Annotated in this window: 102 protein-coding genes, 1 tRNA gene and 2 pseudogenes; 66 read left to right on the plus strand and 39 right to left on the minus strand. The window is 49.4% G+C overall.

All coding sequences use genetic code 11. The features are described 5' to 3' along the window. Positions 1 to 311 precede the first annotated feature (311 nt). From B1728_RS31405 to B1728_RS31465, 13 genes are all read right to left on the minus strand, one after another. The gene (locus B1728_RS31405) at positions 312 to 926 is read right to left on the minus strand and encodes a nitrite/sulfite reductase domain-containing protein (protein ID WP_079914378.1); all 615 of its coding nucleotides are present in this window, start codon (positions 924 to 926) and stop codon (positions 312 to 314) included. 110 nt (positions 927 to 1,036) lie between these two features. Further along, positions 1,037 to 3,463 carry a heavy metal translocating P-type ATPase gene (locus tag B1728_RS31410; protein ID WP_079914379.1) on the minus strand — a complete coding sequence of 809 codons (2,427 nt, stop codon included), beginning with the start codon at positions 3,461 to 3,463 and terminating at the stop codon, positions 1,037 to 1,039. An 88-nt stretch (positions 3,464 to 3,551) separates the two neighbouring features. Continuing rightward, positions 3,552 to 3,752: a cation transporter gene (locus tag B1728_RS31415; RefSeq protein ID WP_079914380.1), complete on the minus strand. Its 201-nt coding sequence runs from the start codon at positions 3,750 to 3,752 to the stop codon at positions 3,552 to 3,554. Between the two features lie 320 nt (positions 3,753 to 4,072). Next, positions 4,073 to 5,302, minus strand: a complete 1,230-nt coding sequence (gene lplT, locus B1728_RS31420) for a lysophospholipid transporter LplT (RefSeq protein WP_256865592.1) — start codon at positions 5,300 to 5,302, stop codon at positions 4,073 to 4,075. After that, positions 5,247 to 7,430 carry an AMP-binding protein gene (locus B1728_RS31425; protein ID WP_079914381.1) on the minus strand — a complete coding sequence of 728 codons (2,184 nt, stop codon included), beginning with the start codon at positions 7,428 to 7,430 and terminating at the stop codon, positions 5,247 to 5,249. Before B1728_RS31425 ends, lplT begins: the two co-directional genes overlap by 56 nt. Positions 7,431 to 7,738: 308 nt before the next feature. Further along, on the minus strand, positions 7,739 to 8,665 hold the full coding sequence (locus B1728_RS31430; protein WP_079914382.1) for a S66 peptidase family protein: 927 nt from the start codon (positions 8,663 to 8,665) through the stop codon (positions 7,739 to 7,741). Between the two features lie 204 nt (positions 8,666 to 8,869). Continuing rightward, positions 8,870 to 9,976, minus strand: coding sequence for a GerAB/ArcD/ProY family transporter (locus B1728_RS31435; RefSeq protein ID WP_256865593.1), 1,107 nt, complete (start codon positions 9,974 to 9,976; stop codon positions 8,870 to 8,872). Next, positions 9,976 to 10,218: a hypothetical protein gene (locus tag B1728_RS31440; protein WP_079914383.1), complete on the minus strand. Its 243-nt coding sequence runs from the start codon at positions 10,216 to 10,218 to the stop codon at positions 9,976 to 9,978. The genes B1728_RS31435 and B1728_RS31440 overlap by 1 nt, the downstream gene beginning before the upstream one ends. Before the next feature lie 3 nt (positions 10,219 to 10,221). Beyond that, on the minus strand, positions 10,222 to 11,442 hold the full coding sequence (locus B1728_RS31445; RefSeq protein WP_079914384.1) for a Ger(x)C family spore germination protein: 1,221 nt from the start codon (positions 11,440 to 11,442) through the stop codon (positions 10,222 to 10,224). Continuing rightward, positions 11,439 to 12,548, minus strand: a complete 1,110-nt coding sequence (locus tag B1728_RS31450; protein ID WP_179136279.1) for a GerAB/ArcD/ProY family transporter — start codon at positions 12,546 to 12,548, stop codon at positions 11,439 to 11,441. The genes B1728_RS31445 and B1728_RS31450 overlap by 4 nt, the downstream gene beginning before the upstream one ends. A gap of 20 nt (positions 12,549 to 12,568) precedes the next feature. Beyond that, on the minus strand, positions 12,569 to 14,164 hold the full coding sequence (locus B1728_RS31455; protein ID WP_256865594.1) for a spore germination protein: 1,596 nt from the start codon (positions 14,162 to 14,164) through the stop codon (positions 12,569 to 12,571). Positions 14,165 to 14,319: 155 nt separating this feature from the next. Next, positions 14,320 to 14,802, minus strand: a complete 483-nt coding sequence (locus tag B1728_RS31460; protein ID WP_079914386.1) for a hypothetical protein — start codon at positions 14,800 to 14,802, stop codon at positions 14,320 to 14,322. Positions 14,803 to 14,942: 140 nt separating this feature from the next. Further along, positions 14,943 to 15,773: a helix-turn-helix domain-containing protein gene (locus B1728_RS31465; RefSeq protein WP_079914387.1), complete on the minus strand. Its 831-nt coding sequence runs from the start codon at positions 15,771 to 15,773 to the stop codon at positions 14,943 to 14,945. 147 nt (positions 15,774 to 15,920) lie between these two features. Here B1728_RS31465 and B1728_RS31470 point away from each other — a divergent pair, with 147 nt between their 5' ends. From B1728_RS31470 to B1728_RS31490, 5 genes are all read left to right on the plus strand, one after another. Next, on the plus strand, positions 15,921 to 16,937 hold the full coding sequence (locus tag B1728_RS31470) for a Gfo/Idh/MocA family protein (protein WP_079914388.1): 1,017 nt from the start codon (positions 15,921 to 15,923) through the stop codon (positions 16,935 to 16,937). 181 nt (positions 16,938 to 17,118) lie between these two features. Then, positions 17,119 to 18,156 carry a PP2C family protein-serine/threonine phosphatase gene (locus B1728_RS31475; protein WP_079914389.1) on the plus strand — a complete coding sequence of 346 codons (1,038 nt, stop codon included), beginning with the start codon at positions 17,119 to 17,121 and terminating at the stop codon, positions 18,154 to 18,156. Positions 18,157 to 18,168: 12 nt separating this feature from the next. Next, entirely contained in the window at positions 18,169 to 18,672 is a 504-nt protein-coding gene (locus B1728_RS31480) for an ATP-binding protein (RefSeq protein ID WP_079914390.1), read from the plus strand. Next, positions 18,611 to 19,027 carry an STAS domain-containing protein gene (locus B1728_RS31485; protein WP_079914391.1) on the plus strand — a complete coding sequence of 139 codons (417 nt, stop codon included), beginning with the start codon at positions 18,611 to 18,613 and terminating at the stop codon, positions 19,025 to 19,027. The genes B1728_RS31480 and B1728_RS31485 overlap by 62 nt, the downstream gene beginning before the upstream one ends. Then, a complete protein-coding gene (locus B1728_RS31490; protein WP_079914392.1) occupies positions 19,027 to 19,764 on the plus strand; it encodes a hypothetical protein in 738 nt (245 codons plus the stop codon). The genes B1728_RS31485 and B1728_RS31490 overlap by 1 nt, the downstream gene beginning before the upstream one ends. An 87-nt stretch (positions 19,765 to 19,851) precedes the next feature. On the opposite strand, the gene B1728_RS31495 is transcribed toward B1728_RS31490, so the two are convergent. From B1728_RS31495 to B1728_RS31505, 3 genes are all read right to left on the minus strand, one after another. After that, positions 19,852 to 20,808: an alpha/beta hydrolase gene (locus B1728_RS31495; protein WP_256865595.1), complete on the minus strand. Its 957-nt coding sequence runs from the start codon at positions 20,806 to 20,808 to the stop codon at positions 19,852 to 19,854. Positions 20,809 to 20,894: 86 nt separating this feature from the next. Beyond that, positions 20,895 to 22,076: an ABC transporter permease gene (locus B1728_RS31500; protein ID WP_079914393.1), complete on the minus strand. Its 1,182-nt coding sequence runs from the start codon at positions 22,074 to 22,076 to the stop codon at positions 20,895 to 20,897. Next, the gene (locus tag B1728_RS31505; RefSeq protein ID WP_079914394.1) at positions 22,076 to 22,822 is read right to left on the minus strand and encodes an ABC transporter ATP-binding protein; all 747 of its coding nucleotides are present in this window, start codon (positions 22,820 to 22,822) and stop codon (positions 22,076 to 22,078) included. The genes B1728_RS31500 and B1728_RS31505 overlap by 1 nt, the downstream gene beginning before the upstream one ends. A 150-nt stretch (positions 22,823 to 22,972) precedes the next feature. Here B1728_RS31505 and B1728_RS31510 point away from each other — a divergent pair, with 150 nt between their 5' ends. Beyond that, positions 22,973 to 23,257, plus strand: coding sequence for a hypothetical protein (locus tag B1728_RS31510; RefSeq protein ID WP_144028074.1), 285 nt, complete (start codon positions 22,973 to 22,975; stop codon positions 23,255 to 23,257). Positions 23,258 to 23,470: 213 nt separating this feature from the next. Here B1728_RS31510 and B1728_RS31515 read toward each other — a convergent pair whose 3' ends face one another. Next, positions 23,471 to 24,778, minus strand: coding sequence for a dicarboxylate/amino acid:cation symporter (locus B1728_RS31515; RefSeq protein ID WP_079914396.1), 1,308 nt, complete (start codon positions 24,776 to 24,778; stop codon positions 23,471 to 23,473). Between the two features lie 277 nt (positions 24,779 to 25,055). On the opposite strand from B1728_RS31515, the gene B1728_RS31520 reads away from it, so the two are divergent. Together B1728_RS31520 and B1728_RS31525 are read left to right on the plus strand one after the other, a co-directional pair. Further along, positions 25,056 to 25,259, plus strand: coding sequence for a copper ion binding protein (locus B1728_RS31520; RefSeq protein WP_079914397.1), 204 nt, complete (start codon positions 25,056 to 25,058; stop codon positions 25,257 to 25,259). 312 nt (positions 25,260 to 25,571) lie between these two features. After that, positions 25,572 to 26,342 carry a class I SAM-dependent methyltransferase gene (locus tag B1728_RS31525; RefSeq protein ID WP_079914398.1) on the plus strand — a complete coding sequence of 257 codons (771 nt, stop codon included), beginning with the start codon at positions 25,572 to 25,574 and terminating at the stop codon, positions 26,340 to 26,342. A gap of 51 nt (positions 26,343 to 26,393) precedes the next feature. On the opposite strand, the gene B1728_RS31530 is transcribed toward B1728_RS31525, so the two are convergent. From B1728_RS31530 to B1728_RS31540, 3 genes are all read right to left on the minus strand, one after another. Further along, entirely contained in the window at positions 26,394 to 27,128 is a 735-nt protein-coding gene (locus B1728_RS31530; RefSeq protein WP_079914479.1) for a response regulator, read from the minus strand. A gap of 50 nt (positions 27,129 to 27,178) precedes the next feature. Continuing rightward, positions 27,179 to 28,792: an ATP-binding protein gene (locus tag B1728_RS31535; protein ID WP_079914399.1), complete on the minus strand. Its 1,614-nt coding sequence runs from the start codon at positions 28,790 to 28,792 to the stop codon at positions 27,179 to 27,181. A 130-nt stretch (positions 28,793 to 28,922) separates the two neighbouring features. Next, complete coding sequence (locus B1728_RS31540; protein WP_079914400.1) at positions 28,923 to 29,336, minus strand: hypothetical protein; 414 nt, start codon at positions 29,334 to 29,336, stop codon at positions 28,923 to 28,925. A gap of 149 nt (positions 29,337 to 29,485) precedes the next feature. Between B1728_RS31540 and B1728_RS35960 the strand changes: the two genes are divergently transcribed. The 15 genes from B1728_RS35960 (at position 29,486) to phnE (B1728_RS31610) (ending at position 43,777) form a co-directional block, all read left to right on the plus strand. Next, positions 29,486 to 29,779, plus strand: a complete 294-nt coding sequence (locus B1728_RS35960) for a hypothetical protein (protein ID WP_144028076.1) — start codon at positions 29,486 to 29,488, stop codon at positions 29,777 to 29,779. Between the two features lie 13 nt (positions 29,780 to 29,792). Continuing rightward, a complete protein-coding gene (locus B1728_RS31545) occupies positions 29,793 to 30,602 on the plus strand; it encodes a YitT family protein (protein WP_377739822.1) in 810 nt (269 codons plus the stop codon). 48 nt (positions 30,603 to 30,650) lie between these two features. Further along, positions 30,651 to 31,733 (plus strand): DctP family TRAP transporter solute-binding subunit, encoded by a 1,083-nt coding sequence (locus B1728_RS31550; RefSeq protein WP_079914402.1) that lies wholly within the window; start codon positions 30,651 to 30,653, stop codon positions 31,731 to 31,733. A gap of 271 nt (positions 31,734 to 32,004) precedes the next feature. Further along, a complete protein-coding gene (locus B1728_RS31555) occupies positions 32,005 to 32,811 on the plus strand; it encodes a uroporphyrinogen-III synthase (protein WP_079914403.1) in 807 nt (268 codons plus the stop codon). 123 nt (positions 32,812 to 32,934) lie between these two features. Beyond that, positions 32,935 to 33,918, plus strand: coding sequence for an ABC transporter ATP-binding protein (locus B1728_RS31560; RefSeq protein ID WP_079914404.1), 984 nt, complete (start codon positions 32,935 to 32,937; stop codon positions 33,916 to 33,918). Then, complete coding sequence (locus B1728_RS31565; RefSeq protein WP_079914405.1) at positions 33,911 to 34,681, plus strand: ABC transporter permease; 771 nt, start codon at positions 33,911 to 33,913, stop codon at positions 34,679 to 34,681. The genes B1728_RS31560 and B1728_RS31565 overlap by 8 nt, the downstream gene beginning before the upstream one ends. Positions 34,682 to 35,169: 488 nt before the next feature. Next, a complete protein-coding gene (locus B1728_RS31570) occupies positions 35,170 to 35,637 on the plus strand; it encodes a DUF6843 domain-containing protein (RefSeq protein ID WP_079914406.1) in 468 nt (155 codons plus the stop codon). 59 nt (positions 35,638 to 35,696) lie between these two features. After that, a complete protein-coding gene (locus B1728_RS31575) occupies positions 35,697 to 36,209 on the plus strand; it encodes a GNAT family N-acetyltransferase (RefSeq protein ID WP_079914407.1) in 513 nt (170 codons plus the stop codon). Between the two features lie 415 nt (positions 36,210 to 36,624). Next, positions 36,625 to 37,587 (plus strand): ABC transporter permease, encoded by a 963-nt coding sequence (locus tag B1728_RS31580; RefSeq protein ID WP_483311001.1) that lies wholly within the window; start codon positions 36,625 to 36,627, stop codon positions 37,585 to 37,587. Between the two features lie 14 nt (positions 37,588 to 37,601). Further along, positions 37,602 to 38,486 (plus strand): carbohydrate ABC transporter permease, encoded by an 885-nt coding sequence (locus B1728_RS31585; RefSeq protein WP_079914408.1) that lies wholly within the window; start codon positions 37,602 to 37,604, stop codon positions 38,484 to 38,486. 81 nt (positions 38,487 to 38,567) lie between these two features. Then, the gene (locus tag B1728_RS31590) at positions 38,568 to 40,196 is read left to right on the plus strand and encodes a type 2 periplasmic-binding domain-containing protein (RefSeq protein ID WP_079914409.1); all 1,629 of its coding nucleotides are present in this window, start codon (positions 38,568 to 38,570) and stop codon (positions 40,194 to 40,196) included. 229 nt (positions 40,197 to 40,425) lie between these two features. Continuing rightward, complete coding sequence (locus tag B1728_RS31595) at positions 40,426 to 41,229, plus strand: lipid II flippase Amj family protein (RefSeq protein ID WP_179136281.1); 804 nt, start codon at positions 40,426 to 40,428, stop codon at positions 41,227 to 41,229. Between the two features lie 192 nt (positions 41,230 to 41,421). After that, complete coding sequence (phnC, locus tag B1728_RS31600; RefSeq protein ID WP_079914410.1) at positions 41,422 to 42,192, plus strand: phosphonate ABC transporter ATP-binding protein; 771 nt, start codon at positions 41,422 to 41,424, stop codon at positions 42,190 to 42,192. Beyond that, positions 42,192 to 42,986 carry a phosphonate ABC transporter, permease protein PhnE gene (gene phnE / locus B1728_RS31605; protein ID WP_079914411.1) on the plus strand — a complete coding sequence of 265 codons (795 nt, stop codon included), beginning with the start codon at positions 42,192 to 42,194 and terminating at the stop codon, positions 42,984 to 42,986. Before phnC ends, phnE (B1728_RS31605) begins: the two co-directional genes overlap by 1 nt. After that, positions 42,986 to 43,777 (plus strand): phosphonate ABC transporter, permease protein PhnE, encoded by a 792-nt coding sequence (phnE, locus tag B1728_RS31610; protein WP_079914482.1) that lies wholly within the window; start codon positions 42,986 to 42,988, stop codon positions 43,775 to 43,777. The genes phnE (B1728_RS31605) and phnE (B1728_RS31610) overlap by 1 nt, the downstream gene beginning before the upstream one ends. Positions 43,778 to 43,852: 75 nt before the next feature. Here the strand turns inward: phnE (B1728_RS31610) and B1728_RS31615 are convergent, their stop codons facing one another. Beyond that, positions 43,853 to 44,821 carry a phosphate/phosphite/phosphonate ABC transporter substrate-binding protein gene (locus B1728_RS31615; RefSeq protein WP_079914412.1) on the minus strand — a complete coding sequence of 323 codons (969 nt, stop codon included), beginning with the start codon at positions 44,819 to 44,821 and terminating at the stop codon, positions 43,853 to 43,855. A 280-nt stretch (positions 44,822 to 45,101) separates the two neighbouring features. On the opposite strand from B1728_RS31615, the gene B1728_RS31620 reads away from it, so the two are divergent. From B1728_RS31620 to B1728_RS31655, 8 genes are all read left to right on the plus strand, one after another. Beyond that, on the plus strand, positions 45,102 to 46,688 hold the full coding sequence (locus B1728_RS31620) for a bifunctional metallophosphatase/5'-nucleotidase (protein ID WP_079914413.1): 1,587 nt from the start codon (positions 45,102 to 45,104) through the stop codon (positions 46,686 to 46,688). 64 nt (positions 46,689 to 46,752) lie between these two features. Next, positions 46,753 to 47,256 (plus strand): GNAT family N-acetyltransferase, encoded by a 504-nt coding sequence (locus B1728_RS31625; RefSeq protein ID WP_079914414.1) that lies wholly within the window; start codon positions 46,753 to 46,755, stop codon positions 47,254 to 47,256. A gap of 111 nt (positions 47,257 to 47,367) precedes the next feature. Then, complete coding sequence (gene hisC, locus B1728_RS31630; protein ID WP_079914415.1) at positions 47,368 to 48,474, plus strand: histidinol-phosphate transaminase; 1,107 nt, start codon at positions 47,368 to 47,370, stop codon at positions 48,472 to 48,474. Between the two features lie 157 nt (positions 48,475 to 48,631). Beyond that, complete coding sequence (locus B1728_RS31635) at positions 48,632 to 49,420, plus strand: alpha/beta hydrolase (RefSeq protein WP_079914416.1); 789 nt, start codon at positions 48,632 to 48,634, stop codon at positions 49,418 to 49,420. Then, positions 49,421 to 50,344, plus strand: a complete 924-nt coding sequence (pxpB, locus tag B1728_RS31640; protein ID WP_079914417.1) for a 5-oxoprolinase subunit PxpB — start codon at positions 49,421 to 49,423, stop codon at positions 50,342 to 50,344. Further along, a complete protein-coding gene (locus B1728_RS31645; protein WP_079914418.1) occupies positions 50,341 to 51,360 on the plus strand; it encodes a 5-oxoprolinase subunit C family protein in 1,020 nt (339 codons plus the stop codon). The genes pxpB and B1728_RS31645 overlap by 4 nt, the downstream gene beginning before the upstream one ends. Before the next feature lie 654 nt (positions 51,361 to 52,014). Then, entirely contained in the window at positions 52,015 to 52,302 is a 288-nt protein-coding gene (locus tag B1728_RS31650; RefSeq protein ID WP_079914419.1) for a CD3324 family protein, read from the plus strand. Positions 52,303 to 52,455: 153 nt separating this feature from the next. Further along, positions 52,456 to 53,241 carry a LamB/YcsF family protein gene (locus B1728_RS31655; protein ID WP_079914420.1) on the plus strand — a complete coding sequence of 262 codons (786 nt, stop codon included), beginning with the start codon at positions 52,456 to 52,458 and terminating at the stop codon, positions 53,239 to 53,241. On the opposite strand, the gene B1728_RS31660 is transcribed toward B1728_RS31655, so the two are convergent. Both B1728_RS31660 and B1728_RS31665 read right to left on the minus strand, forming a co-directional pair. Continuing rightward, a complete protein-coding gene (locus B1728_RS31660; RefSeq protein ID WP_079914421.1) occupies positions 53,219 to 53,980 on the minus strand; it encodes a sulfite exporter TauE/SafE family protein in 762 nt (253 codons plus the stop codon). The genes B1728_RS31655 and B1728_RS31660 overlap by 23 nt on opposite strands. Positions 53,981 to 54,192: 212 nt before the next feature. Further along, positions 54,193 to 54,333 carry an N-acetylmuramoyl-L-alanine amidase gene (locus B1728_RS31665; protein ID WP_079914422.1) on the minus strand — a complete coding sequence of 47 codons (141 nt, stop codon included), beginning with the start codon at positions 54,331 to 54,333 and terminating at the stop codon, positions 54,193 to 54,195. 154 nt (positions 54,334 to 54,487) lie between these two features. On the opposite strand from B1728_RS31665, the gene B1728_RS31670 reads away from it, so the two are divergent. Continuing rightward, the gene (locus B1728_RS31670) at positions 54,488 to 54,862 is read left to right on the plus strand and encodes a gamma-glutamylcyclotransferase family protein (protein ID WP_079914423.1); all 375 of its coding nucleotides are present in this window, start codon (positions 54,488 to 54,490) and stop codon (positions 54,860 to 54,862) included. A 4-nt stretch (positions 54,863 to 54,866) separates the two neighbouring features. Here the strand turns inward: B1728_RS31670 and B1728_RS31675 are convergent, their stop codons facing one another. Continuing rightward, positions 54,867 to 55,256 (minus strand): hypothetical protein, encoded by a 390-nt coding sequence (locus tag B1728_RS31675; RefSeq protein ID WP_079914424.1) that lies wholly within the window; start codon positions 55,254 to 55,256, stop codon positions 54,867 to 54,869. Between the two features lie 211 nt (positions 55,257 to 55,467). On the opposite strand from B1728_RS31675, the gene B1728_RS31680 reads away from it, so the two are divergent. Together B1728_RS31680 and B1728_RS31685 are read left to right on the plus strand one after the other, a co-directional pair. Further along, a complete protein-coding gene (locus B1728_RS31680; RefSeq protein WP_079914425.1) occupies positions 55,468 to 55,848 on the plus strand; it encodes a response regulator in 381 nt (126 codons plus the stop codon). A gap of 44 nt (positions 55,849 to 55,892) precedes the next feature. Beyond that, positions 55,893 to 57,623: a diguanylate cyclase gene (locus B1728_RS31685; RefSeq protein ID WP_256865596.1), complete on the plus strand. Its 1,731-nt coding sequence runs from the start codon at positions 55,893 to 55,895 to the stop codon at positions 57,621 to 57,623. Between the two features lie 83 nt (positions 57,624 to 57,706). Here the strand turns inward: B1728_RS31685 and B1728_RS31690 are convergent, their stop codons facing one another. Together B1728_RS31690 and B1728_RS31700 are read right to left on the minus strand one after the other, a co-directional pair. Continuing rightward, the gene (locus B1728_RS31690; RefSeq protein WP_079914427.1) at positions 57,707 to 58,747 is read right to left on the minus strand and encodes a ribonucleotide-diphosphate reductase subunit beta; all 1,041 of its coding nucleotides are present in this window, start codon (positions 58,745 to 58,747) and stop codon (positions 57,707 to 57,709) included. 465 nt (positions 58,748 to 59,212) lie between these two features. After that, a complete protein-coding gene (locus B1728_RS31700; protein ID WP_079914429.1) occupies positions 59,213 to 61,438 on the minus strand; it encodes a ribonucleoside-diphosphate reductase subunit alpha in 2,226 nt (741 codons plus the stop codon). Between the two features lie 579 nt (positions 61,439 to 62,017). On the opposite strand from B1728_RS31700, the gene B1728_RS31705 reads away from it, so the two are divergent. Continuing rightward, positions 62,018 to 62,629: a class I SAM-dependent methyltransferase gene (locus B1728_RS31705; RefSeq protein ID WP_079914430.1), complete on the plus strand. Its 612-nt coding sequence runs from the start codon at positions 62,018 to 62,020 to the stop codon at positions 62,627 to 62,629. Positions 62,630 to 62,907: 278 nt separating this feature from the next. On the opposite strand, the gene B1728_RS31710 is transcribed toward B1728_RS31705, so the two are convergent. After that, positions 62,908 to 64,620 carry an ABC transporter ATP-binding protein gene (locus tag B1728_RS31710; RefSeq protein WP_079914431.1) on the minus strand — a complete coding sequence of 571 codons (1,713 nt, stop codon included), beginning with the start codon at positions 64,618 to 64,620 and terminating at the stop codon, positions 62,908 to 62,910. Between the two features lie 224 nt (positions 64,621 to 64,844). Between B1728_RS31710 and nikR the strand changes: the two genes are divergently transcribed. From nikR to B1728_RS31725, 3 genes are all read left to right on the plus strand, one after another. Then, positions 64,845 to 65,321: a nickel-responsive transcriptional regulator NikR gene (nikR, locus tag B1728_RS31715; RefSeq protein ID WP_079914432.1), complete on the plus strand. Its 477-nt coding sequence runs from the start codon at positions 64,845 to 64,847 to the stop codon at positions 65,319 to 65,321. Between the two features lie 68 nt (positions 65,322 to 65,389). Beyond that, a complete protein-coding gene (locus B1728_RS31720) occupies positions 65,390 to 65,797 on the plus strand; it encodes a DUF2203 domain-containing protein (protein WP_079914433.1) in 408 nt (135 codons plus the stop codon). A 33-nt stretch (positions 65,798 to 65,830) separates the two neighbouring features. Further along, positions 65,831 to 67,507, plus strand: coding sequence for a copper resistance CopC/CopD family protein (locus B1728_RS31725; RefSeq protein WP_079914434.1), 1,677 nt, complete (start codon positions 65,831 to 65,833; stop codon positions 67,505 to 67,507). Between the two features lie 79 nt (positions 67,508 to 67,586). On the opposite strand, the gene B1728_RS31730 is transcribed toward B1728_RS31725, so the two are convergent. Then, positions 67,587 to 67,958, minus strand: coding sequence for a winged helix-turn-helix transcriptional regulator (locus tag B1728_RS31730; RefSeq protein ID WP_079914435.1), 372 nt, complete (start codon positions 67,956 to 67,958; stop codon positions 67,587 to 67,589). A 215-nt stretch (positions 67,959 to 68,173) separates the two neighbouring features. On the opposite strand from B1728_RS31730, the gene B1728_RS31735 reads away from it, so the two are divergent. Continuing rightward, on the plus strand, positions 68,174 to 68,533 hold the full coding sequence (locus tag B1728_RS31735; RefSeq protein ID WP_079914436.1) for a DoxX family protein: 360 nt from the start codon (positions 68,174 to 68,176) through the stop codon (positions 68,531 to 68,533). An 81-nt stretch (positions 68,534 to 68,614) separates the two neighbouring features. On the opposite strand, the gene B1728_RS31740 is transcribed toward B1728_RS31735, so the two are convergent. After that, positions 68,615 to 69,490, minus strand: a complete 876-nt coding sequence (locus B1728_RS31740) for a DMT family transporter (RefSeq protein ID WP_079914437.1) — start codon at positions 69,488 to 69,490, stop codon at positions 68,615 to 68,617. A gap of 316 nt (positions 69,491 to 69,806) precedes the next feature. Between B1728_RS31740 and B1728_RS31745 the strand changes: the two genes are divergently transcribed. From B1728_RS31745 to B1728_RS31755, 3 genes are read left to right on the plus strand one after another with little or no spacing between them, the layout of a single operon-like run. Further along, positions 69,807 to 71,312: a spore germination protein gene (locus B1728_RS31745; protein ID WP_144028078.1), complete on the plus strand. Its 1,506-nt coding sequence runs from the start codon at positions 69,807 to 69,809 to the stop codon at positions 71,310 to 71,312. 6 nt (positions 71,313 to 71,318) lie between these two features. Then, complete coding sequence (locus tag B1728_RS31750; RefSeq protein WP_256865597.1) at positions 71,319 to 72,410, plus strand: GerAB/ArcD/ProY family transporter; 1,092 nt, start codon at positions 71,319 to 71,321, stop codon at positions 72,408 to 72,410. Then, positions 72,403 to 73,500, plus strand: a complete 1,098-nt coding sequence (locus tag B1728_RS31755; protein WP_079914438.1) for a Ger(x)C family spore germination protein — start codon at positions 72,403 to 72,405, stop codon at positions 73,498 to 73,500. Before B1728_RS31750 ends, B1728_RS31755 begins: the two co-directional genes overlap by 8 nt. A gap of 74 nt (positions 73,501 to 73,574) precedes the next feature. Here B1728_RS31755 and B1728_RS31760 read toward each other — a convergent pair whose 3' ends face one another. Then, positions 73,575 to 74,495: an aldo/keto reductase gene (locus B1728_RS31760; RefSeq protein WP_079914439.1), complete on the minus strand. Its 921-nt coding sequence runs from the start codon at positions 74,493 to 74,495 to the stop codon at positions 73,575 to 73,577. 157 nt (positions 74,496 to 74,652) lie between these two features. On the opposite strand from B1728_RS31760, the gene B1728_RS31765 reads away from it, so the two are divergent. The 6 genes from B1728_RS31765 (at position 74,653) to B1728_RS31790 (ending at position 78,188) form a co-directional block, all read left to right on the plus strand. Further along, a complete protein-coding gene (locus tag B1728_RS31765) occupies positions 74,653 to 75,096 on the plus strand; it encodes a hypothetical protein (protein ID WP_079914440.1) in 444 nt (147 codons plus the stop codon). Between the two features lie 86 nt (positions 75,097 to 75,182). After that, a complete protein-coding gene (gene lepB / locus B1728_RS31770) occupies positions 75,183 to 75,710 on the plus strand; it encodes a signal peptidase I (protein WP_079914441.1) in 528 nt (175 codons plus the stop codon). A gap of 125 nt (positions 75,711 to 75,835) precedes the next feature. Continuing rightward, positions 75,836 to 76,354 (plus strand): DUF402 domain-containing protein, encoded by a 519-nt coding sequence (locus tag B1728_RS31775; RefSeq protein ID WP_079914442.1) that lies wholly within the window; start codon positions 75,836 to 75,838, stop codon positions 76,352 to 76,354. A 17-nt stretch (positions 76,355 to 76,371) separates the two neighbouring features. Next, a complete protein-coding gene (locus tag B1728_RS31780) occupies positions 76,372 to 77,151 on the plus strand; it encodes a Cof-type HAD-IIB family hydrolase (protein WP_079914485.1) in 780 nt (259 codons plus the stop codon). Positions 77,152 to 77,294: 143 nt separating this feature from the next. Continuing rightward, positions 77,295 to 77,365, plus strand: a tRNA-Gly gene (locus B1728_RS31785). Positions 77,366 to 77,675: 310 nt separating this feature from the next. Beyond that, positions 77,676 to 78,188, plus strand: coding sequence for a hypothetical protein (locus B1728_RS31790; protein WP_079914443.1), 513 nt, complete (start codon positions 77,676 to 77,678; stop codon positions 78,186 to 78,188). Positions 78,189 to 78,389: 201 nt separating this feature from the next. Here B1728_RS31790 and B1728_RS31795 read toward each other — a convergent pair whose 3' ends face one another. Further along, on the minus strand, positions 78,390 to 78,674 hold the full coding sequence (locus B1728_RS31795) for a DUF4183 domain-containing protein (protein ID WP_079914444.1): 285 nt from the start codon (positions 78,672 to 78,674) through the stop codon (positions 78,390 to 78,392). Between the two features lie 581 nt (positions 78,675 to 79,255). Here B1728_RS31795 and B1728_RS31800 point away from each other — a divergent pair. The 4 genes and pseudogenes from B1728_RS31800 (at position 79,256) to B1728_RS31815 (ending at position 81,452) form a co-directional block, all read left to right on the plus strand. Further along, a complete protein-coding gene (locus tag B1728_RS31800; RefSeq protein ID WP_079914445.1) occupies positions 79,256 to 79,867 on the plus strand; it encodes a DedA family protein in 612 nt (203 codons plus the stop codon). 28 nt (positions 79,868 to 79,895) lie between these two features. Then, the gene (locus B1728_RS31805; RefSeq protein ID WP_144028079.1) at positions 79,896 to 80,462 is read left to right on the plus strand and encodes a class I SAM-dependent methyltransferase; all 567 of its coding nucleotides are present in this window, start codon (positions 79,896 to 79,898) and stop codon (positions 80,460 to 80,462) included. Positions 80,463 to 80,520: 58 nt separating this feature from the next. Further along, positions 80,521 to 81,204: pseudogene (locus B1728_RS31810) on the plus strand (response regulator). A 29-nt stretch (positions 81,205 to 81,233) separates the two neighbouring features. Continuing rightward, entirely contained in the window at positions 81,234 to 81,452 is a 219-nt protein-coding gene (locus B1728_RS31815; RefSeq protein WP_079914447.1) for a hypothetical protein, read from the plus strand. A 166-nt stretch (positions 81,453 to 81,618) separates the two neighbouring features. On the opposite strand, the gene B1728_RS35965 is transcribed toward B1728_RS31815, so the two are convergent. The 4 genes and pseudogenes from B1728_RS35965 to B1728_RS31830 all read right to left on the minus strand — a co-directional run. Continuing rightward, complete coding sequence (locus tag B1728_RS35965) at positions 81,619 to 81,804, minus strand: hypothetical protein (RefSeq protein WP_144028080.1); 186 nt, start codon at positions 81,802 to 81,804, stop codon at positions 81,619 to 81,621. 131 nt (positions 81,805 to 81,935) lie between these two features. Continuing rightward, positions 81,936 to 82,217: a hypothetical protein gene (locus tag B1728_RS31820; RefSeq protein WP_079914448.1), complete on the minus strand. Its 282-nt coding sequence runs from the start codon at positions 82,215 to 82,217 to the stop codon at positions 81,936 to 81,938. Positions 82,218 to 82,367: 150 nt separating this feature from the next. Beyond that, positions 82,368 to 82,901, minus strand: a complete 534-nt coding sequence (locus B1728_RS31825) for a DUF3221 domain-containing protein (RefSeq protein ID WP_179136282.1) — start codon at positions 82,899 to 82,901, stop codon at positions 82,368 to 82,370. A gap of 219 nt (positions 82,902 to 83,120) precedes the next feature. Further along, positions 83,121 to 83,369 (minus strand): annotated as a pseudogene (locus tag B1728_RS31830) (transposase); the annotation flags it as partial. Positions 83,370 to 83,909: 540 nt separating this feature from the next. Between B1728_RS31830 and B1728_RS31835 the strand changes: the two are divergent. From B1728_RS31835 to B1728_RS31860, 6 genes are all read left to right on the plus strand, one after another. Beyond that, complete coding sequence (locus tag B1728_RS31835) at positions 83,910 to 87,761, plus strand: helix-turn-helix transcriptional regulator (RefSeq protein ID WP_079914451.1); 3,852 nt, start codon at positions 83,910 to 83,912, stop codon at positions 87,759 to 87,761. A gap of 312 nt (positions 87,762 to 88,073) precedes the next feature. After that, entirely contained in the window at positions 88,074 to 92,039 is a 3,966-nt protein-coding gene (locus B1728_RS31840) for an S-layer homology domain-containing protein (RefSeq protein WP_079914452.1), read from the plus strand. Positions 92,040 to 92,337: 298 nt separating this feature from the next. Next, positions 92,338 to 93,054: a stalk domain-containing protein gene (locus B1728_RS31845; protein WP_079914453.1), complete on the plus strand. Its 717-nt coding sequence runs from the start codon at positions 92,338 to 92,340 to the stop codon at positions 93,052 to 93,054. Positions 93,055 to 93,241: 187 nt separating this feature from the next. Then, positions 93,242 to 93,979, plus strand: a complete 738-nt coding sequence (locus B1728_RS31850) for a tRNA(His) guanylyltransferase Thg1 family protein (RefSeq protein ID WP_079914454.1) — start codon at positions 93,242 to 93,244, stop codon at positions 93,977 to 93,979. 2 nt (positions 93,980 to 93,981) lie between these two features. Next, positions 93,982 to 94,422: an ATP-binding protein gene (locus tag B1728_RS31855; protein ID WP_079914455.1), complete on the plus strand. Its 441-nt coding sequence runs from the start codon at positions 93,982 to 93,984 to the stop codon at positions 94,420 to 94,422. 436 nt (positions 94,423 to 94,858) lie between these two features. Continuing rightward, positions 94,859 to 96,961 (plus strand): TerD family protein, encoded by a 2,103-nt coding sequence (locus tag B1728_RS31860; protein WP_079914456.1) that lies wholly within the window; start codon positions 94,859 to 94,861, stop codon positions 96,959 to 96,961. A 131-nt stretch (positions 96,962 to 97,092) separates the two neighbouring features. Here the strand turns inward: B1728_RS31860 and B1728_RS31865 are convergent, their stop codons facing one another. The 3 genes from B1728_RS31865 to B1728_RS31875 form a co-directional block, all read right to left on the minus strand. Further along, complete coding sequence (locus B1728_RS31865) at positions 97,093 to 97,839, minus strand: sulfite exporter TauE/SafE family protein (RefSeq protein ID WP_079914457.1); 747 nt, start codon at positions 97,837 to 97,839, stop codon at positions 97,093 to 97,095. A gap of 316 nt (positions 97,840 to 98,155) precedes the next feature. Then, entirely contained in the window at positions 98,156 to 98,791 is a 636-nt protein-coding gene (locus B1728_RS31870) for a TetR/AcrR family transcriptional regulator (protein ID WP_079914458.1), read from the minus strand. A gap of 110 nt (positions 98,792 to 98,901) precedes the next feature. Next, positions 98,902 to 99,516 (minus strand): VC0807 family protein, encoded by a 615-nt coding sequence (locus tag B1728_RS31875; RefSeq protein WP_079914459.1) that lies wholly within the window; start codon positions 99,514 to 99,516, stop codon positions 98,902 to 98,904. A 301-nt stretch (positions 99,517 to 99,817) separates the two neighbouring features. Between B1728_RS31875 and B1728_RS31880 the strand changes: the two genes are divergently transcribed. The 6 genes from B1728_RS31880 (at position 99,818) to B1728_RS31905 (ending at position 102,795) form a co-directional block, all read left to right on the plus strand. Beyond that, positions 99,818 to 100,324 (plus strand): hypothetical protein, encoded by a 507-nt coding sequence (locus B1728_RS31880; protein ID WP_079914460.1) that lies wholly within the window; start codon positions 99,818 to 99,820, stop codon positions 100,322 to 100,324. A gap of 90 nt (positions 100,325 to 100,414) precedes the next feature. Beyond that, positions 100,415 to 100,879 carry a hypothetical protein gene (locus B1728_RS31885; protein WP_079914461.1) on the plus strand — a complete coding sequence of 155 codons (465 nt, stop codon included), beginning with the start codon at positions 100,415 to 100,417 and terminating at the stop codon, positions 100,877 to 100,879. 346 nt (positions 100,880 to 101,225) lie between these two features. Next, positions 101,226 to 101,435, plus strand: a complete 210-nt coding sequence (locus tag B1728_RS31890; protein ID WP_079914462.1) for a hypothetical protein — start codon at positions 101,226 to 101,228, stop codon at positions 101,433 to 101,435. A gap of 107 nt (positions 101,436 to 101,542) precedes the next feature. Then, entirely contained in the window at positions 101,543 to 101,743 is a 201-nt protein-coding gene (locus B1728_RS31895; protein ID WP_079914463.1) for a hypothetical protein, read from the plus strand. A 32-nt stretch (positions 101,744 to 101,775) separates the two neighbouring features. After that, the gene (gene lspA, locus B1728_RS31900) at positions 101,776 to 102,231 is read left to right on the plus strand and encodes a signal peptidase II (RefSeq protein ID WP_079914464.1); all 456 of its coding nucleotides are present in this window, start codon (positions 101,776 to 101,778) and stop codon (positions 102,229 to 102,231) included. Between the two features lie 36 nt (positions 102,232 to 102,267). Beyond that, positions 102,268 to 102,795: a hypothetical protein gene (locus tag B1728_RS31905; protein ID WP_079914465.1), complete on the plus strand. Its 528-nt coding sequence runs from the start codon at positions 102,268 to 102,270 to the stop codon at positions 102,793 to 102,795. A 144-nt stretch (positions 102,796 to 102,939) separates the two neighbouring features. Here B1728_RS31905 and B1728_RS31910 read toward each other — a convergent pair whose 3' ends face one another. Next, positions 102,940 to 103,638 (minus strand): helix-turn-helix domain-containing protein, encoded by a 699-nt coding sequence (locus B1728_RS31910; RefSeq protein ID WP_256865598.1) that lies wholly within the window; start codon positions 103,636 to 103,638, stop codon positions 102,940 to 102,942. A gap of 629 nt (positions 103,639 to 104,267) precedes the next feature. Between B1728_RS31910 and pheS the strand changes: the two genes are divergently transcribed. After that, positions 104,268 to 105,302, plus strand: coding sequence for a phenylalanine--tRNA ligase subunit alpha (pheS, locus tag B1728_RS31915; RefSeq protein ID WP_079914466.1), 1,035 nt, complete (start codon positions 104,268 to 104,270; stop codon positions 105,300 to 105,302). 22 nt (positions 105,303 to 105,324) lie between these two features. Then, complete coding sequence (gene pheT / locus B1728_RS31920; protein WP_079914467.1) at positions 105,325 to 107,772, plus strand: phenylalanine--tRNA ligase subunit beta; 2,448 nt, start codon at positions 105,325 to 105,327, stop codon at positions 107,770 to 107,772. Positions 107,773 to 107,987: the final 215 nt, after the last annotated feature.

A 107,987-nucleotide genomic window follows, 5' to 3' on the forward strand; every position in this document is an offset into this window, starting at 1 on the left:
TACCTCTCCAGCCGCTGTTGAAACCCGTGAAAGTTGATTCTATTAAGCGGTATTTTCACGGGTTTCAAAGGCGGACGTAAACTCTTCCGAGGCATACCCCACCTCCGTATTTAGCATAGTTCACGCAAAGCTAGGTTTTTCAAGAGCCTGAGTTTTGCGAAGCAAAACTTGCTACATTCATTTTCGACAGCAGTGCGTCGTTTAAATCCTTTGACCGCACATGGATGATGATTAACAGTTGACTGATGATCAATGCTCGCAAGGCGAGCAGCTGAGTGCTGAAGCGGCGGCGCTACCACTTGGCAGCCTTTCTATACTGCGCTTCGCAGAGCGTCGATGGAAACCCGTTGGATAAACCTCGCGAATTTCTCCTTCTTCTTGGCATTCTGCTGATAATACTCGATCAGCCCGGTTACGATAGGAATGATGCGTTCCGGAGGAATATCCGACAGAAACAGCTCGGCGATCGTTGGTTTTACAGATTTGGGCTCGCCGCCTATATAGATGTCGTAGCGGTCTTTCATTTTGACGACTCCGATATCCTTTAGCAGAGGCTCGCTGGTTCCGAGAGCACAGCCGGCATAGCCGATTTTGAGCGGGCTCGGAACAGGAAGTCCCGCAACCGCATCGTTTAATGCGGTCGCCATATCCAAGCCGGCTTCCTCGGCCCCCCGGCAAAAGTTGCAGGAAATGAGGCTCTTCGTATAAAATCCCGCAGGGTAGATGTGAAGCCCATGCTGCTTAAGCTGACTTTGAACCTCCGCCATACGTTCCTCATCCATTTCAACGTACAGCTGCTTGAAGGTCGTGAATTCGATCTTGGCATCCGGTCCGACAATGGAGCCAAGCAGGGCGAGCTGCTCCGGCTTGAACAGGCTTCCTCCCACTTCAAAGCCTGGGGATACGGCAAATTTACTGGTTTTCATTGGGGAACCTCCTTAAAGTTTCGCGAAGCGAAACTGACTTCGAAAGCATAAGCTGAGTTTCGCGAAGCGAAACTGACTTCGAAAGCATAAGCTGAGTTTCGTGAAGCGATTTACAGCTTAACCCGCTGCAGCCGCAGCGCATTGAGTACAACCGATACGGAGCTGAGCGCCATGGCGGCTCCTGCAACCCATGGGGCAAGCAGACCAATGGCCGCGATAGGAATGCCAAGCGAGTTATAGGCCAGTGCCCAGAACAAGTTTTGCTTAATGTTAGCCATCGTTTTTTTACTCATCACCATCGCATCCGGGATGCTCGTAAGCTCGCCGCGCATCAAAGTGACGTCGGCGGCTTCCATTGCGATATCCGTTCCGGTTCCGATGGCGATTCCGACATCCGCTGTAGCCAGCGCCGGCGCATCGTTAATGCCGTCGCCGACCATAGCGACTTTTTTGCCTTCGGCCTGCAGCTTTTTCACTTCGTCCGCTTTGCCTTCAGGCAGCACTTCCGCCAGCACGCGGCTGATGCCGACCTGATTGGCAATGGCGCGGGCGGTCCGCTCGTTATCACCGGTAATCATGATAACCTCGATTCCCATTTGCTTCAGCCGCGAAATCGCTTCGCGGGATGTTTCCTTGATCGTATCGGCGACGGCAACCATCCCTGCGAATCGTCCGTCAATGGCGATCAGCATCGCTGTTTTGCCCTCGGCCTCGAGCTGTTCCATCTCTTTAAGAGCTTCGGCATAGGAGACGCCTTCGCGTTCCAGAAGCTTGCGGGTGCCGACTAGGATTTCTTTGCCGGTCACTATGGCACGGATACCGTAGCCGGGTACCGCCTCGAACTTTTCAGGCTCAAACAGCTCCAATCCTTTCTCGCGGATGCCTTCCACGATAGCTTCCGCTAACGGATGCTCGGATTGCTTTTCGGCAGAGCCGATAAGCTGAAGCGCTTCGCGTTCATCCATCCCGACAATCCGAACGTCGGTCAATGCTGGTTTCCCTTTGGTCACTGTGCCGGTTTTGTCGAGCACAATCGTCTGAATGTTGTGCATCGATTCCAGATGCTCTCCGCCTTTGAAGAGGATACCGAATTCCGCTGCGCGGCCGGAGCCCGCCATAATGGAGGTCGGAGTGGCCAGGCCTAGGGCACATGGGCAGGCGATAACGAGAACGGCGATCGCTTTTTCCAAAGCGCTGGCAAAATCACCAGGAACTACGGCGAAGTACCAAACCAGAAATACGACAATAGCAATACCTACCACGATAGGAACAAAAATGCCGGAAATGCGGTCCGCAACTCGTTGAATAGGGGCTTTGGAGCCCTGGGCGTCTTCCACGACCTTGATGATCTGGGCAAGAGCGGTTTCTTTCCCTACCTTGGTCGCTTGAATCCTCAAGCTGCCGTTTTTGTTTACCGTAGCGCCAATCACAGAATCCCCGGCTTTTTTCTCGACAGGAAGACTTTCACCGGTCAGCATCGATTCATCTACGGAGGAGATACCATCCAGCACCTCGCCGTCCACAGGGATTTTCTCACCGGGTTTCACCAGAACAATATCGCCGGCAATGACCTCTTCGACCGGAATGCTAACTTCACGGCCGTCCCTTATGACGAGCGCGGTTTTGGCCTGGAGGCCCATGAGCTTTTTAATCGCTTCGGAAGTGCGGCCTTTGGCGAGTACCTCGAACAATTTGCCCAGCAAAATGAGCGTGATCAGGATCGCACTTGTTTCATAGTACATTTCCGGAGCATGGTGGCCGCTGGTGCCCAGAGCCCATTGAACCGTCAAATAAAGACTGTAGAAGTAAGCGGCAGAGGTTCCCAGTGCGACCAGAACGTCCATATTCGCGCTTTTATTGCGGAGAGCCTTATAGGCTCCGACATAAAACTGGCTACCGATGATGAATTGCACAGGGGTAGCCAGGGCCAGCTGAACCCAAGGGTTCATCAGGAAATCGGGCAGGTAAATCCAGGAGGTGAAGGAGAAATGGCTCACCATGGCCCATAGAAGAGGCACCGAAAGGATAGCGGAAACCCATAGCTTTCTTTTTTGAGCCGTTATTTCTTTTTGTTTGTGATCCGAATCCTCGCCGCTGCTATCCTGCTTGACGCGCGCCTCGTACCCGATCTTTTTTACCCGATTGATCATGTCTTCGATGGTCACTTCAGCTGCGGAATATTGTACATGAGCCGTTTCGAGAGCGAAGTTCACCGTAGCCGAGCTGACGCCGGGAAGCTTATTCAGGACCTTTTCGATTTTGTTCGCACAAGCGGCACAGGTCATTCCGCTCAGGTCGAAATCAACCGAATCCTTCACGGTATCGTAGCCCAAGGCTTGAATTTTTTGTTCCAGGCTGTTGAGGTTGACTTTATTGGGATCGAAAGTAACCGAGGCTCTTTCCAAAGCGAAATTGACATTCGCATCGGCTACGCCGTCCATTTTCTTCAAGCCCTTTTCGATCCGGTTAGCACAGGCCGCACAGGTCATACCGGATATTTGTAAAGTGGATTGATGCTGCTCTTGCTGTTGTTGCATAGAGTCCAACTCCTTTATTATATACCCTTAGGGGGTATATTTTGATGAAAAAAAATAGGCCATCCATCATTTTGCCGGGCAGTGCCGATTATTTCACGTCGTAGCCTTGAGCTTCAATAGCATCTTTAATGGAAGCAAGGGTCACGTTCGTTTCTTCATATTGAATCGAAACGGATTTGGATGCCAAATCGACCTTTCCTTGTACGCCAATCTCCTTTAACGCGCCTTCTATCGACCCCACGCAATGCCCGCAGGACATTCCTTCAACTTGTAAAATAGTTTGCTTCATATTTATCCTCTCCTTGAACACATCATAAAATGTCATTTTTTATTATGCCAACCTGTTGCTGATACATACACTATAATATACCCCCATGGGGTATGTCAATGGGCGCATAATAAAAAAATTCGCTGATAAGGAGAATGTCGGGATGTAGCCTCATTTCTTGATAAATCCAGGCTGATTGAGAAACCTGCTTTTTTGGGAGCTACGTTATATACGGAGGAGGGGTATACCTTGAAGGAGTGTTTTTCAATTTGCAAGCCTATTAGGTTCAAAAAACAAACTCCCTTCCGCCAATATGGCGAAAGGGGGAACGAAGGAACGTATCAGGCTCCGAGCTTCCGCATTCGGAAGCTTAACAACAAAAGGAAGAGAAGCAGGATGCCGCCTTGAAGTGCGATGGCACCAGAGATGGATAGCCCCAGATCGACGGCGACATAGTACAAACCGGACCCGGCCAGCATCAAGCTGTTCTCCACCAAGTTTTGTACGGCTATCGTTTTCCCGGCTCCGGTGATGCGCAAGCCTTCCTCTTGGAGTACCGTATTCATGGGGACGATAAAGATGCCTCCCATACAGCCTACGGCCAGCAGTAAAACGATGGCAACCGGAGTGCTGTGAATCCAGGGGAAAACGAAGATCAGCGCCGCCATAATATAGCCGAAATGAACGGACCTGAAAAATTGCTTGAGTTGAACGAGCTTGGGCGCCAGGAAAGCACCGGCAATGATGCCTATGGATGTCGTGGCAAGGATTAGGGATACTTGAACGTCATCGGAGCGAAAGCCTAGCGAGATTGGAATCCAGGCTAAGACAGCAGTCCGGAGAACAGCGGAGCTCATCCAGAAGGCTCCTGTCCCGATAAGGGAAAATTGCGTCACCGGGTTGCGGAACAATTGCGCAGCGCTTTTGTAAAACCGCAATGCTTCTTGAGAATATTGAATCGTCGAGTCCCCTTGAATTCTGGGGATCCGGAACGTCATGCACAGCGATATGGCGTACAGACCGGCACACACCAGAGCCGATACGATGGATGGGGCGGCGGCAACGATGGCTCCGCCTCCGCCGATCCCTGTGAGAATGGCCAGAATGGTATAGGCTTCAATTCGGGAGTTCGCCTTGAACAGCTCCTGCTCATTGGCAGTAAGCTCAGGCAGAATCCCGTACTTGGCGGGTGAATAGACGACGGCTCCGATGCCGACGGTAAAATAACATAGCATAAGCATCACGATGCTGGAGGAATCTACTATGAGGAGCAGGGCAATGCCGAGCAGCTTAAGGGCATTGCCGGCCACAAGAACCATAGCCTTAGGATATTTATCCGCAAAGGGCCCGACGAAGGGAGCAAGCAGAATGTAAGGGAGAAAGAAGGCCATACTCACCAAGGCCAGTGATTCGGCGGAAAAGCCGTTATGAGTCAGCAGCCCGGATATTACGAGCAGAGACATATTATCGGCGAAGGCTGATAAAAACTGGGTGACGTACAGCGCATTTAAGGCTTTAGGCCGGGTTAGCTTCGCTGCCGGTTCCTTGGTCATTGGCAGGCTGGGATTCATGGGATTCCACTCCTTTGTGTAGAGAAGCATTGAATTGCTTGGTTAAGTTTACGTAGTCGGTTTTGCCGCTGCCGAGCAGCGGGAGCTTATCTATCGTTTCCATACGCGACGGGCACAGCAGCGGAGAAGAGCCTTTGGACGCCATATAGGTCTTCAGCTGCTGAAGGCTGCAGCCCGGCTTCGTCACGAACAGCACGATCCGTTCGCCCTTGCGTCCATCAGGCGCGCTTATCGCTGCAAGAGACAGCGCCGGATCGTCGAAGCATGCAGCGGCCAGCTCCTCCACCTGTTGGAGAGAGACCATCTCTCCGCCGATTTTGGCGAATCGCTTCAATCTGGCTTGTATCGTTACGAAGCCTTGTGCGTCCAGCTCCACAATATCGCCGCAGTCATACCATTCCGGGCAGGGGACAAAGCCTTTGCCGTGAATCATATAGCCCTTCATTACGTTAGGTCCTTGAATATGAAGGCTGCCTCCCGTTTCAATTCCGGGTACGGGCTCGACCTTACAGCGCAAGCCCGGCAGAATCCGGCCCACCGTTCCCTCCTTATAGGCGAGAGGGGAATTGATCGAAATGACCGGCGACGCCTCGGTCGTGCCGTAGCCTTCCAGGATCCGGATGCCGAATTTGCGGCCCCACATCTCCCTTACTTCCTCCTTCAGCTTCTCCGCCCCGGCTACGACGTAGCGCAGGGTATGAAAATCATACGGATGTGCAGCCCGGCCGTAACCGGCCAAAAAGGTGGAGGTTCCGAACAGGATCGTCGCCTTGCGGTCGTATACGATTTCCGGAATAACACGGTAATGCAGGGGACTCGGGTATAGAATGACCGGCACGCCGGTAAGCAGCGGCAGCAAAGTCCCTACGGTAAGGCCAAAGCTGTGAAACATCGGCATCGCATTGAACAACATATCCGATGAGTTGAAATCAAAGACGGCTTTGGCCTGATGAATGTTGGCATACAGCTGCTCGTGTCCGAGAACGACGCCCTTGGGCTTGCTCTCGCTGCCTGAGGTGAACAGGATGACCTCTCGCACCCCTTGAGCGGCTTTTCGCCCGGTCCAGCGATCCAACAGACCCGCAAGCTTATCGGTCAGCCCGACGGATGCTTTGACATCCTCAAGGTAGAGGAGGCGGCACCGTTCGGCCAGCGCCGCGGCGGTCGCTTCCAGCTTGGCGGCTGCGATAAATTGGCGAGAGGTAAGGATCGTCTTGAAGCCTGCAGTCTCACATGCATCGAGAAGGCTTTGCTGTCCGGATGAGAAATTCATCATGGCCGGGGTAATTCCAAGCCGAAACAGGGCGAATAGAGCGATCGCATGACCGATCGAATTCGGAAGCAGCACGCCGGCCGTAGGCTGGGATGCCAGGGCAGGCTCCAGCTTGCGGGCAAAGATGTGTGAGGCCGTGATCAGCTTGCTGTACGTGAGGCGCTGCGTAAGATCCTCGCAGATGATTCGCTGCTTTCCATGGAGAGAGGCCTGATAGACCAGCTCGTCGAACAAGTTGATATTCGGCTTCAGCCTGCTCTGCGTTAACAGCTCTTGAAGCGCCAGCATAATCGTATCGGCCGCTTGCTCCTTTTGCCTTTTCATGGACTGGTTCGGCTGAGCTTCGATGGCGAAGGCATCGCCGATTTGAATGCTGATTTCCGGAAACCATACGGTTTTTATTTTGCTGCCGATATAAGACAGCTTGGAGCGCTCAGCGCCGTTAATCGCGATCGGAACGAGGCGCGCGCCTGTTTTTAATGCTATATAGGCAATGCCGGTATAAATTTTCATCAATCCGCCGGTTGTAGTGATGCGTCCTTCGGGAAAAAGCACGAGCGGCACGCCGCTTTGTACTGTCTTAACCATAGTTCTGACGGAGTACGGATTTAAAGGGTCTACGGTAATATGCCTGCGAAGCTTGAGGGCTAGCCGGAACCGTTTGGCGATCTTGGTGTTGACCACAAATGCAGCTTCATCCGGCAAATATGCGGCCAGCAGGACCGCGTCCAGAAGCGATACATGGTTCGGCATAAGGATGGTCGGCCGGCTGAAGTCGAGCTTCTCCAGGCCGGTTATTTTCAATTTAAAGCATAGGCGGAATATCATCTTCAGGATTGCAATAAGGATAGGCATCGTGATCGACTCCTCTTTTGTTGGACTGGCTCTTAATACCTGGTGCTAATTGATACTTGTATTGTATACGCAGCGCATGCAAAAGAAGAGTACTAACTTTTTATAGTACCTTATCAAGAAAAGATCGAAGCAAGCCTACCAAAAGAAGGGGGCTGTGAAAGTGGGGTGAAAAGCGGCGGGAGCATGCCAAAGTCCGGCTTTAACGCGCAGAGCTGCGAGTCTAAGCCGGTTGAAGGCAGGTGAAGCCCTATTTGCCGGAGAGCAGGCGGATGGCTTCTAAGAAGCTCGTAAAATATCCTACGACAGCTCTAACGAGCGCTTACCGTAGGCTCCGTTATGGTTAATGCAGTATTGACGGTATCAAGATTGACGGTTGCGCCGATCGGCACGGCGGCCTTGTAGATGCCATGGGCTGCGGAGAGACGGGTAAGCAGCGGTTTTCCGAGCGGGACGATGACCTCATTGATGAGATCGTCGTAAGTTTTGCCGTAGGAAGCCTCGCAATTGGTGCATTCCCCCATAACGATGCCGATGCAATCGGCGAATTTGCCGGCCAGCTTCAAATGATTGATCATCCGGTATACCCGGTTGATTTGCTCGTGCGTCTCTTCAAGGAACAAGATACATCCGCGGGTATCGATTTCATAAGGGGTGCCGAGCGTGTCTACGAGGGAGGTAAGGTTACCGCCTACGATCGGTCCCGTTACGTTGCCGGGTACTTTGGACACCATCGGTATTCCCTGAGGATTTTGAATCGTCTTGGGGTAGGCCGTAGATGAGATCAAGCCGAAAAATTGATCGAAATTGTAAGGCGGCGTGTCCGTTCGAAAGTTAAGCAGCATTAAACTGGAGAACGTAATCAAATTGCTGAATTGATACAATGCATTCAACAGTACGGTGACATCGCTGTATCCGGACAAAATTTTCGGATTCGAGGCGATAAAGCGGTAATCCAGATAAGGCAGTATTCCCGCGATGCCTACGCCCCCTCGGACAGGCAATATCAACCGTACCTTGGAATCGGCGAACATATTCATCAGATCGAATGCCCGTTGCTCATCGGTCCCCGACAAAAATCCGTTATCGGCGTAGACATAATTGCCGAGAACAACCTCGAACCCCATAGTTCTCAATATCGCTACTGCATTGTTGATATCGGCGGCAGGAAGCGGGCTACCTAGACTTACGACTCCAACAGTGTCTCCGGGCAGCAATAGAGGCGGTTTTATGGCCATGCGAATAACCTCCCACAGTATACTCTGTCATTCCGGTCGTTCATACTCCCTGTTCCTATATCTATGCCGCGTTGCCAATAAATAATAGTGTAGTGGAGCTTAGTCGGAAAAGAGGGATATACAATGGAATAGCTCAAACATTAGGGGAGGGGTAAGACCAGGTTGTTGGGTAAATCTGTATAGCGGAAAAATGCTCGGCTTGCCCTAAGGCAAGCCGGACGCTAGTCTTCTTCTTTTCTTGAACATCATAGTTGCATAGAGGATGACCGGGATGAGGATTTGAAAAATCGGGAACAGCTTGAGACTTACATGAAAGCCTATTGAAATGTGATACGTATAGTTAGGCTCCAAAAAGGCGGCGATTAAAATGAGCAGCCCAACCGGCCACACCCATCGCTGGTAGGCGATAGAGGTCATGCTGGCCAGACTAATCACCGCGCATAAATAGAAGAGGATCATCTTCATAAACAGGCCGATATAGATTAGGAGCGATACAAAAACATCCAGCCGCTCAAAAACACGCGCGATGGAGATCAGCTGCACAGCCTGCAGAAAGGGCAGAGAGCTCATAGCTGCAAGGCTTGAACCCAGAATGGCTATAATGATTGCATTCATAAAAATCAGAAACAAGGCAACGGCGGCATAAGCGGCCGTGTAGGGCTTAAGAGGAACGGTTTGCTCGCTGTTTGATGACCATAGCATCAAAAAGACAATCGTCTGTCCGAACGGAAACGAGACGATGTCAGGGAATGCGGCCTTGAGAATAGGCAGGGGCCCATTCTCCATGATGGGAGCAAGCTTCTCGAAATGAACGATATTGGCGACAAGCAAGAGAAAGAGCAGAAAGGCATAGCTCAAAACAACCAAGGGCAATAAAATTTCAGAGATGCGAAAGATGACCTCTATCCCCTTGTATACGCCATAAGCCCCTATAATCAGAACAGTCATCATGGTTACAATCATCGGGGTTCTCGTCAGCAGCGACATGGACATAAACTCCCCGAAATCCCGGACATTGCGCATCGATTCATAGCTGAAGTAGAGAACGTACAGCAATCCGAGAATCGTACCGATGGTGCGGCCGTAATGGAGGATCAGCATTTGAGTCAGATTGAGCCCGGGCTCCTTGCGCTGGATCGCAATAAAGAGCTGTAAAAGCAGAAGCCCGAAGACCGCAGCGAATGCCATGGCCAGCCATGCGTCCTGTTTGGCCTTGCTCCCCAGGAAAAACAAGGGCGTACTGCCGATTTCGAACAGGATGATCATGTAAGCGATTTGGTTGGTGGATATGCGTACCGTGTTCATGGTCATCAGGTCGTCGGGCCTCCCATCACATGTTCTATCCATTTGCCTACCGGTAAAAACAGGATTTGGACGGGGGCGATAACCGACAGCTGCGGCCAGTCGAACAGCTTACTGAGGGTTAAATAAGCACACCATCCGATGAGACCTGCATACAAGAAAAGCTCCCGGGCAGAACCTTGCTTGAGCATAGAGCGGATACCGAGAAATAGAACCGCAGCGTAGAATGCAAGCCATCCCGTTACAAGCATCTATCATTCTTCCTTATCCTTGTTCAAATTCTTGAATGATTTGTTGCTGAGCCCCACTCTGTCCATTGAAATGCGTACGGAAGGCTTAAGCTCGATTTGGGCGAATTCGGATTCCCAATCATCTTTCATCCGTTTCCATTCCTTAGGGTAGGTTCGATGAATGATATCCGCAAAGCCCAGAATGTCAACCCGGAGCTTGCGCACGGTTTGCCAAGAGGCATTCACCAGTTGCGTAACCTCCTTTTGCAGCTGCTTCTCAAGCTCCTTGACCACCTTGGGATCAGACAGGTCCAGATTACACTCGGTTTCAAGCAAATGGCCTTTGCTTTTAATATCTACCTCCATGATGTAATGCCCGTTTGCCATGCGGGGACGCAGCTTGGTCTTGGACGATAGCAACCGGAAGGAGGAATTATACTTTTTTTGCCCTGACGGCATGCAGGAGAAGGAGAGAGTGGTTGATTTTACTTTATTTATAATGAACGATACCCCAAGCCCCTGCTCCTGTGGTATCCAGCCTGTCAGCTTATCTCCTTTCATGACGGCCAGATCGCCCAATCTGACTTTGGAGAGATACGTTGATTTCTTCAAAGAATCCATAGAGGTTTCACCCTTACCTCCGCTTAGCAGAATTTCCGGGATGATCCCGCTCTTCGCGTCGCTTGTCATAGACATGGCGAGCTCGTACATCATCACTCCTGGCAGCATAGAGCCATTTCGGCTTTCGTTTAACATCGTTTGGCGTATGCTCTGGCCCGGGATTTTTTCCAGATGGCTCAGTTGTTCGAGAATGGTGCGCGCCTTCCCTCTTGCAATCAGCATGCTCACCGTTTCGCGGGCGTCGGGATTACGGTAATGCAGGTCGAGAATTTCGCTGATGCCGTGACGGGCTACCTCCTCGCTGAGGATGAGAATATTATTGTGCGCAAAAAAGATTTGCCTCGGAGTTTCCGTCGTACTCTGACTTACTGCTTCCCGAATCGTGCGGCCGCGGGTAGAGAAGACGGATACGGGCGATTGACTGCTTCCGCCTCCGGTAATGCCGCTGGCAGACGATATGGCCGAAGGGATGACCACCTGGTAGGATATGATCCAATCTTCCCCCTCCTTGTCCATGCTGGTGGCTGAGGTTATGGAGAGCTCGTTCAGCTCGGTCCGGTTCCAGCAGCCGTTTAGAGGGATGCATAACAAAGCGAGAAGACAGCATAAGGCGCAAGCTTTCACGGGAGCTTACCTCCTTCCATAGCTTTAGGCTTGAAGAGGCTTAGAGCAAGCCAGATCAGGAGCGGGAGCAAGACATTGAACGTCAAAATAAAAGGGGTTAACGGGTACATGGTAAAGTGGATGAAGTCCGATGACCTCGGCCAAAAATAATATGTGCTAAGCAGCGCAAATAAAGCAAGGGCAAAGGAAAAGGGCTTCTCGTTACGAACGTGGAACGTCCGGATAAAGCAGTGAAGGGCGCAAAACATAAAAATGGATATTTTTACATACATCAGACAAATCCATATGGAAATAAACAAAATATCGATCCGCTCCAGAAAGCTCCCCAGCCGGATGATGCTGATTACATTAAAAGTAGGATAGGACATCAGCGAAACCAGGCGAGGTCCGAATAAGGTGACGGCTGAGACGACAATCAGTCCCAGCTCAATGCCTGTAAGAATGATCCCCCATGATCCGATTCTTCCCGCTTCGGCAGATCGGTTCAGAAAAGGCGCAAGGATCAGCAGGACGGATACCTCGGACAGCCAGCTGGACGGAATGAAGCCGCCTTGCACTATCGTAGAAATCGGATGCTCCCAAACGGGAAGCAGAAACTCGGGATGAATGTCCTTGAGCACCAGGATGGTGGTGATAAACAGAACGACAACGGACATCATGAAGACGATGATATTAATCCTTGCAATCACTTCAATTCCGCAGCTTACGGCGTACATGGCAACGGCTATAGTAACGAGGAGCAGGACGAAGACCGGCGTTCTGGTAAGCACATTTTCCGCCAAAAAATTCACGAATTCCCGAGTAATGATTAAGGTCGCGATAAAGTAATAATAGCCCAGCAGGAAGCCGGTCCCGGTCCCTGCCCAGGTGCCAAGGCGAAGGGAGAGCCAGTCTACGAACGACACGGACGAGGACGGGGTTTGTCTGCAAATCTGACCGGTCATATAGGCAACACCTATTCCAATAGCGGTGGCCAAGGCGAGTGAGATCCACGCATCCTGGCCGGATGCTTGAACGACGATGCTCGGAACCGTCAATATGGCTGTAGGGATAATAGAGCTCATAACCAGCAGGATGGCTTGAAAGGATGATATTTTTTGAATCATGAGTCCTCCTCCCACTTCCTTTAAGGTTTGGACGTTGGCTTGGGTGGCGACGGTTTTTGATCGTTTCCTTCCCGGACAGCGTCTGCAGAGATGAATCCCGGCCGAGTGTTCATTTTCCACCATGGCATACGAATGAATACATCCTTTAAATTTCGCTTTACCAGCGGGGCAAGAGGCATCAAGTACGGTACCCCGAAGGAGCGTATGCTTGCCGTGTGAATGAGCAGCACCATTAGGCCGGACATAATGCCGAACAGCCCGAGGGTTGCCCCGAGGAGCATGAGCGAGAAGCGGATCAGCCGTGCGGCTATAGCCATGTTAATAGCCGGGATGACAAAGTTGGAAATGGCCGTAAACGATACGACAATGACCATCGCGCCGGAGACGAGTCCGGCTTGTACGGCAGCCTGTCCCAGAACCAGCGCCCCTACGATCGAAATGGCCGGGCCGATGACACGCGGCATTCGGACGCCTGCCTCGCGGAGCACTTCGAAGGTCAGCTCCATCAGCAGCGCCTCTAGCAGTGCAGGGAACGGCACGCCCTCCCGTTGGGCGGCTAGGCCTATCAGGAGCGTGGTTGGCAGCATTTCCTGGTGAAAGGTCGTGATTGCGATGTAGAGTGAAGGAAGCAGCATGGAAATGAGAAACGAGCCGAAGCGGATCAGTCTTAAGAACGAAGCGATATCGTATCTCTGGTAATAATCCTCGCTGGATTGAAAAAATTTAAAGAAGGTCACCGGGGCGAGCAGGACAAAGGGCGTCCCTTCAACAACAATGATAACTTGCCCTTCCAATATCCCCGCCGCAGCCGCATCGGGACGCTCGGTGTTCATAATCGTCGGAAACGTCGAGAAGGGGGAATCCTCAATGAATTCCTCAATATATCCGCTTTCCAGTATGCTGTCGGTATGGATGGTATCCAACCGACGGTGGACTTCCGCAACGACCTGGCTATCCGCCACACCCATCAAATAAATGACGGCTACATTCGTCTGAGTTCTCGTTCCTATGACCTTTAGCTCGATACGAAGATCGGGCGACTTGATTTTGCGCCTTATCAGAGAGGTGTTGATCCGCAAATTTTCCGTGAAGCCTTCCTTCGGCCCGCGAATCACGGTCTGAGAGCTGGGCTCCTCTACGCCGCGCATATTGCCGCCCACGGTGTCTGCAGTCAGGGCTGTGCTGCAGCCGTTCAATAAAATAACGGTCATGCCGTTGAATAGAGCCTGATAGATTTCCTCCAGCTTATAGGCTTCCTTCACCCCGCCGACAGAAATGGCCTGCTGCTGAAGAAAGGAATAGAACCCGTTGGTGTCATCGGGAGTGGTTGTAAGCTCGGACAGCTTGGAAATTTCGGCAATCAGCTGATTGACGGTTGGCGTGTCCACCAGTCCGTCGACATAAATGAGAGCATACCGATGCTGATCCTGATTCGAGAGCTGGCGAATGATGATGTCGGAGCTTGCTCCGAGCCGGGAACGGATCGCCTGAAGATTAACCTCCAACTGCGGGGAGAGCAAGGAGGCGTCCTGCCCCTGTCCGATGCTTTGCTCATTTCCTGCTGCTTTCGGCTTACTATGCCGCCAAAGAGACATCCACTTTTTGAGCATTCCCATAGGTACCTCTTTTATAAAAGATGTATGCTTACTATTTCCCGAATTTCCAATTTGATGCATCATGCTCTTGGCGGGCATAGCTGTCCGAAGAACGCAAAAAAGCCTGATAAAGCACGGGCTTTATCAGGCAGGGAATATTATGTAGGGTTGAAGCATCAGCTGCTGGCATCAACAGAGCCGCTTTTTCTTTTCCCCCAGGGAAGCTCCTTTTTCACGGCAGCTATTTCTATAAGCTGTGTGAGGGAGAGCAGCAGCAGCAAGCCGCTCAAGGAAATCAGCACGGCAAGAGGCAGCGTCCACAGGTGGTCCGGCTGGGCAAAATAGGGGACAAGCGCGATGGCCAGCACCGGCGGTGCATTGAGCTTGAACTTTTGGATCAAGATAATCGTCAGCAGCGTAGCCGCCAAAAAGGAAATCATCCCTGTATGCGACAGGTAGAGGGCGGAGCTGACCAAAGATGCTGTACAGGCCCCGGCAATCATTTTGCCGAAATCCTTGAACGAGAAGGCCCGGGTAATAAACAAATAAGAAAAGGCGCCCAGCGTAGGATAAAAAATCATTTTGATGCTCGGGATTTGTTGGGAAAGCCAGTAAATCAGCATTAAATAAAAGCAAATAGCGATAATTTTCAGATTCAATGTAAGCAGCGTCCTTTTGTGAAAATATAGAGTAATGGCATCGGAATAACGATCAATTGTCTCGGACCATCTTACTATGCACCGTAAATCTCGTCAATAGGGAAGTCCAACTGATGGCTATGGGAGACTTTCCGACCCGATTACCCTTGTTTCCGGTACCGTCCTGGCGGGACACCGACGATCCGCTTGAACATGCGAATAAAATTGGAATAGTCATTAAATCCTGACAGCTGGCAGGCATCGGTCACATTATGCCCCTCATTCAGCAGCTTCTTGGCCTGTGCGATCCGCTTCAGCAAAATATACTCATGGATGGTGCTTCCGATACTACGGCGAAATAACCGGCTCAAATAATAGCGGTTCATGAAGAATTGCTGTTCGAGTGCCTCCAACGATAGATCGTGATCCAGATGATGATCGATATAATCAAGCACAGGAGCCAGCTTCTCCGGAACGATGGACGACGGGATCGGAGACAGATTGTGCATAAAGGCGCGGTTAAGCAGCACGAGCAGCTCTATCGTATAAGCGGAGAGCAGGATATCCGATCCGTCGGACGGGTCGCCGGACAAGGAATCGATCTTTTGATACAAAGCGACCAGCTCCTCCAATTGATGAGGGAGCAGCTGGATTTTATTTTGTTCTCCAAGGGGACGGTTCGTAAAGCAGTTCAGCAGATCCAGGGAAAACGATGAATTGAGCTGCCGAACGGTTTCGGGATCAAAATGAATGACAATATTCTCGTAGGGGGCATGCGACTGAAATGTCGCTTTATGCAGCTCTCGGTTGTTCATGACCAACAGATCGCCGTAGGCTAACGGATACACCTTTTTCTCGATAAAATAATGGACATCGCCGCGGATAAAGAAGTAGATTTCAAAGCGGTCGTGAAGATGGAAATCCATTTTCAGGGGATGCTCCGTTCGCCTGTGAGCGTAATGAATTCCTTCTATTTGATGGGAAATACGCATGGATGTGCACCTCCGGACAAAAAGTCAAAAAAAGCAATAAATACGGCAATTCATGCAAGGAATTTGTTTTTATTATAGCTCATTATAAAATAGAAATGAAAGCGTGTTACCATTCGGCGCGCAACCTATAAGAAATCAGGTGAAAACGTGAAATCATTGGGAACAGCCATTATCGGGTGCGGTTCTATTTCGAGCGTCCATTTGAAGGCTATCGCAGGCCTCGAGCTGGCACAATTAAAGGCCGTTGTGGACGTCAACGAAAGCTTGGCGCAAAAAGCGGCGGCAGCATACGGATGCGATTATTACACCGACTACAAGGAAATGCTGAAGCGCGATGATATCCAAGTGGTTCATATTTGTACAGGCCACTATCTGCATGCTCCCATGACAGTCGACGCATTGAAGGCAGGCAAGCATGTACTGACGGAGAAGCCGATGGCGGAGAATAAGGCTTCCGCCCAAACGATGCTGGACGCCGCCAAAGAGCATACGGATGTTCAGCTGGGCGTTATTTTCCAAAATCGTTACAACCCATCGTCCAAGCGTATGAAGCAGGCGGTTCAGTCCGGGGAATTCGGCAAGCTGCTGTGCATGAAGGGCATCGTCACCTGGTCCCGCGGACCTGCTTATTACGAAACGGAATGGAAGGGCAAATGGGCTACCGAAGGCGGAGGCGTACTGATCAACCAGGCGATTCATACGCTGGATTTGCTCCAATGGTTAGGCGGGGACATCGCCATCGTCAAGGGCAGCATTTCCAACGATTCGCTCGAGGGTGTCATTGAGGTGGAGGACTCCGCTCATGCGTTCATTCAATTCAAGAACGATGTAAAAGCCGTCTTTTATGCAACGAATGCATACGGCAAGAGCACGCCTATCGAAGTCGAGCTGATCTTCGAGAATGCCGTCCTGTCGCAGCGCGGAGATACGCTGTATCTGGATCAAAACGGCAAGCAGACCGTTCTCGCGGAGCCGCTCAAGAACGACCTGGGAGAAAAAGCTTATTGGGGCGTCAGCCATCAGTTCCAGATTCGCGATTTCTATGAGCATATACTGCAAGGCAAGCACTTCTGGCTTGACGGTCCTGAAGGGTACAAGGCGTTCCGCCTTGTTATGGATATTTATGAATCATCCCGCATCGGGCAAAAAATCATATACAGCTAGTGGCATGATGAACAGGCAAGGCCGTTCTTGGAGCTTATGACTCCGAGGACGGCCTTTTGTCTGTGTATGACAAAATGACCCGTCCATTCATGGAGACCATTCTCTATGGAGTCTCATATTCTAGTAATGCAAGACGGTGATAGAAAGGCAGAACGTTGATAGAAAGGAGAGAAGGAGAGAATTGATAGCCTGCGTAACCGGCGTTGGCATTGTGCTGACGCTCATTTTCGTATTTTCACAATGGGGGATACCGCTCTTTCTTCCCTTGCTGCTATTCCTCGAACCGGCAGGGACGCCGTCTTTGCAGACCCTTCTTTTCTATGGTTTCTTCATCTCCTTGGTATACGGTTGTGGGGGGTTGATAGGCTTTGTTATGCTGTATCGTCTGAGCGGAGTTTGGATGCGAGCAGGATCGCCCGCTGAGCTGCCGCAGACGGTCACAGCTGAGCGAGTGCGAATGGATCAGGAGAGGCGAAGCGACATGGAGCTGTCCAAGCGAATTCAGCAATCGGTGCTGCCCAAGCCGGTCCGAACCCCATATATTGCGATCAAGGGACTGCATCTTCCGTCAGAGCAAGTATCGGGGGATATGTACATGTGGACGCTGCAGCAGGAGCATGGAGCGCGGGTCGTCTTGATGGATGTCATGGGCCACGGTGTATCCGCCTCTCTGGTCGGCATGTACATGCACGCTTTCTTGCAGACGCTGCTTCCGAGCCTCGAAGACCCGAGGGCAATGATGAGCCGGCTGAATTCGCGAATTTGTGAGCTGGTTCGTTCCGGAGAGAGGGAGGGGGACGCCCTCTACTGCACGGCTATTTGTCTGGGAGCGGATGCGCTGGGCAAACGGGTGGAGTATGTCAATGCAGGCCATCCGTACGGAATGATGCTGGAAGACGGGGAGCGGATCTCGGAGCTGGTATCCGGGGGGATGCCTCTTGGCATCGATCCTGCGGCCGTCTTCGATAGAGGAGTGTTTACTTATCGGGAGCAAGCCCGAATAGTCCTTTTTACCGACGGTTTGTTTGAGCTATTCGGATCTTCACCCAGTGTAACGGCGGAGAGAATAGAGCAGCTGCTCCGGGACTGCAGCCGAGCGGACTCGGATTGTTTTATGGCACAGCTGGAGGCGGAGTTAAGCAATATAGCCTATAGGCCAGACGATATATGCGTCATAGTGATGGATCTTAAGGATGGACAATCTCAGAACGATCGATAGGGAGTGACAGGAATGGTTTTCATCACGATGGAAGGTACCCCATGCCAACGGTTCATAGATATGTCGGATGAAATGTCAGAAAGCTTTATGAAGTATACGGGTATTGCCCACTACCGCAGGCTGTGCTGCGCTGTGCACGAGCTGGTCATTAATGCGGTCGAAGCCGCCGGACGGCAGCAAATGAACGGGGAGGATGCTTTGAGCTTGGACAACACGCTTTGGCTTAGGATGGAGGTGGAGGAAGGGGAAGTTATCGTTACGATTACGAATAAATCGGCAGCTGGGGCGGCTGAGGCTATTCATGGCAAAAAAAGCTTATGCATGGAGGACCTGCTCCTGGAAGAAAGGGGCCGCGGGCTTCTGATCGCCAAGCGGTGGTCGGATCAGCTAACGTTTGACCAGAAAGAGGACGGTACGATGACGATTCAATTAAGGAAAAAAGGAGGTGATGCCTATGAGCAGCATCATGTACGACCCCCAAGGGAGCGGCAAGGGTATACCTATCCATTACCATAGCAGACCGGTCGGGGCCTATCTCTATATTTTGTTGACAGGCAAGCTGACCTACGGGTACGAAAGCAGGGCGAAGGAAGGGCTGCGCCGCGCAGTCAGGCCTGCCGAAGGGTATATGATCGACCTGTCCGGCTTGGCTTTAATCGATAGTACGGGCCTGGGCGTTCTTGTTCATTTTGTGCAAACCTACTGCAAGGACTGCAGAGGTGTGGCTGTTATTGTACAGGATGAGCTGATGAAGGAGCTGCTTGCAATAGCCAAGTTGGAGCTTCTGATGCCGATTTGTGAGAGTGTGCAGGAAGCCGTTCAGAGGCTGGACGAGATAGGGAAAGTTTTAGAGGAAGGGAGGGAGGAATAATGAACCGGCTGCAGTCGTTAACGGACAGAATGAGCAAGAAGGATTTGCTGTACGGATTTGTTATTGTCGATATGACGATCCTGCTGATTGCCGTCGGAGTTTGGAAGTTCCATACTTCACGCGAGGTGATAGACCAGATTTCCTTGGGTTCGGCGTTCACAACGATCTTGCTGGCGGTAGTCGCCATGGTATATTCCTATATTCAAGCCTACGAGGCTTCTGCTCAAAACCGGATGGTTCAGGAGGCTCTCATCAAAATCAGCGAGAAGGTGGACGAGTTCGGCAAAATGAAAGAGGAGCTGATTACGCTGCGGCATGATACAAGGTCCTACAACGAACACATTCTGGAATCGCTCAACCGGTTTGTGAAGGAGGCGTCGGAGCATGTCGATTCTATCTTCGAGGTGCTTCGTGAAAAGGGGCTGGAGGTGCCGGAGGAGGTGGAGAAGGACATCGCTTCATCTTACCGTGACAAGTTCAACAGCGAGCTTTCGGCGATTCGTTCCCGGTTCATGGCAAATCAGGAGAAGCTGCTGACCAGGGAGCTGATAGCCCTCGTACAAAATCATCTCCAAAAGGGGTATGAGCTTACCATGCTGGAGCTGGTCGATTTATTGGTCTACGAGGGGGTCGAATTCGAAGGCAAGGAGCTGCTTGAAGCCTTGACCTCGCTGGAGCAGCTGGGGCTTCTGCAAATCGTCCCTTCCGAGCGCGGCCGCTCCGTCAAGATAATATAAGCTTCGATCGGACAAAAAAGCTCCCGCGGCTTTCCCATTTACGGAAAATGGACTATCCGGGGGAGCTTCTCTCTTATTTAGCCTGCATTACTGCTGCTGCGGCTGTTCAAGCCGGCTGTAAAATTGCAGGACTTTATCTTCATATTCCTCGGGGTGAACCGCATGGCTTTTTACATGATCCGCACCAGATGGCTTCCACGGCTCAAAACGGTCCGGATGCTTGGCCCACATCGTTTCGCTGTTTGGATACGGAACCGAATGATCATCGGGACTATGTATAAACAAAATAGGCCTAGGGTAAATTCGATCCACCGCACTTAATCCGTCCACCTGATCGGGGTCAATCCCGGTAAGCTGCGGCAAAATGCCCAGTATCAGCGGCGTAAACGGAATATTCGGCAAATGGGACCAGACCGGCAAATTCTCCTTCAGATAGCGGGTCAAATGATTGAACGGGCTATCTGCAACCACACCGGCGACGCCGGGCTCGTCCGCTGCTGCGAGCAGCGCGGTGCTGGCTCCCATGGAAAATCCGTGCAAAGCTATAGGCTCCGGATGATTAGCCTTCATCCAATCTATAGCTCCAAGCAGGTCGTATTTCTCCAGATAGCCTACGGTTGTCAGTTCGCCTCCGGATTCACCGGAATTGCGAAAATCGAACATAAGTACGTTGTAACCCTGCTCTACAAACGTTTTGGACAGCTTAAGCGCCTCGGCATCCGTCTGCAGGCGGTTCTTGCGATAGCCGTGCGCCATGATGATGTTCAGCTTGGCTGGGGAGGATTCGCTTGGCAGAAGCCAGCCCTTAAGATCGACATCATGCGTCCTGCTCGGAAATTGCACCTGCTCGAACGCCATGCCGTACTGTTCCGGAGTTTCCTTCAGCGGCTGGCGGACAGGATGCGTGAGCTTCCACCCGACATAGATGGACAGACCGACACAGGCGATCAGAAGCAGAACGAGGATGCCGGCTCCCCACATGGCTTTTCGTTTGAATCTGCCGCGAGGGCGCGGGGCTCTCGTTATAGCAGGAGTAGGTCGCATGAATTCCATTCCTTTCTTGTCTCGCGTTATTGCAGGTACATTATACGATAAGACGCCGGCAAACAACATCTATTTTTGTCAAAGCTCTATTTGTACCGATGATACAACCAGGACGCAGCTGCGGTTAGCAGGAACAAAGCGAGAGCCTCCAGCGGGGTCCGCAGGGTCCAGCACAGCGGAATGGCCAGCAGCAGAAGCATGGCAAGATGAAGGGTCCGGCGGACAGAGCTGACGGATCGCTGGAGAAGCCCGTCCGGCAAAGGATAGATGCGATGCCATATATGCACCCGGTAATATCGCTTCAAATCGGCCAGCTGCAGCGCTCCGAACAGCGCAAAGGCGAGATAAGCCGTGATCGAAGCCCATTCGCTGCGCAGGGAAGCGAGAATGACGATTCCCAAGACCGTAAGCCGGAAGGTAATTCCAAGCAGCTCGGAGCGAAGCCAGATCAGCGTATACATATACGTATACGAGGAAGAGGCCCGGAAAGGAATGAATTGCAGCCAGGATGTCGGGATGCGGGTATTTCTTGCTCTACCTTGCACCTGCGGTACGTCGATGAACCAGTTCAATATGCGGTACACGCCGGCGCGGTGCCGTTTCTCCCAATCGATCAGCAGCATCCAATGAACCACATATTTGCTTGGCACCCGAAGCAGAGCAAGGTAGGCGATGGAGCCTGCCGCAAGGACCATGACACTGTAGGGCAGCTTCCAGGTGATCATGCCGTATGCCGATATCGCCGTCCCTATCCAGCGCAGAAGCGCGAACCATCTTCTTGTGCCCGCCTCTTGAAGCTGCAGCTCGGCCCATTTGCCGTAAAGAATGACCCATTTGAACAGCAGCCAGATCACGAGAATCAGGAAGAACCGGGCTCCGCCGGACGCCGTCATTTTGGCATACAAAGGCCATACGAGCCCCCAGGCTGCTACGACGGCGGCGGATTGAAGCAGAAGCGCCTTTTGCATCGCAGCCTTCAAATAAGCGTTCATTCCGCGCTCATGAGGGAGCAGGAACAGAATGTCGGCATCCTGCAGATAGGTGCGTATTTTGCCGCCTGCAAGCGGCAGCAGCAGGACAGCTCCGCACACCAGCTCCCACGGAAATGCCGGCGTCACCCATCCGAGAAACAACCGGTATGCAATGGAAAAGAGCAGGAATGCGGCGACGGCAGACATAATCAGGCTTTGTAAAGCGTAATGAAGATAGGGACGAATTTCTTTAAGAAATTCGGCCGAACGGCGTTGGTACATGGCTTTCATATCCATCAGCGGTTTACGCCCCTTGTCACCAGGCTGCAGAATACATCGTCGAGCGGAGCAGATGGCATCCCCGCTGCCGTCTGCAGCGTCTCTACCGTCCCCGATACGATGAGCTTGCCTTGATGCATGACGAGAAATTCGTCGCAGTACCGTTCGATCGTTGCCAAGATGTGCGAGCTGATCAAGATGGCTGCTCCGCTCTGCTTGACAGTGACCATCAAATCGAGCAGAGACCTCATGCTGAGCGGATCCAGCCCGAGGAACGGCTCGTCGATGATGTACAGCTCCGGCTCTACGAGGAAGGCGCACAGGATCATCACCTTTTGCCGCATGCCTTTGGATAAATGCGAGGCCAAGCGGCCGGTCAAAGCGTCCATCTGGAATTGCTCCAGGAGCGGCTTGATCCGCTTCTGGAAGGAGCCCTTGTCTACGCCGTAGGCGCGGGCCGTCAGCTCCAAATGCTCCTGAACGGTCAATTCTTCATATAAGAGCGGGCTTTCCGGAACATAGGCGAAGGTTTGGCGGTACTGCTCCTGCGATTCGGCCAGCGTTTTTCCTTTTAGACGAATTTCCCCTTGATGGGGCTGCATGAGTCCAAGAATGTGCTTGATCGTCGTGCTTTTGCCGGCGCCGTTCAAGCCGATGAGTCCGACCATTTCCCCGGGCTGCACCCGGAAATTCAGATCATGCAGAACAGGCTGCTGGCGGCTGTAGCCTCCGGTTACGTGATCTACTTCCAATATCGGTTGCATGCGATATCCCCCCTGAATAGGCTTGTATCTTATAAGACTAGCGGAAATGGACACTTATTTCCAGTCGGTGAAGGATATGATCTGATGATTATGACGAGGAGGAATGTTCACACCCTAGCGAAATTATACTAAATAATGGAAGGGGGTGAAATGATGAAACTGAAAAGAATAGCAGCTGCTTTATTTGCTTTGACCATGTTTGCGACGTCGGCCGTGCCGGCCTTTGCCGACGGCCGCTGGCAATGTCCCGGATGCACCTGCAATCAATACAAATATTTTGTAGACATTGATCTTGTCAATTGGTCTGGCACAACGCCGATCGGAACCTTGGGTCCCTACGATGATTACACCTCGGCTAAAGCGGCGGCCGACAATTATCTCTACTATTATCCCGAATACAAGGCCGATATTTATGACGCGCAATATTGCTCCTAGCAGAATGGAGAGGGGAGAGCCCCTCTCCTTGCTTCTGTCAAGAAACCTTATAATCTGAAAAATCGCTTTGGTACTTCGGCAGGTATGCTCTTCCGGCTGCTTTCCGGCTAGTACCTGAGCCTGGCTTCTTCCTGCTTTATGGGGTTATTTTGCTATGATCATAAAGAACCCCCCAATGTCCCGAAGGAAATTGAGGGGTTAAAGAAGTCCAGCTTACGCTTCCGTTGCTCCTGCAAGCTTGCTGTCATTAGCGGTGAAGCCGCTGCTCTCAGGCGTAACGGACGGTTCCGCGAGACCGAACTGCTTTTCGCTCTTCGCAATAACGACGGTCGCTACACTGTTCCCGATCAGATTGGTAATGGCACGCGCTTCGGACATGAAACGGTCGACACCGAGCAGCAGCGCCATGCCTTCGATAGGAATGACATTCCCCGGAACGGCTGACAAGGTTGCGGCGAGTGTGATGAAGCCGGACCCGGTAACGCCTGCCGCGCCTTTGGAGGTGAGCATCAGGATGCCCAGCACGGTCAAAATTTGAACCCAGGTCAGCTCGACGCCATAAGCTTGAGCGATGAACAAAGCCGCCATGGACAAGTAAATCGAGGTTCCGTCCAGATTAAAGGAATAACCGGTAGGAACGACAAGGCCGACAACAGACTTGGAGCAGCCGTATTTCTCGAGACGCTGCATTAAGCGGGGAAGAGCAGATTCGGATGACGAAGTGCCGAGTACGAGCAAAATCTCTTCTTTAATGAATTTCAGCAGGTTAAAGATGCTGAAGCCGTACAGCTTGCCAATGGCACCAAGGATGATAACAACGAACAGGAACATCGTAATGTAGACGGAGCCCATCATTTTGCCTAGCGAGAACAGGGAACCGATACCGAATTTGCCGATCGTGTAGGCCATGGCTCCACCTGCGGCAAATGGAGAGAAGCGCATGATGATGCCGACGAGCCGGAAGAAAATATCGTTCACTTTCTCGAAGAAAACGGTTACCGGTTTGACTTTATCTCCCAATCCTGCCATGGCTAAGCCGAACAGAACGGAGAAGAACAGGACGGGCAGCATTTCCCCCTTGGCCAAGGCGCCGACAGCGCTGTCAGGAATGATGCTGAGGACGAAATCCATAAAGCCGTGAGGCGTTTCCGCCGCTTGCTTGGCGTATTTCGCTACATCCGCCGCATTTTTGCCGACGTTGCTGATATCCATGCCGGAGCCGGGCTTGATAATGTACATAACCGCAATCCCGATAGCCATCGCGAACGTCGTTACGAGTTCAAAGTAGATCAGGGCCTTACCGCCGATGCGGCCGATTTTCTTCATATCGCCCATATTGGCGAAGCCGATGACGATGGTGAAGAAGACGATGGGAGCGATGATCATTTTGATCAGTTTGACGAATATATCGCCCAAGACCTTGAGCTGAACCCCGAAGGCCGGGAACAGTTGACCGATCAAAATACCGATGACGATGGCAATCAGCACTTGAACGGTCAGGTTTTTAAAGTTGATTCTCATAAGTACCCCTCTTTCATGCGGGAGCCCGCCGTTATGATTATTAATGGGAAGCGGCTTATTTCGGAGCTTTGGGCGCTTCACGAAACGTTGTAGCCGTTTACATTCCCTTTCAAAGTTTGCTTCTGTAGGCCTTATGTTATCGCTTACAACAGGAAATGTGAATCATTTGACCATATTGGTGCTTTTGGTCTTTTTGGTCTTAAGGAAGGTATAAAGGAACAGTAATTGACATACCCTATGGGGGTATATTATAATCAATTCGAGAGGAGTGATTAGAATGCAAACCATTACGTTGAAGGTGGAAGGGATGTCCTGCAACCACTGTGTAAACTCTATAGAAGGCGCATTAAAGGAGATTGGAGCTAACGGCAGCGTGAGCTTGCCGGACAAAACCGTGACCGTTTCCTATGATGAGAAGAAGTTGAACGAAACGGCCATTAAAGAAGCAATTGAAGATCAAGGGTACGATGTGGTGAAATAACCTTGTATACAAGAACGCAGGCGGGAGCGGATTGCTCTGGGGCCTGCGTTTTTTTTATGGACTATACCATTATAGATTTCGGGGCACGCCACAAAAGAAGCAGCTGAGCCCGTTTCTAAGCCATGGTCTCCCTTTTGTGGGGTTTATTTGTGTTTCCATAGATAGGCAGATTACATAAGAAGGCTTCCTAGTAAAATTGGGCTTGTGCCACATCTTTACAAACCACAGCCAATGCGATATTTTTATAGTATCATCTCATTATTCAAAACTAAGTTTCATCTAATGAAACTAAATGGAGAGGCGGGATTAGGTATGGATATCAAGGAGCAGGTGAAGGCGCAATTCGGAGCAAATGCGGCCAAGTATGTGAGCAGTCCGCGTCATGCATCAGGTCATGATTTGACTCTGCTAGGGGATTGGGTCAAGGAGGAGCAGGCTCAATCCGCACTGGACATCGCTACAGGAGGAGGGCATTGCGCGCTCGCATTGGCCGGGGCGGTTCGGGAAGTGACGACGCTGGATATGACGCCGGAGATGCTGCGGGAAGCAGAGGCGTTCATCCGCAGCAAAGGCGCGGTTAACGTAACCTATGTACAGGGTGATGCGGAGCATCTGCCTTTTGAGGATGAGTCGTTCGATCTGGTAGCGTGCCGTATTGCCGCTCACCATTTTCCCGATGCAGACCGGTTTGTTGAGGAGGCCGCTCGCGTGCTGAAACCGCGCGGATGCTTTATGCTGATGGATAACGTGGCTCTGGAGCCGGATCTGCTCGACACGCTGTATAACGACGTGGAAAAGCGGAGAGATCCGAGCCATTTTCGCGCCTGGAAAAAGACGGAGTGGGTTCGGCGGACGGAAATGGCCGGGCTGCGGCTAGAGCAATTGCAGCAATCGGATAAACCTTTTGCTTTCGAGTCGTGGTGCGCCCGCATGAACGTCCCTAAGGATGTACAGGATCAGTTAGAGGCGGATATGCTGGGCTGGCCGGCGGAGGTAAGAAAGCAGCTGGGAGTGCGTAGCGAGGGTGGCAGGCTTAAGGAGTTCGTTGGGAGCTATATGATGCTCAAAGCAAGGAAGGTCTGATTCATCCGGGGCAGTCCATAGGGGCGGCCTTGCGGCAACCAAGAACCGCCTCTATCGGGAGGCCAGCACATATTTATTGACCGGGCGGCCTACCCCGTATTGCAGGTCAAGACGGACCTTTCCGGTCTTCTCCAGGTACTCAAGGTATCTTCGGGCGGTCACCCGCGCAATGCCGACCCCTTCCGCGACTTCCTCTGCCGAGAGCGGGCTGGGCTGCTGTACGAGAAATTGGACGATTTGCTTCATCGTGACGGCCTGCAGCCCTTTGGGCAGCTCGGCTGCCGACAGCCAGGCGTCTGCGGTGGGGGTATGCTTGCCAGCCGACGCTGCTTCCGAAGCAGCCGGAGGACGGTCGCTTCCCCGTTGAAGCATGCGGTCCAGCTCGCTTTGCGAAATCGTGCCGCTATGCTCCAGCGCCAGCTTCATCCTGCGGTAATGCTCCAGCGCTTGCCGGACCCGTTCAAATTTAAACGGTTTCATGATATAGTCTACGGCGCCGTATTGAAGCATCCGCTGAATCGTTTTTTGATCATTGGCCGCACTGATGACCATCACATCCACAGCGAGCTGCTCCTGCCGGATTTGCGTCAGTGTCTCGATGCCGTCCTGCTGGGGCATGTAGATGTCCATAATCACAAGATCCGGCTTCAGCTCCCGGATGCGCTCCATGCCTTCCGTGCCGGTGCCGGCAACCCCTGCTACGGCGAAGCCCTCGACCTGCTCCACGAACTGCCGGTTCACCTCCTGTACCATAAGGTCATCTTCTACTAACAGCACCTGAAATATCTTTGTCATAGGGTTCTCCCGCCTTCCTCCAATCATCATCATCTGGTTTCTTATGAATCGGAGCTTTCCGATGGGGCTCCTGGGTCTCTGCTGTGCGGCTTCATCGGGAATGAAATAAGAAAGCTGGTCCCCTCACCCGGAACCGAATCGACATGGATCGTGCCTTCGCCTTTTTGCACAATACCGGCGATAAGATACAGACCGATGCCGCGGCCGCTTACTCCCTTCGTGGTGAATCCCTGCTTGAAGATCTGGTCGCGGATATGAGGATCGATGCCGACGCCGTTATCCTCCACCAGGATCGAGAGCACCTCGTCGTCCTGTTCAATGCTGACGAAGATTCGCTTCTCCGTACGCGATACGGACTGCAGGGCGTCAAATGCATTCTCGAGCAAATTTCCTAACAATATGACGAAATCATGATGATCCAGCAGTCTCGGAAAATGCTCAAGACGGCTCTGCCGGTCTACTTCGACCTGAATGCCGAGCTCACTGCCCCGGCTGATCTTGCCGAGCAGCAGCCCGGTTACGCTGTCATTCTTGAGCTTCTGGCTCAGGAAGCGGGTCAGCTCTTCCTTTTCTTCGGAAATTTCGAATAAATAGGCCAGCGCCTTCTCTTTATTACCCAGCTGAATGAGCCCGCCGATAGTGTGCAGCTTATTCATATATTCATGACTCTGCACCCGCAGCGCATCGACGAACGCCTTGACCCCGGTCAGCTCCTCGGCGATCCGCGTAACCTCGGTGCGATCCTGAAAGATCGCTACCGCACCGACGGTCTGATCGTTCACTGTTATAGGAACACGGTTGCTCATGATGAGTGTAGTGCCGAACAACAACTCCTGATTGTATACAGGATGATTCATTTCGAGAATTTCCGGCAGCCTGGTGTCCGGCAGTACGTCGCGGATCGGCTTGCCGATAACGTCTCCCTCAATCTTCATGATCTGCTTCGCTTTATCATTAAATATCGTAATCCGCTCATCCTTGTCAATGGCGATGATCCCTTCGTGCATGGCATGGAACGTCGCCGTGCGTTCAACGAGAATGCGGGCGATTTCATGGGGCTCGAGCTCGAACATCTGCTTCTTGATGTGCTGTGCGAGCTTCCATGACCACCATATGCCCGGCAGCAGCGACAGCAGCACAATGACGTAAGCCTGCCCGCTCAGATTGAGCAGCACCTGTCCGATGGTCGGCATGATCTGCCCGACCAGCACGACGCCGACCTGTACATGGTCGGCATTCATTACCGGCACGAAAGCGCGCAGTGCCGTGCCGAGCTCACCCTTTGCCTTGGACACGTACGTGTGCTCGGCAAAGGCGGATCCTTCATCGGCACTGAGCGAGGGCGTGCCGATTTTGGATTGAACCGGGTGCGAGAGCCTCACCCGGTTCATGTCCATCACGACGATGTAGGTCACGTCGTTGATGATGCGAATGCGCTCCGCGGCCTCCTGAATGGCCGCGGGATTATCGCCGGCCGTCACCTCGGGCAGCTGCGCTACCGTTCGCGCCGTAACCAGGAGCCGGCGGCTGGTCTCCGTCTCGTTCAGGCTGATGATGGTCCCCACGAGTATCGTTCCCCCGATCATCAGCGAAAAGAGCACGATACACGAGGACAGAATGGCGATTTTGCCGTTGATTTTCAGACGATGCAGCATGAGGAATGGCGAGGCTCCTTCCGGCAATGTATACCTACCATCATACAATACGAAGGAGGATTGAGAAACCCGTGTCCTTTAGGATCGGATAGGTGAACAGGTCATTCAAGAGTGGCAGAAGGGCATCCCATTACTTGCTGCCCTGGCTGCCTCCGGAGCTGCCGCCCGATTTTCCGCCCGACCTTCCCCCGGATTTTCCTTGGCCTTCTTCTCCGGACTTTCCGCCCTTCTCCTTCTCTTTCTCCTTCGAGGTACCGGATTGCTGACGCGATTTTTGCAGCTTTTTGAGCTGCTCTTTATCCGCCTTTCTGATTTTTTCCGCTTCCTCATACTCATGCTGCTTGATTTGTTTATACATGTTCATCTGCTCACGCAGCGCCGAATCAACCGGCTTTTGCTGCTGAGTGCTTTGTGCCTTCTGCTGTCCTTTTCCTCCTGAGCTGCTTTTGCTCTTGCCTCCGCAGGCTGACAGCTGGAACGCCATCAGGAAGCAGAGCAGAACACAAAGACAACTTTTTATGGCATAAAAACGGGATGGTTTCAACGGTTACAGCCCCTTTCATTTGATGAAATTAGGTTGTCCCTAAACTTGGCAGTTCATTTATTTGCTGATTTTTTTGATTTTTTGTATACAAATGAATACAATTATAGTGTGAAGAAACAATCATTCTTACCGGGAGGGGTAACAACGTTATGGCGGAAACGTACCGCAAGTCCAAAATCGAACATTATCTTGATCGGTTGCTCGTGCGCAAGCAAGCGCTGATAAGGCAGCTGGAGCTCCATGAGCTTGAGCAGTCAAAGGAATTTATCCGCGGACAGCTTGCAGCAACAGACATGATTATTTGGGAGCTTGCGGTTGAGTTCGATTTAACCGACCAACTAATCGAAGGGGGAAGAGGAAATGTCAGCGAACGTTGTGCAAAAAAGTCAATCGGAGCCCACACTTCCGCATCACTCCAGGGCCACTCGGCTCCAACTAATTAGAAGAGCTTTTTTCATGCTCCTGGGGGCAGCCTTAGTTTCTGTAGGACTAGAAATATTTTTAGTGCCGAATAATATTATTGACGGCGGTGTCGTAGGGATATCGATTATTTTGTCCCATCTTACCGGAATTCCGCTTGGTGTCTTTTTACTGCTGGTTAACATGCCGTTTTTGTTTCTAGGCTATAAGCAAATCGGAAAAACCTTCGCAATTTCCACTTTGATCAGCGTATTCTTCATGTCCGTCGGGACATGGCTGCTTCATCCTGTGCCACCGCTTACTATTGATCCACTGCTTGCGGCAGTGTTCGGCGGCATTATCGTCGGGATAGGCGTAGGGATGGTAATCCGTTCCGGCGGCTCTCTCGATGGCACGGAAATCGTTGCAATTCTCCTCAACAAGAAAACTCCATTTTCCGTAGGCGAAGTCGTTATGTTCTTCAACCTGTTTATTCTCGGCAGCGCAGGCTTCGTGTTCGGCTGGGATCATGCCATGTACTCTTTGATCGCTTATTATATTGCTTATAAAATGATCGACATCACCATTGAAGGCTTCGACGAATCCAAATCGGTTTGGATCATCAGCGATAATTACAAGGCTATCGGGGATGCGCTGCTCAGCCGTCTGGGCCGGGGCGTAACCTATTTGAACGGGGAAGGCGGATTTTCCGGCGGGGAAAAGAAGGTCATCTTCTGCATTATTACCCGGCTGGAGGAAGCCAAGCTGAAATCGATCGTAGAGGACCACGACCAGAACGCGTTCTTAGCCATCGGCAATATCCATGACGTCAAGGGCGGTCGGTTCAAGAAAAAGGATATTCACTAGCGAAGCAGCGGTCTATCGTATCTAAAACGGGAAGCAAGGAGTCGCATCATGAGATCCTATTGGAGTATCGCGCTGATGGTTGCCGCGGGAATGGCTGCGGCGGTGCTGATAGGGTTTTACCCTATGCTGTCGCAAGCGCCGGCTGCCTATGATGATGAGCAGGAAGGGTTCGATACCCAGCTTGTGATCAAGTTCAGCCATGTCGTCGCGGAGAATACCCCCAAGGGGCTGGCTGCTCAGGAATTTGCAAGACTGGTGAAGGAGAAGACAAACGATCGTGTCAAGGTAGAGGTTTATCCGAACGGGGTGCTTTATTCGGAGGTGGATGAGATCGATGCGCTGCAGCAGGGCAGCGTACAGATGATCGCTCCGTCCTTCCCGAACCTGTCGGAATTGCTGCCATCGTGGATGGCTCTCGATTTGCCCTTCGCTTTTCCAACCAATGAAGCGGTGCAGGAAGCCTTTCAGGGGGAGATCGGATCGACGCTATTCGGACAGCTGGAGCGGGTTAACATGGTGGGCATGGCGTTTTGGGGCAACGGATTCAAGCAGCTTACAAGTAACATTGGGCCGATCGTTCATCCTTCGGACCTAAGGGGTCAGCATTTTCGGACGATGCGCAGCAAGCTGTTGGACGCGGAATTTCGTTTGTTTGATATGCGGACGACGGAGATGCCGTTTAATCAAGTGTACCGTAATCTTGAGAACGGCACTGTGGATGGTGGCGAAAATTCGATCTCCAATATTTACACGAAAAAGTTTTACCAGGTTCAAAAGTATTTGACGATCAGCAACCATGGTTATCTCGGCTATGCCGTCCTGATGAACCGGACATTCTGGAAGAAGCTCCCCGCCGACATACAGCAGCAGATTGAAGAGGCAATGGAGGAGACGACGGAATGGGCCAACCAGAACGCCATTCTAATGAATCAAAAGCAGCTTGAGGAAATCAGGAACGAATCCCGGATACAGATATACACATTGAGCCCGGAGGAGCGTAAAGAGTGGATGAACGCATGGGAGCCGATCTATACCCAGTATGAATCTTATATCGGGACTGAGCTTATCAAGAAGATCAGGAAGCTTCAGCAAAAATACAGCGAATATGCTCCGGCGCCGGCAGCTTCATAGGTTCAGCCCTCGTGCCGCAAAAAGTCAGACCGCTCTGTCGGCTGGCTTTTTTGGGGCTTCCGCGAAAGGTATGGAATCCAGGGCCCGCTGCAAGCCCTATACCTGAACTTTATGCTTTAATTTCTGTCAAAATATACGTAATTAACATAGCATAAGCTTTGCTTATGGATTTGATAAGCAGTTTTTGGTTGTAAATAACGAACTTCTGCGATATAGTACAACTAATTCGATATGAAATAACGCAATAATAGATAGAACAGGGAGAGAAGAGATGCGCAGGTTGGAAGGGAAACGGATAGCGATCACCGGGCCGAGAAAGGCCGCGGAAATGAGCGTGATCGTCGAGAAGATGGGAGGCGTCCCGCTGGTACGTCCGGCGCAAGGCACAGTGGCGCTTGAGCAGGAGAAGGTGGGAGCCCAGTTAAAGAAGCTGCTGGAGGAAGGCAGCGACTGGATTATTTTCACCACCGGAGCCGGTACGGAGCTGTTGTACCAAACGGCCGAGAGCATCGGTGTGGCCGATGCATTTTTGGACTGTCTGCGCCAAACGAATATCGCCGCGCGCGGCTACAAAACGGTAAAATACTTAAAAACGCTCGGTCTGACACCCAAGGTTCGGGATGACGACGGAACGACGAGAGGAATCGTCCGGGCGCTTCAGCCGTATCCGATGCAAGGGCAGCGCGTAGCGCTTCAGCTGTACGGCGATCATGCTCCACAGCTGGTCCATTGGCTCAAGGAGCAGGGAGCCGAATATTATGAGATTCTGCCTTATTTGCACGTTCCCCCTGAACTGGGTGTGGTGGATACGCTTCTCACCGAAATCGTAAGAGGAGAAGTGGATGCGGTGACCTTCACAAGCACCCCGCAAGTTCGCTTCCTGATGCGCTACGCTCGGGAAAAGGGGCTGGAGGAGTCGATCCTCGAGGCCTTCCGGGAGAATACGGTAGCCGTAGCCGTCGGGAAGGTGACGGCCGAAGCGCTTCGTGATGAGGGGATCGAGCGGGTCGTGGCGCCCGAGGAAGAGAGAATGGGCAGCATGATGGTTGCTCTGGCGCAGTATTACGAGCAAGAATAGTATTGCGCCGCATGGTTTGGTCAAAACTAAAGGGTATGGTATACTTTTCCTACAAAGTGACCATACCTTTTTTTGCCGTGACTCCGCCATGTGCGGCCATTCTTTTTTTCTTTTGGAGGCCTAATGAATACCATTCCTGTAGTGCAGCTTCGAGATGTAACCAAACGCATCGGCTCCAAGACGATTGTCGACCATTTATCGTTTGATGTCCTTCCGGGAGAAGTGTTTGGCTTCCTCGGGCCTAACGGGGCCGGCAAAACAACGACCATTCGGGTGATGGTCGGGCTGATGTCCTTGTCCGTCGGGGAAGTGCTGATCAAAGGCCTCAGCATCAAGAGCCGGTTTGAAGAGGCGATGATGCATGTTGGCGCTATTGTAGAAAACCCGGAATTTTATAAGTTTATGACCGGCTACCAGAACCTGCAGCATTTTGCCCGGATGATTCCGGGAATTACGGAAGAGCGGCTGCAGGAAGTGATTTCGCTGGTTAAGCTGGAGCACCGAATTCACGACAAGGTGAAAACCTATTCGCTCGGGATGAGGCAGCGTTTGGGCGTAGCCCAAGCCATTCTGCACCGTCCCTCCGTATTGATTTTGGATGAGCCGACGAATGGCCTAGATCCCGAAGGCATAAGAGAGCTGAGGGATTATTTGCGCCGGCTGTCGCAGAAGGAAGGCATCGCCATTATCGTATCGAGCCATCTGCTGTCGGAGATGGAGCTGATGTGCGACCGGGTCGCCATCATTCAGAACGGAAGGCTGCTGGATGTCCGATCCTTCAAGGAGGCACAATCGGGGCCCGGCATGCTGGAAGTGGTGCTGGAGGTTGACCGTCCGGATGAGGCGGCGAGAGCGGCATCCGATCTGTTAGGAGAAGGGCACGTACAACCGTATGCAGCCTCACCGTCTGAGAACGGCGGTGCCGAAGAAGGAGCTTCTGCCAAGACGGACGGGATCTTGACGGTACAGCTCGGCAGCCGGGAGGAGATTGCCAAGCTCAATGAGCGTCTGGTCTCTGCAGGGATTCGCGTATACGGAATCCGTACCCAGAACAAATCTCTGGAAGAGCAGTTCCTGGAGGTAACAAGGGGGAATCAGATTGTCTAATTTTTTGAATCTCGTCCGAAACGAACAAATGAAAATATACAGCCGGCTTCGCACATGGATCATGCTCGGAATCATTCTGATTTTCGTCGTTTCAATGGCGTTTATGCTCAAATATGTCATTGAGAGCGGAATAGACCATGCATTCTCTTTCATGGTGATGTCCACGGGCTTAAGCTGGCTGGTGTTCCTGTTTTCGATTATTATCGCGGGAGATATCGTCGCTTCCGAATTTACATGGGGGACCATTAAGCTCCTGCTTATCCGCCCGGCAACAAGAAGCAAAATTTTGGCTTCCAAGTACGTATCTGTAGTACTTGCATTAACCGCCTTTACGCTGTTTTTGCTCATCATATCCTATTTTGTCGGCCTGCTGTTTTTCGGCTTGAGCGGAGCTGCATCCGATGCGGAGTCCTTCCCGCGCATTATGCAGGCCTACGGCATCAAGTGGATTGACCAGCTCATGTACGTGACGCTGGCATTCATGATTTCGGCCGCCTTCCGCAGCAGCTCGCTTGCTATCGGGTTATCCATCTGCTTAATGCCTACGGCCGATACGATCGTGATGGTGCTCGCCCAGTTCAAATATACCTGGGTCAAATACATCCTATTCGCGAATACGAACTTATCGCCTTATCTGCTGGGGGGCAAACCTCCGGTTGCCGGCATGACGCTGGGGTTTTCGGTTACCATGCTTATTCTTTACTGGCTATTGTTCTATGCTGTGTCCTGGCTCCTGTTTACCAAAAGGGACGTAGCGGGTTAGCTTGACTCCATAACATTGTTTAAAGCAGCTAGGCAAACAGCGCTCTTGAAGCGTAAATGCCCTGGCTGTTTTTATATGGCAATACCTATATTAAAGAAGAGAAGTAATATCATCGGCACCTTAACAGGGTGATGGTAACGTATATCAGTAAAATTATATTAATTGTACCGCTCCCCCACATCATTAGGTGTGGGGGTTTTTCTTCAAATTCGAATGGCCAAACCCGGAAATGGGGAAATCAAAGATGATATGAGTCGTACTATTATTACTTTCGATGATAGTCTACTGTGTTATTGCTCTTATGATGCAGTTCGTTGAACTATTTATAAGTGATATGGTTCACGTTAGCAAGTTCATTCACATGCCGAAAGAGGAGGCGGGGGCTCAAATTATCTTGGAATTTGTAAAGTATCATCGTGACGAAGAATTCCATTCACTGTAAGCTTTCGATATACTAAGTGGTAATTCGCTAAGGAAAGGATGAAATTATGTTAAATAGGGGGAGATATTCCAATTTTTTTATTATATTCATCATTGCAATAGTAACGGTTTGCATTGTGGCAGTCGGACTTTTTTTATTAAACCAATCCACAGAGAATCCTACACATAAGTTCTTATTGACAAAAGGGTTTACAGGATGGGTTGAGGTTACATACGAACAACCCGGTTCTCCTGCTTTAAAAGAAGAGGGTGGCACTTTAATCTATGAGGTCCCGCCATCTGGGAAAGTAATGACTTCAAGCAAGAATGTTTCAGGGCCAATGGTTTTATTTTATGTTGAGCAAGATGGTCGACAAGTTAAAGTTCCAACAAATGTGCCAATGATCCATGATCAAGGTACATCTGGGGGAGGGAAAGTTGGATCCGATGGCCAAACGGAAAAAATTCCTGAAAAACTTACCTTCTTTGTAGGAACGGAAGAACAATGGCGAGAAGCGAAGCAAAAACGCCCCTGAAGCTCCGTTAGCTTTGCGCCGCAACGGAGGTACGGGGGAATAAACGGAGGGATAAACAGATGAATAAAAACGGTCAATATCATGTGCGTCCTTATCAGGCCGAAGATCGGGCAGCTTGCGAGGCTATATTCGATAGTAACACTCCGCTTTACTTTGCATATGAGGAGCGTAAAGATTTTGGTTCTTTTCTCAATGAGCTGAAGGTGCCGTATTTCGTCGTGGAAGAAGACGAAGGCGCAATTGTCGCTTGTGGCGGTTACGCGGCAAATAAAGAAGATTATACTGTTGCGGTGCTTTGCTGGGGCATGGTCCTGCGGGATGTCCATCACCGCGGAATCGGCCGTCAGCTTCTGGCCGAGCGGCTGCGTCGAATTGCGGTCGAATCGCAGTTTGCCTCGGTGAAGATCGAGACTTCACAATACAGTCGCGGTTTCTTCGAACGTTTCGGATTCATTGCAGGACGTATTGTCCAGAACGGTTTTGCTCCAGGTTTGGATCTTGTGGAGATGAAACTTGATCTTACTCAGTACAGGATGGAATGTCGCGGCACCCGGGAATGCAGATTTCCTTGATTTCAAACCGGATCCTTTTCTTCCCCGCCCTGCTACTTTTAATTGTTTCGAATTGGCTTGTGCCCTATGTAGACTTATTAACTCAATTATCATTGATAGGCAAAAAGCCCATCTTTACCGTTTATTAACACGGGCCTAATATTCCGATAACGATCCGGAGGTAAGCTTGAACTACAGGGAATGAGAACAAGGCGTAACGGATTCCAAAGGGAATCGTCAGGAAGCGAGATTCTCATCTTGGACAATCATTTCAAATTTTCATAAAACAAACGATTGGGTGGAGACTCTGAGAAAACCCAAAAGGAAACCGGCGCAGCGTTTTCGTACGAAAACAGCTTGTTTACTTTTGATTTTCCCAGGGTCTTATTTGCTTATCCCAACGGTGAACGGTTTTTTGGCAAAAGGGGGAAGAGGCTTGGAACATGTACAACCAACCCGGGTACTGGGTACGGCGGCAAGCAAACATAAGCATCGGAGCAGGGCGCTGAGGGCGATCATCCGCCATTGGCAGCTCTATTTGCTTATCACGCCGGTGCTGGTCTATTTCATCGTATTTCACTATTTTCCTATGTACGGAGTACAGATCGCTTTCAAGGATTTTATAGCTACCAAAGGGATCGGAGGCAGTCCTTGGGTCGGATTTAAGCATTTTCTCCGATTTTTCGACAGCTACTTCTTCTGGCGGCTGCTGAAAAATACGCTCGGCATTAGCTTATACGAGCTGGCCGTCGGGTTTCCGGTGCCGATCGTGCTTGCTTTGCTAATTAATGAGGTGCGGCACAGTGGGTTTAAAAGATGGGTGCAGACAGTAACCTATGCGCCGCACTTCCTGTCTACCGTCGTGCTTGTCGGTCTCGTTATCATGTTCCTGTCACCGACCAGCGGTATCGTCAATACGATGATCCAAGCCTTCGGCGGCGAGCCGATATCCTTCATGACCAAGCCCGAATGGTTCAAAACGATCTACGTCTTGTCCGGTGTGTGGCAGCAAATGGGCTGGAGCTCGATCATCTATTTGGCGGCTCTCGCCGGCATTGATCCCGGGCTCCATGAAGCCGCCAAGGTCGACGGGGCAACGCGGCTGCAGCGCATTTGGCACATTAATCTGCCCGGCATTATGCCGACGGTCGTCATTCTGCTGATCCTGAACATCGGCAGCTTGATGGGGGTCGGATTCGAGAAGGTGTTCCTGATGCAAAATTCGCTCAATAACGAAAGCTCGGATGTGATTTCTACCTATGTATACCGGAGCGGGCTGCTTGGCTCACAATACAGCTTCGCTGCGGCAGTAGGACTGTTCAACTCCGTTGTTAACTTTATCCTGCTGCTGACCGTGAACCGGATCGCTAAGGCAGTGAATCAGGCCAGCTTATGGTGAAGGGGAGGAGCCTCATGGCAAATGGCAGTATAGGAGACAAGTGGTTCGAAGCGTTCGTTTACGCATTGTTAGCCGCAGTCACCGTTGTGGTGTTGTATCCGCTCGTATTTGTGCTCAGCGCCTCGATCAGTAATCCCGAGAACGTATTGAACGGGGAGATGTGGCTGTGGCCGAAGGACCTGAGCTTTGTCGGCTATCAGAAGGTGCTGGAAAACCAGGATTTGCTTCGAAGCTATTTGAATACGATCATTTACACGGCGGCAGGCACCTCTATCAATCTCGTCATGACGATTATGGCGGCCTATCCGCTCTCGCAAAGAAGCTTTTACGGACGCAACGTCATCACGGCGATGCTTGTCTTTACGATGTTTTTCAGCGGCGGCTTAATCCCCTCCTATATGCTGGTCAAGCAGCTCGGAATGCTGAATTCCATGTGGGGGCTGATCATTCCGGGGGCCGTCTCCGTTTGGAACATCATCATTATGCGCACCTTTTTCCAGAGCAGCATTCCCGGAGAAATTCTGGAGGCCGCGTCTATTGACGGCTGCTCGGACTGGAAGACGCTGTGGCGGATCGTGCTGCCCTTGTCGATGCCCATTATGGCGGTTATGGTGCTCTTTTATGCGGTCGGGCACTGGAATGCGTACTTTAATGCCATGATCTATTTGACGGATCGCAGCTTGTATCCGCTGCAGCTGCTTCTCAGGGAAATTCTCGTTCAAGGTGAAATGGAGCACATGGTCAATGTAGGGGACAGCTCGCACGCCAAAACGATCATGGATCAGGAGGCAGTCAAATATGCCGTTGTTGTCGTAGCGAATTTGCCGATCCTGCTGCTGTACCCGTTTCTGCAAAAATATTTTGTAAAAGGCATTATGATCGGTGCGCTTAAAGGGTGAATGCATATTCAACTAAGGCTTTTAAGGGACAGGTTCCCTTTTGGCATATAGAGAAAAGATTAACGGGGAGGAACTATACGGATGAAATGGACGAAACTAACGGCGCTGACAGTGGCGTCGGCTGTGGCCGTAAGCCTTACAGCGGGCTGCAGCAATACGAAGGATGCAGGCAAGCAGGCAGAGAGCAAAGAGTCAGCAGCCCCCAACGTGAATAAGACCGGTTTGCCTATCGTCAACCAGCCGATCGAGCTGACCTTCTTCACGGGACTTGCCGATACGAATGGCAGTAACAGCTTCGAAGAGAGGCTCGTGTGGAAGGAATACGCCAAGATGTCGAATGTGAAGGTCAACTTCCAGTTCGTTCCCTTCAGCAGCCTGACGGAGAAGCGGAACCTGTCGCTGGCCAACGGCGATTACCCCGATGCGTTCTATTCGGCACGCGTTCCCGCGTCGGATCTGATGAAATACGGCAGCCAAGGCGTATTCGTCAAGCTGAACGATTACATCAACGACTATGCGCCGAACCTGAAGAAGCTGATGGATAAATATCCGGACTTGCGCAAAGCATTGACGATGCCGGACGGCAATATTTACTCGTTCCCTTCTTTTTACAGCCCGGAATTTTTGCCGATGCTGATCGGTACGCCGCTGTGGGTCAAGAAGGACTGGCTCGATAAATTGAACATGAAGGAGCCTCAGACGACGGAGGAGCTGTACGCGTATCTGAAAGCTGTGAAATCTACGGATCTGAACGGGAACGGTCAGCCGGACGAAATTCCATACAGCGGTACCGGCATCGGTCCGTTGATTGATCAAGTCAAGGGAGCATGGGGTGTAGGCAATCGAGGATTGGGGCATAAATTCGTCGATGTGGATCCGAAGACGAACGAGCTTCGCTTCTTCCGTTTGACCCAGAACTACAAGGAAGTGCTGCAATATGTCAACAAGCTGTATATGGAAGGCTTGATAGACAAGGATATTTTCACGCAGAACGGCAATGCGCTTTATGCCAAGGGAGCCAAGAACGTGCTCGGCTCAACGATCAACCCGAATCCGAAGACCCAGTTCAACGGGGATGGCTATTTTGGACTCGGCGCGCTGAAAGGACCTCATGGGGACCAGATGTACACGCACATCAAAGTTCCGATGGTGTGGCCGGGTGCTTTTGTCATAACGGATAAGAACAAAAATATCGAGGCTACCATCCGGTGGATGGATCACTTCTTCAGCGACGAAGGCGCGCAGTTTTACTTCATGGGCGTCGAAGGGACAAGCTACACCAAAACGGCTGACGGCAAGCTCGAATACAACGATGAAATCAAGAAAAATCCGAACGGCTTGACGATGGACCAGGCGTTAACGAAGTATGTGACGTGGATGGGCGGAAGCTATCCGGGCTACGTGCAGGAGAAATATTTCAAAGGCTCGGAGACGCTGCCGGAATCGATAGAGGCCGGGAAGAAAGCTCAGCCTTATGCAATCAAGGATCTATGGTACAACTTCAACTTCACCGATGCGGAGAACGAGTACATGAGCACTAAAGGCTCGGATATTCAGACGTATATCGGCGAGATGGAATCCAAATTGATTACCGGCGCCGCCTCCTTCGACGAGTGGGATAAATATGTGGCAACGGTCAATGGCATGGGTGTCGACCAATATTTGAAAACGTACAAGGCCGCTTACGATCGTTATAATAAAAGCAAATAAGGCAATATTATTCAGAAGACCCTCCACGCTCAAAGCGGCTGGAGGGTTTCACGTTTTTTACGTTGCAAAACCGATTGTTGTTCAACGCCATTTTTCTTGTTTTTTTTCGTACCGTATAGTGTAAGATCATTCTTAACGACGGAGATTCTGTTTGTGTGACTCTTCTGTTGAATGGCCAATGGCTTCTTAATAGAATGGACGGAATCGGCAAAATGCCTGGAGGGATGGCATGATTTTGGACAAAGTAATCTGGGTGGCAGTGTTAACGCTGATCATCCATGCGGTAGAAACGTTGTCTTACAGCATTCGGCTGGCTGGTGTTCGGACAGGCAAGCTGGCCGTCGCCTTGTCGCTGACGGGAATGATCGTGCTGCTCTCGCGCACGTCGAATCTTATCCAGGGCCCCATGATGGGAGGCGTCATCGATCAGGCCAAGCGCGATCCCGGCGTTTCCCTGGAAGCTCAAATGCACATCATGATTGCCGGTGCGTCGCTTGGCACTCTGCTGGCCATCTTGTTATTCCCTACAGCGGTCCGTATAGCGGTGAAGCTGATCGCCCGGCTTGAAGTGACCGGGTCCTTGCCCCGCCTGGTGCTGGATTCCGTATCCTTTCGCAGCTTGAAATACGCAGGCCGCCAGTTCAAGCTCCCGACCTGGGAGATGATTTCCCGCCTTCGTGTCGGAGGGGTGCCGAAGCGTCTTCTGCTGCTGAACATGTTCGTCACCGGCTTTTATACCGTCGGGGTATTGTCAGCGCTGTACGCTTCGTTTCTTAGCCCCGGGCACAGTACGGCTGCCTCCATGTCGTCGGGCCTCGTGAACGGCGTCGCAACGATCCTGATGACCCTGCTGGTCGACCCGCAGGTCGCTCTGCTGACCGATCGGGCAATGACCGGAAAGGCCAGCATGGCCTCCATCAGCAAAATGTACGGGTGGCTGATGTTTTCGCGGTTTTGCGGCACATGGCTTGCCCAATTGCTGCTGGTTCCCTGTACGATGCTCATTCAGTGGATGGTCCCATTCTTTTCATAAATAGGTCGAAAGTACCGGTTGATGCGCTGATCCAAAACGCTTGGGGAGGCGTACTTTTTGTGGAGATTGGGGGAAAATGAGCAGACAATATTGAGGAAATATATAGATTTCAATGGAAAAAAGGAATACGGGCTTTCATGTCGAATGTATCGAATGTTAGTCATTTTATACTAGAGGAGAAACGCCTATCCTATGATTGAATTTCAAAATGTTTCCAAGGTTTATCCCAATGGTACCGTAGGTTTAAAAAATATTAACCTCACCATCCAACCGGGTGATTTTGTCGTTATCGTAGGTCTGTCCGGTGCAGGAAAGTCGACGCTGCTGCGCTCGATGAACCGGCTGCATGAAATTACCGACGGTCAAATTTTGATAGACGGCAAGTCCATCACGGCTGCCCGTGGGGCTGAGCTTCGCCGCATGCGCCGCGATATCGGTATGATTTTCCAAAGCTTTAACCTGGTCAAACGGGTATCCGTTTTGCGTAATGTTCTCTCCGGCCGGGTGGGCTATCACTCTACATTTAGAACCATTCTTGGTCTGTTTCCCAAAGAGGATATTGAGCTTTCCCTCAAAGCGCTGGAGCGCGTTAACATTCGCGAGAAAGCATACGCCCGCGCAGACGAGCTCTCCGGCGGCCAGCAGCAACGTGTATCCATTGCCCGCGCTTTGGCACAGGAAGCCAAAATTATTTTGGCTGACGAGCCGGTAGCTTCCCTGGACCCATTGACGACCCGGCAGGTTATGGATGACTTGAGACGGATCAATCAGGAGCTTGGCATCACTACGATTGTAAACCTTCACTTCATTGACCTGGCGAGAGAGTATGCAACTCGAATTATCGGCTTGCGGGCAGGGGAAGTCGTGTTTGACGGACCGGTTTCGGAAGCTACCGACGAGAAATTCTCGGAAATCTACGGCCGCGCGATCAAGAAAGACGAGCTGCTGGGGGTGGAAGGCTAATGACCGCATCCGAGCAACGCGGGAAGCAGCTTCAAAAGCCTTCGTCTTTAAAGCCTGCCCTTTCCGTCATCTTCATTCTGCTGCTTTTGTTCGGCAGCGCAATTCGAACGGACGCTTCTCTCGTAGAGCTTATTCAAGGTATTCCCGAGATGGGAAAGCTGTTCCAGGAGATGTATCCTCCCAATTGGAGCTACCTGAGTACGGTCATTGACCCGATGATAGAAACGATTCGAATGGCTATTATCGGAACGGTGGTAGGTTCCTTGCTTTCTATTCCCGTCGCATTTTTGGCAGCACGCAATGTAACGCAAATTCCTGTGCTGAGCGCCCTGGCCCGGTTCATTCTGAACCTGGTTCGGACCATTCCAGACCTTATGTATGCAGGCGTCTTTGCTGCTATCGTAGGCTATGGGATGCTGGCAGGAACGATCGCTCTTGCGTTCTTCTCCTTCGGTTTAGTGTCCAAGCTGACTTACGAATCGATTGAATCCATTGACCCCGGCCCTCTGGAGGCTATGACGGCTGTCGGCGCCAACAAGCTGCAATGGATCAACTTTGGGGTTGTGCCGCAAGTCACGGCTCAATTTGCCGCCTACGTGCTTTACACGTTTGAAGTGAATGTGCGTGCCGCTGCGATCTTGGGCTTTGTCGGAGCCGGCGGTATCGGATTGATTCTGCAAAGAACATTGGACCGTCTCCGTTATGATCAGGCAGCAACGATCATTTTGTTCACGCTCGTGGTCGTGCTTGTGATTGATTATATTAGTACTAAGTTACGGGAGAAGCTGCTATGATGAATACGGATAAAAAGAACATCGGCGAACGAGTTCGTTATTGGTCGATTTGGATCGTTGTCATTATTATTTTGGTGTGGGCCTTTAAGGGCATCGAGTTTACGGGCATTAAAGAAACGGCGGGTCAAGTATCGAAGGCGATCTTCAAAGGCATTTTCCATCCGGATTGGGGCTTTGTCTATTTACCTGAAGGGGAGGACCTGCTTCGCGGATTGCTGGATACGGTAGCGATCGCCATCCTGGGTACATTCATTTCGGCCGTTCTCTGTATTCCTTTTGCATTCTGGGCCGCTACGGCCAAGGGCAAATCGCGCTGGGCGGTAGGCAGCGGGAAGTTTATGCTGAGCTTGATCCGTACCTTCCCTGAGGTGGTTATGGCAATCATCTTCATTAAAGCGGTAGGTCCAGGATCTTACGCCGGTGCGCTCGCGCTGGGGGTTCACTCTATCGGGATGCTGGGTAAGCTGTATTCGGAGGCCATCGAGAATTTGGATCGGGGTCCGCAGGAGGCTCTTGTCGCTTGCGGTGCCAACAAGCTTCAAACGCTGTGGTTTGCGGTCATTCCGCAGGTGCTTCCCGACTTTTTCTCCTTCGCATTGTATCGGTTCGAAATTAATATTCGTTCCGCTGCCATCCTGGGGGTTATCGGTGCCGGTGGTATCGGTACGCCGCTTATCTTCGCATTGGAAGCCCGCAGCTGGTCTCGGGTCGGCATTATCCTGCTTGGCGTTATTGTCATGGTAACGGTGATCGATATTATTTCCGGGTATATTCGTAAGAAACTGGTGTAATAAGCATCAGCAAGAAACCAAATAAGGCAAAAAAAGAAGTGGTCAGGAATTCCTGGCCACTTCTTTGTACTTGTATTACTTACCGCCCATTTGCTTGTTAGCATCACGAACGACGTTGAATTTGGAGTCGTCGGAAGTTGTGTAACCGCGGTGGGAGTAAACATCATAAATGATTTGTTGACCTTGAGGGTCTTTACCGATAGCGATGAACGCATCCGCGATTTTTTTGCGCCATTCCGGATCCATATCGTTACGAACACTGATTGTATCGTTAGGGATTGGAGCGGTGAAGAACAACACGCGTGTTTTGGAGAATACGTCTGGAACGTCTTTCATTACCGTTGTACGAGCATCTTGGAAAATGGCGGCTGCGTCCACTTCGTTGTTCAGAACAGCCAGAACGCCTTTGTCATGACCTTTAACGGTGATCCCTTTTACGTCTTTATCAGGGTCGAGCTTGTTTTTCTTAAGCTCAAGACCCGGGTAGATGTAGCCGGCGGAGGAAGTAACGTCCTGCCAAGCGACTTTTTTATCTTTCAAATCAGCAATAGTCTTGATTGGGGAATCGTTTTTCACGATAATCATAGATTTGTACGAATCTACAAGCTTCGTTTTGTCTTCTTGACCTGTAGCGTCGTCAACGCCGTAACGTTGTGCTTGAAGCAGCAAGTCAGCCGCTTTCTTCTCATCGTGGGCTAATACATAGCCGGTTGGAGGAAGGAAGCCGATATCGACTTTCTTGGAAGCCATAGCTTCGATAATCGTGTTGTAGTTAGTGGAGATAGAAACCTTAACAGGAATACCGAGTCTGTCTCCCAGCAGTTTCTCAAGCGGCTTCGCTTTAGCTTCCAAAGTTTCTGCGCTTTGGGAAGGAACGAATTGAACCGTCAGCTCTTTAGGAACATAACCCTTTGTTGCTGTTTCCGTTTTTCCTTTGTCTGTTGGCGCAGGTGCAGCCGGAGTTTGATCTTTCTTAGCACAGCCCGCTGCAATACCTGCAGATAGCAGAAGCGATAAGCTGATTGCCGCTACTTTTTTAAGCATTTTTTTTGACCTCCCGTTAATTATGGAATGGAATCCATGATCTACTATAGCATAATATGTCCATTTCTACAGTAAAAAAAATGTTAAGAAAGTACCTTGGCAGCCAAAAAATTTGTTAAAATAGGTCGTAATGAAATGAACCGGTACGAATGGTTGGTTTGAAAGCACTTCCATTTTTTTGCCGCGAGACCGCCGTAGACTATTGGAATTTTGAAGCCTGGCAAGGTTCATCCTAATTTGGAGAAAACAGAAAAAAGATAACGGAGATGATTCTTTTCCCATGACAAACGAACAAACCTGCACGATAACGATTTTGGAAACGAGCGATGTGCACGGGGCTTTGCTGCCTATCCAATACGCCAATAACCAGCCTACTTCCTTCGGGTTAGCCAAGCTTGCTTCCTTAATAAATAAGGAGCGGCGGAGCGGGGGACATGTCATCTACATAGATAATGGAGATTTGATCCAAGGGACTCCCCTTGCTTATCACCATGCCAAGCTGAACGCGGAAGCCCCGAATCCGATGATCAGCTGTATGAATGCCATTGGCTGCGATGCGGCTGTTATGGGAAACCACGAGTTCAACTATGGACTGGAGCTTCTTCAAAAGGCGGTGCGGGAATCGAGCTTTCCGTGGCTGAGCGCCAATATTGTCGATGCCAGGACGGGGGAGCCGTTCTTCGGCAAGCCGTACCGGCTGATCGAGCTTCCGGAAGGGATTCGCGTTGCGATCCTGGGGCTTACGACCCACTACATTCCTAATTGGGAGAAGCCGGAGCATATCGCAGGCCTGCACTTTGAAGATGCGTTCGAGGCTTGTGGTAAATGGGTGGCAAAAATACAGAAGGAAGAGCAACCTGATGTAATGATCGTCTCCTATCACGGGGGCTTTGAACGGAATTTGGTGTCGGGTGATCCGACTGAGCCTTTGACCGGGGAAAATGAAGGCTATGCCATGTGCCAAAATGTCCAGGGAATCGATGTGCTGCTGACCGGGCATCAGCACCGTACGATAGCGGACTGCAAGATCAATGGTGTCACCGTAGTTCAGCCGGGCAGCCAAGGGACGTATCTCGGAAAAGTGCAGCTTCAATTGACCAAGCGGGATGGCAAATGGAGCATAGCGCAGTCGTCCTCCGAGCTGTTGTCGCCTGAAGGAGTGGAGCCGGACAGCACTCTGCTCGACATCGTCGCTCCGCATGAAGCGCTGACCCAGGAGTGGCTGGACCGCCCTATCGGCAAGCTGCTCGGGGATATGAGAGTAACAGATCACATGGGAGTACGGATCAAGGAGCATCCGCTGATCGAGTTTATTAACAAAGTGCAGATGGAATTATCCGGCGCCCCGATCTCCAATACGGCATTGTTCGATAATATAGCTCCGGGGTTCCCGCCGGATATTACGATGCGCGACATCGTGTCGAATTATATTTATCCTAATACGCTCCAGGTCATTAGAATCAGCGGACAGGATATCAAGGACGCGCTGGAACGATCGGCCTCCTATTTTGAAACGTATGACGGGGAGTCAGTGAAGGTCAACCCTTCGTTCAGCGAGCCTAAACCGCAGCATTACAATTACGACATGTGGGAAGGCATTGAATATAAGCTCAACATTTCCCGTCCGGAAGGGGAACGCGTCGTCATGCTGCAGTATCAAGGCAAGCCGCTGGATATGCACGCCCAGTATGATGTCGTTATGAACAATTACCGCGCGGGCGGCGGCGGCAATTATATCATGTTCCAAGGCAAGCCTGTCGTACGCGACATTCCGACAGATATGGCGGAGCTGCTAGCCATCTACATTATGGAGAGAGGAACGATCGAGGCTTCCTTGAACTCCAATTGGGAGGTTATTTGGGACTGAGTGGTCCACTCCCCCCTCGCAATTTGTATAATGGGAAGGGCGATAAGGAAAGGAGGTCGGACGAATGGTGATTCGCAAGCTGACGCCAGCCGATGCCGAGCGGTACAGGGACATCAGACTCAGGTCACTTAAGGAGCATCCGGATGCATTTTTGACTACTTATGAGCTAGAAATTACGAAGCCGCTGGAAACCATTCGTCATAACCTTCAGCCTACCGCCGGTAAGTTTACATTGGGGGCTTTCTCGGACGAAGGGGAACTGGCCGGCGTAGTGACATTGGTCCGTGAGAGCAATCCGAAGCTCAGGCATAAAGCGAATCTATACGCCATGTATGTAGCTCCGGAATACCGTAAACAAAGGCTGGGTCAGGCACTGGTATCGGCACTGCTGATGGAGGCTAAGACTTGTGCGGGCTTGGAAAGAGTCCATTTGACGGTTATCTCCAGCAACCAAGCGGCCAAACGGCTCTATGAATCGCTGGGCTTCGTATGCTACGCGACGGAAAAACAAGCGTTAAAGATCGACGGAGCTTACTGGGATGAGGATTTCCTATCGATTCGAGTATAGATTGGAAGACTTCTTAGGAAGTCTTTTTTTGATTTGATACTTTACTAAATTAATGTATTAATGTATTATCGAATTGTAGTGATAAAGTAAACGATAAGGAGATCGTGTACCATGAACCCAACCATTCAAGTGAAAGCGCGCAAGGCATTGAATCATATGAAGCCGTACTCTCCCGGCAAGCCGATATGGGAAGTACAGCAAGAGCTCGGCATCGATAAGGTCATCAAGCTGGCATCCAATGAAAACCCGCTTGGGGCTTCCCCCAAGGCGGTAGAGGCGATAATTGCCTACTTGCCGGAAATTCATCGTTATCCGGACGCGAGCACCAAGGGGCTGAACGAGGCTATCGCTGCCCAGCTGCAGCTGACTCCCGATCAGCTTATCGTAACGAATGGAGCCGACGAGCTGATCAAGCTGGTGGCGGAGGCTTTTTTGGAGGAGGGAGATGAGGTTGTCGTACCGCATCCGTCATTCAGCGAATACGAGTTCGGGGCTCACCTGATGGGAGCTGTCCCTGTTCCGGTTCCGCTTGACGAAAGCTATCAATATCATGTGGAGGATCTGCTGTCCGCCGTTACGGAACGAACCAAGATGGTATTCTTATGCTCGCCGAATAATCCGACTGGTACGTACTTATCCCGTGAAGATCTTCGGCGATTGCTCAACGCATTGCCTAAGGATGTGCTTGTCATGTACGACTCCGCGTACAGTCACTTTGCTTCGGCCGAAGACTATACGGACGGCCTTGAGTTTGTACGGGAAGGAAATCCGGTCATCGTGCTCCAGACCTTTTCCAAAATCTATGGATTGGCAGGCATCCGTGTTGGTTTTGGGGCAGCGCCTGCTCCTATCATAGCAAGCATTTTGCAGGTTAAAGAGCCTTTCAATGTCAACGCTTTGGCTCAAGAGGCAGCAAAGGCAGCCATTGCAGATACGGAGCATGTCGAGGCGTCCCGTCGCGTGAATGCCCTCGGCCGGGAACAGCTGTACGAGGCTTTTCGCGTGTTGGGATTGTCTTATACCGAAAGTATGACGAACTTTATTCTTGTGAAGCTTGGCCCTGACGCGAAGGAGCTGTATGGGCGTCTTATGGAGCTTGGGGTGATCGTACGCTACGGCGGCACATGGGGGATGCCGGAGCATATTCGCGTAACTGTAGGGACCCAAGAAGAAAATGATTTCTTCATCCGTCAGCTGACTTCCTTATTGGGGGAATAGCGGATCGCTGCGGTCCGGCCTGCATTGCTGCGATGCGGCAATGAAGCGAAAGTTGCTGCCTCCGGAGTATTCAAGAATTGCCCCCAATATAGTATGATTTAAGCAGGAAGCCATTTTTAGGCAATGATGCTGATAATCTTAGAGGGGGAACTGTGGAATGAGTATGCTGTTATGGCCAAACGGAACACCGAACGCGCTAGGGGAAGAGCCGGAGGATAAACCGACTCTGGTCCCATATCTTGTAGAAGGAGAAGAACCGACAGCCGCAGTCGTCGTTTGTCCGGGTGGAGGCTATGCCCGTAGAGCCCAGCACGAAGGGGAGCCTGTAGCGCTGTGGTTGAATTCTTTAGGGATCTCCGCCTTCGTCGTTCATTACCGCGTCGCTCCTTACCGTCATCCGAATCCGCTTATGGATGCGCAGAGAGCGATCCGTACGGTGAGAAGCAACGCCAAGCAATGGAATATCGATCCGAATCGGGTAGGGATTCTGGGATTTTCGGCCGGAGGGCACGTGGCGGGATCTGCCGGTACCCAATATGATGCCGGTCGTCCGGATGCAGAGGACCCGATTGAACGCGAAAGCAGCCGCCCGGACCTGTTAGTGCTTTGTTATGCGGTGATCAGCTTCGGCACCTATGCTCATAAAGGCTCGCTGAACAATTTGCTGGGAGAGTCTCCGGATCCGTCTTTGGTGGAGCTTATGTCCCATGAATTGCAGGTGACGGAGGATACGCCGCCGACATTTTTGTGGCATACGGCCGATGATGCTTCGGTACCGGTAGAGAACAGCCTTCTGTTCGCATCGTCCCTCAGCCGCAATCGCGTGCCGTTCGAGCTTCATGTCTTTGAAAGCGGCCGCCACGGCTTGGGTCTGGCAGCAGAACAGCCAGGGGTCAAGGCATGGACGGATGTATGCGCATCGTGGCTGAAGCAGCGCGGATTCTAAATGGACGAAAGCGATTGGAAGAGCGGGGGCGAACGGAAAGCCGCTGTGGAGCGGACTTATCCGGCTCAATCGCTGCAATATGAGCTGTACCCGCTTGGGGAACAGGCGGTTGTCATTCGTTGGGACGGAGAAATCAGCGAACCGATGCTGGATGTCGTCAGCGCAGCCGTTCGCTGTCTGGAGCATGACCCTGGCCCGGCTGTCGTTGAATTCGTCAGAGCCTACAGGACGGTGACCGTCTATTATGATCCTGTAGCGTTATATATCGATAAGCAAGCTTATCGGGAGGAAACAGCTTCTTCACACAGCAGTGTGCAGGGCGGAGAATTGAAGCCGGATGTGTCGCTTGCCGGAAAAGAGCCTTCTCCTTATGAGCTCATGTGCAGCTGGATAAGAGGGCGGCTGAAGCTGCTAGATGTAACGATAAGCGAAATGGAGAACGAAGGACGCCAAGCTCTTCGTGTGGTTCCCGTCTGCTTCGGAGGTGCATTCGGGCCGGATTTGCCGGCGCTATCGGCCCAAGCTGGCATTACGGAGAAAGAGACGATAGAACGGTACTGTTCTGTATTGTACACCGTCTATATGGTCGGTTTCACCAACGGCTTTCCCTATATGGGCGGACTCCCTGAGTCTCTAGCCATGCCGAGGCGAGCCCATCCGAGGCAGCTTGTGCCGGAAGGAACGGTGGGCATCGCCGGGATGCAGACCGGCATTTATCCGGTGGCATCCCCCGGCGGCTGGCAGCTGATCGGACGAACGCCTCTTCGTCTGTTCGACCCTTGGAGAGCGCAGCCTTCCCTGTTTCAGGCTGGCGACCGGGTTCGTTTCAGGCCCATATCGGAAGCGCAGTTTGTCGCCCTGGAAGACGCCCCCTCCGATGGTGACGGATGGGAGAGGTTTGTGGAACAGGAGGATGCGCGATGACGATCGAGGTGCTGCATCCCGGCATGCTGACGACGGTACAGGATGAAGGGCGCTTCGGCCTGCGCGGCGTGGGCGTCGTGACAAGCGGGGCCATGGACCGGTTCGCCCTTCAGGCGGCGAACCTGCTTGTCGGCAACGAGCGCGGCGCGGCTGCGCTCGAAATGACCCTCACGGGCGCGACGCTCGTATTTCACGACGACGCGCTCGTGGCTCTGTGCGGCGCGGACATGGACGCCCGCGCCGATGAGGGGCCGCCGCTGCCCGGCTGGCGGCCTGTGCTCGTGCGCAGCGGCACCGTGCTGCGCTTCGGCCGCGCGCTCCGCGGGGCGCGCGCGTGCCTGGCCGTGGCGGGCGGCATCGCCGTGCCCGCCGTGCTCGCCAGCCGCAGCACGCACGTGCCGTCGCGGCTCGGCGGCTTTGCCGGGCGTGCGCTGCAGCCGGGAGACCGGCTGCAGGCTGGCGCGCCTTCGGCGGCCGCCCTCGCGCTCGCGGCCCGCTTGGCCGCGGCTGCGCCAGAGGCGCCGATCGCCCCCGCTGCGTGGGCGATCGCGCCGAGCGCGCGTCCGCCGTATGCGGAGCAACCGGCGGTGCGCGTGACCCGCGGGCGTGAGGCGGAAGCGATGACAGGCGGCAGCCTGCACAGCTTCTTCACCACGCCCTACAGCATAACCCCTCAGTCGGACCGCATGGGCTACCGACTGGCAGGCGCGCGGCTCGAGGAAGCCGAGCCGCGTGAAATGATCTCGGAAGCCGTGACGATGGGCACGGTTCAAGTACCGCCTGGCGGCCAGCCGATTGTGCTAATGGCCGATGCCCAGACGACGGGCGGCTATCCGCGCATCGCCCAGGTCGCCGCCGCCGATCTGCCGCTGCTGGCCCAGCTGAAGCCGGGAGGAACCGTTCGCTTCCGGGAAATCACCCTGCAGGAAGCGCAATCGCTCTACATCCGGCAGCAGCTTGATTTGCGCCGGCTGGAGCAGCTTGTCCGACTGAAGGCAGGGGCGTCGATGCCGTAGGATGCTATTCTTTTATCATAAGGCCATAAGGAGAAATTCATTATAACCATTCTTTCGCTTGAGACAGCCTGGCAAATATGAGTAAATAGTATTGTAGCAGGCCAGCTAACACTCAAGGAAAGGAGTGATCAGTGCAATGAACACACAACCGGAGGTGGTCTCTGCGTAAGCAGAGGCTCCATAACCAGGGGAGGCCTTCAAGCCTCCCTCTATTTTTCCAAAATAGCGAATAGACATGAAGACCTTGAATAAGGTATAATCAATTAGGAAGTAAATGGAATCATGAAAATATACGAAAGGAGTGGCGTTCGATGTTCGACTTCACAACAACTATTAAAAAAGGGTTTTGGCTGAATTGAATAAGCATTTTCCCATCACCGTCACCTGACGTCATTGACATGAACCATGACATATAATATGGCTCCCAGGCACGATACGGCAGATCGTGTTTTTTTGTTTTCATGTATTGACCCTGACGTTTACAACAACTCGGCGCAACCTCGTACAGCAGGTTGTGTGGAGTAAAGCTCTGCGGAGGCTTTTATGAAAGTGGAAAGCTTAGCAGAGTAAAACTCTTAGGAGGTGTAAAGATGAAAATGCTTATCTCTTTCACGGCGGCGCTAGCGACTAATGCACGGAAGGAGGATTTCATCGATGGGGTACAAAAACGGAAAAGATATTCTTCCCCCTAGTCTGCTGAAACAGCTGCAGGACTATATTCAGGGCGAGATTATCTATATCCCGAAAAAAGAACAGACGCGTGCAGGCTGGGGAGAAAACAACGGAACACGTCTTACGATCCAGCGGCGCAACCATGAAATATACCGCCTCTATGAGAACGGTTCAACCGTTCTGGAGCTGATTCAAAAATTCCATCTGTCTGAGGACAGCATTCGCAAAATTATCGTTAAAACCCGCGTTGCGGTTGCCCGCCAGCACTAGCTGTCGAGGGAAGCCGAACGGGTTCTATATATACGAAAAAAAGCCCTTTAGGATCTCCTAAGGCTTTTTTTCATTCTTGAGGCAATGCACGGCAGGTTATCTGCCTGGAGAGCCAACCCGCAGGGAGAATTTTGAACTAAGGAGACGAATACGATGAGTCCTTTATGGATTGATCTCAATTGCGATATGGGCGAAAGCTTTGGGGCCTATCGCATAGGAATGGATGAAAGGCTGATGCCCTATATCACATCGGCCAATATTGCTTGCGGATTTCATGCAGGCGATGCGGCCGTGATGCGAAGAACGGTCCGGGCGTGCAAGGCAAATCACGTCGCGATCGGAGCGCATCCCGGTCTTCCGGACCTGAACGGCTTTGGGCGAAGGGAGATGCGTATTACACCGGATGAAGCCTATGAGATGGTCATTTATCAGATTGGTGCCTTAATGGGGTTTGTCCGATCCGAGGATGCGGTCCTGCGGCATGTGAAGCCGCACGGGGCCCTATATAATATGGCAGCGGCCGATTCTGCGTTGGCCGAGGCGATTGCCGAAGCCGTGTACCGGGTCGATCCGGGGCTGATTTTGTTCGGATTGGCGGGAAGCGAGCTTACCAAAGCCGGTATTCGCCGTGGGCTGCTGGTTGCGGAGGAAGCGTTCGCGGACCGAACCTACCGTGCGGATGGAACATTAACCCCGCGTTCCGAGGCTAATGCCGTCCTGCAGGATTCGGTTGAAGCGGCGGAGCAAGCGCTCCTTATCGTAAGGGATGGATTGGCATGGACCGGCGACGGCGGTACTATCAGCATAGCAGCCGACACGGTATGCATTCATGGGGACAGCCCGCATGCGCTTGAATTTGCCATAGCAATAAAGCAGCGATTGGAGCAGGAGGGCGTTGTCGTCAGCGCGCCTAACCTCAAACCATTTTCAAACCGCTGATCAGAATGATGGCAGCCATAATCGTCCGCAGCGGTTTGCCCGGCAGCTTTGCCGACAGGCCGCTTCCCAGAAGGACGCCGGGTACGGAACCTGCGAGGAGATTGAAGGCCAGATGATAATCGATATTGCCGAACCCTGCATGCATAATGCCGGCTGCGGAGACCAGCAAAAAGGCATGTGCGATATCGGTTCCCACCAATTCGGCCGCACCCATGCGGAAGAAGAACATCATGGCCAGGGCGAATAACGATCCCGAGCCGATCGAGGTCATCCCGACGATGAAGCCCAATGCGACACCGATGCCGATCGTCATCCATTTCTTTTCCTCGTCGGATTTCTCCTGCCATCGATTCGTGCTGAAGCGGCTGATCCACTGTTTGGCGATGCTCAGAATCGCGACCACGATCAGAACGATGCCGAGCGTATGCTTGATAACCGTCTCTTGAATCTCGTGCAGCGGCGGATACAGCTCCAGCAGCAGAATTGCGGCAATGGCGCTTGGAATGCTGCCGAAGGCCAAATACTTGGTTACCTTGAAGTTGATCGTCTTTTGCCGGTAATGCTGAATACTGCCGAACAGCTTCGTAATCGAGTTGTAGAACAAATCCGTAGCGACAGCAACGGTTGGTTGAATCCCCAATAATACAAGAAGAGGGGTTAGTAATGCAGCTCCCCCTACACCCGTCAAGCCGACCAAAAGGCCGACGAACAGCCCCATTAATGCAATGCTCCAGTCCATGATTTCCACCCCATGCATTTGAATGCTTTGAAAGTTATAGCCTTATTATAATTCCTAGTAAGATTATCGGCAATATGTGTTTTTAAGAAAATGGCATTTTTTTCTTCGATAAGCTAACTTACTATATGAGGGCGAATATCTCTAGGTGAACGATGACATGCAAAAAAACGCCGGCTTCGCAGATGAAAACGGCGTTGGGCGAGGAATTGAAGTTATTCTTCCGGCTGTCCGGATGCTTTGCGCAGTTCATTGGCCAGACGGTGGAATTCGGCTTGCGCTTCTTCGGAATCGGTGCAGCTGTAGGCGGCGGAAAGGAACAAAATGATTTTGTTAGCGTCTTCTTTACTGAGCATCGGATCATCCCCTTCTTCCCAGGCTGTATTTTATGAATATAATACAAAGTATGCTGCCGCTCGCGAACGGCGACGGCTAACGGTCGAAGGGGTATGAAAGTATGAGAGCCCCGCTCAAGTCACAGAAAAGCCGCGCTAGAGGAGGGAAACGAATATGATCTGGATATTTGTTTACGGGACCCTGCTGCAGGGAGAAATTAATCATGAAGTGGCCAAGCCCTATGTGGAACAGCTTGAAAAAGGATGTGTCAGGGGGACGCTCTACAATTATGGACCTTACCCTGGGCTAGTGCTTGCTGGAGGAGGCTCGGTTGAAGGGGAGTGGCTGCTTGTCTCGGAGGAGGGGCTCGTTCAGTTGGATGGGCTGGAGGATTATCATGGACCGGGGCAGCTTAACGATTACGAGAGAGTGTGGGTTCACGATGCGCTGCGGCCGGAACGCGAAGGATGGGTGTATGTTTGGAATGACAGCCGGGGGTGTCCACCGATTACGGACGGTTCATGGCGCACCCGCCGTAAGGAAGCATAACGGCTTACATTCTTCTGGAATGCAGGCTGCGGCTCCAGTCATCCGATTCGGATTTGCTGATGATTTCGGTCATTCTAACGACGACGCCCTTGGCTTCATCTTCTCCATGGACTTCTATTAGCTGTTCGTACGTTAAATCGTTATGGATCAGCTTGCGTCTGACCATCGTATCGGTATACCATGCCTCCGTGATGGCAAAAAGGCCCTCTTTGGTGAGCCACACCTCATGATAGCAGCGTTCTTCCTCGTTGTGGGGCTTCATGGTCATGTAGTATGCTGAAATAGGAATTCTTGGATCGGATATGCGTTGGTTAAAGACAGAGCCGGAAGAAACCGGTTGGCCGAAGGAGACGTATTTAGTCAGCTTTTTTATTAACAAATCAACGTGTTCCAATGACTAGCTCTCCTTTCAATAGTTCTAAATAACTAATATTGCTAAAGAAATGATAAAATCCGATTGCTGCTTTATTGTAGCATAGTTCTAATGGAGTAGAAAACTAATTTTTCCAACTGAAGATGTAGAAGTTTGTATTTTTGCACCGAAATGAGGTTGGAAAATGATATAATGATAAGCAAATTGCTGAGGAAATTGAGGGGAAACCTGCATGTCCGATTACCGTATTTTATTAGCGGATGATGAATTAGCGCTTCGTTTTTTATTGACTGAGACTTTGACGGATGAGGGATATGACATTACGGAAGCCGAGGATGGAAAACAAGCGCTGTCCCATATACAAAGCACGCGTTATGATCTTATTATTCTCGATTATATGATGCCGGAGCTGACGGGTGTAGAAGTATGCGAATGGCTGCGTACCCACGACAATCCCAATCAAGCCGCTCCGGTAATCCTGTTGACAGCCAAAGCGCTGGAAAAAGACCGGGAGCGGGCAAAACAGGCCGGGGTCAGCACATATATCGTAAAACCGTTCAGTCCCCTTCAATTGATTGAGGTGGTGCAGCAGCTAATAGAAGGCGGACCGTAACGTGCTACATATCATCTATTTTGAAATGACTGGAAGTGAAAGGTTTGCGTCAACTATCGCCTGAGGAACGCTTGCAAAAGGAAGCAAGACTGATGAAAGAAGGGCGTAAGCGGTATGTGAGTGAGCTCCGCAAACAGCTGAAGGAGCTGCATGACGTTAGTGAGGTTCATGAATCCGGGCGCACGCTTGCGGCAGCCAAGCGGATCTATAGATTGGTTCATACCATGAAAGGCAGTTCGTCTGTTTTCGGTTTTATGCGCATCGGTCTTGTAGCCGAGAAACTGGTTCGCTTATGGGAATGGACTCAAAGGACGGACGACGGCTGGGATCATGCCCAAATCGCGGCAGAGTTCCAGCTCTGCGTACAGGCCGGGGCTAAGTGGAAGCAGCAGCTGCTGATGGAATTTGATCTTTACTGTCAGGAGATGGATTTGGACGAGCAGCAGGAGCAGTTCGGAAAAATTACGCTGGCGCCATCGGGAGGAAGACTGCTGATCATTGATGATGACGATGCTCTTCGTTCTTATCTGGTGAGGCGTCTTAAGCTCGAGGGCTATGAAGTGGACCATGCGTCGGACGTAGGGACCGCCCAGAAGCTGCTGCGAGAGCATAATTACGATTTGATTACATTGGATTTGATGATGTATCCGCAGTCCGGTTACGAATTGTTTGAATTCGTGAAGGAGGATCCTACGCTGAAATGGGTCCCGCTTGTGGTGCTTTCCGGACGGGACGATATTCACGATAAAGTACGCTGCTTTTATTTGGGTGCCGATGACTTTGTCACGAAGCCTTTTCAATATGAGGAGTTGAGCGCACGCATCTACAGCCTTCTGAAACGAACGAAAAATTTTGAGCAGATGGCTTTTCGCGACCCGCTGACCGGGATCTATAACCGGCGCTTTTTCGATCATCAAATTCAAGTGGAGCTTCAGCGCATCAGCCGTTATCCGGCGCCGATCTCGCTTGTTTTTATCGATATCGACAGGTTCAAAAGCATTAACGATACGCATGGCCACCATGTAGGGGATTTGGTACTACAGGGCTTGGCTCATATTCTGCAAAAAAATCTACGCTCCACCGATCTGATCGCGCGCTTTGGCGGGGAGGAGTTTGTCGTGGTCCTTCCGGGAAGCACGGCTCAGGATGCGCAAAAAACGATAGAGTCCATCCTGCAGCAGATTCGTACGGAGCCTGTGGCTCAGAACGATGGACAGACCTTCCATATTACGTTCTCGGCAGGCGTGTCCGCATGGTCCGAAGGGATGACGATTGAAGAATGGATTCAGCGATCCGATGATGCGATGTATGCCGCCAAACAAGGCGGGAGAGACCGCGTGATGATTTATGTCGATGAGATGGGGGATCCGTGCAGCTCGCCATCGGAAGGAACCGAGGAGCGCCGCCCGACGGTCTTGATTGCTGATGATGACCGCATTCTAAGGTCCATTCTGGTTTCGAAGCTGCAGCATCTTCCGGTGACCTTCCTGGAAGCGTCGGATGGGGAAGAGGCTTACGGCATTCTAACACGCCAGTCCGTTGATGTATGTGTGCTGGACGGCGTGATGCCTCGTTTGGGAGGCTTCGAACTGCTGGAGCGATTCGGGCAGGAAGGCTCGATACCTCCGAATTTGTCCATCCTTATGCTCTCGGGGAGAAGCCGAGAGGATGAACCGGCGAAAGGGCTGCCTGCCGGAGTCGATATTTTCATGCATAAGCCGTTTTCCATGGTAGAGCTTGAGATGAAGGTGAAGCAGCTGTTGAAGCTGCCGTAAGGCAGAACCGCGTTCTAATTTCTAGAGCCGATATAAAAAGAACACCCCCATGCTTCCAGAGGGAAGAAGGGGGTGTATTTGTTTTACAGATCATCCCAGTTCATGTTGGATGATTTGCTGTAGTTCGTTACTTTTTGCTCGAAGAAGTCGGTTTTGATGCCGTTCATATTACTGAACGTTTCGACCCATTTCATCGGATGCTCCACAACTTCCGGGAACAAAATTTCGAGACCGAGGTTTCTTAAACGCTCATTGGACAAGTACTTGATATATTGATCGATGATTTCGTTGCTGAGACCGCTGATGTTATTGTTGGTAATGTATTGGCCCCATTCGATTTCATGGTTCACGGCGGTTTTCATCATTTGACGAAGCTCTTCGATCAGCTCGTCGGTGAAAATATCCGGATTTTCCTTGCGGATTTCCCGGAAAATATTTTGGAACAACGCCAGATGTGTCAGCTCGTCACGCTGAATGTATTTGATTTCGGATACGGTGCCGAGCATTTTGCCCTGACGTCCGAGCGCGTAGAAGAAGCTGAAGCCGCTGTAGAAGTAGATGCCTTCCAGAATATAGTTCGCCATAATGGTTTTCATCAGATTCTTCGTGGAAGGATCTTCGACAAAGTTTTCATACAGGTCGGTGATGAACCGGTTCCGGCGCAGCAAATGCTTGTCTTCACGCCATTGGTTATAGATATCGTCACGTGCCTCGGCTGAAACTACGCTGTCGAGAATGTACGAGTAGCTTTGGCTGTGAACGGCTTCCTGGAACGTCTGTACCGTCAGGCACAGATTCACCTCGGGCGCCGTAATATACTCGTTAATGTTAGGCAGATTTGCCGTTTGCAGCGAATCCAGGAAGATCAGGAAGCTGATGATTTTGTCATAGCTTTGACGCTCATGAGGCGACAAAAATTTGTAGTCCTTGGCGTCCTGCGCCAAAGGAATTTCTTCCGGAATCCAGAAGTTGTTCATCATTGTGCGATACATTTTCGTCGCCCAATCGTACTTCACGTTGTTCAGCTCAATCAGGTTCGTCGTATTGCCGCCGATCATGCGGCGTTTTCCCCAGTCACGGTCTCCGTGCTCGTTAAACAGTTTTTTCTTCTGTAATTGGTCCAAGAAGAGCTACCCCCTAAATCCCCCTGCAAGGGGGACCCCATGGGGCTCTGCCCCCTGGACCCCCTCGGCTGTGGGAGTTACTTTTTGTTGGTTTGGAGCGCGTTCGTACCCCATCCCCCGGCTCTGGCTGCGCCATTTGCCGGGGGATGGGGTACACGCTTTACGTTGGTGCGATGGTGCATTTTGGTGTTAGGTTGGTGCAATTGGGCGCTTACGTAAGTGCCTGTTCATTCGCTGACGCTTATGAACGGGGCACCTACACGCTTAACGTTTTGAGGGTTGGGGCAGGGGAGGAAGGGCGGGCAGTTCGCTATCGCTGCTGCCAAAAACCTAACCCCCCAGAACCCGAAAACCCGAAAACCCGAAAACCCGAAAACCAGAAAAGCATTAAGGGCGAGGCAGTACGCTTTGCTGCTGCCGGACCCTAATTGATGCCTAGCTTACTATGGCTGCAATATGATTTCATTATGCAGAACAGCTTACGCAATCTTCCACTTCAAGGCTTTTATTCCGTACGTAGTATACGGTTTTCAAGCCGTTTTCCCAAGCGGCCATGTACAGCTCCAGGAATTCCTTGGCAGAAAGCTCAGGAGTGATGTACAGGTTGAACGATTGAGCCTGGTCAATATGACGCTGGCGTACGCCAGCGGCCTTGATGCTCCAATGCTGGTCGATACGATGAGCTTCCTTGTAGAACCACATCGTTTCGGCGTTCAGGTTTGGAGCGGTTTGCGGGATGACCGCATTTTTCTTTTCTTCTACGAAGAACTTGTTGAAGATCGGGTCGATACCTGCGGTAGAACCGGCGATCAACGAGGTAGAAGCGGTAGGAGCGATAGCGAACATCCAGGCGTTACGTACGCCGTGCTTGACTACCTGCTCTTTCAATTCGAGCCATTCCGGGCTGTTATAGCCGCGGTCATCGAAATAAGCGCCGGTTTGCCATTCGCTGCCCTCGAATACTTTGTAGGCGCCTTTTTCTTTGGCAATTTCCATCGAAGCTTTGATTGCGTAAAAGTTCATCCACTCATACACTTCATTAGCTTTAGCGATATGCTCATCGGATTCCCATTGAATCTTCAGCTGAGCCAGCATTTGATGATAACCGCTGGAGCCGAGGCCAACAGCGCGGTATTTTTTATTCGTAATTTCCGCTTGCGGGATCGGATAATGATTCAAATCGATGACGTTGTCCATCATGCGCATTTGCGTTGTAACGACGCGTTCGATATCTTCCTTCGTATACACGCGTCCCAGGTTCAGGGAAGACAGGTTGCACACGACAAAATCGCCGCTCTTCACTTGATTCGTAATAATGCCGTCTTCATGGAAACTTTGAACCAGCTCGGTCGGGCTCATGTTCTGGCAAATCTCGGTGCACAGATTGGAGCAATAAATCATGCCCGCGTGCTTATTAGGGTTAGCACGGTTGACGGTATCGCGGAAAAACAGGAACGGAGTTCCCGTCTCGAACGAGCTCGTCATAATGCGCTTCATGATATCGATAGCCGGAATTTCTTCTTTGGAAATTTTATCGTCGTTCACGCAATCCCAGTAGCGGCGCTCCCATTCCTCGCCCCAGCTGTCCTCGATCGAGTAGCCTTTCGCTTTACGAACCTCATGAGGGTCGAACAAGTACCAGGTGCCTCTTTCCTTCACTGTTTTCATGAACAAATCCGGGATACAAACGCCAGGGAAAATATCGTGAGCCTTCATACGATCGTCGCCGTTGTTAGTTTTCAGGTTCAGGAAATCGAGAATATCCTTGTGCCATACGTCCAGGTAGATAGCTACCGCACCGGAGCGGACGCCTAATTGATCTACGGCGATAGCCGTGTTGTTGTAGTTTTTGATCCACGGCACGACGCCGCCTGCAACGTTCTTATAACCGCGAATGTTGGAGCCGCGGCTGCGAACCTTGCCGACATAGATTCCCATGCCGCCGCCATGCTTGGATACCTGGGCGAAGCTTTGGTCCACGTTGTAAATGCCCCACAGATTATCCGGCACCGTATCGATAAAGCAGCTGGACAGCTGATGCAGCGGCTTGCGGGCATTGGCGAGCGTCGGTGTAGCGACGGTCATTTCCAGGTTGCTCAGCACATCGTAGAACTGCTTGGCCCATTTGAGCTTGTCCGTTTCCTTCATAGCCAGATGCATGGCGACACCCATGAACAGCTCCTGCGGCAGCTCCAGCACTTCTTTGTCCATGCCGCGAATCAGGTAGCGGTCAGCCAATGTTTTGAGACCGATATAGTTTAAGAGATAATCGCGCTCCGGTTTGATGTAAGCGCCCAGCTCTTGAATATCTTCCTTTGTATAATGCTCGAGTATGTATTTTCCATACAATCCCATATCAGTTAAGTAAGTGATGAGGGAGTACAAGTCGCCATAGCCAAAATGGCCGTATTTACGATTCAAACGGGCTTCCTTGTACAAATCGTAGGTGAGAAGCTTCGCAGCGACGTACTGCCAGTTCGGCTGCTCGACGCTTGTTTTTTCCACGGCTACCTGGATAAGCAAACGCTGAATTTCTTTCGTTGAAATCCCGTTGCGGAACAAAGGCAGCAATGCGGTTTCCAGCTCGAGCTGATCGCATTCCGGATATGTTTCGCAAGCGAAATCGATAACCTTCTTCATTTTGGAGAAAACAAGCTCTTCTTTCGTTCCGTCTCTCTTTACGATAATCATCTAAAACCTACTCCTTTTTTTGAGCGAAGATGGGAAAAATGCGCATTGAAAAAGCATGCAGCCCTGCTTAAAGCGGGCGCATGCCAGCAGCTAAGGTGGCCATGCATCGTTGTGGCGCGGGTTCCTTAAGGCCCATGGCTGAATCTATGAAACCGCGTGAAAGCGAAATGTGTCGTTTGTGAGAGATATTCCCACAATATATAGTTGTCTTTGAAGACATAAATAGAATTTACCTCAATATATGGTGGGTGTCAAATGAATATTTTTCGACAAGTTTCATGCCTTCCGAGGCCATTTGATAGGCTGTAAACAGCCGAATTCCTTTTGATAGGGGCGATTCCGAGCCTTCATCGGATGTAGCTTCTGCATAAAAAGATAGATTTTCAAGAAGAAAAATAGGAGCTTAGACCTACTAGCTTCTTCTGCCAAAAAGCTGATGCCAGTCCAATATAAGCAAGATCATAATGAGGAGCCATTTCGGATCATAAAAGGTTCAATAATGATGTTCACGAAAGGAAGGAATTTCTAACACGACAACGAATATATGTTCGTATATCTGAAAAGGTGGGAGGATCAAGGATGTCGTTATCTTTCAAAAAAGAGCTGGCCCAAGCTTATGATGCGGATGCCGTACGCCGTTCACATTCATCCATGTCGGACTGGAAGGCAGTGGAAAGGGATTTGTTCATAGAGCGTCTGCGAAAAAATGGAGGAGGGAGCGTGCTTGAGATAGGGGCCGGGACCGGCAGAGACAGCTTTTATTTCCAGCAGTGCGGGTTGGAGGTGACCTGTATTGATTTATCCGAAGAAATGGTCCGTCATTGCAAGGAGAAGGGGCTGAATACGGCTGTGATGGACTTTTATCAGCTGGAGTTTCCTGACCGATCGTTTGACGCCGTCTATGCGCTGAACTGCCTGCTGCATGTGCCCAAACAAGAGCTGGGTCAGGTGCTTGCGGAAATTCGCAGAGTGCTTAAACCCAATGGCCTCTTTTATATGGGGGTATACGGAGGGCGCGACTCGGAGGGGATCTGGGAGAGTGACGTGTGCGAGCCGAAACGGTTCTTTTCGTTCTATACCGATGCGGCCATTCAGGAGGCTGTGAAACCGTACTTCAAGCTCGATTCTTATCGCATAGTCCCTCTTCAGCAGGACGAGCTGCATTTTCAATCCCTCTTCCTATTACCATAAAAAAGAAGCCCTGCAGCTTTTGCTGCAGGACAAGTTATTAAAAAACTGGTTTTGCACGAACGATGCTGCAAACGGAGGCGGGGTATGCCTTGGAGGAGCGATAGCGACCGCCTCTGTTCTCGGAAAATACCCGCTGTAGAGCGAATATAATCGAAATTTTCCGAGAACAACCGTGGCTGGAGGGGCATACCCCACCGGAGGATGATAGCACGGGTTCAAGTTTTACTGGTTTTTGAACACTCTCCCCGAGGCACTCGCTGCGGGACTTCTTTTCCCCCTCAACCGAATTGCGCCTGATGCAGCTTGGCATAGGCCCCTCCTACAGCCAGCAGCTCTTCGTGCCGGCCCTGCTCCGCAATCCCGTCCTCATTGACTACGATAATCCGGTCGGCATGTCGGATGGTCGCGAGCCTGTGGGCGATAACGAGAGTCGTGCGGTTCGCCGACAGCTCGGTAAGCGCCTGCTGGATCACGGCCTCGGTCTCGGTGTCGAGTGCAGAGGTCGCTTCGTCCAGGATCAGGATCGGCGGGTTCTTAAGGAACATCCGCGCAATGGCCAGACGCTGCTTTTGCCCGCCGGACAGCTTCACGCCCCTTTCCCCGATAGGGGTATCGAGCCCGAGCGGGAGCGAGGCGATGACCGACTCCAGATGCGCGCTGCGGGCGGCAGCCAGGATCTCTTCTTCGGTCGCGCCAAGCTTGCCGTAAGCAATATTGTCACGCAGCGTTCCCGAGAACAGGAAGACATCCTGCTGAACGATGCCGATCTGCGAACGCAGGGAACGCTGCGTCATCTGGCGGATATCGATGCCGTCGATGGAGATGCTGCCGCTCTCAATTTCATAGAAGCGGGGAAGGAGGCTGCACAAGGTCGTTTTTCCGGCTCCGGAGGGGCCGACAAAAGCGACGGTTTCACCCGCCCGAATGCGCAGGTTGATGTCCCGCAGCACATGCGCATGATTTTCGTAACCGAAGGTCACGCCCTTAAACTCAATGTCCCCGTTCAAATGCTTGACATTCACGGCATTCGGCGCATCGGCCACGTCCGGCTCCACATCCATAATTTCCAGGAACCTTTTGAACCCGGCCATACCTTTCGGGTACTGCTCCAGCAGCGCGGTTATTTTTTCAATCGGCTTGAAGAAGATATTTACGAATAGAAGGAAGCCGACCAGCTCTCCGTAAGACATGCCCCGGTAAATGACCAGCCAGGCTCCGCATAGAAGCACAAGCAGCGTAATCAGCCTCATGAGCAAGTACATCCCGGATGCGCTGTATGCGATAATCCAATAGGATTGCAGCTTGGCGAAGCGGTACTTCTTGTTGTTCTCCGAAAATTTCTTGATCTCATGCTGTTCATTCGTAAATGACTGCACAACGCGAATGCCGGCGACACTGTCCTCGACCTGGGCGTTCACGTCGGCAATGTTCGTATACATCTGATTGGCTGCCTTGACGAGCCTCCCGTTGCAGAGCACGATCAGCCATATCAATAAAGGAAGAGCTATGAAGGTAATGCAGGCCAGCTGCCAGTTTAAGTAAAGCATAATCGAGAAGGCGCCGATAAAGGTCATAACGGCAATGAACAAATCCTCAGGCCCGTGATGCGCTACTTCCCCGATCTCAAACAGGTCGTTCGTCATTCTGGACATCAAATGTCCGGTCTTATGGTTATCGAAAAAGCGAAACGATAATTTTTGCACATGCTGAAACAGCTTTTGACGCATATCAAATTCGATTTGAATTCCAAGCTTATGTCCCCAATAGGTGACGACAAACTGAAGGCCGCTGCTCAGCAAATACATGGCAAGCAAGCCGGCTCCCGCCCACAGTATCCAGGGCCAGTTGCGATCAGGCAGCAGACTGTCGACGATCCACTTGACTGCCAGCGGAAAGCTGAGCTCAAGAAGGGCCACGAACAGAGAGGCCGTAAAATCGACGGCGAACAGCTTCCAATGAGGCCGATAGAAGGCCATGAAACGGCGTATCACAAAAGATTCCTTCCTTTCTCCGCAATGTATTTACGTATTTTAATAGGGAAGAGGCTTGGTGACAAGAGAAGAGATGATCTTAATTATTTTTTCCACCGGCAAGAGTATGACATTACGGTGAAAAGTTTGGTTAGCCTCGTCCGAGTATGCTACATTAGAACATAAGAAGGCGGCTACGGAACGTCGCGGTGCCGCGAAATTTTCAAGGTTAGGGGAGAACGAGATTGAGTGAGAAGGATGCGCTTGTTCGATTCGGCATCTCCATGCCGCAATCCTTAATTGAGCAGTTCGATGCGCTGCTGGAGGAACAGGGATATGATAATCGGTCCGAGGCGATTAGGGATTTGGTGCGCAAAGCGCTGCTCGCGCCCTCCCAGATCAAACCCGATCAGATGGCGGCAGGAACGATCGTTATGGTGTACGACCACCATGTCAGCGATTTGCCGATCGTACTGACCGAGCTGCAGCATGAGTACCATCATGAGATCAACTCTACGATGCATATTCATTTGAACCATCAGCAATGCCTGGAAGTGATTGTGGTTCGAGGCGTCGTGAGCAAGCTGCGGGAGCTGCAGCAGCGCATTCAGGTGCTCAAAGGCGTGTTTTATGCAGAGCTGTCCGTAACCCATATGGATAGCCGTGGGGCCGACCGCTCCCATCATCATGATCATGCACACCCCCATTCCCATGGAGAATAAGTGCGATAGGCTTTTGAAGAGATAAATATGCGTAAGTGGTAAGGGATTCTTAGACGGGAGGTATACCAATGGGGAAAAAATATTACACGCTGGCTGAAGCCAACGCGATACTGCCGATTGTACAACAGGAGCTGGAGAAGCTGCAGGATATCAAACGGCGGTTTCGCGTGAAATATGAACAGCTGCATCAGCTAAAAATCTACCACCGTCAACAAGGTGTGATGGTCGAGGAAGATCCGTATTTTACATTGGAATGTGAAATGGAATTTATGCAGCTGGAAGGCAATGCTGTGCTTCAAAGCTTTGAACTAAAGGGCGTTCAGCTGAAGGATGTCGATACCGGACTTGTCGATTTTCCGGCATGGATCAACGGTGAGGAAGTGCTGCTGTGCTGGAGACAGGGAGAGCCGCGCGTCGAGCACTATCACGGGCTGTATGATGGTTTTGCGGGTAGAAAGAAGATTACGGGCGAGTAGCCTGTTCATAGGATCAAGGAGGACTTTCTCACAATGATCACCATAAAGACGGCCGGCACGCGTCGGCGGAGAATAATAAGCAGACAAGTCGGGTGGCTGGTGCCGCTTATTTGCTGTCTATGCTTTTTCTTTTATCCGGTTGTTTTGCCGAATCCGGTTTCGGCGCATGCCAGCCTTGTGGAGTCGGTACCGCCAGCCAATGCGGAACTGAATGAGCCGCCGGGCAGCATTACTCTCACTTTTAATGAAAGATTGGAAGACGGCATCTATTATGTGCGGGTTTATGATAGCAGCAAGAAGCAGGTGACCGCGAATAAAGCTCAATTGAATGCCAACCGGACTTCCGTTGAACTGCAGCTGCCCAAGCTCGGGCAAGGAAGCTATCTGGTCACTTATCATGTCATCTCAGCTGACGGACATCCCGTAGAAGGCACGTATTTATTTGCAGTAGGCCAAAGCTTGGGCAATCAGCCTGCGGAGGCGTTGCCATCGATGGAGCATATGCATTCCCATGGCTTGTCGACGCAGCTCGGATTTATGGAGATTCTTCAATATATATCCAGAATCCTATATTATGCATTGATGCTGCTGTTCACCGGCTGGGTCGTATGGCAGAGATTTTATGGCAGCCGCAGCGACAGTGTGTCATCGCTGCTTCAACAATGGAGCATGCAGCTGCAGCGCGGATATTTACTTGCCTTCTTGTTCTTTATGTTCACTCACGTGTTTGCACTTATCGGGGATGGCGGACCGGAAGCGTTCGCAGTCATTTTTACCAAAACGATTATCGGCTATATTTGGATAGCCTCTCTTGTAGTGTCCCTATTGGGCCTTGTCCTGCTGTACCGCCGTCTCTGGCTGGATTTGACCTGGGTAGCGCTTGTATGGCTGACCAAAGGTCTCAATGGCCATGCCGCCGCATTTCAGCCTCTGAAGCAGACCTTGCTGCTGGATATCATCCACTTGGCTGCTGCAGCTCTATGGGTAGGCGGTCTGCTGATGCTGATTGTCCTCTGGAGGCACAGCAAGGAAGAAGGCTTGCGGTTCTTCCCGCGGTTTTCCTCCACTGCGCTGGCTTCCATTGTCCTGCTGGTATTGTCGGGAATATTGTCCGTTCTGATCTTTTTGCCGAATGTCGAATATATTGTGGAGACCCAATGGGGCAAGCTTCTGCTCGCCAAATGTGCTCTGGTGCTCCTGGTTATTTGTACGGCGGCATGGCTTCGCTGGGCATACAGGAAGCGCGGCGAGGGCAGGATCGCAGCATTGCTTAAAGCGGATGCTGTACTGGCGCTTCTCATCGTGTTCATTGTCGGCGTGTTCACTTATTTGACGCCGCTGCCTGCGAACGAGCCGCTGAATTGGCATGTGATGGGAGACAAGATCCACATGACCACGCAGATCACGCCTAACGTGCCGGGAGTGAATGATTTCACGGTGAAGGTGTGGCTGCCGGAATCGTTAGGCAAGCCAAAGCAAATGATCTTGAAGCTCCACGATGCCAGTGCCAAAGATATAGCTCCTATCGAGGTTCCTGTCCAATATACCGAGGATGCCAGCGTGGAGGACAGCTTTGGGGGATTGAAGAAGCATACGTATAAGGCCAAAGGTGCTTACCTGCCTTATCCAGGCTATTGGGACATCGAGGTTCGGGTTATGGACAGCAATGATGACGAAACGGTCTACAACAAACAAATCCGTTTATTTTAATTCGAAAAGAATACTTATGTAACAACGAGCCCGGCGTGAATGCCGGGTTTTCTTTGGATTTATTTATCTATTTATCTTTTTATTTATCTATTGCATCATTGGTTTGCGGTTCCATTGAATGGTTCGTTCCGTATAATTCATTTAAATGCTCCACATGAGCTACTCCCCAATCATTTAACGCCTGCAAAATGGTTGCCATCCCTTTACCGTATTCTGTGATGGAGTATTCTACCTTGGGGGGAACTTGGTGATATATCTCACGATGAACAATATCGTGATATTCCAACTCCCGTAATTGTTGGGTCAGCATTTTTTTGGTGATATCCGGTATCGATTTTTGAAGCTCGCTAAATCTCATAGTTCCGTTTGAAAAAAGGCGAAGCAGAATAACTGGCTTCCATTTCCCGACAAGAATCTCCAACGCCGTCTCGAATTTACAAAAGGTAGACATGAATATTACTCCCCATTCCTTTACCCGCCTTAGGTTTCTTTTTGTATACTACGTTTATTTTAAGTAACTACTTCCTTAAGCGATTCCTATGGATTATTATGCATCTAGAGCTCAATAGACACAAGAGGAGAGATGTTGAAGAAAAAACAGTATGGATTCTCGTTAATCAGGCTGGGATATCAATATAAGAAAGTGATAGGGAGTGGGCGTCATCTATGAATGTCGGTTTATGGATCGTACAAGGGATATTGGCATTGGGATTTATTTATTCCGGTTGGTTGAAGGCGTTTCAGTATGAAGCAGCAAAAACGTCCTGGACATGGGTGAGTGATGTTCCCCAAAATCTCGTTTTCTTTATTGGTTTAGTGGAATTGCTTGGAGTAATAGGGTTAATTTTGCCTCAAGCTTTCAAAATCGTCCCTGTTTTGACACCGATTGCTGCGGCCGGACTTGCTGTAATCGTTCTTTTGGGTGCAGTATTCCATATTATGCGCGGCGAATATGGGGAAATTGTCGTGAACTTCATTTTCTTAGCGCTTGCCCTATTTGTTGCGATTGGGCGTTTAAAGTATTGAGCTGCTGTATCCTATTAGCGTAATGATTCTCGGTTAAACAAAACCAAACCCCTTCAGCCTAAAGGAAGGGGTTTTTGAATGCTATTTTTTCTCTTTAATAACCAATAAAACGCCGATGAGAATGAAGAAGGAACCAATCCAAAACGTTACGCCTATGCTCTCCCCTAAAATAAGCCATCCAAGGAATGTGCCGACCACGGGCTGAAAGAAGAAAAACAGCCCGCCGTTGGAGGCGTTAAGCATTTGTAATCCACGATTCCAGAGCAGAAATCCGCCTGCTGTTGAGATAACACCCAAATACAAGACTCCTCCCCAAATACTAGGATTCGTCAGTTGAGAGAAGTTAATTGCTTGTAAACGTGGCAATACAAAAGGGGTCAGCACAATTAGGGATACGAAGATGGAATAGGTAGTCACCACAGTTTGTGAATAACTATTCGGAACACGCTTGACAAGCACAGACATCAATGCCCATGTTAATGCAGCTATGAGAAGCCAAATACCGCCAAGTTTATTGGAAAGGTTCACTTGTCCTACTCCAACTATGAGTAAAACCCCAATGGTTGCTAGACCAATAGAGAGTCCCTTTTTTAAAGTAAACCGCTCTTTAAGGAGCAGGAGAGCAAAAATCACCATAAATGCTGGTGTTGAGGAAGTTATAATGGCTCCCAATTGTGCTGAGGACAGCATGGTACCTGTTTCCTGAGCAACTATCGAAATGGTATTCCCAATAACCCCAATAGCTATGATGATTAAAAAATGATGCTTATGAATTCGCCAGTTTTGCCGTGTCGTCAAGCCGATCATGAGCAGTGCCAGAATTGCCACTACATATCGCATCCACACCAGCTCGAGTGGGGGGATGACCGCAACTACAATTTTAACTACAACGTACATGCCGCCCCAAATACTGGCAGCTAAAGCTAAATAAACAGAACCTAATAAGGTATTTTTCATTTTTCGTTCCCTCCGTTTTTAGTTAAGGTCATCAGGCCCCTAACGGAGAGAATGCAGTCACCTTCACTCCACTAAGGGCGCGGAAGTGCTGCTGGTACATCATTTTCAAATAGTGGAGAATAATACATTTGGATTCACCTCTAGTCCCAATCTAACTGTAATAGATAAGAAGTATAGTAACAAAATATCGACCTTCTGAACAGACAAACAGCATTTAGTAAATCCTAGCTGGATGCAGCAGCATCCAATACATCCTTATTTCCCCTTTCCATGAGTAATTCCAAGAAAATGCTGCAAAATACAGAAGAAGCACAAAATGAATTTGGGGTGGCATATGAACATCATCCATCGACTGTTTCATTGGACGCTTAAAAAATCCGGTCAAGCTGAACCCCATACCAACAAGGAAGAACATAACGACATGCCTTCCCTGAATCAAACGCTGAACGAATTCAGGGATTGTGCCGATTTAGTACATCGTTCGTATGCAGATATCGGCATAGATTTGTTATATTTTGGCCCCTTGGTCAACAGCGATACCCTCCTAGGGGACGTGGTGAATTCGTTACTAGGATTGCAAAAGGAGCAAGTGGCCCGGTATCTGCAGCAGTCCCAATTTCACCTGGCTTCGAATATGAAGGATGTGGTTAAAGGGATTTTGGCGGGTCAGGCAGCGATCTTTTTCCAAGAACAAGCCTATCTCGCGGACGTATACGGGCCTCCTTCCCGTTCTGTATCGATATCGGAAACGGAGACCGTCATTACCGGTCCTCATGATGCGTTTACGGAAGAAGCGGGAGTGAATCTTTCCTTAATTCGCCGAAGGGTCAAGAGCTCTCATCTGAAGGTGATTAAACTATCAGTAGGCGAGGTCACCAAAACGGATGTGTACCTCTTATATATCCAAGATATTGCCAATGAGGCTTATGTGGAGGAGGCCATCCTCAGGATCAGAAACATTGAAATCGACGAGGTTTTCGATACGAATATGCTTATTCAATATATTGACGATAGTCCCTATTCCATCTTTCCTCAGTTTCATACCTCCGAACGACCGGATGCTATCGCTTCCAAGCTGGTCGCAGGCCGTATTGTCGGAATTACGGACGGCAGCCCTTCCGCTTTCAGCGCGCCGACCTCATTTTTTGAGTTTTTTTCCTCGTCGGATGATTATTACCAACGATGGCTGATCGGCACGGCGACACGCCTGTTAAGGCTATTGGCTTTCGGAATTACCATTATCTTCACAGCTCTGTATGTTTCGATAACAACTTACCATTATGAAATGATACCTGAGAATCTGCTCATTACGATAGCCGAATCGCGAAGTAGAGTCCCATTTCCACCTGTATATGAGGCTTTCCTAATGGAAATTACGATTGAGCTTCTGAGGGAGGCAGGCGCGAGGCTGCCGACGAAGATAGGTCAAACCATCGGTATCGTTGGAGGTATTGTTATTGGGCAAGCTGCCGTACAAGCGGGGCTTACAAGCAATATATTAATTATTGCCGTGGCTTCCTCTGCCATCTCCTCATTCGTTATCCCAAGCTATGTTATGAGCGCTTCTATCCGACTTCTTCGTTTCGGGTTAATTTTGCTGGCGGGCTTGGCGGGCAATTTCGGTCTGGCGGTAGGAATTGCAGCGATAGTCGTTCATATGAGCGGAATCACAAGTCTCGGGACGTCTTACCTAACCCCTGTAGCTCCATCTCAAATGAAGGATTGGAAGGATATGTTTATCAGGGCCCCTTTCAATTTACTGACCGCCCGGCCAACGCAGAGCAATACGCCCAATAAGGTGAGAAATAAAATGAGGAGATAACGCCAGTTGAGAATTCAAGAGAAACTATCCTACTTTCACGCTTCCATCCTTATTTTTATGATTCAAACCGGAGTCGTGCTGTTCAGCCTTCCTCAGCTATTGGCCCAGCAATTTGGCACCAACGGATGGATAATGCTGTTTTTCTTCGGGGCAATTGCGCAAGCCAATATTTATTTAATATCGCTTGTGTACCGTCTTGGCCAAGGCAGGTCTCTGTTTGAAATCGTAGAACAGTCGGTTCCTAAATTCATTCTATACCCTCTTTATGTAGCTTTGGTGAGCATATGGGCGTTGTTAGGCTGTTTGGTTACCAAAGAATATGTGCTTATTTTCCAAATGGTTGCTTTCCCTACGACAAGTCCGATGGTTTTCAAGCTTATTGTCGATATTCTTGTCTACGGTTTATTGATTAAGGGCATATACAATATTTCCAAAGCCGCAACCGTCTTCTTTTGGCTCGTCGTATGGATGAATCTTTTGATCTTTTTTTTATACGAGGAATTTAACTGGTCAAGACTGACTCCCTTCTTTTTGCAGGGGGGAGATAATACGGTCAAGGGATATTTTCAGGTATATTCTGCGTTTCTCGGGTACGAGCTTAGCCTTCTTCTCTTCCCCTATTCCGATAAAAAAACGAAGCTGATGAAAGCCGCCACATGGGGAAATATGATCTTGTGCGTAACTTACGCTTACCTTTGCTTGATCGTCTTCGGTTTTCTTGGTGCGGAACAGTTGAAAGTGATGCTGTTTCCCGTTCTGGATATTTTGGCCTACATTAAATTCCCGTTTGTGGAACGTATAGAAAATTTGTTTTACGGTTTCTTCTTATTCACGGTAATGATCACCACCGTTATGTATACCTGGTCAGCTAATGAAGTAGGCATAAGGTTGATCCCTAAAATGAAGGAGAACGTCATGGGATTTCTGATTGTTGGCCTTGTTTATCTCGTATCCTTTATCCCGGATATATTAAGTAAAGTCCAGCATTGGTTAAACGTGCTGTCTATGATTGAAATGGGCATCGCTTTTGGATTGCCTATCTTGGCCATCTTCATACTGCTCTTGCAGAAATCAAAGGGAGAATTGCCGGATGGATAAAACAAGATGGATGGCAGGCCTGCTTCTTCTAATTTTTCTTACCGGCTGCGGGGACCAGCGTGTATTGGAAAGAGTGGGGTTTATTCAGACCACGACATATGATCTGATGCCGGACGGCACCTACAAAATTGTTATCGCTCTCCCTAAGGTGGATCCCGAATCGAAGGTATCCCGCGATATTCTTGCTACTGTCGCACATAGCGTCAAGGAAGCCAAGATTAACCTTTCCAAAAAAAGCAGTCTGATGTTAGTCAACGGGCAAATACGGAATGTTCTATTTGGTTTGGCGGTTGCCAAGAAAGGATTAGACAATCACTTTGATACGTTGGCTCGAGATCCGTCCATTTCCCCTCATATGAAAATAACGCTGGTAGATGGAAGTGCGGGCGCCATCATGGAGAAAACCTATTCGCATCACAAAAACACAGGGAAATATATCGATCATTTACTGGAAAAGGAATCAAAACAGCACGCAGTGCCAAAAGTCACTTTATACAGCTTTTTGAGAGATTACTATGATGATGGTATTGATCCGGTTGCCCCTGTCATTAAGGATATCGGGGAAGGGATAACTATCGATGCCGTTGGATTGTTCCGGGATAACAAGTATATCGATAAGATCAGCTCGAAGGAAACGATGATTCTCGCAGTTCTAAGGGACTCGTTCAAAAGAGGGAATATCGCTATTCCTTTGGACAAGAATAATCCGTCGGAAGTGGCCATGTTCAATTCTTTGATCAGCCGGAGGAAAGTAAACATTATACAAAATAGCGAAGGGAAGCCCGCCGCTCGCATCCTTGTTCGTATCAAAGGAACCGTGTTGGAATATACGGGTGATTTAAAGCTAGGGGAAGACAAGGATAGGCGGGAGCTGGAGAAGAAGATATCGGCCCTTCTTACGGCTCAAGGTAACCAAATGATTCGGTTCATGCAGAGCAAAAAAGTCGATAGCCTGGGAATTGGAACCTACGTTAGAAATCAAATGAGCTATAGCGGATGGAAAAAGATGGACTGGCACGAGGAATATTCGAAAATGGATATACAGTGCAGGATTCAAATGGAGATAAAAAATTACGGGAAGATCAAATAGAAAGCCTGCGGCTGGAGTCACCTCGGTGAAACAACGAGACGCAGGCTGTTGAAGCAAGGTGGGAAAAGGTCGCTTTATTCTTTCCAGCTTTGCTTGTGCAAGTCGGACACGTACTGAGCAGCTGCCGCGTTGGAAATGACCTGCTCCGGACTTTTGCAGCCGGGAATAACGGCCGTCACCGCAGGATGCTTCAAGCACCAGGCCAGCGCCCAAGTGGCCATATCCATTCCGGCGGGTACCTCATGCTCACGGATGCGTTCCACTTCCTCCAAACGGCGGATGGTTTGTTCACGGTCATGGCGGTTGCGGACGTCGTTATCCGGGAATACGGCACCCGGTTTGTACTTGCCGCTCAAATAACCGCTTGCCAACGGCACGCGCGCCAATACGCCCAAATCCTGTTCTTCGCAGGAAGGGAATACGCGTTCTTCGGGCTTGCGGTCCAACCGATTGTAAACGACCTGAATCGTTTGAGAATGAACCTTGGTCGATGCCGCAGTCTGGTGCAGATTATCGTTGCTTGCGATCGAGGTACCCAGATGACGGATTTTGCCTGCTTGTACCTGCTTGTCCAGTAAGGTCCACAGATCGTCTTGGTCGAAAGCCTCATCCGTTCCCGAGTGGAACTGGTATAAGTCGATATAGTCCGTCTTGAGCGCCCGTAGTGATGCTTCCAGCTGCTCCAGCACTTCCTTCGGAGACCAGTGCTGCGTACGCTCCTGGTGGCCGTGAAAATGATGGCCGAATTTGGTAGCGATGATCCAGTCCTCGCGGCGGTTGCGGGCTACATAATCTCCAATAAGCGATTCGGAAGTATGATCACCATAGCATTCGGCCGTATCGATCAAGTTAATGCCGGAAGCTTTGGCCTGGTCCAGAATGGCGTCCGCTTCGTCTTGCGTAAATGCCTTGCCCCATTCTCCTCCGAATTGCCAAGTTCCTACTCCAATGACGGATACCTTCAAATTGGTTTTGCCTAATCTGCGGTATTTCATGCGGATCCCTCCCTAATATGGATGACTCTCTTTTATTTAACGACAACGGAGCGAAGAAGTCAAAAAGCGGCGCAGCTTGAAAATACCTTTTTAAATCGCATAAAATAATGCCAGCAGATACAAATTAACACTAAAGCAAGTTAGGAGGACAATCCGTATGACTCGCAAAAGATTCGCACTATCAACACTATCCTTATTAATAGCGGTAACGGCTTTAACGGCGTGCAACAAAAACACCGCAAATCCGAACGATCCTGGAACGAAGCCGGCGACACTGCAAGGAGAATCGGAGCATTGGAGGGTGAAGGTTAATTATACGGCCAAAGGCTCCAAGCTAGAAGAAAGCGTTACGGTCGAATATAAAATTGATGAAGAGATAAGTGATGCTGCTCTAGCTGTCATTCATGCAGACGGTACCTCTCTAGTGAACGCTATAACGGAGCCTTCCTTGGCAAAACCGGGACAGCCGATTACGCTGGATAAAAAAGGGGAAGTCACAACATGGACAGGAACAGATCAGGCTCAGGTGGAGTGGAAGGTTGGAGAACAAAGAACAAAGGAATATATAACGTTAAAGAATAAAACATCCGCTACCCCATAATCACACAAAAATTTATGTTAAATTAATCTTTCTTTTGCCAATATGTTGTAGAATGGACAAATGAAACGGCAAAAGGAGCTGAAATAATGCAACGGGTGAAACGATGGATCAAGGAATGGGTTCCAACGTTGGCAATCGCTGTGATTGTCAGCTTTACCTTTAATACGTATGTTGCGCAAGGGATGAAGGTACCGACCGGCTCGATGCTGCCTACCATTCAGCTGGACGATAAAATACTGGTGGAAAAAATGGTCAAGCTGACTGACTTTCAATTCGGCGATATCGTCGTGTTCTATCCCCCGCTGCCTGATCAAGCTGATCAACGCTTTGTAAAAAGGCTAATAGGTCTTCCAGGCGATACGATAGAGATTAAGGACGGAGCCTTGATTCGCAACGGGCAAAAAGTAGATGAGCCTTATTTGAAGGAGAAAATGAATTACACCTACGGACCGATTACGGTGCCCGAGAATAAATACTTTTTCCTCGGAGATAACCGCAACGAGAGTCTCGATTCCCATTTATGGGCTACGACCCCTTTTGTAGATAAGGATAAGCTGATAGGCAAAGTAATGTTCCGTTATTTTCCATTCAATCATATCGGGACCTTGGACTGATTCGATCTGATGCCAACTTATGAAAATACCTTCTATCCCTATGGGGAGGAGGTATTTTTTGGTATAATCATCTTTATATTGAACTGCAGGACGGTTTTTGTAACTAGATAAGGGAGTGGAGCCGTTTGGACAAGGAGTACATTACGATTCAGTCGAGGAAATACGGGAACCGTCTCCATTATGAATGGAAAACAAGGCCGCTCGAAAAGACGGACAAGCATATCTTCGTACTGAGCGAGCCGGGCCGTGAACTGCATCATTACACCAGAGGCAAAATCTTTATTTGTCAGCATTGGACGATTGAATATTTCTCCTTTGCCTCCTGGTTTACCGTGAGTGCCGATGTAGTGGACGGATCTATCACGCAGTATTATTGTAACATCAACCAACCCGCCACATGGGACGGGAATACGGTAACTTATGTCGATCTGGACCTGGATTATGTCCGAAGGAACAACGTTTGGAAGGTCATCGATGAAGATGAGTTTGCGAGTAATGCGGTGGAGCTTTCCTATCCTCCCGAGCTGGTTGAGAGAGCGAAGCAGGAATTAGAGAGCCTTCAGCAGCGCGTAGCGAATGGGCAGTTCCCTTTTGACGGGACGATAGAAAAATATGTTCAGGCGATCCCGAAGGGAACGCAGTGATGGGGGGAGATAAGCGGATGAAGGTTTCCGCGGTCGTTTTGGATTTGGACGGGACCTATCTGGATTCCCGCAAACAGGTGAGCGAGCGTAATCTGAAAGCAGTTCTAGCCTGCCACGAGCAGGGCATACCGATCCTCATCGCAACCGCACGTCCTCCGAGGTCCGTTCAAGATTTGCTTCCGGAACCCATACGGAATATCGGAGTTATTATTTATTATAACGGGGCGCTTATCATTAACGAGGCCTTGAACCTAAGAGAGCATTATCCGATAAACCCGGCGATTAGTAAAGAATTGATGGATTATATTTTTTCGCATGAGAGCGATCCTTATCTTTCGGTTGAGGCGGAGGACAGCTGGTTTAGCAGCAGGGAGCTGGACTATATGGAAATGATGCATATTAACCATAAGCCGCGCGTTGTATCGTTAGAGGAAATGCAGCTATTGTCGCCTTCCAAAATTTTGATAAGCCACTATGACGATGTGCAGCCATTAATAGATCGTTTCGGACATAAGGTGAATCTGGTGGTCACCGATTCCGGGACATTGATTCAAATCTCATCGAAAGAAGCCTCCAAGGAAAACGCGGTCTCGCGGATATGCGAACGCTTGGGTGTTCCAATGGAGGAAGTCATGGTATTTGGAGATGACTTTAATGATGCAGGCTTATTCCAGCGCTGCGGCTATGCCATTGCCATGGGAAACGCCATCAAGGAGTTAAAGGACATGGCCTATGAGGTTACGGAAACCAATGATAACGATGGGGTTGCCGTTGTGTTGGAGCGGTTATGCAAATGAGCAGGAATGTAGTAGGTGCCTGCGTGTAAGGGAAACTTGCGACGCTGGCAGCATACGGCTTGGCTAAACGCGGGTAGTTGTAAACGTTATCTAGACAGGATGCCAATAACTGTATATAATATAGAAGAGTTATTTCATCCCGCGCGGGTGTAGTTCAATGGCAGAACTCCAGCTTCCCAAGCTGGTGGCGTGGGTTCGATTCCCATCACCCGCTTAATAAGGATTTTTCACGCATTTTGTTTAGTGGTCAAGTGAAAACCGCATTTCAACGACCAACACACTAACCTTGTGACACACAAAATCACTTGGGAGGTGTGTTTTTATTTATGCTTATTAAGTTTACTATCGTAGTGGAAATCAGAGATTAGCAAGTAGGCTTCCTAAATCGTTAAAGAACGCATATCAAGAATCTTGTGATATAAATGAGCAACTGACTTCGCTTCTAGATGTTCTTGAAATCAAACAAAAAGAACTTAGCTAGGTAATAGAACTTGATAGGACGTTATGAAAGAGTGAACCCAAAGATGATTGATTTTCTAAGAAATAAGGCAGTTAAAGCATACAACGAAATTATTGATATAGCAGAACAACCAAATCTGCTGTTCTCTAATGACAAAAGTCAGTACAATGCTGAAGCTAGTTATAATCTTTACACCATTCAAAAGTTGAATAAATTAATTAAGAAAAGCAGTATTTCTATTGGGGAGATGGAAAAGGTATTTATTTTTATTGAAGCGTCTTGGTCTACATATTTGAAAAAACATTATAGAGATAGATCATTCATTTTTTACATTTGGGGAGATTACCAGATGCCCGCTATTAAGCTGTCAGTTGTTTCCTTCTATGAAGGTTTTGAATTACCCTTTGGATGTATCTTGAACAAGGTAAGTGATATGCAGGACGTACTGTTTCAATACAAAGAAAAAGCATATTTTGATGGTATTACTATTATTGAAATGGACGAATCGATCTTAAATGAAGAAGAATTGGAAAATGATTATATACTAACCGTATACTCAAAAATCATTAGATGTTAGATTTTACCGATTAATGATAATGAATTTAATAGCTACTTTAAGAATCTTTTGAATCACAATTGAGGCTCATAAAGATGCAGTATTCAAAAGGGGCAATCCTTTGACATTAGATGGTGAACTTGTTCAAGCATTCCGCCATACTCACTTATTAAAGGAATCAGCCCTTTCTGTCAATTGACTGAAAAGGCTGATTGAAAGAGATTAAGTTACAACAAACTCTACAGTAATTGGATTTCCGGGATCCAGAACGTCCCCTCCAGGGATGGTGATAGCGGTGGTTGTTACAGTGGAAGTATCGGCTGTTTGGATCATACCATTGATGTATAGATTATAGTAAGAATATAATCCAGGAAAAGCAGTTGCTGCAACACCAGCGTCTGTTGTAAAAGCAGTAGCAGCGATAGCAAAAGTCGCGCCTGTTCCTGTTCCGAGTCCTGCAGTTGAATTAAAACGTCTAGAATTGATATATGGTGTAGTTATTGGCATCATTTTCACCCCCTTGTCTTATTTCAATAAATGCGGGGAAGTCATTTTATGGAAGGGCAAATCAAGTGCTAAATAAAACCAAATTGTGGAAAATAAATAAAAATGAACACGTGCAAGGCATGATCACTGAAAGTGGACTCATGTACAGGTAAGGTTCACATTCAGCGGCATGGGGAAACAACGAAGGTACCGTTTATGGATATAATGAAAGTGGAAAGCCCCGGAGAATGATCCGGGGCTTTTTTTATGGGGACAATTTGGGGACAGATTAATGGTTTAAACTCTTGTGCCGTAAGGTTTTTTTCTTTGCATATTTTTCGGTACACAGATGACGACTTTCGGTTTATGGGGCCAATCATGGGGCGAATGCTCACCTCTAGGGTTGAGATCCTCAAAACGGGAGTGTGAACCAAACCCCCAGGCCTGATTAGCTAAGCTATGAGCTAATCAGGCCTTTCCTGTATTCTGCGTGACCAAAGGCTGCTTTTGCTTCCTTCAGAATTTCTTTAGAAATATCCCCATAAGCTCCTAAGATTTTTACATTAACATACTCTTATCGACATCAACGAGGAGGTTAGAGAGTGATTAGCGATATCATCATACAGTTAGTCGGACACTATGGATATCTGATTTTTTTCCTAGCCTTCTGCCTAGGTCCATTCGGGATCCCTGTTCCTAATGAAATAACCATACTAACAGGCGGCATTTTGAGTAACAATGGGGCTTTAAACCCGTGGATTGTATATATGGCTATCTTCGCAGGCTTATTTACAGCCATTACATTTGCTTATTTTGCGGGCAGAATCTTTGGGGAAAAATGTAAAAGCAAGCTCCAAAACAGCAGACATTTCCAGAAAGCAGAAACCCTTTTTAAACAACATGGAGATATTGCAATGTGTCTGGGTTTATTCATTCCTATCGTACGGTATATTCTGCCTATATTTGCTGGTTTTAGCGGTGTCTCGTACAAAAAGTTTGCTTTGATATCCTATCCAAGCGCTTTGGCTTGGACCGCGGTATTTTTCGCTTTCGGCAAGTTCTTTGGAAGCCACATATTGAATTTGCTGGCTTTATTTGATCTTAAATCGGCTGCGGTTGGTTTGATGATAGCTGTCGGCGCCTTAATCATAACCAAGCTATTAAGGTTAAAAGCTTCAAACCGATCTTTCTTGCATGAGCTTTTCAACAAATGAAGTAAATAAAGAAACAGGAGGGAATCATTTGAATTCGAATCAGAATCTAACGTTCTTGCTGCGGTTTATCCAAAATCCAAAACGAGTGGGGAGTGTTATTCCCAGTTCTCGATTTTTAGCGGGAAAAATGGTTCAATCTGTGCCGTGGGATCGTGTATCCGCAATAGCTGAGCTAGGCTCCGGTACAGGAGCCATCACACGATTTATCAAACCAAGGGTTAATGATGCTGCTAAGGTGTTATTGTTTGAAATGGACGATAGGATGAAGAGAGACTTGCAAACAAACTATCCCCATTTTTCATGTTATTCAAACGCCTGCCATTTAAATAAAATAATGAGTCAACATGGTATTCATCAATTGGATTGCGTGATTAGCGGGCTACCCTTTTTTAATTTTAAGTGCGATCTCAGAGAAACGTTACTTCATCAAATTACCGAAGCATTAAAACCGGGAGGCTACTTTATCGCCTTTCAATACTCTTTACAGATGAAGAAACATTTATCCGAGAAATTCATCATTGAAAAAATCGATTTTGTGCCCCTTAACTTTCCTCCAGCCTTTGTTTATATATGCCGTAAAAAGGAGGAGATTTAATGCTGACTTGATCATCTTCGTATTCGTTTCTTAAAAATAGGAATAGGGGCAAAGCAGGATGATTACAGTACTTATTGTCGATGACGACCCCGAAATTCGGGATGTTATTCACGTATATTTACGAAATGAAGGATATCGTGTTCTAGAAGCTGCAGACGGTCTGGAAGCACTGGATCTATTAAAGTCAAACCTCATCCATCTGGTTATCTTAGATGTAATGATGCCCCGAATGGACGGGATTAAAGCTTGTATCAAAATTAGGGAAACTTCAACGCTTCCTATTATCATGCTCTCAGCAAAGGAAGAGGATATTGATAAAATTACTGGTCTTACGACCGGTGCCGACGATTACGTTACGAAGCCTTTTAATCCATTAGAATTACTGGCCCGGGTCAAAGCCTAGCTAAGAAGGCAGACGTTTGCGGAGAAAGGAACAAACGATTCCCTAATCCGCATCCGAGACCTCGTGATCGACAAGGCCAAACATTCCGTAACATTGAAAGGAAAAGAAATTTCGCTGACGCCGTTAGAGTTTACCATATTAGAATTACTCGCAAGCCATCCAGGGCAAGTATTTAGCGCGGATAAAATTTACGAAAGCTCATGGAAGGAGCCTTCCGGATATTCAGAAAATACGGTGATGGTTCACATTCGGAATATTCGCGAAAAAATAGAGGATACCCCAAGAGAGCCGCGATATATTAAAACCGTTTGGGGAGTCGGGTACAAAATGGAAAAATAAACAGGTCCGGTCTGAAAGGGGGCCAAGACGTGGTTATACTGCTTTTAGTTGCGATAGTATTCATTTTACTTTACGTTGCCGTCAAGGTACGCCGTGATAGTATGTTGGAGATGATTTTCATCATTCTTCTTTTAGTTGGAGGCATGATCCTCTTTTATCAAATCCTCTATTTTGAAGATAGAATGCCGTTTTATGGAGTAAGCAGACTGGGACACTTTCTTTGCCATGCTATTATTTCCTTCTCATAGATGTATAATAATTCCTCTATCAATTTAGAATAATATCACATAGTAAGCACAAAGTCACTGTTTATCCTTTTTCATATAGTTCTTTAGGTATAAATAAGAATAAAATTGATATCAGTAATAGATCTGAAAAAATAGAATGGAACATGCCTTTTATCACAAATTTCAACTAATTAATACCTTTTCTTTTTAATTTTATAGCCCTCCAAACTTTTTCCGCAACTTCAACAGCATCATTAAAAAGAAACTGTGTTCTTCCATGTTGTTCATTAGTATTTTCTTTAACATATGCATAAACAAAATCTCTTCTAAGTTGTTTATTAGTACATAAATGAAATTGATCATTATTAATCAATTCATCTTCAAGTTCCTTTAGGAGTTTGTTTTGTGCTTCTAATTCTTTTTCTCTCTTTTCGTGGTTTATCTTATTAATTGCATCCCTATGATCTTCAATAATTTCTTTTAATTCTTCATCAGGATCTTCAACTATTTGGACTTGAATATTAAATCATCATTGTACTCTTCAACTTCCTTTTCAATAACATTCATTAATTTATCTGGAACATAATTTCGGCTTATCATTTCTTCTGTAATTAGTTTTTCATCAATAAGGCTTTGTGAGAATTTGTCTTCTAAATAAAAAATATATTTAATATCCGAATTATGTGCAAAATCCAAGAATTCTTCAAAAGAACCGTTTTCCACATCACTAAATTCTATATCAATATTCTTTGTGCGACCTATAATTGTTTTAATACCAACCCACATAAATAACCTTTTTTTCTAACTTGCTACTGACCAAACAATGACTATGAACTATTAATAAATTCCATTAATATATCCACTGTACAAAAAAATCATGTAAACAATAAATCATTTTTTATTTATTTTAATGAAGAGAGAAACTCCCTTCCTTTTTCATCTAGCGATAACCTCACCAGTGTCTGAGTTGATTTTTTTTACGATTATCTTTGCTTCATCTAAAAAGTTACCAATCTCAACATGCCATTGCTTAATTGCGACGTGAAATTCAGCTTTCCTTATATATGGGTTATTAATTTCATCTTTAGAGTATCCTAACGCTTTTCCTATTGCTACCTCTTGACTTATTGAGCTTCCACTTTTGTTTTCCAGCGTTTTAATAACTAATTTTGTACCCATTGCTTGTTCAGGATATGATTCTGCAATTTCACCAGTAACCCATACTTCAACATTCATTCCAAGCTTTAATTGATCTTTATTAAGGAAATTTTTCTTTTCATCAATGATTTTTGCATTAGTGATGGATACATAAATCGCTCTTGGTTTGTTTTCTTTCTGTTCGACAACTAAAACAGAGTTTTCTCCTAATTTTACAATAAGTCCTGTCATTACAGCTCTTTCATTCTTTCCACAACCTGTTGTAGTGAAACTAAGGATTAAAATTACAATAATAAAACACTTATAGTTCACTTCATCATCTCCTTCCAATATGGTAATTAAAGAGTAAGATAGCTATTAATATAGCTATCTTACTTGAAAAAAACTATGGGCTTGTAGTAACCGTATAAACCCCTAGAGCACTAATTACATTTTGGACTTGCGTATAAATTCCACCTGACCCAGTATGAATACCCATGATTGTATATCCAGCCCAGATAGTAGAACCGCTATCTCCTTTCATTGAAGAATAACTAGCCTGTTCTCCTCTTCCAGATCACGAATCCGTTTCTGAAGATCACGTATGGCCTTGTCTTCCGGTTTTAGTTGCCCACTACCGGGAAACGCCCCGCTGCCATCCTGTTTAAACTCGGCGATCCAGCGATAGATCGTATTCTCATGCAGATCCATCTCACGGGCTACCTGCGCCACCGACTTCCCTTCTTTTTGAACGAGTCGAACGGTTTGAAGTTTGAATTCTTTGTCGTATTTTTTCGTCATGTCGGACACCTCGATTATGAATGCTTTTATTTTCACACTCTCGGTTCTCCGTGTCCAATATTGAGTCTAGCACCACAATTGATGGAATACATCATTGGGGAAAAAAACAGGAAATATCTTAAAATACTCAGGAATCATAATGCTATCATACTTGTTCCCGTCAGTCATGAAATGTTATTAGGGGATTTAGCGGATGAATGGATCCATTTGTAATTGCTCAACGAAATACAGAATTTTTTACCTTGAGTTAGCTTCAAGCTAGCGGCGCGGGTTCGATTCTCATTACCTGCTTCTACCAGATTGGCTATGAATGTTGGTTTGTAGCATACAAGTAAAGTCTTTTCCAATGCATTTCCTTAAAAACTATCCCAATGCATCGATATTCGCCAGTGACTGTGCGAGTATTATGCATTTTTTTGTATCAAAGCAATTAGAGAAGAAACGAGCTTGAAGCAAAAAGGGGAACAGCGCACATTGTCGAATTATTGTAGTTACATGCAATATGGACGTATGCTGCTTATAAAGGGGTAGTGTTAGACAATGCAAGAGCTTCACAAAACCTTCCAGATCCCGGATGAAATCTATGGAAGAGATGAGGAATTGGCTGTCCTGCAACATGCATTTCACTGGGCTTCTCTGGGCTCAACCGAAGTGGTGATTATTTCGGGGCAGCCCGGCGTGGGGAAAACCTCCCTCGTGCAAAAGAGCTTTAAGTCCGGCGTTATCGGAGTTTGCAAGTTTGCGTCAGGCAAATTTGATCAATATAGTACCGGAACCCCTTACGAGCCCTTCATCAAATGCTTTCAAACCGTCATTAGACAGGTGCTCACGGAGCCGGATTCCGTACTCCAAGCATGGATTCAACGCATACGAGAAGTGGTTGGATCGAACGGTGCGGTCATTACGGAAGTGATTCCAGAGGCAGGGCTGCTTCTACAGCCTGAGCTTCCGCTAGAGGAGCTGCCTGCTATAGAATCCCAGAACCGCTTTGAATCGGTTTTTTGCCGATTTGTTCAAGTGTTTGCCCAGATGGATCATCCTCTCGTCTTATTTTTTGATGATGTACAATGGGCGGATGAGGCTTCTCTTCGGCTGCTGCACTCCTTGATTGTCTCTCCGGAAAGTCACAATTTGCTTGTTATCGCGGCATATCGGGAGCAGGAAAGCATAGGGAGGATCGAACAATGGCTATTGGAGGAGCATACCGGATATTCGGTGCGCAGAATCTCTCTTAAGCCTCTCGAATTCGGGCATATTCAAAGCATAGTGGCGGCTTCGCTTGGCTGCACTCCTGCTGAATGCTTGCCATTGGCCCATTTGCTGTTTGCCAAATCAGCAGGCAATCCGTTCTACATGAAGCAGCTGTTCAAATTGGCGCAGGACGAGCAGTATATCCGATTTAATGTCCAAGATAATAGGTGGGAATGGCAGTTGGAGGCCATGAATCATTTTCAGGAAATGGATGGGCAAATCGAATATTTGGAGGAACGTATCAACAAGCTGCCGATGCGCTCCAGGCAGTTGCTTGTCATCAGCGCTTGTCTGGGGAATAGGTTTCATGCTGCGCTGCTTAGTGCTGTAAGCGGTTATAAGGAAAATGAAGTTTATGAGCTATTGTCCCCTGCTGTTGAAGTGGGCCTCTTGGCTGCGGTTGAGGAAACGGAAGAGGCTAGGGGATATCAATTTATACATGATAAAATCCAGCAAGCGGCCTATTCCATGCTAGATCATCAACATTTAATGGAAGCACATCATCGGGCAGGATTTTATTTGCTGAAGGAATATGCCGATAAAGAGCCATATTTGTTCGATATTGTGAACCATTTTAACCATGCATTGGATTTGTTATCCCCCGATGACCGTATAATGGCTGCCGGGTTGAACGAGGAGGCGGGCAGGAAAGCATTGCAGTCCTCCGCCTATTCGACAGCGCTGCGTTATTTTCAAACAGGGATGGAATGTGTCCCGGATACCTTCTGGAACGATCGATTTGAATTCATGTTTCAGCTCCATCTAAAGTATGCCGAGTGCGCTTACCTATGCGCTCAATATGAACAGGCTGATGCTGTGCTGAAGGCGCTTTTGAACCGGACGACCCGTTGGTCAGATCGGGTGCAGGTTTATAAATTACAAATTGATCGGTACAGCAACACTGGAAACTATTCGCAAGCCATCGATTTAGGACTTCGATCGCTGCGGGAGGTTGGGATTCGAATAGCGCAAGAGCCGCATAAGTTGGTCATTCTAAAGGAGGTTTTTTTGACCAAACGGTTACTGCAAAAGAGGATGGAGGAGCTGCCTTCTTTACCAGAGGTTACCGACCCGCAAGCCAAAGGGGTGATGGAGCTGTTAGTAGCTCTTGTAGCGCCGACGTTCTTCTTCAACCGCGCCGTATTTGCTATTATTGCTTCCAAATTCATTCGCCTCGTTTACGAATATGGATCTTCTACTGTAGCTCCCAGCTTATATGCGGCTTATGGCATGCTGTTAGGTACGGCACTTGGCCAATACCAGATGGGCTACCGTTTGGGGCAAATAGCGATTGACTTGGCCGATCGTTCTGGTGTGGCCTCCATTAAAACCAAAGTACATGTCATGTTTTACGGTGTCATTTCTCCCTGGGTGCGGTTTGACCGGGATGATGAGGTTAAGCTGGAGCAGGCGGCCCGATTAGGCCTGGAGGCAGGGGATTATGTATATGCAAGCTACGCGATCGGCAGCCTCATCAATTTGTCTTACGTTCGAGATTCCATGGATCGCATGTACGATGTCAATCGCAGAAATTTGCAGGTGATCGAGCAAACCAAAGAGGATTTGGTATACAAGAACGCTCTGATTTACATGGAATTGGCCAACAGCTGGAGGTTCTCTCAGGGAGAAATTTTATCTATTACGGACGGCAGGGGCAGCGAAACGGAATTTTTGGAAGAAGTCATGAAGGATGAGGGAAAAGCTGTCACGCTGTATCAAGTATGTACGTACAAGGCACAAATGTACTATTTGTTTGGATATTACCGGGAAGCGGTCCGCTTATCGGAGCAAGCCAATCCCTATGAGCATTTGTCAGCCCATGCACCTCACTTATCGGAGCATCACTTCTATGAGGCATTATCCATAGCAGCCGCGTGGGAGGAATTGCCGGCAAGTGAACGAAGCGCATATTCCAAAACGTTAAAGCGAAGATATAAGCAGTTCAAGGCATGGGATAGGATATCGCCGGAGAACTTCAGACATAAGCTGCTGCTGATTGAAGGGGAAATAGCCCGTTTAAAAGGGAATGAGCAGGAAATGACCGATTTATATGACCGTTCCATACTGTTTGCCCGTGAGAGGAATTACGTGCAATACCAAGCGATTGGCTGCGAGCTGGCCGCGAAATATCATTTGCATAAAGGCAGGGAAAGAATTGCCCAGGGCTACATGCAGGAGGCGTATGAGCTGTACGGTGTATGGGGTGCTGAGGCCAAACGATATCGATTAAGAGCACAATACCCGCAATGGCTGCAGGAGCCTTCCAACAACCAACCACTAGCATCCTTCGACATTTCAGACGTTGGCTTGGGGCAATCCCAGCAAAAGGATATAGACATTCATGGTACACCAGAGGATGTGAATGTAAGGAAAGAGACTGCTGCAAAAGAGATCGATTTTGGTGCGATTGTAAAAGCGTCCTTATCTATGTCACAGGGGCTAGATCTGAAGGAGCTTCAGAAGCATCTGCTTGAAATTATTATGGAGACCTCGGATGCGGAAAAAGGATGCCTGCTTGTACTAAGAAACGGCGAGTTGCGATTGGAAGCCGTTATGCGAGGTAAGGGGGAGGCAGCGGATGTATCTATCGCTTTAGAGGATAGCGAGGAAGTTCCGGTCACTATGATTCAGTACGCATCCCGTCTAGGGCATTGGGTACAATCCGAAAATGCTTCCCAGGATGATCTTTTTCAAACAGATCCCTATATTATCCGAAAGCAAAGCCGGACGGTTTGCTGCTTACCGCTTTATTTGCAAGATCGATTTTCAGGCATGCTTTATTTGGAAGATAGCAGACGATGCCATTCTTTCTCGGATGATAGGATCGACACTGTTCGTATACTGGCCTCCCAAGCTTTATTTGTCTGGAAGCTGTCCGGTTCATTCGGAGATCATTCGGATTCTCCTCCCGCGACAACAGAGATTAAGCAGGAGGAGGGCATTGTTGACGCCTTGACCGACCGCGAGCTTGAAGTACTGAATCTGATGGCCTCCGGAATGACGAATAAGGAAATCGCTTATCAGCTGGGAGTAACGGCAGGAACGGTTAAGGTTCATATCCACAACATCTTCAGCAAACTGAATGTGAACCGGAGAACGAAAGCTATCGCCGAAGCCAAAAAGAAAAACATACTGAATTAGCAAAAAGGATGCGCGAAGCATCCTTTTTTTGCAGAATTTATAAATTTTGGGACTCCCCGTAAAGTACCTGAATCAGCTTCGAAGCCAAGGCCCCGCTTTGTGGGGTTCTTTTATGCGGAAAAAATGGTTTTTTCTTTGGGTCTATACCATTTGGTATATGCGGTTTTTTGTCGAAATAGATACAATCGTAGCGTACTTCAAACAGAGAAAACGGTTTGAAGCATATTCATATAGGCAGGAGGAACTAATTTATGGGAGCCTTATAGACATCGGTACGAAGGATAGAAATTATGAAGTAGGGAGGATACTGTTTTGCAATCGGCATGGTCCAAAAACAGCTTCAAACACTGGCGAATGATTATCACTTATATTCTTATTGCCGGGTTGATAGCGCTTGGTGGGGTGCTTCCGGTTCAAGCCGATTCAAGTGCTGCCGGCAGCTCTTTCAGCAGCTTTACGGTGACTACGGATACCCCCGCTTATTTTAGTGGCTACATGGATAACCAAGGGGGCTATTCAAAAGAAACGCCGGTCTATCATTTTAAGTTCACTGCTGCTGATCCTGTGCAGGCGGGTGATATCATACAAGTTGAGCTGCCTTATCAGTATAATTTTGAAGGGAACCCTAGCTTATTTATATGGACAGCCAATCAGGCGATTCCGACAGCCAACATGGCTGTTATGGTTAATGGAATATCCAGGAGCATCGTGGATACAGCAGCTACCCAATACTCCGAGAATGGGAAGCCAGCCTTGCAATTCAAAATGTCCGGCGGCATCGTAAGCGGTGATAGTGTGGATATTCGATTGATGAATTTTTTGATCACCCCCGATTATCATTACATGAGACCGGGGCCGCAGGAGTATGCGATCAGCACGGACAAAAACGCGACCCCTTTACCAACGACACACAATCTGTTCACTAATAATGTTGCGGATTATTACCCGGATGCCGATTCGTACGCGGCAGCAGCCGTTACGGGGTATCACTTCAAGTTTACTGTGATGCAGCCCATTGATCCAAGCTCAAGCATCACGATAGTGTTTCCTCAAGAAAGTACGAGACCTGCCGTGGCGGATGCCTCCAAAATAAAAATCAATGGAATGGCTGCTTCTTCGGCCGTTTGGTCCGGCAATGAATTGACGGTCCAGACCTCGATTGCATTGCCAAGCTTCTCAACCGTTCAGATTGACATGGATTCCGCCGCTCAAGTGACGAATCCGTCCGTACCGGGCTATTACAATTACGACATCAAGACCAGTGTCGATCCAAAGCCTGCGTCCCGGAAGATCGGAATCATGCCCTCATCAGGGGGGTCTTTGGCAGATAATCCATCTCATAACGGGGGCTATGTAAGCAGTAATGGTAATCAATTGCGCTTTATGTTTGCTGCGCCTACTATACTGAAGGCAGGGGACACCGTTACTGTGTCCAGCGCTCCCGGTACTATATTGAGTGATCCTAGTATAGCCGCCGGAGATATTAAATTGGAATGGTCAGCCCCATACCAAGAGCAAAACGAAGCCTCTCCGAGCTCAGTAACTCGGTTAGCAGACAACAAGCTTCAATTCGTACTTCCTGCAGAATATTATTGCGATCCTGATTATCATCTCGTCTTCAACCTTCCAAACGTCATTGCCCAAAGCTACGGGGAATATGAATTTCAAGTAACCACTTCGCAGCAGCGTATCCCTGCAAGCGTAACGCTGCTTGTTACACCTCTGCAAATTCAAAATCTGAAGCTGAATGTCAGCTCGACAGTGGCAGACACTCCCAATGTGTCCTATTCGTTTGCTTTCGAGACGAACGAGCCGTTGGAGGAGGGAGACGCATTTCAAATCGTGATTCCTCGGGGAATGACCGTTCCGGAAGGAATACAAGCAAGGGATGTTAGCGTTAATGGCGTGCAGGCAGACAGTGTTTCGTATGATCGATTTCTGCGTAAGCTTAGTGTTGGGGTCCCCATGAATCTGCACTTGATGGATCCGGTTACCATCACCATCGCCGGCAGTGCGGGGCTGACCAATCCGGCTATTGGGGAATACTCGTTCAGCGTCTATCCTATGTGGTACGACTGGGAAGCAGCTGTCGTAAAAATTAGCTTTACCGAAGCGCCGACTATGACGGGAATTACGATTTCTCCGAATACTGTAGATCTGAAGCTGGGAGAAAGGGTGAACAAGCAGCTTCAGGTAACGGCGAATTTTTCAGATCAATCGGTTAAGGACATAACAGCCTCAAGCGCAGGCACGACGTATAGCAGTAGCGATACGAATGTGGCCATCGTCAGCGCAGACGGACTCATTGAAGCCAAGCAGGCAGGACAAGCGGTGATTACCGTTACCAGCAGCGGTTATACCCATGCGGTGAACGTAAAGGTAGCCAAAGCCGATGCTCCCCCTCCTGCTACAGTAACAGGAATTACCGCTTCTCCCAAAGTGGTCGAACTGAAGCTGGGAAGCAATGTCAGCCAGCAGCTTCAAGTAACAGCCAGCTTATCAGATCAAACGGCCAGAGATGTTACCGCGGCAGACACAGGTACGACGTACAGCAGCAGCGACACCAATGTAGCGACCGTCCAATCGAACGGTTTGATCGAGGCTAAGCAGTCCGGTCAGGCGGTCATCACGGTAACCAACAGCGTCTACACCGACAAAGTGAATGTTACAGTAACCAAAGCCGACACCCCGACACCGAATATTACGATGACGGGAATAGCCGTCTCACCCAAGGTGGTAGAACTGAAGCTGGGGAGCAATGTCAGCAGGCAGCTTCAAGTGACGGCGAGCTTATCGGATCAAACCACCAAAGACGTCACGGCGGCAAGCACTGGCACGACGTACAGCAGCAGCGATACCAATGTAGCGACCGTTCAATCGAACGGATTAGTCGAAGCCAAGCAGTCCGGTCAGGCGGTCATCACGGTAACCAACAGCGTCTACACCGACAAAGTGAATGTTACAATAGTCAAAGCCGATACCCCGGCACCGAATATTACGATGACGGGAATAGCCGTCACACCTAAGGTGGTAGAACTGAAGCTGGGGAGCAATGTCAGCAAGCAGCTTCAAGTGACGGCGAGCTTATCGGATCAAACCACCAAAGACGTCACGGCGGCAAGCACTGGAACAACGTACAGCAGCAGCGATGCGAACATAGCGACCGTCCAATCGAACGGTTTGATCGAAGCCAAGCAGTCCGGACAAGCGGTCATCACGGTAACCAACAGCGTTTATAGTGAAAAGGTCAACGTCACGGTAGCAGCGGCAGATCAACAAGGCGGCGGTTCATCCACTACGAGACGTCATCATTCATCTTTACCTTTACAAGATCCGGACAGCGTAGAGAAAGACATCATTGCCGCTGAAGGTGGGATTGTAGACCTTAAAGGCATCGCTTATGTACAAATACCTCCGGCTGCGCTGCCTGCAGACGGGAAAATCAAAGCGGCCAAGCTGCCGGCAGATCAAGCTGCGGGCATGGAGCGGTATAGTCCAACGGTGGAGTTCAGCAGCAGTACCGGGAAAACGTTCAAATTACCTGTTACGTTAGGCTTTGCCTATCAAGCTCAACAAGCAGCAGCGGGTTTGAAGCCGGCGGTATATTACTACAACGAATCCCAAGCACGGTGGGTCTACCTTGGCGGTAATTGGAAAGACAACGGTACTATTACCGTGGAAGTGACCCATTTCGGCAAATTTGCCGTATTTGCATCCGAGTCCGTCCAATTTCAAGATTTAAACGGACATTGGGTGGGGGGCTATGCGGACCGCTTAGTCGGCATGAAAGTCATTCGCGGATTTGAAGATCATACATTTCGGCCGGATCAAAATGTCACCCGGGCAGAATTTGTGAAAATGATTGCAGAATTGATGGGATTACCATCTACTGCGGCATCTACTGCGTTTGCCGATAATGAATCGATTCCGAATTGGGCTCGAGGAGCGGTTGCCTCGGCAGTGCAAGCAGGAATTATTAGCGGATATGAAGAGAAGGGCAAGCTTTGGTTCAAATCGAATCAACCGATAACGCGTGCGGAGATGGCAGTGATCTTTAATAGAGTACTGGAGCGGCATCTGACCACTACGAACACGGATAAGGTTGTGTTTTCCGATCAGGCCAGCATTCCGTCATGGGCTCAATCTGCGGTAACCGCGATAGCAGGCCATAAACTGGTTAGCGGCTATCAAGATGGTTCATTCCGTCCTGATCAAAGCGCTACGAGAGCAGAAACGGTAAAAATGCTCTATATGCTATCAGACCTATTGCCGATGTAAATTAGGTTCTGATGAGTTTAAATTACGAACCCAAACAAAAGCATGAACATGTCCATCCTGGTTTCTTATAGAACCAGGGTGGCTTTTTTACTATGCGCTGAGTGTGCGTTAATTTTGTGATATTTTCATAGCAACAGAAGTTATTTTGAGGAATGAACGGAATTGGTGGCCGAACTGCTCCCGATTTGTTCACAAAAATGGTCCAAGGTTTTCCAAATCATTCTATTCAAAATACGGTTGGATAAGGTAGGATATAACAAAGTCCGGAAATATCTAACTTATAATAGGAGAATCTTCAATGAATAAAAGAACTATCTTAGCATCATCGCTTGTGCTTAGTACTGTTTTTACTATTGGGGCTTTCACAGGAGCTACAGCTGAAACCAACTTAAAAGAAATCAGCGCATACATTAACACTTCTCTCAACATAAAGCTTAACGGAAATTCGTATGTCCCCACTGATAGCGAAGGGACGAAGTTGAGTCCTATAGTCTATAATGGGAATTCCTATTTACCTGTACGTTCAATAAGCCAGGTACTAGGTATAGCAGTAAACTATGATGAAGCCACAAGTACAATCATGTTAGGTGAACAGGAAGGAAAGGGGACGAAACTAGAAGGTTTAAGGGCAAGTGGTGGTTCCTCCGTTGTTGCTTCCAGGGATGCGGATATTCTTTCTATTCATGGCGAAACCATAAATGATGGCTTTTATTCGCTAAAGCCGCATGACATTCTACCAAGTACAATAAACTTTCGATTCCATGAAAAATATCAAAAGCTTTCGTTCCGGGTAGGCGTTATAGGAAGTCCAGCTACCATTGTTGTTTCGGACCAGAAAAACAAGGTGGAATTGAAGAAATTTACAGTAAGTGAATCCGATAAATTAAAACAAATCGAAATAGCAGCTATTGCAGATGTCGATTATCTGGATATTCACATCTTTGGAAGCGCGGACAGCAAAAGGGAACAGTTCACAACAGAAAAAGTGGTTATTGCAGATGCATTCGTGAAATAGAATCTGGATCAATTTATCATTTAAGGAATGAAGTCTATGAAGCTGATGGAGTTATGAATCCCTCAAGGGTATGCGATGGGATATAACAAATTTTATGATGGGTATAAGGAAGCTATATCCTGAACCCAAGTTGGGACAATAATGGTACAGATTGTTTTTCGTCTGAAAATAGAAAGGATGGGTAACCATGAGTAAAGACGATTTCGGAAATCGGATGAAAGGGTACGAGAATGCCTTCCGTCATTCATTGCCGCAGCGTATGCCTGTGATCCTGAGAATTGACGGCTGCCACTTTCATACGTTTACGAGGGGGATGAAGAAGCCTTTTGATGAGCAGCTAACCGGCGCCTTATGGGAAACCTGTAAGTATCTTGCAAGCAACATTATGGGCTGCAAACTGGTGTATCATCAAAGCGACGAGATCTCGATTCTGCTCACCAATTACGATAAATTGACCACGCAATCGTGGTTTGAAAATAACATTCAGAAGATGGTATCCGTTTCCGCGTCGATGGCTACGGCCAAGTTCAATGAGGTATTCAGAAAGCACGCTCCCAATAAGGAGTTAGCTACATTTGACAGCAGGGCGTGGGTATTGCCGCACGACGAGGTGACCAATTATTTTCTATGGCGGCAGCAGGATGCGACGAAGAACAGCATCTCTATGGTCGCACAAGCTCACTTTGCACATGAAGAGCTTCAGGGACTGGACGGAAAGCAGCTGCAGGATAAATTATTTCTGGAAAAAGGCATCAACTGGAACGACCTTCCTGTCTGGCAGAAGCGGGGCGTTTGCATAACCAAGCAGGTTTATTTCAAAGGAGAAGCCCGAAGAAGCAAATGGGATGTCGATCACGACACTCCTGTTTTCTCGCAAAGCAGGAACTACATTAACCAATACGTATACTTGGATAAGGAAGAATAATCGTGGAATGCATCATTTTTATCGGGATTCAGGCTTCGGGCAAATCGACTTTTTTTAAGGAGCGGTTTTTCAATACCCATATGCGGTTGAATTTGGACATGCTCCGCACCAGGCATAGGGAAGACATCTATCTGGCGGCGTCCCTCCAAGCGAAGCAGCCTTTTGTCGTAGATAATACGAACCCAACGAGAGAGGACAGGAGCAAATACATAGCGCTTGCCAAACAATACAAGTTTCGGGTAGCCGGGTATTACTTCGAGCCCGATTTCGAAGCATCGCTAGTACGCAATGAAGCCCGTATGGGCAAAGAAAAAGTTCCTGAGGTCGGCATTCGAAGTGTGATGAAAAAGCTTCAGCCTCCGGAGTATAGCGAAGGATTCGATACGCTGTATCGGGTGAAGAGCGGGGACGGCAAGTTTACTATTGAGGAGATTCAAGGATAGAAAGCTGATTTGGTATTTGCCAAGTCGGCTTATTTTTTTGACACTTGCGTTTAAAAATTTCGGGGTTCTCCGTAATGGAATGGTTGTAGGGGCAGGTTGTTGAGTAACTTTTTCATCTCGTCGTAATACTTTCACCCTGTTCGCAAGAGGAAGGATATGGGAAGATAAATACACGAAAGGCCGGGAACACGGACTTTCACTTACCTTCAGGCTATTGGGCTCCTTCCTTTTACAACTATCTTGGGTGATCTAGGGGCGCAGCTTTCTTGAAGGCGAATCAGGCTATCGCATCTCTTCCTTCTAAAAAACTCTGTTAAAGTATAGAGATGCGAATTTCCTGGTTTATTTTATAATCGGAAAGGAGGCATCCAGGCTATTATATTCCTTCCTTCTCACTATTCCACGATTAGGGATATTCATTTCCTGGAGTCTTTATATGAAAAATGTGATTTATCTGCGTAGAGAAAACAAGCTGATTATAGAACCGGGTTCGGGCTCCAGTCCGCTTCCCGAGAGATATTTGGCCACGGCCATGAAAAATATCGAGTACCTTGGCTTTACCTTCTCAAAGCGGCTCATGGATACAGTCCGGACGTTATCCGTCGAAGCGTTCACGCAACTGTACGATCAGCTGGTTGCTGATTTGAAAACCCTAATCGGTGCTCATGTGAATTACAAGCCGATGTATCCTAACTTTCCTCAACAAGTCATGCTGGCAAGTGAAGCAGAGCTTTATATCAACGCCATCCTTCATTACATCACGCTTGAATTGCCGCAATATGAAGCTATCGACCGGTTTCCTATGCTCGAGCAATTGGACTTGAAGGTCATCGATCTGGGGAGCGAAGCGGAATTCGATCAAATGATTCGGCAGCTCCTTCAAGCGAAGGTATCCATCTCGGCAACGGATAAGGAAGATATCGATTGGGTCATTGCGCATTATGAGGATTTGGAAACCATTCTGCCATTGGAAATCCCTCTGAAAGAAAATGTAGGCTTGGTAGTCGGAGCGCTGATCAAACACGGCAGAGCAAACGTTAAGCTTGTCGGCCGATACATTAAAACCGCAACGGACGTCCTTCGGCTGGCGGCTGCACTATCAGACGGGGATATCAGCCTGGCCAACCCTACGAAATTCCGGAAGTTCAAACGATCCGAAAGACGATTGCTTTTGGGGCTGTTGGAGCAATGCCATCCTATAACGGAAGATATGCTTAGATTCAAGCATCGCTGGATTCGTTTGGGGGAGATTTTGCATCCTTCGGAGTACAAAAACCAATTCTTTCATTGTAAAGAGGCGTTTGATATTCTTCGGAACAACAAGCCTTTTGAGACCTTTAGAGGAAGACTTGAGCTGGCGCTTCTCTATAACAATGTGTGGACAGCGGTCGATTTGTTAAGAACCCGTCCTGGCGAGTTTGCCCGAAAACTGGACCATGTATTGAGAATAACGGACATAACGGATGATGCTCTGCTTGTTGTTGAAGCGTTCGGGGAAGTGATTGAGCAAGTAGCCACTCCGGTGCTGCTGCAAGTACAGAATCATTTTCAGCATAGAAATGATCTGCAAGGGCTTCGTACCTTTTTTCCAAAGGGGAATGTAGCTAAAGCGGTTGCGATTCAAAATCGGCTTGTCCAGATGGCCCCCGAGGTATGTCAAGCCATCGTGGATTTGTGCCGGAGCACATTGATCAGGCGTTTTGCAGCATTGCCGTCATTAGGCAGCATCTATATGGATGAACGCTTGCAGTCCTACAAGGTTCCCTTCTCCCAGAGATCGGCCAGCAAGTCCCTGCGAACGATAGTAAGGGGGAGCCAGCTGGAGATGCCGCCGGGGAATACGATCCGTTTTTTCACTTGGTGGAAGGAAGGCGTTATCGACGGGAGACCTACGGGACGAGTAGATATTGATTTGTCGGCGGTTATGTACGATGAGAATTGGCAGTACGTAGAGCACATCTCCTACACGAATCTTCGCTCTGACAAGTACAAGGCTGCCCATAGCGGGGATATTACCTCGGCGCCTAACGGGGCTTGCGAGTTCATCGATCTCCATATTCCTTCCATTGTAAGCTACGGGGGGCGGTATATTGTGGCCTCGCTGAATTCCTTCACGGAGCAGCCTTATTGCGATCTGCCGGAATGCTTTGCCGGGTGGATGATCCGAGCCAATCCGGGTAAGGGCGGGGTTTTCGAGCCTTCGGCCGTGGTGGACAAAATCGATATTACAGCGGATACCCAAATTGCAATCCCTGTCATTATGGACTTGGTCGAGCGAAAGGTCATTTGGACGGACTTGGCTCTTACCAGACATCCTAACTACCATAACAATGTTGAAGGCAATCAACGCGGGATGGTTCTGATGGGGCGAGCGATGACTTCTCTAAAGAAGCCGACTCTGTACGATCTCTTCCTGCTGCACGCCGAGGCGAGAGGCCAGCTGGTCCGCGATGCGGATGCGGCGGATACGATATTTTCCGTAGATCGGGGAATTACGCCTTTCGATACAAGCAAGATCATCGGGGAGTTTATTGTTTAGAAGAAATGATGGGGTGTATAAAAAGAGAACGGTTGCCCCTTAGCCATGATGCTTTGAAAAAGGAGGGAAGCAGCACTAAGAACCAGCTAATGCTTGATAAACATTAGCTGGTTTTTAGTTTCTGCTGTGCCTCACCGTGGAAACAGCAGCAAAATTCCCAGTACCATGATGAGCAGAAACAAGCTGCTTTCGAATTTGGCTGCGGGAATCCGTTTGCTCAGATAGAGACCGAGCGCGGTTGCTCCGAGAATCGCAGGCAAAGAGCAGGCATACAACTCCAGCGCATCCGTTGTCCATAACCCGCCTAGCGCATGACCCGCCACCACAAGAACGCCAGAAATAAGAAAATGCGCCTGCAGGGTGCCACGGAAACGGTCCGGGCTCCAGCGGCGAAGCGTGCCGTAGACAACGACGGGCACGCCATTGAAATTGTAGGCGCTGCCAAGCACGCCCGAGGCAAAGCCGAACGGCAGTACCCAGCCGCGCTCATTCAGCAGTGGACGCTCCATGGCCCGGGACAGACTCTTTTTGACCAGACAGTACCCGCCATAGACGATCAGAAAAACCCCGAGTCCGGAAGTGATCATACTTGAAGGAGTCGTTCGAAGCAGGAGCAGCCCTGCGGGGATTCCGATCACGGCCGTGAACGCCAACCGGATCAGCACGGCGCGGTCAACATGCCGCCAACCGCTGAATACTGTGAATAGGGCGACGGTTAGCCCGGCTAGCCCGATGAGCGATATGGAAGTTTGCAGCGGAATCGGGAGCAGAGCAAGCAGAGGCATGCTCACGATCGCTTCTCCAAAGCCGAACACCGCTCTCATCAAAGCTCCGATAAAAACAGCCGCTATTGCCAGCGTCAGCACCGAAGTCGTCATAGTCCTGTTCTCCTGTTGGGATAACTGGCTGTTGTTTGAATTTCCAAATCATTTCCTCCTTTCGTTTCTGGTATCATATCATAAAGAAATGTGGGTTAAAATACGAATTTTAAGGCGCTTAATAGCACTTGTATTATTTTAAAAATGAGCTGACATAGGGAACTACAATGTTTAAATATGAATCGTTAAAAACGAAATACGTTCGTCTGATGGTGCCGGTTCAAGACGTGATTTGTATAAAAATCTATCGATGTTTCCAGAGGGAACCATGCCAAAAGAAGCCCTCGTTTTTACGAGGACTTGCCATAACGTATGTTTACTTCCTGCCGGCAGGATTGCCGGATTCTTGAGTCTTGCCGCCTCCTAGCGCGTGTAACATGAATTCGTATATATCCTTATCGCTGATTTCGCTACGATCGGGCGACAGGATGTGCTGCACCTGCAATCCGTTTTTGAATAGCGCGAACATTCGAGCTGTTTTCTCCGCGTCGATATGGGAAGGGATGACTCCATGCTGCTGTCCGAATTCGATCCATTTCTTGGAGGCTTGTACTGCGGATTCGTAATAACGGCTCAAGATGCTTGCCACGGCGGGTTTATCCTTTTGGCTGAGCAAATAAATAAAGATCAAATTAGCAGCATTATCCGCACGATTCAAATTGCCAAGCCGTCCGGTCAACGTATCCAGCGGCGCTTCCAGCTCCTTCTCCTCTTCCGGCACCCGGGCGACGGATTCGTAAAAGCGTTGATTCGTTGTCTCGATCCCCGCCTCGAGAATCAAGCCGAACAATTCGTCTTTGCTTTTGACATAATGATAGATGGCCCCCTTGGTCAAGCCGCCGCGATCGGCGATCTCTTGAAGTGTCGTCGCCCGGCAGCCTTTCTCCAAGATCATCTCTTCGGCAATGTCCAGCAGCTTTCTAAGGCTGGCGTTCATTGATTTATCCTGCATGGTTTTCTACCTCCAACCGTTCTTTAGTTTCTTACTGTACTCTGGACAGCCCTGCTTCGGTTTATTATACCTGTACCTTCGATCCCTCTACAAATGAACCGCCCGATGGCCTAGGTTTGGGGATTGGCTGCTGCACGTCTTTTTATCCGCTTCACGTACACGACATTCCACCAGATCGTCAGCCCGAGAATCCCGTACGTGGCGATCGGTGATACGGCAAGAAACGTGGAAATCGGCAGCGCATACACAAGCACAACCTTGACGCACGCCTCCAGCAGCAGGCTGATGCCCCAAACTGCCGTTAGCAGGCGGAACGTGCGCCGATAGTTCGGAAGCCGCTCCCATTTGTCGTTCATTTGGGGATCATGTCCTGTGAACCGCTCGGCGAAATGATAAATGAGCGGCCGGGCCAATAGCAGCGATACCAGAAAGAGCAGCCCCATGATCCCGGTTACATAAGACTCCCGCAGCAGAATAAACCGCTCGTCGCCGCCCATAAGAACTGCGATGATGCCAAGAATAAGGCCAAGAAAGATGAAGCCGGAAAACATATCCGCCTTGCGGTTCTTGATCAGGCTGTACAGCGAGTCGCACAGCGGAACGAAAGCCGCGGCTGACAGCGCCGCCAGGCTGCTCGTATGAGGAATCAGCAGCTGATAAATCGCATAAGGCAGTACGATATTCAGGATGATCGTAATAATGATTTCATTGCGGGTTTTATTCATGTTCATTCATCCTTTCTTTAGGACCGATTAATAAATGTTCACGATCGATGATTCACAAAGCTTTGTTGTCAGCAGCTGTTTCATTTCAATCGACCGACCTTCGGTAGGTATCTTATAAGTATGAGTATACATACCTTTGGTAGGTATGTAAAGGGGCAGTGCAACTTTTTTTGTATGAGATGAGAAACGGGTATGTGTCCAGTGGACGGGAACCATAGTAGGATAAGCAGATAGAAAGAAGGGAATCGATTCATCCGCATCAAATGATATATAGATTCTTACAGGAAGGGAAGAGAACCGATTGAACATTCAAACCCCTATAGATCTGTCGGCCCATGTTGACTGTATGCTGCAGGAAAGAGGAAGCCGCTCGGATGCTTCACTGGAATCTTATCTTAGGTCGCTTTATGTTAGTGTCTTGTCTCATAAAAATGAAGTCATGACCTACTCTTTGCTAGGTAAGCTGCTGGAACAAAGCTTCGATACAGCGCCGATACAATACTTGGAAGAGTGGAACCAATGCAGCAGACCTCCCGTTTTGGAAACAGCCATTGACGGTTTTACTTATACAAGAGAGGTTTTGCAATTTCATATTTTTGATTTGAGGGAGATGGAGCGGCAGGAAGAGGAGAACCGGTACCGGTTCTTAGGGACCACTTCAAGGACAAACCACACCTGGTACAATTTTGACGTTCATTCGTATCTGGAGTGTGCGGCATCCGGACTGGAAGACCGCCTGGGCGACGATCCCCATTGCGATTGGTTCACCTTGGGAGTATTTTTGGAGCTGGGGCGATTGTATGAGTAGATGCACAACCGGGCAGATGAAGCATCGGATCGGCTTCTATAGCAGTTTGCGCCGACATATGGTAAGATTTTATCGCGGAAATGCAGCATCATGGCGTTATCTTTTTACCAAACGTATCTTCACATCGAATCCTTTATGAAATACGGTGATCCCATGCAATCGGTTTTCTCGTCCCGCGTCATTGACCGGGCATTGCTTCGAATCGAATCCTACAAGAAGCTGACTGCCTTATTGCAGTCCACGGCGAATAACGAAGGCATAAGCAGCTTATCTGTCAAAGTATTAAGCAATTTTATGGATACGACTACGCAGGACATTACTAGCACTTTAAAGAAGCTCTCGGATTTTGGCATTATCCAAAGCAACCGGTCGCTGAATGAGTTCAAAGTGCTGCAGCCGGATCTGGAGCAGTCCCCCATCGGGCTGGCGCAATCGCTGCTACGGCTGTTGGTGGATAAACCGGATTGTTCGTTCCAGCAGCAGGCCGATGAGCTTCAGGTTTCGTTGCAAGAGCTGGAGATCCTGTACGGATATTTCGTTATTATTTTGAAATAATGTTCTTCCTGAGCGGGAGTAATAGCTTCAATGGAAGGGATGGAGACCTGTAACCCGCTGGACCGCGAGCCCGAGGGTTATTTGGTTTAAAATCGCCGGAATTAGGGAGCAAGACCACCTTTCACACGCATCCGTGTTCCATGCGGGCTCCCGATAAAAGTCCCGGCTGCTTGCCGCCGAAAGGCGGTTTTACCGCAGGGGGTGGTGCCTCCTAATAACCAGAAGAAAACAAGAAGAAGAGAACAAGGATATAAGAAAAGGAATATAGCGTCATGCAGAATGCTTGCTAAATTTGGAGAAAATAGAGAGTAAGGAAGGATTGGACAACGCAGCAGGAGGCCACCTAATGCCGGTGGAAAGTCTATCAACTAGACTCCAAATAGTTCGTCGGAGGATGGAATCATGTCGTACGGAACAAGCTTCCGATGCGGCTGATGATCCCCATTACCGCTCCGCCAACAAAGAAATAACTGATGAGAACACTAAAGGCAACAAGAAATACGCTTTTCAATACTTTGGTAAAAATGATGGTTCAACTCCAATTCGAATCTATTAAAATAAGCTGTGCAATAATAGGCACTTGTCTAAGGTACATGATTATGAAGGAAAGTTCAAGTTTTACAAAAAAATGGAATTGGTAGATTCGAGGGGAAAGGAACAAGAATGAAAAATAAATTTGAAATCGACTCCGCTTGCGGTATACTCGGTTTGCGGCTGGAGCAGGCGTTGGAGCATTTACACGAACATCACATTCAGGTTCACGAAATGAACGGAAAGCAGTACACTGATGAGACTGGAATTGAGGAGCTGGAGAAGCTGGCGGCCGCTCTGCGCAATGCAGTACCGCGGACTCTCGAGCCTTAAGGACTGCTCAAAGAAAGAAGTGAAATTATCTCATGCTATTTTATTGTATAGCCATTATGGTTATTGCAGTGGATCAGCTGGCCAAAATAGCGGTACGGGGCTCCATAGAGGTCGGGTCCACGGTTACGCTGTGGGAATCCTTTCTCAACTTGACCCACTACGAGAACAGCGGGATGGCGCACAGCTTGTTTCAAGGATATGGAAGGCTCTTTGCCGTATTCGCGGTTATCTTTATCGCAGGGGTGCTGTATTACCGGCAGAAAGGCGAGATCAAGGGGAAGCCGATGGACATAAGCATGGGGTTTCTGGTCGGCGGTGCAGCCGGCAATGCGATTGACCGTATATTATTCGGTAAAGTTACGGATTTTCTGGAGTTTACCTCAGGCCATGGCATTCTTAACTTGGCGGATGTCGCCATTAATATTGGGGTCGTTCTTTTGTTAATAACCGCAGCCCTGTCCATCATTTTAAGAAAACCCGTCTCATAAAAAGTTAAACCAATCGTTCAGATAGGAGAGAAAGAAATGGATTCCAACATGCAAGTGCAGGAAATGCTTTCCGATAATCCGGATATCGTATTTGATGAGGTTGTCAGCATCATTATCGATCATAGCGATATAGAATTTTGGCTGAAATTCACCTCGGAATGGGGAGGCATCCTGTATTACCTGGATGAGAGAAGTAAGAGACAGCACGAGCAGGGGCTTATCGGGCAGGAGCAGTATGAATTTATTAGAAGAACCTACCGGCTAGGATTGATAACAACGACAGGATTGTACGACAAGATGAAGCAAAGCAAGGATGAGGCAGGAGAAGCGGGCGATGCCGATTACACCTTCTCTATGGACTCGCTGGAATGCTACTTTATCCCGGCTTACTTGAAAGAATACTGCAGCTCCAGCGAAGCGCTCAAAAAGCTGGGCGACAAATATATTCAGGCCATGACACAGGCTTTGGAGAGCTATGGCCATCCGGAGGAGAAGCTTGCCTCCATTCAGCGGCTGGTTGAGGAATACATTACGAACATGCATAAGTATGCCAAGCAGCAATAAGGAATCGCTTGTGCTGCCATTACTACGGTGAACTGTACGAATCCTGCACACGAAAACAAGACCCGAGGCTTATCCGCCCCGGGTTTTCGACTGAAAAGGTGCAGACGGTAAGCTATCCCGATGAAGCTCCTGTCCAAAGCCGGGTCAGGCGATCGGTTCCGGTGTAACCAACGGATTATGCGTGATGCCGAGAAAAGCATAGGCTTGGGCAACGACGTCCTCACTACCGTCCTTATAGAAATGCTGGGAAATTTGCTTCATCCCGGTCCGGCTGCCCAGGCGATCCATTTGATTCTTCATCAGCTTGGAATTGCACAGCACCGCGACCTTCTGACAGTGAGGAAACATCCACTTCTGAAGCTCCTCGATCCTTTCATTCGTATCCGGCGAAAAAACAAACGGATGTCCGTTCGCTACCATCCCCCTGTTATCGATAAGCAGCCGTATATGGCCTTTGGTCAAGTAAGTGCAGGCGATCTTCAGATCGAAGGAAAGCTTACCGACATCGTCTGCGCTGAGAACTCCCTTGACCTGCCAGGAGATGACCTGTTCGTCAAAGTCAATGTGGTAAACAAACCGTTCGCTTAAGGCGCGTTCATATTCGCTCTTTACATAAGCGGAGTGCATGGAGAAGCGCTCATTATCAAAAAAATAGCTCATATCGACATCCAGAGCATTTGTTATGATCGATATGTTTTCCAGCGAAATGTTCCGCTCGCCCCGCTCGACGCCGCCAATATAAGAACGGTCCATTCCGCAGCGCACCGCAAGCGCCTCCTGCGACATCCCTGCTTTTAACCTAAGCTCCCGCACCCTTTGTCCAAAGTTAGATAAGATAGCCAAGCGCTAACCTCCTGACCTTAACTTCATGGTTATTATAAGTACCATTATGCAAGAAGGAGTGTGAAAAGTCACCAAATTTCGACAAGCTGCTCACATAAACAAGTGGATATAGCGAAAGATGGGCATGCAAATCTGGACCGGTACTTGCAATGAAGATGCAATTTTCATATAATAAGCTCAAGTTTCATATCCAAAAATGCGTAGACGGAGAAAAGTAAGCAGTGCCTCTTTACAGGGAGGAGCCGCCGGAGATTGAGAGCGGTTCTACAGAAACAGGCTGCCGAAGTTCCCTCCCGAGCAGTCCTTTGAAACCGCAGCTGCCGCTGGGGCAAGTAGGAGGGATCCGGCCAAGAACATGAACGTTCGGAACCGTTACTTTCAATGAGTGAGAAGGAATCCTTATCCTTATTTTGGCGCTGAAGCGCCGGTCGGGTATGGATCTGAAGCCTTCTAACAAGGGTGGTACCACGGCTTATTCGTCCCTTTACCGGGATGAATGAGCCTTTTTTTGTTGCCTGGAGCAGGATGGTTAACAAAGGTTAGCGGCTAATCGGGGGTTATGAGGCAGCGCCCTAAATACGGCGGTCCAGGAAGGCTTTGAAGCAAAAAACTAAAAGGAGGATGAACACATGAAAGAGCGTTTGGAAGCACTAAAAGTCGAAGCGCTGCAGGAGCTGGCTCAGGTGACGAACCAACAGCAGCTTGCTGAAATGAAAATCAAATATTTGGGCAAAAAAGGTCCTTTGACCGAAATTTTGCGCGGTATGGGAGCTTTGAGCGCTGAGGAGCGTCCGGTGATCGGGCAGGTCGCCAATGAGGTTCGCGGCGCCATCGAAGCCGTCATCGAAAGCAAACAGGAGGAGTACCAGAAGGCTGAGACGGAAGCGCGTCTGCGTGCCGAGACGATCGACGTGACGCTGCCGGGCCGGCCTTCGCCTGTAGGGGCGACGCATCCGATCAGCAAAGTCATTCAGCAGATCGAGGACATTTTCATCGGGATGGGCTATACGGTAGCTGAAGGTCCGGAGGTCGAGCAGGACTATTACAACTTCGAAGCGTTGAACCTGCCTAAAAATCACCCGGCCCGCGACATGCAGGACTCCTTCTATATTACTGAAGAAATTTTGATGCGCACGCAAACCTCCCCGGTACAGGTTCGTACAATGGAGAAAATGAAAGGCGAAGTGCCGGTCAAAATCATTTGCCCGGGTAAAGTATACCGCCGTGATGATGACGATGCGACTCATTCCCATATGTTCACGCAAATCGAGGGTCTCGTTATCGACCGCAACATTCGCATGAGCGATTTGAAGGGCACTCTGCTTCAGTTCGTGCGAGAGCTGTTCGGGCAAAATACGCAAATTCGTCTGCGTCCGAGCTTCTTCCCGTTCACGGAGCCAAGCGTTGAGGTTGACGTGACCTGCGCGATGTGCGGGGGCAGCGGCTGCCGCGTATGTAAGCAAACCGGCTGGCTCGAAATCCTCGGCGCAGGCATGGTGCATCCGAACGTGCTGGAAAAGGGCGGTTATGATCCTGAGGAGTACAGCGGCTTCGCTTTCGGACTCGGGGTAGAACGCGTAGCGATGCTCAAATATGACATTGAAGACATCCGTCATTTCTATACGAACGACCTGCGTTTCTTGAAGCAGTTCGCCCATTTGTAATCGAGAGGAGTGTTAAGAGGACATGAAAGTATCTTACCAATGGCTATCCCAGTATGTGGATGTGAATGGTTATTCAGCCGACGAGCTGGCCGAAAAGCTGACGCGAAGCGGCATTGAGGTCGATATAGTAGAAAAGCGCAACAAAGGGGTAGAAAAAGTATTCGTCGGTTTTGTCAAGGCGCGCGAAAAGCATCCGGATGCCGACAAATTGAGCGTATGTACGGTGGATGTTGGGCAAGGCGAGGATTTGCAAATCGTGTGCGGAGCGAAGAACGTGGCCGCAGGCCAAAAGGTTCCTGTAGCCATTGTCGGCGCAAAGCTGCCTGACGGATTGGTGATCAAACGCGCGAAGCTGCGTGGTGTGGAATCTCAAGGCATGATCTGTTCGGCGAAGGAGCTTGGACTGAACGATAAGCTGCTGCCGAAAGAAATCCAGGAAGGAATTCTGGTGCTGCCGGAAGCCACTCCGATCGGGGAGAGCATTCTGGACGTACTGGCGATTAATGATGAGGTGCTTGATTTCGACCTCACGCCGAACCGCTCCGACTGTCTGAGCATGCTGGGAGCAGCGTACGAGATCGCGGCGATTCTTGGCCGTCCGGTTCAACTGCCGGATGCCGAGCAGGGCTTGAATAAGAACGGTGCCGCAGGGCAAGCCTCCAATCATATCTCCGTTGAAATTACGGCGAAGGAGCAATGCTCGCACTATGCTGCGCGCTATATCGAAAATGTTAAGATCGGCCCTTCTCCGCTGTGGATGCAAAATCGTCTGATGGCGGCAGGCGTTCGTCCGATCAATAACATCGTGGACATTACGAACTTTGTTATGCTGGAATACGGTCAACCGCTGCACGCATTTGACGCAGATAAATTGGCTAATGGACATATTGATGTCCGCATGGCGAAGCAGGGAGAGAAGATCGTTACTCTGGATGGAGTGGAGCGGGAGCTAGAGCCGCACATGCTGCTGATTACAGACGGTACGAAGCCTGTTGCGCTCGCCGGAGTTATGGGTGGAGAAAATTCCGAGGTTACGGACGGAACCGTGCGCATTTTGCTGGAATCGGCGAAGTTCGACGGGGGAACGGTGCGCAAGACCTCCCGACAGCTCGGCTTACGTTCCGAGGCTTCGCTTCGTTTCGAAAAAGAAGTAAATCCGGAAGCGGTCATTCCTGCGCTCAACCGTGCGGCTTCCCTTATGGCTGAGTACGCCGGGGGGACGGTAGCATCGGGTATCGTTGAAGCGGTGACCAAGGAAAACAAAGCGGTCCAAATCGAGCTCAGCGTAAGCAGAATCAATCAATATTTGGGTACGGAGCTGACGGCGGAGCAAGTCGGCGCCATCTTTGAAAGACTGCATTTTGCGGTGGAAGCACAAGGCGAAGCCTTCACGGTTCATGTGCCTAGCCGTCGCGGCGACATTACGCGCGCTGTCGATTTGATTGAAGAAGTGGCACGTTTGTACGGCTACGATAACATTCCGACGACATTGATGAGCGGTGTTACGACTCCGGGAGCCTTGACGAAGGAGCAGGTGGTACGCCGTTTGGTACGGAACGTGCTGACAGGAAGCGGCTTGCATGAAGCGATTACGTATTCCTTCACGCATCCGGACCAAATTGCCGAATTCCCGGGTGCGTACCCTGAGGCGAAGCCGATTACCTTGTCCATGCCGATGAGCGAAGAGCGCAGCACGCTGCGCACAAGCTTGATTCCTCATCTGCTGGAAGTGGCGGCATACAACCGGAACCGCAATACGGACGATGTGCAGGTGTTCGAAATCGGCAAGGCGTTCATTACAGACGAAGAGTCCTTGACGAAGCTTCCGGAGGAGCGTCTGATGCTGGCTGCGCTTATTACAGGCAAACGTCATGAAACGCATTGGACGGGCAAGGCAGGCGACGTCGATTTCTACGATTTGAAGGGCGTATTTGAAAGTGTTGTAAGCTACCTGGGCCTGCAAGGTATCGGCTATAAAGCGGCTCAGCCTGAAGGCTTCCATCCGGGCCGTACGGCGCATATTACGCTGCAAACAGCGGAAGGAGAGCAAGTGATCGGGACGATCGGCCAACTGCATCCTTCCCTGCAGCAGAAGAAGGATTTGGCGGACACTTACGTGCTGGAGGTAGAATTCTCAGTGCTGGCCGAGCAGGCAAGCGGCCGCATCACGCACAAGCTGCTGCCTCGTTATCCGTCCATCGGACGGGACATTGCCGTTGTCGTAAACAGAGACGTGCAGGTTGGCGACCTGATGGCCAAAGTTCGTGAAGTCGCCGGCAGCCTGCTAGAGTCGATTCAAGTATTTGATATTTACACAGGCGAGCGTTTGGGCGCCGACAAGAAGAGCGTTGCGCTTGCTCTCGTGTACCGGACTCCTGAACGTACCCTGACCGATGAGGAAGTCAGCGAGCTTCACGCAAAAGTCGTGGAAGCATTGGAACAAACATTTGAAGCCGAGCTGCGAAAGTAATCGGCAGTATCATATAGAAGCAAGCTTTTGATGCAAAAGGTTCCCGTATCGCGAGATACGAGGAGCCTTTTTTCTATGCACCTTATAAAATTCAGGGCACCCCGCAAAGTACCTGAATCAGCTTGGAAGCCAAGGCCCGAGTCTGTCGAGAAACCTAGTTTTGCGAGAACTTTGCTAAATATGGAGGTGGGGTATTCCTCGGAAGAGTTTACGTC

Source organism: Paenibacillus sp. 32352, from assembly GCF_002042965.1.
Taxonomy (GTDB): Bacteria; Bacillota; Bacilli; order Paenibacillales; family NBRC-103111; genus Paenibacillus_S; species Paenibacillus_S vulneris.

Bases quoted from the DNA above. Each gene is read 5' to 3' on its own strand.
- B1728_RS31595 (WP_179136281.1), top strand. From the start codon at position 40,426: ATGATTTTGGACAAAGTAATCTGGGTGGCAGTGTTAACGCTGATCATC.
- B1728_RS31575 (WP_079914407.1), top strand. From the start codon at position 35,697: ATGAATAAAAACGGTCAATATCATGTGCGTCCTTATCAGGCCGAAGAT.
- B1728_RS31425 (WP_079914381.1), bottom strand. From the start codon at position 7,430: ATGCCTATCCTTATTGCAATCCTGAAGATGATATTCCGCCTATGCTTT.
- B1728_RS31555 (WP_079914403.1), top strand. From the start codon at position 32,005: ATGCGCAGGTTGGAAGGGAAACGGATAGCGATCACCGGGCCGAGAAAG.
- B1728_RS31505 (WP_079914394.1), bottom strand. From the start codon at position 22,822: ATGCAACCGATATTGGAAGTAGATCACGTAACCGGAGGCTACAGCCGC.
- B1728_RS31615 (WP_079914412.1), bottom strand. From the start codon at position 44,821: ATGCTTAAAAAAGTAGCGGCAATCAGCTTATCGCTTCTGCTATCTGCA.
- B1728_RS31415 (WP_079914380.1), bottom strand. From the start codon at position 3,752: ATGAAGCAAACTATTTTACAAGTTGAAGGAATGTCCTGCGGGCATTGC.
- B1728_RS31895 (WP_079914463.1), top strand. From the start codon at position 101,543: ATGAAAAATAAATTTGAAATCGACTCCGCTTGCGGTATACTCGGTTTG.
- B1728_RS31835 (WP_079914451.1), top strand. From the start codon at position 83,910: ATGCAAGAGCTTCACAAAACCTTCCAGATCCCGGATGAAATCTATGGA.
- B1728_RS31480 (WP_079914390.1), top strand. From the start codon at position 18,169: ATGGTTTTCATCACGATGGAAGGTACCCCATGCCAACGGTTCATAGAT.
- B1728_RS31465 (WP_079914387.1), bottom strand. From the start codon at position 15,773: ATGCGTATTTCCCATCAAATAGAAGGAATTCATTACGCTCACAGGCGA.
- B1728_RS31845 (WP_079914453.1), top strand. From the start codon at position 92,338: ATGAATAAAAGAACTATCTTAGCATCATCGCTTGTGCTTAGTACTGTT.
- B1728_RS31500 (WP_079914393.1), bottom strand. From the start codon at position 22,076: ATGGATATGAAAGCCATGTACCAACGCCGTTCGGCCGAATTTCTTAAA.
- B1728_RS31860 (WP_079914456.1), top strand. From the start codon at position 94,859: ATGAAAAATGTGATTTATCTGCGTAGAGAAAACAAGCTGATTATAGAA.
- B1728_RS31890 (WP_079914462.1), top strand. From the start codon at position 101,226: ATGCCGGTGGAAAGTCTATCAACTAGACTCCAAATAGTTCGTCGGAGG.
- pheS (WP_079914466.1), top strand. From the start codon at position 104,268: ATGAAAGAGCGTTTGGAAGCACTAAAAGTCGAAGCGCTGCAGGAGCTG.
- B1728_RS31485 (WP_079914391.1), top strand. From the start codon at position 18,611: ATGAGCAGCATCATGTACGACCCCCAAGGGAGCGGCAAGGGTATACCT.
- B1728_RS31590 (WP_079914409.1), top strand. From the start codon at position 38,568: ATGAAATGGACGAAACTAACGGCGCTGACAGTGGCGTCGGCTGTGGCC.
- B1728_RS31700 (WP_079914429.1), bottom strand. From the start codon at position 61,438: ATGATTATCGTAAAGAGAGACGGAACGAAAGAAGAGCTTGTTTTCTCC.
- B1728_RS31495 (WP_256865595.1), bottom strand. From the start codon at position 20,808: ATGCGACCTACTCCTGCTATAACGAGAGCCCCGCGCCCTCGCGGCAGA.
- B1728_RS31735 (WP_079914436.1), top strand. From the start codon at position 68,174: ATGAATGTCGGTTTATGGATCGTACAAGGGATATTGGCATTGGGATTT.
- B1728_RS31535 (WP_079914399.1), bottom strand. From the start codon at position 28,792: ATGCTGCATCGTCTGAAAATCAACGGCAAAATCGCCATTCTGTCCTCG.
- B1728_RS31450 (WP_179136279.1), bottom strand. From the start codon at position 12,548: ATGATTCAAAAAATATCATCCTTTCAAGCCATCCTGCTGGTTATGAGC.
- B1728_RS31585 (WP_079914408.1), top strand. From the start codon at position 37,602: ATGGCAAATGGCAGTATAGGAGACAAGTGGTTCGAAGCGTTCGTTTAC.
- B1728_RS31520 (WP_079914397.1), top strand. From the start codon at position 25,056: ATGCAAACCATTACGTTGAAGGTGGAAGGGATGTCCTGCAACCACTGT.
- lplT (WP_256865592.1), bottom strand. From the start codon at position 5,302: ATGAATCCCAGCCTGCCAATGACCAAGGAACCGGCAGCGAAGCTAACC.
- B1728_RS31435 (WP_256865593.1), bottom strand. From the start codon at position 9,976: ATGACCATGAACACGGTACGCATATCCACCAACCAAATCGCTTACATG.
- B1728_RS31635 (WP_079914416.1), top strand. From the start codon at position 48,632: ATGAGTATGCTGTTATGGCCAAACGGAACACCGAACGCGCTAGGGGAA.
- B1728_RS31515 (WP_079914396.1), bottom strand. From the start codon at position 24,778: ATGAGAATCAACTTTAAAAACCTGACCGTTCAAGTGCTGATTGCCATC.
- B1728_RS31875 (WP_079914459.1), bottom strand. From the start codon at position 99,516: ATGAATAAAACCCGCAATGAAATCATTATTACGATCATCCTGAATATC.
- B1728_RS31765 (WP_079914440.1), top strand. From the start codon at position 74,653: ATGACTCGCAAAAGATTCGCACTATCAACACTATCCTTATTAATAGCG.
- B1728_RS31455 (WP_256865594.1), bottom strand. From the start codon at position 14,164: ATGGGAATGCTCAAAAAGTGGATGTCTCTTTGGCGGCATAGTAAGCCG.
- hisC (WP_079914415.1), top strand. From the start codon at position 47,368: ATGAACCCAACCATTCAAGTGAAAGCGCGCAAGGCATTGAATCATATG.
- pheT (WP_079914467.1), top strand. From the start codon at position 105,325: ATGAAAGTATCTTACCAATGGCTATCCCAGTATGTGGATGTGAATGGT.
- B1728_RS31620 (WP_079914413.1), top strand. From the start codon at position 45,102: ATGACAAACGAACAAACCTGCACGATAACGATTTTGGAAACGAGCGAT.
- B1728_RS31865 (WP_079914457.1), bottom strand. From the start codon at position 97,839: ATGACGACTTCGGTGCTGACGCTGGCAATAGCGGCTGTTTTTATCGGA.
- B1728_RS31545 (WP_377739822.1), top strand. From the start codon at position 29,793: ATGCTCCTGGGGGCAGCCTTAGTTTCTGTAGGACTAGAAATATTTTTA.
- B1728_RS31680 (WP_079914425.1), top strand. From the start codon at position 55,468: ATGTCCGATTACCGTATTTTATTAGCGGATGATGAATTAGCGCTTCGT.
- B1728_RS31885 (WP_079914461.1), top strand. From the start codon at position 100,415: ATGGCGTTATCTTTTTACCAAACGTATCTTCACATCGAATCCTTTATG.
- B1728_RS31670 (WP_079914423.1), top strand. From the start codon at position 54,488: ATGATCTGGATATTTGTTTACGGGACCCTGCTGCAGGGAGAAATTAAT.
- B1728_RS31760 (WP_079914439.1), bottom strand. From the start codon at position 74,495: ATGAAATACCGCAGATTAGGCAAAACCAATTTGAAGGTATCCGTCATT.
- B1728_RS31430 (WP_079914382.1), bottom strand. From the start codon at position 8,665: ATGGCCATAAAACCGCCTCTATTGCTGCCCGGAGACACTGTTGGAGTC.
- B1728_RS31745 (WP_144028078.1), top strand. From the start codon at position 69,807: ATGAATTTGGGGTGGCATATGAACATCATCCATCGACTGTTTCATTGG.
- B1728_RS31510 (WP_144028074.1), top strand. From the start codon at position 22,973: ATGATGAAACTGAAAAGAATAGCAGCTGCTTTATTTGCTTTGACCATG.
- B1728_RS31755 (WP_079914438.1), top strand. From the start codon at position 72,403: ATGGATAAAACAAGATGGATGGCAGGCCTGCTTCTTCTAATTTTTCTT.
- phnC (WP_079914410.1), top strand. From the start codon at position 41,422: ATGATTGAATTTCAAAATGTTTCCAAGGTTTATCCCAATGGTACCGTA.
- B1728_RS35960 (WP_144028076.1), top strand. From the start codon at position 29,486: ATGGCGGAAACGTACCGCAAGTCCAAAATCGAACATTATCTTGATCGG.
- B1728_RS31790 (WP_079914443.1), top strand. From the start codon at position 77,676: ATGATTGATTTTCTAAGAAATAAGGCAGTTAAAGCATACAACGAAATT.
- B1728_RS31725 (WP_079914434.1), top strand. From the start codon at position 65,831: ATGATCACCATAAAGACGGCCGGCACGCGTCGGCGGAGAATAATAAGC.
- B1728_RS31410 (WP_079914379.1), bottom strand. From the start codon at position 3,463: ATGCAACAACAGCAAGAGCAGCATCAATCCACTTTACAAATATCCGGT.
- B1728_RS31625 (WP_079914414.1), top strand. From the start codon at position 46,753: ATGGTGATTCGCAAGCTGACGCCAGCCGATGCCGAGCGGTACAGGGAC.
- phnE (WP_079914482.1), top strand. From the start codon at position 42,986: ATGAATACGGATAAAAAGAACATCGGCGAACGAGTTCGTTATTGGTCG.
- B1728_RS31650 (WP_079914419.1), top strand. From the start codon at position 52,015: ATGGGGTACAAAAACGGAAAAGATATTCTTCCCCCTAGTCTGCTGAAA.
- B1728_RS31905 (WP_079914465.1), top strand. From the start codon at position 102,268: ATGGATTCCAACATGCAAGTGCAGGAAATGCTTTCCGATAATCCGGAT.
- lepB (WP_079914441.1), top strand. From the start codon at position 75,183: ATGCAACGGGTGAAACGATGGATCAAGGAATGGGTTCCAACGTTGGCA.
- pxpB (WP_079914417.1), top strand. From the start codon at position 49,421: ATGGACGAAAGCGATTGGAAGAGCGGGGGCGAACGGAAAGCCGCTGTG.
- B1728_RS31730 (WP_079914435.1), bottom strand. From the start codon at position 67,958: ATGTCTACCTTTTGTAAATTCGAGACGGCGTTGGAGATTCTTGTCGGG.
- B1728_RS31525 (WP_079914398.1), top strand. From the start codon at position 25,572: ATGGATATCAAGGAGCAGGTGAAGGCGCAATTCGGAGCAAATGCGGCC.
- B1728_RS31850 (WP_079914454.1), top strand. From the start codon at position 93,242: ATGAGTAAAGACGATTTCGGAAATCGGATGAAAGGGTACGAGAATGCC.
- B1728_RS31550 (WP_079914402.1), top strand. From the start codon at position 30,651: ATGAGATCCTATTGGAGTATCGCGCTGATGGTTGCCGCGGGAATGGCT.
- B1728_RS31645 (WP_079914418.1), top strand. From the start codon at position 50,341: ATGACGATCGAGGTGCTGCATCCCGGCATGCTGACGACGGTACAGGAT.
- B1728_RS31665 (WP_079914422.1), bottom strand. From the start codon at position 54,333: ATGCTCAGTAAAGAAGACGCTAACAAAATCATTTTGTTCCTTTCCGCC.
- B1728_RS31780 (WP_079914485.1), top strand. From the start codon at position 76,372: ATGAAGGTTTCCGCGGTCGTTTTGGATTTGGACGGGACCTATCTGGAT.
- phnE (WP_079914411.1), top strand. From the start codon at position 42,192: ATGACCGCATCCGAGCAACGCGGGAAGCAGCTTCAAAAGCCTTCGTCT.
- B1728_RS31870 (WP_079914458.1), bottom strand. From the start codon at position 98,791: ATGCAGGATAAATCAATGAACGCCAGCCTTAGAAAGCTGCTGGACATT.
- B1728_RS31440 (WP_079914383.1), bottom strand. From the start codon at position 10,218: ATGCTTGTAACGGGATGGCTTGCATTCTACGCTGCGGTTCTATTTCTC.
- lspA (WP_079914464.1), top strand. From the start codon at position 101,776: ATGCTATTTTATTGTATAGCCATTATGGTTATTGCAGTGGATCAGCTG.
- B1728_RS31490 (WP_079914392.1), top strand. From the start codon at position 19,027: ATGAACCGGCTGCAGTCGTTAACGGACAGAATGAGCAAGAAGGATTTG.
- B1728_RS31705 (WP_079914430.1), top strand. From the start codon at position 62,018: ATGTCGTTATCTTTCAAAAAAGAGCTGGCCCAAGCTTATGATGCGGAT.
- B1728_RS31405 (WP_079914378.1), bottom strand. From the start codon at position 926: ATGAAAACCAGTAAATTTGCCGTATCCCCAGGCTTTGAAGTGGGAGGA.
- B1728_RS31560 (WP_079914404.1), top strand. From the start codon at position 32,935: ATGAATACCATTCCTGTAGTGCAGCTTCGAGATGTAACCAAACGCATC.
- B1728_RS31740 (WP_079914437.1), bottom strand. From the start codon at position 69,490: ATGAAAAATACCTTATTAGGTTCTGTTTATTTAGCTTTAGCTGCCAGT.
- B1728_RS31795 (WP_079914444.1), bottom strand. From the start codon at position 78,674: ATGCCAATAACTACACCATATATCAATTCTAGACGTTTTAATTCAACT.
- B1728_RS31720 (WP_079914433.1), top strand. From the start codon at position 65,390: ATGGGGAAAAAATATTACACGCTGGCTGAAGCCAACGCGATACTGCCG.
- B1728_RS31820 (WP_079914448.1), bottom strand. From the start codon at position 82,217: ATGTGGGTTGGTATTAAAACAATTATAGGTCGCACAAAGAATATTGAT.
- B1728_RS31570 (WP_079914406.1), top strand. From the start codon at position 35,170: ATGTTAAATAGGGGGAGATATTCCAATTTTTTTATTATATTCATCATT.
- B1728_RS31655 (WP_079914420.1), top strand. From the start codon at position 52,456: ATGAGTCCTTTATGGATTGATCTCAATTGCGATATGGGCGAAAGCTTT.
- B1728_RS31660 (WP_079914421.1), bottom strand. From the start codon at position 53,980: ATGGACTGGAGCATTGCATTAATGGGGCTGTTCGTCGGCCTTTTGGTC.